This window comes from Pantoea sp. C2G6 (genome assembly GCF_051336815.1).
Classification (GTDB): domain Bacteria; phylum Pseudomonadota; class Gammaproteobacteria; order Enterobacterales; family Enterobacteriaceae; genus Pantoea.
In genome coordinates, this window is the sequence record NZ_JBGMNJ010000002.1 from 228,499 (window position 1) to 343,841 (window position 115,343).

Sequence of the window (115,343 nt, forward strand, 5' to 3'; positions counted from 1 at the left end):
GGCCAGCGAGGCCAGCATCCGCAGCGGTTCCGCCGCGAGCGCTGGCAGCGGACGTTGCAGAAAGCTCCAGGCCGTGCCGCCAAGAATGCCGATGATTAACGGATTTTTCAGCACGCCCGCGAAGGTACGGCCTATCCCCTGGAGCGAGAAACTGCCCTGTTTTGCCCACTCGACCGAGACGGTCAGCAGCGTCCAGAGGATCAGGCTGTTGAACACCAGCACCAGCGCGACCGAGGGCAGGGCGGATGAGCCGAGCAGCACCGTCGCCACCGGGATCCCCAGCATCACGTTATTGGAAAAGATGCCGCCCAGCGCAAACACCGAGGCCGCTACGCCATCCAGGTTGAACAGGCGCGTCGCCAGCCAGCGGCCGACGATAAACACCAGTAAACAACTGCCGAAGAAAGCCAGCAGCAGGCGCGCATCAACCGGCGGGCTTTGCGAGAAGGTGCTCATCACCCGGAACAGCATGCAGGGCAGCGCGACGTTGAAAACAAAGCGGTTCATCCCTTCACTGATGCTGGCGGGCCATTTTCCGAGGCGCGTCAGGCAGTATCCTAGCAGGATCAGGATAAACAGCGGGGCTGACAGATAAATCTGATGAGTCAGGCTGGCTAACAGCTGTGGCATAGAGAGAGTCTGATCGGACAGCGAATAGTGAGCAGACTAACAAATTGCTAACTAACTGTTAACTGGTTCCTCAGCCAGCGGAGCGGGATTACCCCAGCCAGCGCCGCGCCTGCTGGTCGCTGATATCGCGATAATAGACGCGATGGATAATTTCACCGCAGCCAGCGCAGCGGGCGGAAATATAGGTGGAAAGATAACGCCTGCCATCTGGCGCGATGGCACCCAGACGTTCGATGGTCATGTCCCGCCATCGGTGGCGGTGTGGAATAAGCGCTAAAAATCGCATCATACATCCTGAATAGTATGAAGTTCCGCTTCAGGAGTTTCTTAACTCCATGAAATAAGATGCTTTTTTACGATGTTATTACGAGCAGGTTAATTATTATGAGGTGGTCGTTGGGGCTGCGGAAATGATTATCCAGCGGGATAAAAAATAGCGTATACCTATAAAGAGGTAGTTCCGTGACCCGCAGCATTAAGCCTCTTTTTACCCAGGCAAACGTTGATCGGGATCATACAGAAGGGTTCAGCATTGACGATTTAGTGACCCGGCGCGGCTTGCTTTCACCGCGGTGCTTCCTTATGCTGCAAACCGTAACACGACTCGGGGTGCCCTTCTTCGTGAAGGCTGAGAAATACCCGTATTACCTGATCTGGATAATGCCAGCGTAGGGAAGTCTGATGCCTGACCGCATTCGCCTTCTTGTTCGCCGGTTGGGAGCTACGATGACACATCCGTCTCAACACCTTTCTGCCGCGCAGTTCGCGCCCATTCTGCACCGTTTTCGCCGCCAGTCACCGCTGGTGCACTGCCTGACCAATGACGTAGTCCAGAACTTTACCGCCAACGTACTGCTGGCGCTGAATGCCTCACCGGCGATGGTTATCGATGCCGATGAAGCCGCGCAGTTCAGCGGCTTTGCGGATGCGTTGCTGATTAATGTGGGAACCTTAACCCGTGAGCGCCAGCAGGCGATGCAGGCGGCCGTGACGGCGGCTAACCAGGCGGGAACGCCCTGGACGCTCGATCCGGTGGCGGTTGGCGCGCTGGCGCTGCGCACTGAATTCTGCCAGCAGCTGCTGAGCCAGCAACCGGCGGTGATCCGTGGCAATGCCTCAGAGATTATGGCGCTGGCGCAGCAGGCCAGCGGCGGGCGCGGTGTCGATACGCTGCACCAGGCGGATGCGGCGCTGGATGCCGCGCACCAGCTTGCCCGGCGCTGGCAGACGCTGGTGATTGTCACCGGTGAAGTGGACTACGCCACTGACGGGCAGCGGACGCTGGCGATCGGCGGCGGCAGCCCGTTAATGACGCGGGTAGTTGGCACCGGCTGCGCACTCTCGGCGGTGGTAGCGGCGTTCAGCAGTCTGTCAGGCGATCGGCTGCTCAATGTCGCTACGGCCTGTCAGGTGATGGCGCGGGCGGGCGAGGTGGCGGCGGCGTGTTCAGCCGGACCGGGCAGCTTTGCCACGGCGTTTCTTGATGCGCTCTGGACGCTGGAGGTGAACCATGAAACGCATTAATGCGCTGACCATTGCCGGTACCGATCCCAGCGGCGGCGCGGGCATTCAGGCCGATCTGAAAACCTTTTCGGCACTGGGGGCCTATGGCACCAGCGTCATCACCGCGCTGGTGGCGCAGAACACCTGCGGCGTGCAGTCTGTTTATCGCATTGCCCCTGAGTTTGTCGCCGCCCAGCTCGACTCGGTGCTCGACGACGTGCGCATCGACAGCGCAAAAATCGGCATGCTGTCAGAAACGGCGATTGTGGAGCAGATTGCCCACCGGCTGAGGCGTGCCGATATTCCGTTTGTGGTGCTGGATACGGTCATGGTCGCCAAAAGCGGTGACGCGCTGCTCTCACCGGATGCGATTGCCAGCGTACGTGAACTGTTGCTCCCTCAGGTCTCGCTGATCACCCCTAATCTGCCGGAAGCGGCGGCGTTGCTCAATTGCGCCATCGCCTCCGATGAAACAGAAATGCGGGAGCAGGGGCGGGCATTGCTGGCGCTGGGCTGTCAGGCCGTATTAATGAAGGGCGGCCATCTGACCGCGCAGGAGAGCCCGGACTGGCTGTTGACCCCCGCAGGGGAACAGCGATTTAGTACCCAGCGGGTAGATACCCGGCACACCCACGGAACCGGCTGTACGCTGTCTGCCGCGCTGGCCGCGTTGCGTCCGCGTCATACTGACTGGGCCGGCACGATAGGGCAGGCGAAAAACTGGCTACAGCAGGCGCTGTTGCAGGCCGATTCACTGGAGGTCGGCAAGGGCATCGGACCGGTGCATCATTTTCATCAGTGGTGGTAGCTGAACAGGCCCGCCTTGTTGCGTAAAGGCAACGCGGGCCACAGGTTACGGCGCGTCAAACCAGGCGCTGTTGCGCTCGGCGATGGGGGTGATGGAGAAGATCATCTCCTGAAGATGACGACGCATGGCGGCTTCCGCGGCGTCCGCGTCATGACGCTTCAGGGCGGCATAGATCTCTTCGTGCTGACCGATGACGCTTTCCGGCGGTGAGACTTCACTCAGCGTCAGAAAGCGTACCCGGTCCATGGTCGCTTTGATATTTTCCACCGTTTCCCACGCCAGCTTACAGTCGATGCTTTCGGCGATCAGGCGATGAAACTCATCATCCAGGCTGAGAAAGGCCTGGCTGTCATGCCGTTCAGCGGCCATCCGTTGCAGTTGCAGATTATGTTCCAGCGCCATCAGCGCTGGCTCAGCGATCTCCAGCGCCGCGCGCCGCACCACCGAAACTTCCACCGCCTCCCGGATAAAACGGCCATCCGCTACCCGCTTAGCGGAGATTTTTTGCACGAAGGTGCCGCGCTGCGGCAGGACCTGTACCAGCCCGGCTTCTGCCAGCTTAATGAACGCTTCACGCACCGGCTGGCGTGAAACGTTAAACCGTGCCGAGACCTCTTTTTCCGAAAGCAGCGATCCCGGCTGAATCGCGCAGGTCACGATGTCTTTACGCAGATAACGATAAATCTGCTGATTCACCGGTTCGCTGGTAGTAATGGTATAGGCGATCGACATGCAACAATATCCATATGACGGCTGACAGCGGCCAGCGTGATGGGAAAGCGTCAGTCTAATCAGCGCACTGCGTCTGCGCCAGCGCTTTGTTGCAACGCCGTCAGCCGCGGTTCAGGCAGTGATGCACCGTGGCGCGCGCGCCCTGGCTGAGCAGCTGCTGATACCAGTGGGTCAGGCGGGCGACCACCGTGGCGTTTTGCGCCAGATCGTCACCAAATACCTCGCGCAGGGCGAGTAACGCCCGCACCCGCGCTTCGCCCTCTTCGCTGCTGGCGACGCATTCCGCCAGCCTGGCTTTCATCGGGTCGCGGATCTCAATCGGCTGGCCCTGTTCATCTTTACCACCGACATAGCGCATCCAGCCCGCCACGCCGAGCAGCAGCAGTTCGCACTGGCTGTCGCGTTGCAGATGCCAGCGCAGACTGTCCAGCATGCGCTGTGGCAGCTTCTGCGTGCCGTCGGTGGCAATCTGTCCGGTGCGATGTTTGATGGCACGGTTTTCATAACGGGCGATCAGCGAGTCGGCATAGGCATGAAGATCCACGCCCTGGGTGCGTAAGGTCGGTGCCTGCTCATCGATCATCAGTGAACGGGCGGCGGCGCGGAAATGGGGATCGGCCACGCAGTCGCTGATGTGCTCATAACCCGCCAGGAAGCCGAGATAGGCCAGGAAGGAGTGGCTGCCATTCAGCATGCGCAGTTTCATCTCCTCATAGGGCAGGACATCGCTGACCAGCTCCGCACCCGCCTTTTCCCACGCCGGACGGCCATTGACGAAGTTATCTTCAATCACCCACTGAAAAAAGGGTTCCGCCTCAACCGCCACCGGATCTTCTGTCCCGAGACGCGCGTTCAGGGCATTAAATGCGGCATCGGTCATTGCCGGCACGATACGATCGACCATGGTAGAGGGGAAGGTAACATGCTGCTCAATATAGTCCGCCAGCGCCGGCTCCTGGCGTTTCGCCAACTGGGTAATCACGTTGCGGGTGACGTGGCCATTTTCCGGCATGTTGTCACACGACATCACGCTAAAAGGCGGCAGCCCCTGCGCCTGGCGACGGCGAATCGCGGCCAGAATCAGGCCCGGCACGCTGCGGGGCGTCTGTGGATTTTGCAGGTCGTGCAGGATGTCAGGATGGTCAGGATTTAAATTGCCGCTGGCAGGCTGGTGGCAGTAGCCTTTTTCCGTCACGGTGATGGATACAATCGCCACATCAGGCTGGCTCATGGCGTTGATCACCGCTTCAATCCCGTCGCTTTTGCCATGCAGCGCCTCCGTGATTACGCCAATCACCCGGGTATGCAGTGACGCATCTGCCATCTCGGTGAGGGTATAAAGTAGCTGCTGCTCACGTAAGGCCTGGATCAGCGCACCGCTATTGAGATTCACTTCGCAATAACCCCAGTCGCTGCCATGCTCTTCTGCCAGCTTGTCGCTGCACATCGCCTGGTGGGCGCGGTGAAACGCGCCAAAACCAATATGTACCATGCGGGTTTTTAATTTGCTGCGATCGTAAGTGGGACGCTGAACCTCAGCGGGCAGGCGGTCAATCTGTAACATAATCCATCCTTATGGCAAACGGGGCGCGTAGCACCCCGAAATCAGACATCTGTTAGCGGAGCAACTCTCAGACCGAAACCGGTTTATCCTGGGTTTTCGGACTGCGGATCACAAACAGCACCAGGAACGCCCCCAGCGCGGCGACACAGCCGGCCAGGATAAAGGCGCTGTCAAACTTACCGGTGTGCTGGACGATAAAACCGGTGACAATCGGGCCGATAATGCCGGAGAGGCTACCCACCAGGTGGATAAAGCCGCTGATGCTGCCGATGCGGCTCTTGTGCACCACATCCTGAATAATCGCCCAGTAGATTGCGCCGGTGATATAGAGAAAGAAGATCGAGACCGACATCATCATGACGGCGGGAACCACCTCTTTTATCGTACCCGCCAGCCCGACACAAATTGCCGCCGCCAGCAGTGAGACCACCAGCACAATTTTGCGCGACAACAACAGCTTGCCGGTGATGTTGAAAATTTTATCGGAGATCCAGCCACCCAGCGCCAGCCCGACAAAACCGACAATCCACGGGATCATGGTGGTGATGCTCATGGATTTGATGTCCAGGCCGTGCGCCTGCACCAGGTAGGCCGGGAACCAGCTCAGGAAGAAGAACAGGATGTAGTTGTAGCAGAAGAAGGCAAACGCGGTCACCAGGATGATCGGCTGGCGCAGGTAGTAGCCAAACGGATGCGGCGTCTCGGATAAATCGACCTCCTCATTCGGGTTCGTCGCTTTCAGACGCTCAATCAGCAGCCGTTCCTCTTCGCTTACCCGTTTGCTTTTCGCCGGGTTATCGGCGGCGAAAAACAGCCAGAACGTCATCCACACCAGGCCGATGCAGCAGACGATAACGAACGCCGGACGCCAGCCATAGGCCAGGGCCAGATAGCCGATGATCGGTCCGGCCACCGCGCCGCCGAGCGGGGAACCGGCACTGAGCAGGCCCATCGCGGTCGCCGCCTGTTTTTTCGGGAACCAGCCATTGATGGCTTTATTGGCCGAGGAGCAGATAGGGCCTTCCGCCATCCCGAACAGAATACGCAGGATCAGCAGTGACCAGAAACCGGTGGCTAGCGCGGTCATGCCGCAGAAAATCGACCAGGCACCGACCGCCACCGCCAGCACAATTTTCGGTCCAAATCTGTCGGTGGCGAGGCCGCCGACAAAATTGAACAGGGCGTAGCCGAAGAAGAAACTGCCGAAGATCATGCCGAACTGCTCAGCATTAATCATCAGATCTTTTTCCACCAGCGGCACGGTTAACGACAACGCCACACGATCGAGGTAATTGATCATGTAAACCAGGAACAGCAGTAAAACGAGGGTCCAGCGCAGATTCTTGAACATAAAAACTCCGTGATCTGTTTTCTCTTTTTAATGATGCCGGCGGGTACACACCGGCTCAGGACACCTGGTGTTCAGAAAGGGGGATTAGCCCATTTGCAGGATCACTTTGCAGCAGGTGCGCGGATCGGTTTCGAACAGGGTCATGGCACGCTCCACTTCCTCAAGCGGGAAGTAGTGCGTGACCAGCTTCTCTGGCTGGATAAGCCCTTTGTCCATCCACTCAATCACCTGCGGAAAGCGGTTGCTGTTAAGACGGGAAGTAAACAGCGACAGCTCTTTGCTGGTGAGACTCTGCTGGGTGACGGTGCTCGGCTCGCCGGAGAAACCCAGCAGACCGATACGGGCCGCCGGTGAGGCGAGCGCCGCGGCTTCGGCCAGAATGGTCGGATGGCAGGCCGCGTCGATAATCAGCGTCGGCTGCAACCCTTCCAGCTGGGCGGCCAGCGGAATGTCGCTGTTATCAAACAGCTGATCGGCACCGTTCTGTCGGGCCAGCGTCAGACGCTCCGGCAGGCGATCCACCACCAGCACCTTTTTCACTTTATAGACGTTTTTCAGCGCCTGGATCGCAGTGAGCCCCATCGGACCGGCACCATAAATCAGCGCCACATCCTCTGGCTGCGGCTTGAGAAACGCCGTAATGTTGGCAGCGATGGTAAAGGGCTCTATCAGACTGGCCAGCTTGTCGGGAATAGAATCCGGCAGATGCCAGGCATTTTTTGCCGGGGCCAGCGCGTAGTCGCTGAAGCCACCATCACGATGCACCCCGATAACCTGGAGTGAGGTACAGACGTTGGGGCGGCCCACCGAGCAGGGATAGCAGTGGCCGCAGCTCACCACCGGATCGACCGCGACACGCTCACCGAGTCGCGCCGCGTCGACACCGTCGCCCACCGCGTCGATCACGCCGAAAAACTCATGACCAATCACCCGCGGATATTTGGCGAACGGATTATGCCCGTGCCAGATATGCACATCAGAGCCGCAGATACTGGCATAAGCCACTTTAACCCGCACTTCGCCTGCGGCCGGCTGGGGCAGAGGGCGTTCAGCCACCACCAGTTTGCCTGGCTGTTCAATCACAACGCTTTTCATCAGAGTCTCCTTACCAGTTCCAGAGGGTGCCATCTTCCAGACGGGCAACCGGCAGATAGGCGGGTTCATAGGGATATTTCGCCGCCAGTTTCTCGTTGAACTCAATGCCGAGGCCCGGCTTGTCGCCCGGATGCATGTAGCCCTGGTCGAAGGTCCAGTTAGCTTCAAACAGCTCCATCATCTGTTCAGAGAAGCCCATGTACTCCTGCACACCGAAGTTCGGCACCCAGAGGTCAAAGTGCAGCGCCGCCGCCATGCAGATCGGCGAGAGATCGGACGGGCCGTGGGAGCCGGTGCGCACCTGATAGAGCGAAGCGAAGTCGGCGATACGGCGCATACCGGTAATGCCGCCCGCGTGGGTGATGGTGGTGCGGATATAATCGATCAGCTGCTCTTCTATCAGCTGCTTACAGTCCCAGATGCTGTTGAACACTTCGCCTACCGCAATTGGCGTGACGGTGTGCTGGCGGATCAGGCGGAAGCACTCCTGATTCTCGGCCGGGGTCGGATCTTCCATCCAGAACAGGCGGTAATCTTCGATGCTCTTGCCAAAGCGCGCCGCTTCAATCGGCGTCAGGCGATGATGCATGTCATGCAGCAGATGCTCATCAAAACCAAAGCGGTCACGAATGGCGGCGAACAGTTTTGGGGTGAAATCGAGGTATTTCTCCGTTGACCAGAGCTGCTCTTCCGGCCAGTTGCCTTTGGTCGCCGGTTCATAGGCCAGGCCTTTGCCTTTCGCCATGCCGTAGGTGGTTTTCATGCCCGGCACGCCGCACTGGGCGCGAATCGCCTTAAAGCCCAGCTCTTTGTGCTTCGCGTAGTCATCCATCACCTCATCGATGGAGTGACCGGTAGTGTGGCAATAGACCATCACGCCGCTGCGTGATGCGCCGCCCAGCAGCTGATAAACCGGCATGTTGGCCGCTTTGCCTTTGATGTCCCACAGCGCCATATCAACGGCGGAGATAGCGGACATGGTGACCGGACCGCGACGCCAGTAGGCACCTTTATAGAAGTACTGCCAGATGTCTTCAATCTGATGGGCATCGCGGCCAATCAGCTGCGGACAGACGTGATCTTTCAGGTAGGAGGCGACCGGCAGCTCGCGGCCATTCAGCGTGGCGTCGCCGATGCCGGTCAGACCCTGATCGGTGGTGATTTTAACGGTAACAAAGTTCCTGCCTGCGCAGGTGACAAAGACTTCAGCCTTAACAATTTTCATCCTGTTTGCCCTGGATCAGCTTACGATGATGAAAAAGTACGCTCTTTAATACTACCATACAAGTCAGGCTGGCAGAGTTGTGAACGCAATCACAGAGTCTCTCAGGGGCAAAAAAACGGGGCTTTCGCCCCGGATGTGGTGTCAGGCGAGCAGGGCGCACTGCGGCGGCAGGCGGCAGCTCAGCGCGCCCGCCATCACCTCAATTTCAAATTCCCGGCCGGAGAGCGGCTCGCCATCGAGGTTAAAGGTCATCTCATGGGGTGAACGGATCGACAGCGACGCCAGCTGGGCAGTGACAATGCCGGGATTGTCATCATCCCCGGTCAGCGAGTGCAGCAACGTTGGCAGCAGCTCCTGGGCGGTGACAATGCTGACATCCAGCCGGCCATCGTTGATCAGGGCGGAGGGGCACAGCCGCTGGCCGCCACCGGCCTGACGGCCATTGCCGATACCAATCACCAGCGCGTCGCCCTGCCAGCTGAAATCGGGACCGCTGATTTCACAGGTATCGGGCTTCAGGGTATCCATGCGCATCAGACCGTGAATAAAGTAGGAGACGCCGCCTAGCGCGGACTTGAGCTTTTCCGGGGTTTCAGTGGTGATGCGGGTGCCAAAACCGCCGGTCGCCATATTAATGAAGTAGTGACTCTGGTTGACCCTGGCCAGATCGATGGTGCTGGCTTTGCCCTGAATCGCCAGGCGCAGCGCCGGTTCCATCTCTTCCGGGATGCCGACGCTGGTGGCAAAGTCGTTGGCGGTGCCGAGCGGCAGGATGCCGAGCACCGGGCGATGATCATCCTGTGAGGCGGCCAGCGCGGTGGCGATCTCATTGATGGTGCCGTCGCCGCCGCCCGCCACCACGGTCTCCGCCTGAAGCGCAATAGCCTCTTTGACGTAGCGGTCGCCGTCACCTTTTTCAAAAGTGACACGCACCGCAATATCGAATCCCTCTTCGCGCAGGGTAGTGATAGCGTCACGCAGATCATCATTTCCCGCGCCTTTCCCGTTGAGGATCAGCAGCGTAAGCGGTTTTTTGTCCATTCTATATTCCTTGAAGATCGACAGGGTAAGAGGGGGATTTATAGCATAGCTGTCAGCAGAAAATTATTGGCGAAAGGGAGAAAAAAGAAAACCCGCACGGGGGAGCCGGGCGGGTAAATGAGGTGGTTCCTGATAAAACAGCCGTTTGTTGTTACTCGTTAGCAGCAGGCGGGACTATAAAGCAGTGTCCGGCAGGGGTCTGTGATCCTGTTCTGATTTCATCAAAATGTTTCTGTTGGTAAAGGATTATGCGGAGCGCGGGTATCTTCACCCTGATCAAAGTTGCGCAGCAGCAGGGCAAAACGCAGATCCACCTCTTCTGGCACCGGCAGCCAGACGCGGTGGCCGTCACCCGGCGCAACGTCCGTGGGCTCGCCACGCGCATTGTGCAGCCGCTCCAGCTGGCACAGCAGATTCCCGTTGGGCGTCATGATCTCCAGGCTGTCGTGCAGCAGAAACTTATTCTTCACCGCCACTTCGGCCCACTCGCCGCGGCGTTCGCCGGTAAATTCACCGACAAACTGCTGGCGATCGGAGACGGAAAAGCCCTGCTGATAGTTCTGGTAGCTGTCATGGGTGTGGCGACGCAGGAAGCCTTCGGTATAGCCGCGATGCGCCAGCCCTTCCAGCGTCACCAGCAGTGACGGGTCAAAGGGCTTACCGGCCGCGGCGTCGTCAATCGCCCGGCGGTAGACCTGAGCGGTGCGGGCGCAGTAGTAGTAGGACTTGGTGCGCCCCTCAATCTTCAGGGAGTGCACCCCCATTTCGCTGAGCCGCTCCACGTGGGCCACCGCGCGCAGATCCCGCGAGTTCATGATATAGGTGCCGTGCTCATCCTCGAACGCGCTCATCACCTCGCCGGGTTTCATCTTCTCTTCCAGCAAGAACACCTTGTCGGTGGGCTGGCCGACGCCCAGCGTTGGCGTCACCTCCTGCACCGCGATCGGCTGGTGGATGCCGACGATGTTGCCGACCTCATCCTGCTGCCCCTCGGCCACCTTATACTCCCAGCGGCAGGCGTTGGTGCAGGTGCCCTGATTAGGATCGCGTTTGTTCATGTAACCCGACAGCAAACAGCGGCCGGAGTAGGCCATACAGAGCGCGCCGTGAACAAAGACTTCCAGCTCCATCTCCGGCACCTGCTGACGGATCTCGGCGATCTCCTCCAGCGACAGCTCGCGTGACAGGATCACCCGGCTCAGCCCCATCTGCTGCCAGAACTTTACCGTGGCCCAGTTGACCGCGTTGGCCTGCACCGACAGATGGATCGGCATTGCCGGAAAAGCCTCACGCACCAGCATAATCAGGCCGGGATCGGACATGATCAGCGCGTCGGGCTGCATCGCCACCACCGGCGTCAGGTCGCGGATAAAGGTTTTCAGCTTGGCGTTATGCGGCGCGATGTTCACCACCACATAGAACTTTTTGCCGAGCGCGTGCGCTTCGTTGATGCCGAGCGTCAGATTCTCATGGGTGAATTCGTTGTTGCGCACCCGCAGGCTGTAGCGCGGCTGGCCGGCATAGACTGCGTCGGCACCATAGGCAAAGGCGTAACGCATGTTTTTCAGCGTACCGGCGGGGGAAAGCAGTTCGGGTTTCATGATTGTCTCACTGATGTCAGGTCAGTATGCCGCCACAGGCAGCAGGTGCAGGGCCGTTAAGAGCCTATCCCATTCGGCTATTTTATTTGTCAGTCTGAACCTGGGCAGTGCTCACAATCCTCACGTACTACGTGTACGCTCCGGTTGTTCCGCGCTGTCCGTGTCCAGACTGCCTGCAACAATTACGCCTACTGGGATAGGCTCTAAGCCCTGCAAAAGGTGCGGAATTGTAGGCAGTGAGAAAAGGGAAGTAAATTGATCGGGATCAAACTAGATCAAATGACAGGCGTCGGCTTCCCAGCGATAGCCCATGCCGTAGACCGCGCGGATAAAGGGCTGCTCGCTGTCGAGGTTCTCCAGCTTGCGCCGCAGATTCTTGATATGACTGTCGATGGTGCGATCGGTGACTACCCGATAGTCATCATAGAGGTGGTTAAGCAGCTGTTCGCGCGAAAAAACTTTGCCCGGTTCCAGCGACAGGGTTTTCAGCAGCCGGAACTCCGCCGGGGTGAGATCCAGTGGCTGTTCGCGCCAGCTGGCAAAGAAGCGACTCTCATCAACCCGCAGTAACGAGCTGGCCTGCGGCTCTTCCGCGGCGCGTTTTACCCGACGCAGAATCGTTTTGACCCGCGCTACTACTTCGCGCGGGCTGAAGGGTTTACAGATGTAGTCATCCGCGCCCAGCTCCAGCCCCAGCAGCCGATCGATCTCCTCGGTGCGGGCGGTGACCATAATAATCGGCAGCTCAGAGTGGCGGCGGATTTCGCGGCACAGCGTTAAGCCATCGGTGCCGGGCAGCATCAGATCCAGCAGCATCAGGTCCGGCGGCGTCTGGCGCACATACTCCAGCACCGCGTTGCCGTCGGCGATGTGGTGGGTGCGGTAATTGGAGGCGTGCAGATAATCGATCATCAGCTGCGCCAGTTTGGGTTCATCTTCGACCACCAGAATCAGCGGATCGGGGGTTTCCATGCTCATATGCGTTTACACCAGGGGAACATAGCGCAAGTGTAGCGCGATTTTCAGTCCACCTAAATCAGAGTGCGTCGCAGAGATAGTGCCGCCGTGGGCGTCAGCGATGTTTTTACAGATGGCCAGACCGAGGCCCGAGCCGCCGCTGGCGCGATTGCGCGAGCCTTCCGTGCGGAAGAAGCGTTCAAAAATCTGCGCCTGATGTTCCCGGTCTACGCCGGGGGCGCTGTCATCAAACGCAATGCACCAGTTGGGGGCCTGATACGTCAGCGTCACCTCAACCCGGCCACCGCTGTCGGTGTAGCGCAGGCTGTTCTCCAGCAGGTTAGTGAACAGCTGTATCAGGCGATCGGGATCGCCAAAGAAGGGCGCTTCATCCGGCAGGCGCAGCTTCAGGGCCAGACCGTGGCTGCGGTAGCGCTCCGCGAAGCTGCCCGCCGTCACTTCCAGCAGCTGCACCAGATCGGTCGCCTGTTTGCGGTAGGCGAGAGCGCCCTCATCGGAGAGTGACAGCTGGTGCAGATCGTCTACCAGCTTGGTCAGCACCACCACTTCACTTTGCAGCGAGGCGATCGCTTCTGGCGTCAGTTTGCGCACCCCATCCTGCATCGCTTCCAGCTCGCCGCGCAGGATCGCCAGCGGCGTACGCAGTTCGTGGGAAATATCGGCCATAAAGGCGCGGCGCATACTCTCGTTTTTCTCCAGCGAGCTGGCCAGCAGGTTAAAGTCACCGGCCAGCTGGCCCAGCTCATCGCGGCTGCTGACCTCGACCCGGGTGGCGAAATTACCCGCCGCCAGATGATGGGTGCCGTCGACCAGTCGTTTAACCGGGGCCAGCAGGCCGCGCGCCATCAGCCAGGTCGCCAGCGCCGCCAGCAGGGTTGAGAGTCCGACGATAATCCAGCTGGTGCGCCGCTGCTGCTGATCAAAGTTAATGTCGGTGCTGCGCGTCAGCCGTTCCGGTGGCGAGCCGATCACCCAGCCGACAATTTTACCGTTGCTGGTGGTGATATTGCGCCGCGTTCCCTCTGGCGGCACCGGCGATCGCGGTCCGACCATCACTTTATATTGCTGATCGAGGATCCAGAACTGGGTGCGCCAGCCGTGCGGTGGCAGCTGACTGTTGCTGTCGGGATTCTGCTCCAGCGAGCGCAGCATGGTAAACACCAGCCGGTCATTGTGGCGCAGGAAATCCCAGTTGCCATGCTGCTCATACTGATCGGCCAGCGCGTCGCTGAGCAGGTTGAGCCGCTGCTGATTACCGCGCTTGATGTAGTCGACAAAGCCGTGTTCGAAACTGAGACGCACGCCCCAGTGCATGGTGATCAGCACCAGCATGCAGGTGGCGAAAATCGCCATAAACAGTTTGGCGCCGATTCCCAGCCGCAGGTTAAATTTCATGGTTTTCTCCGGCGTCGCAGATCAACGTTAGGACCCACCTGCGGCGGCACGCGCCAGAACACCAGCGCGGGCAGGATGATAATCAGCGACATGCAAAGGTAGGTATAAATAAACATCTGATTTTCGGTGGCGCTGCCCGCCACACTCTCCTGAGCAAACGCCCCCAGCAGCAGCCCGGCGACGGTGACGCCGATACTCATCGACAGCTGCATAATCATCGACAGCAGGCTATTGCCGCTGGATGCCAGCGCATCGGGCAGCTCTTTCAGCGTCAGGGTATTCATTGAAGAGAAGCGAATCGCGTTGACCATCCCCTGTAAAAACAGCACCAGCGGCAGCAGCCAGATCCAGCCCATGATCGCCACCAGCGGAAACAGCAGCACCACCAGCGCCAGCGCCACGGTCGAGCTGACCAGCACGTTGCGGTAGCCATAGAGATTGACGATGCGCACCACGATGCGTTTCATCCCCATATTGCCCAGTACCATCGGGATCATCATCAGACCGGCGTGAAACGGGCTGTAGCCCATGCCGACCTGTAAAAAAATCGGCGTCATAAACGGCAGCATGCCGCTGCCGATGCGGCCGGTAAAACTGCCGAGCAGGCCAATCGAGTAAACGCGGTTATCAAACAGCTTCAGGCTGAACAGCGCATTCTCGTTGCCGCGCGCGTGCATCAGGTAGAACAGCAAAGAGAACATGCCAATCAGGATCATGGCACCCAGCAGCAGCGGAGAGCCGCCGCTGCTGCGCTGACCATCCAGCGCCAGCGTCAGGGTCGCCATCCCGGCGGCCAGCAGGATAAAGCCGCTGAAATCGAAGCGCCGGGTCTGCATGCTGTAGTTGGGCATCAGCATCAGGGTGGCGATGGCCCCGGCGATGCCAACCGGAATATTGATCAGAAAGATCCAGTGCCAGCTGGCGTACTCCACCAGCACTCCGCCGAGCGCCGGACCCAGCAGCGGACCGATCTGGCCGGGCAGGGTGACAAAGGTCATCGCCGACATATATTGCTCGCGCGGTACAATTTTCATCACCGTCAGTCGCCCCACCGGCACCATCATCGCGCCGCCGATCCCCTGCACCACCCGCGACAGCACCAGCTGCTCCAGCGTGCCGGAGAGGGCGCACAGCAGCGAGCCGAGGCTGAACAGCACAATCGCGCAGAAGAAGATGTTGCGCACGCCAAAGCGATCCGCCAGCCAGCCGCTGACCGGCAGCATCACCGCCACGGTCAGCACGTAATAGACGATCACCGAGTGCATATGCAGCGGGCTGACGCCCAGGTCATGCGCCATCGCCGGGATCGCCGTATTGACGATGGTGGTATCCAGCGTCTGCATAAAGAAGCCGATGGCAACAATCCACAATTGCCAGCGGACCGTGGTGCTTTGCGTACTCATCGTTCTCTCCCGCGACAGAGGTTATGCCTGGCCGCGCCGCCCGTCACGGCTGCGGCGCGGTCGCCAGCGGGCGCTTTTTGCGCCGCAGCTTATCCATCATTAAATAGACCACCGGCGTGGTGTAGAGCGTCAGCAGCTGGCTCATCACCAGCCCGCCGGCGATGGTTATACCCAGCGGCTGACGCAGTTCAGCGCCGTCACCGCTGCCGATCACCAGCGGCAGCGCGCCAAACAGGGCGGCCAGCGTGGTCATCAGAATCGGCCGGAAGCGTAACAGGCACGCCTGGAAGATCGCCTCCCGCGCGCTGAGCTGACCGTTGCGCTCTGCATCCAGCGCAAAATCGACCATCATGATGGCGTTCTTTTTCACGATGCCAATCAGCAGCAGGATGCCGATCAGCGCAATCAGGCTGAAAGGCGTGTCAAACAGCTCCAGCGCCAGCAGCGCGCCGACCCCCGCCGAGGGCAGGGTAGAGAGGATCGTCAGCGGATGCACATAGCTCTCGTAAAGAATGCCCAGCACGATATAGACCGCGCCAATTGCCGCCAGCATCAGCCAGAGCTGGCTGCTTTGCGACTGCTGGAAGACCTGCGCCGTCCCGGCGAAGCTGCCGCGCACGCTGGACGGCACGCCAAGCGCGGTCATGGTGCGCTCAATCGCCTCCGACGCCTGCGACAGCGACACGCCCTCTGGCAGGTTAAACGAGATGGTCGAGGCGGCGGAAAGCCCTTCGTGATTCACCGACAGCGGCGAATTCGCTGGCTGCCAGCGGGCGAACCACGACAGCGGAATCGGTTTGCCTTCGCTGTTGAGCACAAACATCTGCGACAGGGCGCTGATGTCCTGGGTGTAACGGGGATCGACCTCCATCACCACTTTGTACTGATTAAGCGGCTGATAGATGGTGGAGATCTGCCGCTGACCAAAGGCGTTATTCAGCAGGGCATTGGCCTCAGAGACGTTGATGCCGAGCCGCGCCATGCTCTCGCGGTCGTAGGTCAGCGCCATCTCACTGCCTTTATCCTGCTGATCGGAGTTCACATCCGCCAGCTGTGGCAGCGCCGAGAGCGCCTGACGGATTTTCGGCTCCCATGTGCGCAGGGCGGCAAGATCGTCCGTCAGCAGCGAATATTGATAGGCCGCATTCGATTCCCGCCCGCCAGCACGCAGATCCTGCACCGCGTTGAGATAGAGACTGGCCCCTGGCTCTTTGGCCAGCTTGCCGCGCAGCCGGGCGATAACCGCCTGGGCGCTCTCTTTACGTTCTGACAGCGGCTTCAGCGAGATAAACATTGAACCGCTGTTGGTGCGCATCCCGCCGGTAAAGCCAACCACGCTCTCCACCGCCGGATCGGCCCCGACAATCACCATAAAATCCTGAAGTTTGCTGCGCATCGCCTGAAACGAAATGCTCTGATCGGCGGAGATAAAACCGGAGAGTCGGCCGGTATCCTGCTCCGGCATAAAGGTTTTCGGAATATTGATAAACAGCCAGACGGTCAGCACGATGGTGGCGAGGAACAGCAGCAGCACCCAGCGCGCATGGTTCAGCACCACATTCAGTGACCGGCCATAGCCCCGCTGGATCGCCAGCAGCAGGCGACCCGCGCCGCGCCGACGCGGCTGGCTGCGCGGCGTATGCGGCTTCAGCAGCCAGGCACACATCATCGGCGTCAGGGTAATGGAGATAACCAGCGAGATGGCGATCGCTACCGACAGCGTAATGGCGAACTCCGAGAAAAAGCGGCCAATCAGCCCGCCAATCATCAGCAGCGGCAGGAATACCGCAATCAGCGACAGGCTCATCGACAGCACGGTAAAGCCGACCTCCTGCACCCCTTTCAGCGCCGCCGCCAGCGGCTTCATCCCCGCTTCGACGTGGCGGGCGATGTTCTCCAGCACCACGATCGCGTCATCCACCACAAAGCCGGTGGCGATGGTCAGCGCCATCAGCGACAGGTTATTCAGGCTGAAACCGCACAGGTACATCGCCGCGAAGGTGCCAATCAGCGAAACCGGCACGGCGACCGCCGGGATCAGCGTGGCGCGACCGGAGCGCAGAAAAACAAACACCACCAGAATCACCAGCACCACGGCGATCGCCAGCGACTGCTCTACTTCATGCAGCGAGGCGCGAATGGTCGGCGAGCGATCCTGCGCCACCTGTAAATCGATAGCGGCGGGGATCACCTCATGCAGCAGCGGCAGTTCGGCGCGGATCCGATCCACGGTATCGATGACGTTCGCTTCCGGGGTTTTGCGGATCAGCAGCAGCACCGCCGGTTTACCGCCTGACATCCCGGCGTTGCGCACATCCTGCACCGAGTCCTCGACCGTCGCCACGTCCGACAGCCTGACCGCCGCGCCGTTGTTGTAGTGCACCACCAGTGGCTGATATTCACGGGCGGTTTGCAGCGCATCGTTGGTACGCAGCTGCCAGCGCTGTTGCGTATCGTCCAGCGCCCCCTGTGGTCGCCGCTGGTTGGCGTTGCTGATGGCGGTGCGCACCGCATCCAGCGATACGCCCTGGTTAAACAGCGCCTGAGGATTCAGCGCCACGCGCACCGCAGGCAGCGAGCTGCCGCCCACCGTGACGTCGCCCACCCCCTCAATCTGTGACAGCTTCTGCGCCAGCTGGGTGGAGGCGTAGTCATAGAGCTGACCCGGATTGTAGGTATCCGAGGTCAGCGTCATGATCATAATCGGCGCATCGGACGGGTTGACCTTACGATAGGTGGGACGCGACGGCATGCCGGTCGGCAACAGGCTTTGCGCGGCGTTGATCGCCGCCTGCACATCGCGCGCCGCCCCGTTGATGTCGCGGTCAAAATCGAACACCAGAATGATGCGGGTGCTGCCGAGTGAGCTGGTGGAGGTCATTTCACTGACCCCGGCGATCCGTCCCAGCGAGCGCTCCAGCGGAGTCGCCACCGACGAGGCCATGGTCTCCGGCGCGGCACCCGGCAGCGACGCCGAGATCACAATCACCGGAAAGTCGACCTGCGGCAGCGGTGCCACCGGCAGCAGACGAAAGCCCAGAATCCCGGCCAGCGCGATGGCCAGCGTCAGCAGGGTCGTGGCGACGGGCCGGTGAATGAACAGGGCAAAAAACTTCACTCTGCGGCCTCCCTGCGAGCAAAGCGACGCCGTGTAGCATGCGCCAGGCGATCAAACAGCAGGTAGATCACCGGCGTGGTGAACAGCGTCAGCACCTGACTCAGAATCAGACCGCCCACCATCGCAATCCCCAGCGGATGGCGCAGTTCCGCCCCGACGCCGGTACTGAGCATCAGCGGCAGCGCGCCGAGCAGCGCCGCCAGCGTGGTCATCAGAATCGGCCGGAAGCGCAGCAGACAGGCCTGATAGATCGCGTCGTAGGGTGCCATGCCCTGTTCACGCTCTGCCGCCAGCGCAAAGTCGATCATCATGATGGCGTTCTTTTTCACGATACCGATCAACAGGATGATGCCGATAATCGCCACAATATCCAGTTCGTTGCCGCTCAGCATCAGCGCCAGCAGCGCGCCGACACCGGCGGTGGGCAGCGTTGAGAGAATGGTGATCGGGTGAATAAAGCTCTCATAGAGCACGCCCAGTACGATATACATCGCCACAATGGCGGCGACGATCAGCCAGACGGTGCTGCTCAGCGCCGCCTCAAACGCCAGGGTGCTGCCCTGGAACTGGGTCATCATCTCCGCTGGCATGCCAAGCTGCGCTTCCGCCTGCGACACCGCCTTCACCGCATCCTCCAGCGAATAGCCGTCAGCCACGTCGAACGAGAAGGTGGCCGACGGGAACTGGTCGAGATGGTTAATGCTGAGCGGCGTGTGGCGCTGTTCAATGCGGGCAATCGCATTCAGCGGCACGCTGCCGCCATCGCTGCTGGTCAGCCGGATGGCGTCGAGGCTCTCCAGCCCCGGCGTGGCCTGATTCTCCTGCTCCAGCACCACGCGATACTGATTCGCCTGGGTGTAGATAGTGGAGATCAGCCGCTGGCCGAAGGCGTTGTAGAGCGCGTTATCGACATCCGCCATGCTGATGCCGAGGCGGCTGGCGTTGTCACGGTCCACGTTGACATAGGCTTCCAGTCCCTGATCCTGCCAGTCACTGCTGACATCGCGCAGCTGCGGCAGGGTTTTCAGCTGGTTGAGCAGCGCCGGAACCCAGCTGCTGAGCGACGAGAGCGAGCCCGATTGCAGGGTGAACTGGTAGGGGGTGCGGCTCGCCTGGGTATCGATGGTGAGATCCTGCACCGCCTGCAACCAGAGCTGCACGCCTGGCAGCTGGCTCACCGCCGTTTGCAGCCGCTGCTGGATTTCAGGGATGCGGTCAGCGCGCTGGTCGAGCGGCTTGAGGTTGATTTGCAGCCGCGCGCTGTTCAGCGCGGCGTTGGTGCCATCGACGCCGACAAACGAGGTCATGCTCTGCACCGCCGGATCTTTCATGATCACCGAGGCGACATCGCGGGTGCGCTGCGCCATGCTGGCGTAGGAGACCGACTGCGGCGCCTGCAAAGTGCCCTGAATAATGCTGTTATCCTGCTGCGGGAAGAAGCCTTTCGGGATCATCAGCCACAGCAGCACGGTCAGCACCAGGGTGCCGAGCGCCACCGACAGCGTCAGCCACGGGTGATTCAGCACCCGGCTCAGGCCGCGACCGTAGGTGGCCACGATGCGATCAAACATCGCTTCGCTGGCGCGTGAGAAACGGTTCTGTTTTCGCAGTGACTCCGCGCTCAGCATCCGGGCGCACATCATCGGTGTTAAGGTCAGCGAGACCACCGCTGAAATCAGAATCGCCACCGCCAGCGTCACGGCGAATTCGCGGAACAACCGGCCAATCACGTCGCCCATAAACAGCAGCGGGATCAGCACCGCAATCAGCGAGAAGGTGAGGGAGATAATGGTAAAGCCGATCTCACCAGCGCCTTTCAGCGCCGCGGTCAGCGGTTTTTCGCCTTTCTCGATATAGCGCGAGATGTTCTCAATCACCACGATCGCGTCATCCACCACAAAGCCGGTGGCGATGGTCAGCGCCATCAGCGTCAGGTTGTTGATTGAAAAGCCGAGGAAGTACATCGCCGCGAAGGTGCCGATCAGCGACAGCGGCACCGCCACCGCCGGGATCAGTGTGGCGGGAACGTTGCGCAGAAACAGATAGATGATCATCACCACCAGCGCCATCGCCAGCATCAGCTCATGCTGGGTGTCGCTGACCGAGGCGCGAATATTGGTGGTGCGGTCGGTGAGGAGTTTCACCTCCACCGACTTCGGCAGGGTCGCGGTGAGCGCCGGCAGCATCGCCCGGATATTATCCGCCGTGGCGATGATATTGGCACCCGGCTGGCGCTGTACGTTGAGCACAATCGCCGCGTCGCGGTTGGCCCAGGCACCGAGCCAGCTGTTTTCCGCGCCCTGTTCAATGGTCGCCACCTCACCGAGCCGAACCGGCGCGCCATTTTTGTAGCTGATAATCAGCTGGCGGTAATCTTCCGCCGACTTCATCTGGTCATTGGCCGACAGGGTTATGGAGCGGGTCGGCCCATCCAGGCTGCCTTTGGCCGAGTTAACGTTGGCGTTGCTGATGGCGGTCCTGACCGTCTCGCTGGTCAGGCCCAGCGCGGCCAGCGCCTGCGCATTCATTTTCACCCGCACCGCCGGGCGCTGACCGCCGGAGAGCGTCACCAGTCCGACGCCGCTGACCTGGGAGATTTTCTGTGCCACCCGGGTCTCCACCATATCCTGCACCTGGGTCAGCGGCATGCTGCTGGTCGTCACCGCCAGCGTCATGATTGGCGGATCGGCCGGATTGACCTTGCTGTAGACCGGCGGGTTGGGCAGATCGTTGGGCAGCAGGTTGGTGGCCGAGTTGATGGCCGCCTGGACCTCCTGTTCCGCCACATCCAGCGGCAGCGTCAGCTGAAATTGCAGCGTCACCACCGAGGCGCCGCCGGAACTCTGCGAGGCCATCTGTTTCAGGCCGGACATCTGACCGAACTGGCGCTCCAGCGGCGCGGTGATCGAGGAGGTAACCACATCCGGGCTGGCCCCCGGATAGAGCGTCACCACCTGGATGGTCGGGTAATCCACTTCCGGCAGGGCCGACACCGGCAGAAAGCGGTAGCCGAGCACCCCGGCCAGCAGAATCGCTATCATCAACAGCGTGGTGGCGACCGGGCGCAGAATAAACTGACGCGACGGCCCGCCACTGTGATCGGGAGGCATCACCTGCATTACTGACGCTCTCCTTTGGAGGGCAGCGTGGCGCGGCTGCTGCGCGGCGCACTGCTCTGAGCGGCGACCACTTCCACCGTTGCCCCTTCGGTCAGGCGATCCAGCCCGTCAGTGACCACCCGCTCACCCGCTTCCAGACCGGCGCTGATCACCACTTTCTGGCTATCCTGCAAACCGGCGGTCACGCTTTTCTTGCTGACTTTGTTGTCGCTGTTCACCACCCAGACAAAGTGGCCTTCGTTACCCATCTGCAACGCGGCGGTCGGAATGACAATTGCATCCTGTAGGGTGTTGACCTTCAGCCGCACATTGACGAACTGATTGGGAAACAGCGTATCGTCCTGGTTATCAAAGCGCGCCTTTACCTTGATGGTGCCGGTGGTGACATCAATCTGGTTATCGAGGCTCAGCAGTTTACCGCTGGCGATCAGGTTCTGATTACTGCGATCCCAGGCTTCCACCAGCAGCGGCTGGCCACTTTTCTGCGCGCTGAGGATCTGGCTGATGCTGTTCTCCGCCAGGGTAAAGACCACATCGATCGGGTGTGTCTGAGTGATCACCACGATGCCGGTGGTGTCGCCGCTGGTGACATAGTTGCCGACATCCACCTGTTTCAGCCCGACCCGGCCGGCAATCGGCGCGGTGATCCGGCTGTAGGTGAGATTGAGCTGGGCGCTGGCGACGCCGCCCTCGTCGGCCTTCAGGGTGCCGAGGGTTTCACTCACCAGCGAGCGCTGGGTATCCAGCTCCTGCTGGGAGACCAGCGAGGTTTTCGCCAGCTTTTCGAAGCGCGCCAGGTCGCGCCGGGCGTTGGCCAGCGTCGCCTGATCTTTCGCCAGCTGGCCCTGCGCCTGGGTTAACGCCACCTGATAGGGACGCGGATCGACCTCCGCCAGCAGATCGCCCGCGTTAACCTGCTGACCCTCGGTAAAGTGGATCGCCAGCAGATCGCCATTGACCCGACTGCGCACCGTGGCGGTGTTGGCGGCGGTGACCGTCCCCAGCCCGCTCAGATATTGCGGCACGCTCTCGCTGGTGGCGCTGGCCGCCTGCACCGGGGCCAGCGCACGACGGGCACCGTCCCCGCCGCCTTTGCCGCGCGAGGCAGGGGCGTCAGCCTGGCTGCCGGCCTGCGGCTGCGTGCTGCGCTGCCAGCCATAGTAAGCGCCAGCGGCAAGGGCGATCAGCGCCAGCACAATCAGGGTTTTTTTCATAACAGGATGTCGGGTGCTCATGATTTTTCATGCTCTCCAGCAGTGGCGTAGTCCCAGGCGCAGGCATCAAATAGGCAGCCTGCAAACGAAAGATTGTAGTCGCCTCTGACCGGCAGAAGTTGAAGGAAATAAGGATATCTGTCAGGGCGGGGTCATTATGCCTGTTCTGACATTAATCGCAGCACAATCGTCATAAAGCCGTTTACCCACTTTGCTATGCTCAGTCTCAGAACGTTTTCTCAGGCAAATAAGGAGCAGAGGATGAGTCAGAATCAAACCCGGCAGTTGGGAGAGAGTGGGATTGCGGTGCCGTTGCTGACCTTTGGCGGCAACGTCTTTGGCTGGACCGTGGATCAGGCCACCTCCTTTTCACTGCTGGATGCGCTGGTGGAGAAAGGATTGTGGTTTATTGATACCGCCGATGTCTATTCGCGCTGGGCGCCGGGCAATAAAGGCGGTGAATCGGAAACCATTATTGGCGAGTGGCTGAAAAGAAGCGGCAAGCGTGACCAGATTGTGCTGGCGACCAAGGTGGGTATGGAGATGTCGCCAGAGAAAACCGGACTGAAGCCGCAATATATCCGCCAGGCGGTGGAAGATTCCCTGCGCCGACTGCAAACCGACTATATCGATCTCTATCAGGCGCACCGTGACGACCAGGATACGCCGCTGGCGGAGACGCTGGGCGCTTTTGACAGCCTGATCCGCGAGGGCAAGGTGCGGGCCATCGGTGCCTCCAACTACAGTGCACCACGCCTTAAAGAAGCGTTGCAGGTCAGCGAGGCGCACAACCTGGCGCGTTACGAAACCCTGCAACCTGAATATAACCTCTATGACCGCCAGGGATATGAGGCGGAACTGGAGCCGCTGGTGCGGGAACAGGGGCTGGGGGTGATCAACTACTACTCACTGGCCAGCGGTTTTCTCAGCGGCAAATATCGTCAGGCGGCTGACGCCGGTAAAAGCCAGCGTGGTCAGGGCGTGGTCGATAAATACCTCAATCCGCGCGGCCTGCGCATCCTTGCGGCGCTGGACGCCATCAGCGCCGCGCATCAGGTAACGCCGACCCAGGTGGCGCTGGCCTGGCAGATTGCCCGTCCCGGTATTACCGCGCCTATCGTCAGCGCCACGTCGCTGGCTCAGCTCGATGACCTGGTGGGCGCGACTCAGCTTAAACTGACCGCTGCCGAGATTGAGCAGCTGGCGCAGGCGAGCCGCTGATACAAGGGGGCCGCCGCGCCCCTTTCTCTTAACCCGCAGACCTCCCCCTCTCAGCCAAAGAATAATCAATCAGCGATCCCGATCACAAATGTGTTAATAATCTGAAGTTACTGGAAATTACCCGCACATTTTTACAAAAGCTGACGATTGCCCGGCACTATCCTCTGCTCATCAGATTCCTGTCACTCACATAAGAATAACCATCATGCAAAACAGACAAGCAGAGCAGCGATTTCCGCTGCGCCGGCTGGCTACCGGCACCCTGATCCTGGCGATGTTCTCCGCTCCGGCACTGGCCGCTGACGCCTTCAGCCCTGACTCCGAGTGGATGTTTGGTGACTGGGGCGGCTACCGAACGCAGTTGCAGGATGAGGGCATCAAGTTTGATGTCAACTACACCATGGAGAGCGCGGCCAACCTTGGCGGTGGCGCGAACACCAATACCACCATGCGCTACAGCGATCAGTGGACCTTTGGCACCAACTTCGACCTGGAAAAGCTGCTGGACTGGCAGGATGCTGAATTTCAGATGACCATCACCAACCGTGACGGTCAGGATCTTTCCGGGCAGGTGGGCGACCGGCGAACCGGTATGCTTTCGTCAGTGCAGGAGGTCTATGGACGCGGTCAGACCTGGCGTCTGACTCAGTTCTGGCTGCGTAAGGGGCTGTTTGACGATGTGGTCGACCTGAAAGCCGGACGGGTAACGGTGGGTGAAGACTTCGATAACTTCGACGGCAGTCTGTTCCAGAACCTGACGCTGGGCAGCGGTCAGGGCGGTAACTGGCGCGGCGACCGCTGGTTTAACTGGCCGGTGTCGCAGTGGGGCGGCCGGGTGAAGATCAATATCACGCCTGAGGTTTTCTTCCAGGTGGGCTTCTATAACCAGAACCGTGCCAACTACGATCGTGGTGATGGCTTCCGCCTCGATACCAGCAATTCCGAGGGCAATCTGGTGCCGGTGGAACTGGGCTGGAAGCCGACCTTCGGGCCGCAGAATCTGCCGGGTAACTACCGGATTGGCTACTACTACTCGTCGGTGAATGGCGATGTGTATGGCAGCTGGCGCGACGGCGGTTATCAGGATAAGGCGCACGCCTACGGTGGCTATCTGCTGTTGCAGCAACAGCTGACCGCGCAGGATGGCGATGTGAATCGCGGGCTGGGCGTGCGGGTTCAGGCGGTGATGAACGACCATAAAACCTCGAAAACCGACAACTATCAGTCGCTCGCCTTTACCTGGACCGGGCCATTTGATGCCCGTCCTAAGGATGAGATCGGGGTGGGCGCGGCGCGCATTCATGTCAACAGCGACTATACCCGTTCGCTGCGTCAGCAGAATCAGGCGAATGGCGAAAGCCGCTTTGACAGCCCGACGTATCTGCCGATTCAGGAGGGTTCCGAGTATAACTATGAAGTTTATTACAACGCCAAAGTGACCAACTGGATGTCACTGCGACCTAACCTGCAATATGTGGTGGCGCCGGGCGCGGTAAGTGAAGTGAAAGATGCCTTTATTGGCGGTATCAGCGCCAATATTGCATTCTGATCCCTTAGCCAGCTCATCGTTATCTGCAAAAAAAACGGCACTCGCAGGTGCCGTTTTTTCATTGCAGAGCAGATCCAGATTAACGGAACATCACTTCCGCCCAGCGGGCCAGGCCGGCGGTGACCGAGGCAAAATCATCGCCACCGGCAATCGGCGTGTCGGGCAGCGTCTGCTGCAACGCCGCACGCAGCAGCGGTGAGCGTGCACTGCCGCCGGTCAGGTAGATCACATCAGGCTTGATCTGGCTGGTCGCCAGCGCCAGCTGCACCTGCTCAAGGATCTTCTCCAGCGGCTGGCTGATCGCCTCCTGCAACGCAGTCACACCTATATCGGTTTGCAGCGCCGTCTCGATAAAGTCGAGCGAGGCGGTATGCGACGGGCTGGCTGACAGCGCAATCTTGCTCTCTTCCGCCGCGCGCACCAGCCGGTAACTGAGTTTCTGCTGCCACACTTTCAGCAGGCGGGCGACCCGCTCACCCTGTTCCGCATCCCGGACTAAATCACGCAGCCACTTGCCGCAGGCGGCGCTGTAAAAGTCGCTCTGCGCCGGAACGTCATTGATGGCGACCGCGTTCCACCACGGCAGCGCGGGCAGGGCGATCCCTTTCTGGGTATTGCCGCCCAGACCCAGTAACGGCATCAGGGTTTTAAACGCCAGCATAATGTCGAGGTCGTTACCGCCGACGCGGCAGCCGCTGTGACCTAACAGACTCTCACGGCGGTCCGCTTTATCGCGCCACTCAGGCCCCATCAGCAGCATTGAGCAGTCGGTGGTTCCCCCGCCAATATCGACCACCAGCACCCGCGTCTCCTGGTGCAGCGTCGATTCGAAGTCGAGTCCCGCCGCCACCGGTTCGAACTGAAACTCCACGTCACGGAAACCGGCGCGCCGGGCGGCACGCAGCAGAATGCCTTCCGCCTGCTGGTTGGCCTCTTCGCCGCCTGATCCCTGGAAGTTGATCGGGCGGCCGATAACCGCCTGGTCGATAGCCTGGCCGAGCTGACTTTCACCGCGCTGACGGATATGCAGCATCATGGCGCAGACCAGATCCTCGAACAGCGCGATTTGCTGCGGCTTCAGGCCGCTGGCGCCAAGAAAGGATTTGGGTGACTTCACAAACCAGACATCTTCCGGATCGACCATATAGTGTTGCAGCGCGGTCAGGCCAAACTGCACGCTGTTGGGTCCGACCTCAATATCTTCTTCGCGGTTGTAACGCAGCGCGCGCTGTAACAGCGCCGTGGTTTCGCTGTCCGGGGTCGCTACCTGATGGTGGCGATAGAGCCATTCACTGATCGACTCGCGGGTGGGCGCACAGATCATCGAGGGCAGCAGCCGCTGATCGTTCTCCAGCGTTAACAGACGTGGCGTGCCATTTTCGCTGACTGCAATTGAGCAGTTAGCCGTGCCGTAATCGAATCCTATGAACATTTTCGCCCCCATGCCGGAAAAAAGGGGGCGACTTTAGCGCAGCTTCCGCAGGGCTGCAAGCAGGGTGGTGAGGAATTAGCGGATAGCGAAGAGGCGATCGTCAGAGAGTGAGGTCAGGGGCTGACGTTCCGCCACCGCGCTGCCCCAGACGCCATCCATACCCAGCGAGCCGAGCGTCGCCAGCACCGCGGGCACCGACACCGGACCGGCCAGTACCGCGATGTTGCGCTGGGCCGCCTGGCCCTGAATGATGGTCAGCAGCATCTCATCCATCAGATTGTTATGAACGTTAGCGACCAGTTCAGGAGCCAGCATCAGGTAATCCACCACCTCGTCGCTCAGCAGATTAAACGCCTCCAGGTTGCGGCCAAAGTGCTGCAACACGATGCGGCAGCCAGACTGGCGCAGCTGGCGCAGCGCCGCATAGCACTGATCGCCCTGGCTAAGCACCGCGGCGGCGGGGAAGGCAAAGCCGCAGCGGCTGCTGGCGAGGCCCGCCGCCATAAAGCGCTGACAGAGCTGCTGGACCAGCGCGGCGTCGTGCAGCACCTGCTCATTGAGCGGCAGGATCAGCGGGATACCTTTATGGTTCAGGCGCTTTATATCCTGGCGGAAAAACGCATCCAGAATATTTTTGTCCAGCCGGCGGCGCAACGCCTCATCAGGCAGGTTATTACGCAGCAGCGTCTCGTCCAGCAGCAAGCCATCCGCGGTTAACAGTTGCAGATCCAGCAGCCAGAGAAAGGCCGACTGCGGCGTTTTTGGCGGTGCCACCGCCCAGGCGGGCAGTTCAATTTGCAGGGCGTCGATCATCGCGGCATCGAGTCCCTCGTGATTGCCCGGCAGCGGCAGCCGGTTCTGCTCATAAACCATCAGCCGCCCGCGTCCGCTGCGTTTCGCGTTGTAGCAGGCAATATCCGCCTGCGAAAGCACGTCGCTGCTCTGACAGTTCTCGGCTGAGATCTGCGTGATACCGGCGCTGGCACCGACCTGATAGAGCCGCCCCAGCCACTGGAAGCGATAATCGTTCACCGCCGCTACGATGCGCTGCACCACATCCTGTGCCTGATTAACCGCGCAATCGGGCATCAGCAGCGCAAATTCATCCCCGCCCAGCCGCGCCAGGAAATCGCTGCTGCGCAGATGGTGCTGCATCAGCTCAGCCAGCTCGCGCAGCAACGCATCTCCGGCGGCGTGGCCGGCGCTGTCGTTGACCGCTTTAAATTTATCCAGATCGATAAACACCAGCACATGCTGATAGTGATGTTCAGCCGCGTCAAACAGCAGCCGCTTAAGCTGAAGCTCAAAGCTGGCCCGGTTCGGCAGGCTGGTCAGGGTGTCATGCAGCGCGCTGTAGCTCAGGCGCTTCATCAGTTTGCGCGACTCACTGGCGTCCTGAATGACCATCACCGCGCCCTGTTCCAGCCCCGCTTCGGAACGCAGCGGGGTGATGCTGTAGTGAATATCGATATGGCCGCCATCCGGGGTATGCAGCACCAGATCTTCCGCCAGATCGGGCGTGACTTTCTCCGGCGGCAGCTGGCACAGCAGCAGGTTTTCCATCTGCGGACCGTTACGTCCCTGGGTGATATGCAGCAGCTCACTGAGCGGCTTCCCGGCCGCCTGCGCCTGCGACCAGCCACTCATCTTCTCCGCCACCGGGTTCATAAAGGCGACGCGCATCTCCTCGTCGGTGCTGATCACCGCCTCACCGATGGAGTCGAGGGTGATCGCCATGCGCTCTTTCTCCTGGAACAGCGCCTCGTTAAGATTGCGCAGCGGCGTGATGTCCTGGCAGATCCCCAGCATCCGCTCAATACGTCCCTCTTTACTCAGCAGCCGGTTCGCCTGAGTACGCACCCAGCGCTGATCCTCGCCATTCACCACCCGATATTCCATGTGGAAGGCACTGCGCAACTCAATCGCCTGCTGCACCGTCAGCGCCGCATATTCGCGATCGGCAGTGTGCAGCAGATGGAGCCAGAGGTCATAGCTGGGCGACTCATGCGGTGCCAGACCAAACAGCGCGTACATCCGCTTGTCCCACAGCATCTCGCCGGTCAGCAGGTTCCACTCCCAGACGCCGATGCCGCCCGCCTCATTCGCCAGCGTGATGCGCTCCATCAGGCGACGGTTCACCTGTTCGCTTTGCTTCAGTTCGGAAATGTCGATGATCTGGGCAATGAAGTAGAGCGGGGCCTGGCTGCCGTCGCGCACCAGCGACACCGTCAGCCGCGCCCAGACAATCTCCCCATCCTTACGGAAGTAGCGCTTCTCCAGGGTGTAGGTATCGATCTCACCCGCCAGCAGCTGGTTCACCTGATGCAGGTTGGTCGCGAGATCGTCGGGATGGGTGAGCTGTTGAAAGGTCAGTCGCTTCAGCTCCTCCTGCGGGTAGCCCAGCGTCTGGCAGAGCGACTGGTTGACCTGAAGCCACTTCCCCTCTGGCGAGACCAGCGCCATACCAATCGCGGAGTACTCCATAGCGTGACGGAAGCGAGTTTCGCTGTCGGTGATATAGAGCTTCTCCCGCCGGAACGCATCCATCACCAGCGACATAATATGGCTGGGGATCAACACCAGCAGAAACGGCAACCAGCTGGAGACCGGCCCCAGCGTGCCGTTGTTGTTCACCACGCTGACCAGGTCAAAGGCCAGCAAGATGGAGATAAAACTGGCGTTGAGGAAAAACAGCACAAAGGCGTGTAGCTTCGGCAGCCGGACGGCGCACCAGAACAGAATCACCACGATAAAGGTAAAGGGCCACGGCAAAAAACGCAGCGCCAGATAGCTGGCCCCCAGGGTGATTATCAGCGTAACCACCGCTTCAGCCAGCCGCAGATGGCTGAACTGAGCGCGGCGCAGCGGCCAGGGAAGCAACAGCAGCATCGGCCCTAACACCAGCATGCCGATGATTTCCGAGATCACCCAGGTATAGAAGAAAGGCACAGAGGCGTTGCCGCTGACATGCAGTGTCCAGAGCGCCAGCAGGCCACCCAGCACCGGCGTCACTATTCCCACCGACAGCACCATGCGCGCCCAGTCGTGCAGCGTGTCCAGCGGTGCGCGCCGGTCAAGCAGGCCGCGCAGCAGCATGCCACCCACGCCAGCCTGGATCAGGTTCAGCAGGGCAAATTTCAGATTAGCCAGCGCGGGTCCGATAACGATGGCGTTAGCACAGGCGGTACCGAGCACGCAGGCGGTTAACAGCAGCGGAAGCTGCCGCGACCGGCAGCGAAACACCACGATCGTCATCAGGCTGGTGGGAAACCAGAGTGGCGAAATTTTCCCACTGACCACGATCAGTTCAAGACAGAACAGCGTCAGGATAAATACCGCGCCGCCGAGCAGCAGGGCGGAAAACCAGGGTTTTTGTGTACTTTTTTGCGGGGACAGGGTCTCAATCGTCATGCGAACTTCCGGCAGGGTGCAGGGTTCCGCTACGGCGAATCAGGCACCAGTCATTCTCTGACTGCATGCTAGCACAACCGGCAACGAAAAAAGGGGAGAAATCGATATTGCCCGTTATTCGGTGAATTGACGGGCATCGTGATAACCTGGGCCAGCTCCTTGATTACTGGCGGAAAAGATCGGCGCGGCTATAGGGCTTTTCCATACCCGCGATGCTGGCCGAGAAACGTTCCAGAAACTGCTGGGTAGTGGCGACCCGGCCGTGGCTCAGTAACACAAACGGCACTAACAGCGCGGCCCCGATCTGCGGCCAGCTGAAGCCTTTGAGCGCGGTACGGCGCTGGGAGATCAGGAAGGCGGTGCTGAGCGTGAAGCCCAGCAGCAGTCCGGTGGCGACCTCGCTGCGGGAATGGGCGTGGATCACCAGCCGGGAGAAACCGACCATCAGCGGGATCAGATAGCCGACGCCAATCGCCGCGCCGCGCCAGAACGCTGGCCAGCGGCCGGAGATCAGCCAGAGCATCACCGGCCACAGGGTGGCGGACATGGCGCTGTGGCCGCTGAAGCCGGTAAAGTTGAAGCGTGCGCTGCCAATACCAAAGCCCAGAAACAGAATTTTTGAAATGCTGACCAGCAGACCCGCCAGGCCAAAGGCGACAATCCAGTAGAACACCGTGCGGCGGTTATCGCTCTTCCACGGTAAAATCAGCGCGATAATCACCGCTGTCGGAATCAACAGCATGCTGTCGCCAAAATAAGTCAAAGTCTTCCAGAGCATACAACTCCTGCTACCTCTGTCGGTCGTCACGAAAGCGACACACGTGGTCAGTAAACGCGCGTCGCACAGGCCATTTTATTTATAATATGGTGTGACGTTAGTTTATCGGTGAAATCAGTGGCGTCCAAAGGGGAAAGTCTGAAAAGTCCATTCGCCATTTCTCTGGCATCAAAACGTCGAAATCCCTATACTTAGCGCGAACACACCCTCTCCATTTCGGCCCGTCCGCTGCCCGCGAAATGTGTGACCAGCGGCAGGCTCCAGTTATCAGGTTCTAAAAAAGTATGACTGACAAGTCTCATCAGTGCGTGATTATAGGCATTGCCGGCGCTTCCGCATCCGGTAAAAGTTTAATTGCCAGCACGCTCTATCGTGAAATCCGTGATCAGGTAGGTGACGAGCATATCGGGGTGATCCCGGAAGATGCTTATTACAAAGATCAAAGTCACCTCACCATGGAAGAGAGGGTTAAAACCAATTATGACCATCCCAGCGCGATGGATCATGATTTGCTGTTGCAGCATTTGCAGGCGGTCAAAGCCGGACAGGATATTGAGCTGCCGGTCTACAGCTACGTGGAGCACACCCGTACCGCGCAGACGCTGCACCTGAAGCCGAAAAAGGTCATCATCCTCGAAGGCATTCTGCTGCTGACCGACGCGCGCCTGCGTCAGGAACTCAACTTCTCGATTTTTGTCGATACGCCACTCGACATCTGCCTGATGCGCCGCATGAAACGTGACGTCAATGAGCGCGGCCGCTCTATGGATTCGGTGATGAGTCAGTATCAGAAGACCGTGCGTCCGATGTTCCTGCAATTCATCGACCCGTCAAAACAGTACGCCGATATTATTGTGCCGCGCGGCGGAAAAAACCGTATCGCCATCGATATTCTCAAGGCGAAAATCAACCAGTTTTTTGAATAACTCACGTCCGCCCGGACGTGGTGCAGACCGGCGCCAGGCAGCCTGACGTCGGTTCGCTACACTTATGTCATGGAGTTACCGCAATGAGATTATGCGATCGCGATATTGAAGCCTGGCTGGACGATGGCAGGCTGGCTATTGAGCCGCGCCCGCCGGTCGAGCGCATCAACGGGGCCACGGTGGATGTGCGTCTGGGTAATCAGTTCCGCACCTTCAGTGGTCACACGGCGGCCTATATCGATCTGAGCGGTCCGAAACAGGAAGTCAGTGCGGCGCTGGATCGGGTGATGAGCGATGAGATTGTGCTGGCGGAAGGGGACGCCTTTTTCCTCCATCCGGGTGAGCTGGCGCTGGCGGTGACGCTGGAGTCGGTGACGCTGCCGGACGATCTGGTGGGCTGGCTCGATGGCCGCTCATCACTGGCGCGGCTTGGGCTGATGGTGCACGTTACCGCCCACCGCATCGATCCCGGCTGGCAGGGACGTATCGTGCTGGAGTTCTATAATTCAGGTAAACTGCCGCTGGCGCTGCGCCCCGGTATGCTTATCGGCGCGCTGAGCTTTGAGCCGCTTTCCGGCCCGGCTGCGCGCCCCTATAATCGACGTCAGGATGCGAAATATCGTGGTCAGCAGGGTGCTGACGCCAGCCGTATCGACAAAGACTAATTTGAGGATGTAATGAAGAGAGTGATAACCACCCTGGCCATCCTGTTAGTGGTGGTCGTCGCGGGAATGTCGGCGCTGGTGCTGCTGGTGAATCCCAACGACTTCCGTGCCTATATGGTGCAACAGGTTGAACAACGCAGTGGTTATCGGCTTCAGGTCAGCAGCGATCTGCGCTGGCACGTCTGGCCGCAGCTCAGCATTCTGGCCGGGCGCATGAGTTTAACCGCGCCGGGTGCCAGCCAGCCGCTGGTGTCGGCGGAAAATATGCGCCTCGACGTCGACCTCTGGCCCCTGATCTCACATCAGCTAAGCGTCAGTCAGGTGCTGCTGAAAAACGCGGTGGTGCGGGTCACGCCGGACAGCGCCGCGCAACCGGCCAAAAACGCCCCGCAGGGTCCGCGTGACGCCGAGCCTGCCACGCCTTCCAGCGGCTGGTCATTTGATATTGCTAAACTGCGCGTGGCGGACAGCTTGCTGATCTGGCAGCAGCCGGGCGGCGATGAATATAACTTCCGCGACCTCAATATCAATCTGGACCAGGATAGCCACAAACAGGCGACGCTGGCGCTGACTACCAGCCTGATGCGCAATCAGCGCAACGCCACCATCAATCTCAAAGGTCAGCTGGATGCGGCGCAATATCCGCATCGTCTCAGCGGCCAGATAGAGCAGCTGGATTACACCTTATCCGGTGCCGATATTCCGGTGCAGGGGATTAAAGGCTCGCTCAGCCTGCGCGGTGAGTGGAATGGCGACCGTCAGCAGTTCGCCTTCAGCGATCTGCAACTCACCGCCAACGACAGCAGCCTGACCGGAGAGGGGGAAGGTCATCTGGCGTCGCCGCAGCGGCTGGCACTGGATCTGAAAGCCAGCACGCTTAACCTGGATAATCTGCTCACCAATGCCCCCGCCGCCGAAACGCCGGGCGCGCAGCGTGCCACCGTGGCCCGTTCCCCGGTGATTGCCGCACCGCGGGAGAGAAGCAACGCCGACTCTCCGCTCAACGCGCTGGATCTGGCGCTGAAATTAGAGGCTGACCGCGCGGTCTGGCGCGGCCTGACATTGAGCGGGCTGGCGATCGACGCCCGTAACCAGCAGGGCCTGATGACGCTGAACACCCTTCGCGGCAAGCTGGGCAATGGCAGTTTTTCTGTTCCCGGCAGCATCGATATTCGTCAGCCGGTGACGCACGTCAGCCTGAAGCCGCAGCTCAGGCTGATTGCGCTTCAGCCGCTGCTTAAGGCGTTCGCGCTGCCGGAAAGTTTACAGGGCGACCTGAATCTCGACGGCGAGCTGTCGGGCGACAGTCTCACTGTTGAGGCGGCGAAACGCAGCTGGCAGGGCAGGGCGACCCTCAGCGCCAGCAATCTGCAACTGGCCGATCTTAATCTGCAACAGATGGTGCGACGCGCGGTGGCGCGGGTCAGCGATCGGGTCAGCAGCGATGAGCAGAGCGATCAGGGCATTGAGCAGATTGGCGGCCAGGTGGCGCTCAGGCAGGGCGTCCTGACCTTCAGCGATCTCAACGGCAATGGTCAGCACCTGGATCTCCAGGGCGGCGGTAAAGTGGACATGGTTCAGCAGCAGCTGGATGTGACGCTGGGGCTGAAAATCAGCGGCTGGCAGGGTGATAAAGCGCTGGTGACGGCGCTCTCCGATCAGCCGATCCCACTGCGGATGTATGGCAGCTGGAACAGCCTGCAATATTCGCTGCCGGTGGATAGCGTGCTGCGCGACCGGTTGCAGAATGAGGCGAAGTCCCGCCTCAATCAGTGGATCGACCGTCAGCAGGATGAAGAGAAAAAACAGAACCTGAAGAAGCTGCTGCAACCGTAGCGGGCGCGCTGCACTAGGCCGGGATAGCGGGCTGCAACAGGATCTCCACTTTCTGCACCCGATGATTCTCAACCTGTAAGGTGCGCAGCAGATAGTCGCCCAGCTGCAACGTCTCTCCCTCCTGCGGGATATGTTGCAGCTGGTCCATCAGCAGTCCGGCCAGCGTATGGTAGTCGCGCTGGTCATCCAGCGGCAGCTTCACATAGAGCGCCAGATCTTCCAGCGGCATATGGCCGTTGGCAATCCAGTGATTTTCTCCCTCAATCTGAATATCGTAGCGGGCGTCGAGCTCGCCCGCCTCATTCGGCAGATTTCCGGCGATGGTCTCCATCACATCGCTCAGAGTGACAACCCCCTCCACCGAACCAAACTCATCCACCACAAAGGCGAAATGGGTATGCGCCTGGCGAAACTGTTCCAGCGCCTGCAACAGCGTCAGACGTTCAGGAAACACCAGCGGCTGGCGGATCAGGGCGCGCAGATCGAGTGAGTGATGATGCAGCGACTGATGCAGCAGGTCGATGACGTGCACCACCCCCAGCGGCTCGCCGGAACCCTCTGTCACCAGGATGCGGGTGTGCTGGTTACGGTCGAGGCCCGCCATAATCGCGGCCGGGTCATCGCTGAGATCGACATGCTCGACATCGTGACGTGAGGTCATGATGCTGTTGACGTGACGCTGCCCCAGCCCCATCACCCGCGCAATCATGATCCGCTCCTGGCGGTTAAACAGCATGGTCTCGTCGCTGTCCGCAATCAGCGAGGAGGTACGGGCATCCAGCTCCGCCGGTTCCGCCGCCCCGCGCAGCAGCCGCAATACCGCTTCCGCGGTGCGCTGGCGCAGCGGCCGGCCCGCCGAGAGCACCCGGCGACGGTTAAAGTGCGCCAGCTGGTTCAGGGCTTCTATCACCACCGAGAAGCCAATCGCCGCATAGAGATAGCCTTTCGGGATAACGAAGCCAAATCCTTCCGCCACCAGGCTAAAGCCGATCATCAGTAAAAAGCTCAGGCAGAGGATGACGATGGTCGGGTGGCTGTTGACAAAGCGGGTCAGGGGCTTGCTGGCGAGCAGCATCAGCAGCATGGCGAGGGTGACGGCGATCATCATCACCGGCAAATCATTCACCATGCCAACCGCGGTGATCACCGCATCCAGCGAGAAAATGGCATCCAGCACCACGATTTGCGCCACCACTGGCCAGAATTTAGCGCCGCCTTTTTGTTGACCGATCTCCTCATCCTGCCCTTCCAGTCGGGTATTCAACTCAGTGGTGGCCTTAAACAGCAGGAAAATCCCGCCTGACAGCAGCAGCAGATCGCGGGCGCTGAAGGGATGACCGGCCAGCGTCACCCAGGGCTGGGTCAGCGTAACCAGCCAGGAAAGCGAGGCGAGCAGCAGTAAACGACAGAGTAACGCCAGCAGCAGGCCGGCGACGCGCGCACGGTCACGCAGCGGTCCGGGCAGCTTTTCCACCAGGATGGCGATAAAGATCAGATTGTCGATACCCAGAACCAGTTCCAGAACGATTAGCGTCACTAATCCCGCCCACAGCGAGGGATCGGCCATTACCTCCAGCATGCCTTGTTCACCTGAATGTCTTAATTTACGTTTCGTCTGATGATAGTGGAGTGTGAAGTCAGGTACAAATCGCCTGCCTGCGGGGATGCCGCCCTAATCCCGCAACGGAACGGATGAAATATGCGCATTCCGGTGTGACAGTTTGATTAAATTTGCAGGGAAGTTGCCAGAAAAATCTCAGCCAAATATCAGCCGTTAACCGATATTCATCTGTCAGGCTTATGCGATTTAGCAAATCTCAGGTATGGCATTAATCCGAATTTTGCAGAAAGGTTTGCACTGTCTGTCCGGCATCAATACTAATGGCTGGTAGTCTTTTTCCTAAAATAGTCCAGGGATGGCGGGACCTGCTTGTAAACAAGCCAGTAATAACTAGTATAGCAACAAGTTAGCAAACTCTGTCCCTGAGTCGTAATTTGCGTGCCGATTCGACATTAATCGCAATGTCAGGAATAGGTGATTCGCCTGTTAACGTCTGTATGATGCGTTACGGCCAGACTGCATGGGGAGAAATATGAATGATAAGCGGTATTGGCAGCGACAGCCAAGGGCGGTAGCGTGCCTGATTCGTGTTTATCGTTGATAAAATGAGCGTGGCTAACGACAGATAAAAGTCAGAGTAATCTGTTGGTATTAATCACAATATTATTGGTGTCATGGTTAAGATCATTGGCGTAAACGCCGCAGGAGCTCCCCTCAAAATGGCTCAGTCTGGAGAGATGTTATCGCTCAATTAACACACAGGCGAGAGGCGTGGCGGGTTTAAGGAAATAAAATAAAGAGTTAAATATGCGCGATACAGAATTTACGTTTAAAAGTCTTATTACCAAATTAATGCTGGCGTGCTCAGACTTAATTTGTTTCAACGCAGCTTTATTTATAGCGATGATGCTAATTAATGTTCAGTCAGATTCACCGCTGGCAGATATTTCCGAAAAGGAAATGAATTTAAAAATTGCCACGCACATCTGTCTGTCGGTAATTTGTATCGGCTGGTTCTGGGTCAGGCTGCGTCACTATACCTACCGCAAGCCTTTCTGGTTCGAATTAAAAGAAATTTTTCGTACCATTCTTATATTTTCGGTTATTGATCTGTCGATCACCGCATTATCTCAATGGCAGATGTCGCGCTTCGTCTGGTTACTGACCTGGGTGCTGGCACTGATTCTGATCCCAACCTGCCGCGCGCTCTCTAAGCGGCTGCTGAATAAAAATGGTTTATGGAAAAAGCAGACCATCATCATCGGCAGCAGTAAAAACGCGCATGAAGCCTGGCAGGCGCTGCAAAGCGAAGAGGTGATGGGTTTTGACGTGATCGCCTTCTATGACGTTGATGGCACCTGTCCGCAGGAGATCATGAACGGCGTGCCGGTGCTGCGGGATGAGCAGGAGCTGTGGAGCCTGACCAACAGCGAAACCCAGTTTATCGTGGCGGTGGAGTTCGAGCAGAGCCAGCACCGTGATAAGTGGCTTAAGTCGCTGGCGATGCACAACTGCCGTTCGGTCTCGGTGATCCCCACCCTGCGTGGCGTACCGCTCTACGGCACCGACATGGCTTATATCTTCAGCCATGAGGTGATGATTCTGCGGGTCCAGAACAACCTGGCGAAGCGCACCTCACGCTTCCTGAAGCGGGCCTTCGATATTGTCGGCGCACTGGCGATTATCATTATGCTGATGCCGGCGCTGCTGGTGCTGGGCTTCCTGGTGGGACGTGACGGCGGACCGCCGATCTATGGTCATGAGCGTGTCGGTATGAATGGCCGTAAATTCAAATGCCTGAAATTCCGCTCGATGGTGATTAATTCAAAAGAAGTGCTGGAAGAAGTATTGCGTACCGATCCGGTGGCGCGCGCAGAGTGGGATAAAGATTTCAAACTTAAAAATGACCCGCGTATTACCAAAGTGGGCCACTTTATCCGCAAAACCAGCCTGGATGAGTTACCGCAGCTCTGGAACGTGGTGCGCGGCGATATGAGTCTGGTGGGTCCGCGTCCGGTGATTGAAGATGAACTCTGTCGTTATGCCGGTGATGTTGATTATTACCTGATGGCTAAGCCAGGCATGACGGGATTGTGGCAGGTCAGTGGTCGTAATGACGTTGACTATGAAACCCGTGTCTATTTCGACTCGTGGTACGTGAAAAACTGGTCACTGTGGAATGACATCGCCATCCTGTTTAAAACAGTGGGCGTAGTGCTGAAGCGAGACGGTGCGTATTGATCGTGAGGCGAAAGGGCGCGTGCACGCGCGCCCGGAAGTGTTGTGCCGTTGTCAGGCGTGTCGTTGATAGTGACCAACCTCAGGGATACCGCGCTGCATGCTGATTCAGTGATGACGTATGCGGCTCAACGGTTACCCTGGCGGCTGGTGACTACTTATAACAAGTGGAGCAAGGATAATGAACGACAGGTTCAGTGCTTAATCAGGTAGGATTTACTTTTTTGTTGGACGCTTACACAGCGGCGGTTTCGCCTCTATCAATAAATAACTGATAGCGAAGATCTAAATGATTACAATCAAAATGAAATTGATACCCTTGCTGGTATCTGCCACTTTCCTCAGCGGGTGTACGATCGAACCAGGTCAGCGCCTTTCTACATCAGGAAAAGATGTCATTGAGCAGCAGGACAGCAACTTTGACATCGATAAATATGTCAACGTCTTTCCGTTAACCCCAACGCTGGTCGAGAAGATGCGTCCTAAGCCACTGGTGGCACAGGCGAACCCTTCACTCCAGAACGAGATCCAGAACTACGAATACCGTATCGGTATCGGCGATGTCCTGACCGTCACCGTCTGGGATCACCCGGAGCTGACCACACCAGCCGGTCAGTACCGTAGCGCCAGCGACACCGGTAACTGGGTCCACTCTGACGGCACCATTTTCTACCCTTACATTGGCCGGGTCCGCGTAGCGGGTCGTACCGTCGGTGAAGTGCGTAACGAAATCGCCCGTCGCCTGGCACAGTACATCGAAAGCCCGCAGGTCGATGTCAGCATCGCCTCGTTTAAATCACAGAAAACCTACGTTACCGGTTCGGTGACCAACTCCGGTCAGCAGCCGATCACCAACGTACCCCTGACTATTCTGGATGCGATCAACGCCGCTGGCGGCCTGGCCGCCGATGCCGACTGGCGCAACGTAGTGCTGACGCACAACGGTCGCGAGCAGCGTGTTTCACTCCAGGCACTGATGCAGAACGGCGATCTCAGCCAGAACCACCTGCTCTACCCAGGCGATATTCTTTACGTTCCCCGTAATGATGACCTGAAAGTGTTTGTGATGGGTGAAGTGAAGCAGCAGTCGACCCTGAAAATGGACCGCAGCGGCATGACGCTGGCGGAAGCGCTGGGCAACGCGGCCGGGATGGATCAAACCACCTCCGACGCCACCGGTGTGTTCGTTATCCGTCCACTGCGCGGTACCGATGGCACCAAGCTCGCCAACATCTATCAGTTGAACACCAAAGATGCGGCATCCATGGTGATGGGCACCGAATTCCAGCTTCAACCGTACGACATTGTTTATGTCACCTCCACGCCGCTGACGCGCTGGAACCGTGTGATCTCGCAGTTACTGCCGACCATTGCGGGTATCAACGATGTGAGCGAGACCGTACAGCGAATCCGCAACTTCTAAGGTCAGACCATGATTACGTCCGTATTGGTCGTCTGCGTTGGCAACATCTGTCGCTCTCCGACCGGAGAGCGCCTGTTTAAACGCGCGCTGCCCGATTTAGACGTTCGCTCGGCGGGCCTGGGGGCACTGGTTGGCCACCCGGCTGACAAGATGGCGTCGGAAGTCGCGGCGGCGCAGGGTCTGTCGCTGGAGGGCCATCAGGCGCAACAGCTGACGGCAGAGATGTGCCGCAACGTTGACCTGATTCTGGTCATGGAAAAGCGGCATATTGAGCAGGTCAACCGCATCGACCCCGCCGCACGTGGCAAAACCATGCTGCTTGGGCACTGGCTCAATCAGAAAGAAATTGCGGATCCGTACAGAAAAAGCCGTGAGGCCTTTGAAGAGATTTACGGGTTACTGGAAAACGCTACCCAGAAGTGGGTCAACGTATTAAGCCGATAGTTGGGATTATCCATGAATATAAAAAATAAGGTCAGAACTACGCCGGGAGAGGAGTCGAATGGATGGGATCTGGCGCATCTTGTCGGGCAGCTCATTGACCATCGCTGGATCATTGTTGCCGTTACCGCATTTTTCATGCTGGCGGGAACACTCTACACACTGTTTGCCACACCGATTTATAGCGCCGATGCGTTAGTTCAGGTTGAGCAGAAGAACGCCAGTACCGTTCTGAACGAAATTGACAGCATTCTGCCACCGACGCCAGCCTCCGATACCGAAATCGAGATTCTGGAATCCCGTATGGTCATCGGTAAAACCGTCGACGATCTGGGTCTGGACACCGTGGTTGAGCAGAACTATTTCCCGGTGATCGGTAAAGGGCTGTCGCGTCTGATGGGCAACAAGCCTGCCACCATCGCGATTTCCCGTCTGGAAATTCCACGCACTATCGACAAGCGTAACGTTGAGCTGGAAGTCACCGGTCCGCAGAGCTACACCGTCTCGAAAGATGGCGATGAGCTGTTCAAAGGGAAAGTGGGTCAGCTGGAGTCGCACGGCGATATCACCATGCTGGTCAGCGATATTCAGGCGGATGAGGGCACCAGCTTCACCGTGACCAAACTGAACGATCTGCAAGCGATCCGCTCTGTGCTCTCTAACCTGACCGTGGCTGACAAAGGTAAAGATACCGGCGTGCTGGGTCTGGAGTATCTGGGTGAAGACCCGGAGCAGATCAGCAAAGTGCTGAATCAGATTGTGAACAACTATCTGTTGCAGAACGTTGAGCGCAAGTCAGAGCAGGCAGAGAAGAGCCTGGAGTTCTTACGCACTCAGCTGCCTGCCGTTCGCAGCAAGCTGGATGACGCGGAAAACAAACTGAATACCTTCCGTCGTCAGAATGAATCTGTTGACCTGTCGCTGGAAGCGAAATCAGCGCTGGACTCTTCTGTCAGCGTGCAGAGCCAGCTGAATGAACTGACCTTCCGTGAAGCGGAAGTTTCCCAGCTGTTCACCAAGGATCACCCGACCTACCGCGCGCTGCTGGAAAAACGCAAAACGCTGGAAGGTGAGCAGGCTCAGCTGAACAAGAAAATTGCTGGCATGCCACAGACTCAGCAGGAAATTCTGCGTCTGACCCGTGACGTTCAGTCAGGTCAGGAGATCTACATGCAGCTGCTGAACCGTCAGCAGGAGCTGGGCATCAGTAAAGCCAGCACCGTGGGTGATGTCCGCATCATCGACAGCGCGCAGACCGCGAACTCACCGGTGGCGCCGAAGAAGCTGCTGATCATCGCTGCGAGCCTGATTCTGGGTCTGTTTGTTTCGGTGGGTCTGGTTCTGCTGAAAGCGCTGCTGCATCACGGCATCGAAAACCCGGATCAGCTGGAAGAGCTGGGCATGAATGTCTACGCCAGCGTGCCGTTGTCCGACTGGCAGCGTAAGAAGGATACCGAAGCCCTGGCGCGTCGCGGCAACAAGGTGAAAACCGATCCGCACGAAACGCTGCTGGCGCTGGGTAATCCCACTGACCTCTCTATCGAAGCGATTCGTAGCCTGCGTACCAGCCTGCACTTCGCGATGATGGAAGCCAAAAACAACATCCTGATGATCACCGGTGCCAGCCCGGGTATTGGTAAAACCTTTATCTGTGCCAACCTGGCCACCCTGGTCGCCAAAGCGGGTCAGCGCGTGCTGTTTATCGATGGTGACATGCGTCGTGGTTATACCCACGAACTGCTGGGCGCGGATAACAAATCAGGTCTGTCAAACGTGCTGTCAGGGAAAACCGAGTTCAGTCCGGCGCTGATTCAGCAGGGCGTCTACGGTTTCGACTTCCTGCCGCGTGGTCAGGTACCGCCTAACCCGTCTGAGCTGCTGATGCATCGTCGCATGGGTGAGCTGCTGGAGTGGGCGAGCAAGAACTACGACCTGGTGTTAATCGATACGCCGCCGATTCTGGCCGTCACCGATGCCTCAATCATCGGTAAGCTGGCGGGCACCTCGCTGATGGTGGCGCGTTTCGAAACCAACACCACCAAAGAAGTGGACGTCAGCTTCAAGCGCTTTGCCCAGAACGGTATTGAGATTAAAGGTGTGATCCTCAACGCCGTGGTACGTAAAGCCGCTAACGCTTACGGTTATGGCTATGACTACTACGCCTATGACTACGGCAAGACCGACAAAAGCTAATCATTGAGTCATAACGAGGGGGCGGTCTGACCGCCCCTTTTTATCGTCCCTTTGAATGACGACACGCATCAATTTACACAGGCTATTCTGTCCAGACCCACAAAAGCGATGAATCTATACATCGCATGGCGAACGTCACTCAACAGAATTCATTACCAGCATGGCATCGCCTGCACACTCGTTGTCACCGTGCTGACAGGCTTGCTGAAAAGCCAGCCGGGAAGGCGAAGCGGGATAATTGCTGGCATGAGCACTTGTGGAATTAAGGAATCACACCATGGCTCCATATTGGTATGTATCAGGCTTTTTACTGCTGCTTTCACTGTTTGAAATCGCGCTAAAAAAAGACGAACGCACAAATCATATTCTGACCTGGCTGCTCTGTGTTGCCGCCATTATTTTGATTGTTTTCGGTGGGATACGCGGTCTTGGCACCGGCATGGATGACTTCCAGTACCGAAGCTTCTTTGAAGACTTTGTCCGTCGTATTGAGATCAACGGCTTTTTCAAAACCGTTGCGTTCTTCCGTTACGAACCGCTGATTTTTGCGACAGCCTGGCTGACCAGCCTGTTTTCGCACAACGCCAGCATCTTCCTGTTTGTCTTCTGCGCCCTTGCGGTTTCCATCAATACTTACTTTTTCAGGAAGATGTCACCCTATCCGGTGCTGGCGCTGGTGCTCTATTCAGCGCACATCTTTATTAACAAAGACATTAACCAGATTCGCTTTGGCCTGAGTTCTGCCCTGTTCCTGGGCGTTCTATGGTCGATCTATCTCAAGCGCTACTGGTGGGCGTTTGCCTTCTTTATTCTGTCGTTCACCAGCCACAACACCGCGATTATGGTGGTGACGCTGGTGCCGTTCCTGTTTATTCGCGACTGGCGCTGGTGGCCGGTGATCATCATCGTCGCCAGTCTGCCACTCTCGGTTGTGGGCGGCTCCAGCTTTGTTGCCCTGATTGCCGGGCATCTGGGTTCGCTGGGGGAGAGGGCATCGGGCTATAACAACGACCCTTCTTATGCGATGGGCGGCAGCATTCTGGCGGTGTCGAACCTGAAGAACATCATGCTGGTGTTTGTCTTCTTCTATTTCATGCTGACCGATGAACTGAAGCGCGAAAATTACGCCCAGTACCGGCTTAACTATCTGCTGATACTGAGTTTTGCTATTGGCGGTGCCGTCAGGATCTTCCTGTATAACTTCCCGTCAGGTTCGCGTCTCTCCAACTACCTGCAACAGGTCGAGCCGATCATCCTGACCTCACTGATTTATCAGGCCAGACGATCCTGGAAGCCAGCGCTGTACGCCATGCTGGTGTTCTTCCTGCTCTACTACCTCTACTACAACACCATTTCTACCAAGCAGGCAGTTACCGGCTATGAAGTGGCGCGGGAGTTCTGGTTAATTCACTGATCAACCCGCCGATCGCCCCTGCATGAAGCGCGTCACGCAGGGGCGCTCGCCGTTAAGAACCCAGGTTTTTCATCGACCCTTGTCGAATGAGCTGTTTATTTTTGATCTAATTTAATGAGGTGCTGGCTATGAAGGACATTCGTTTCTCCATCGTAATTCCGGCTTACAATGCGTCAGAATCGATTGTAACCACGCTGGATTGCGTGAAAGCGCAGACGTATCGCAATTTTGAAGTCATCATCGTTGATGATAAATCGGCGGATGCCGCCGCGCTGGCGGACGTGGTCCGCAGCGAACGCTACCAGGATCTCGACATTAATCTGGTGCTCTCTGAAGTGAAACTCAACGGGGCCGGCGCGCGTAATAAAGGCATTGAGCTGGCCACCGGTGATTACGTCAGCTTCCTGGACGCCGATGATGAGTGGGCGGCGGACAAACTGCATCAGGTCACTGAAAAAATTGCGCAGCTGGAAGGGCAGGGCAAACAGAACTTCGTGATTTTCAGCCAGGTGAACATCTATCAGGATGGCGCTTTTCTGAAAGTGATGCCGATGCAGCCACCGGGTAAAGATGAAACCGTCGCCGAGTATCTGTTCGGCTGCTACGGCTTTATCCAGACCAGCACCATCGTGCTGAAGCGGGAAGACGCGGCGAAAATTCAGTTCGACACCCGCTACATCCGCCATCAGGATTATGATTTCTGCATCCGTGCCGACCGTATGGGCTATGAGTTTGTGATGATCGCCGCCCCGCTGGCGAACTACCATCTGATCACCAAATTTGGCTCGAAGCACAAAGGCGAGTCGGTGAAATATTCGATGTTCTGGCTCGATACCATGAAGCCGCATCTCACCCCGCGTGATATTCACACCTACAAAGCGTTTAAGCTGCCGCTGCGCTACAAAATGGACGGCAAAGGCCTGATGGCCAGCCTGAGCTTTGCGCGCTACTTCTTCCTCACCAATAAAGACAACCGTGCTTATTTTATGAACCGGGTTAAAGACAAGGTCAAAGCACGATTTGGCGGTGAGAAGGCGGTCTCCTGACGCTCCCCGCATTCCGCTCTGCTCCTGCTGTCAGGAGCCTCCCACTTTTGTTTTGATTTTAATTCAGGTACGAAGATGAACACTTCTGTTGGAACCGTTGGCATCGTCATGCCGATGTATAATGCCCGTCAGACGGTATTACGCGCGGTGCAATCGGTTATCAATCAGCACTATACCGACTGGCACCTCTATCTGGTCAATGATAAGTCGACCGATGATTCGCTCGAATTTGTCCGTGAGCACTGTCAGGACCCGCGCATTACCATTCTCGACAACGCGGTCAACATGGGTGCGGCAGAGACCCGCAACGTCGGGCTGCGCGCCGCCACTGAAGAGATTATCGCCTTTCTCGACAGCGACGATGAGTGGCATGCGGATAAGCTGACGCAGCAGGTGGCCGCCATCGCCGCCGGCGATAATTTCGTGATTACCGAATATCATTACAAAACCCGCAAAGCGGAACATGACATCACCTACAGCAAGCCCTACCTGCAACAGGAAAACTTTGTGAAGAAGCAGTATCGCGTCTGCTTCTCCTCGGTCTGCTTCCGCCGTCCACCTCAGGGCATTTTCTTCCAGCGCAAAGGCCACGAAGATTTCCTGTTTCTCTATGAATTGTTCACCCGCTACCGCCAGGCACGGGTAATTCAGACAATTCTGGTCAACTATTACGAGTTAGGCGATTCCCTTTCACGTAATAAGAATAAAGCGGCGAAGTGGCACCTCGAATTATTAAGAATTATCTATAAAAACAATCCTTTAAAAATCTATTACTATTACGCCTGGTATATGGTGAATGGTGTGCTGTTTACCCTTAAGCATCGTTAAGCCTGTCGGCAGGATTGTCGTTAAAATTTGAGGTGGATAGCGTTTCATGAAAAAAATTGTCCTGGTGATCAAAGATGCTTATTCCTACGCGGGCACCGAGAACATCTGTAACTTTATGTCCGAGTGTCTGGGCGAGACGCACGACGTCACCATCTACTCGCTGGAAGGCAGCGGAAAAACCTTCTATCCGTTTGAGCAGGTCAAACGCATCGTCAGCTTTGAAGGGCAAAGCAATCCGATCAAAAGCGCGGTCGCCCGCATTCATGAAGAGGGTTTTGATACCGTTTTCCTGATCAGCATGGGTCGCCTGAGCGTGATGTTCGCCTTCTGGAATCTGCTGGCGATGAAGAAGAAGCGTTTCAAAGCCTACGCCTGCGAACATATTGCGATTAACTCCTTCAGCAAACCGATTAAGTTCCTCAAGTTTCTGCTGCTGCGCTACTACGACCGGGTGATTGTTCTGACCGAGAAAGATCACCAGGTGTTCGGCCGCTGGCGCATTCCCAGCAAGCAAATTCCCAATCCGGTGGTGCACAAAGGGTTTCAGCGTCAGACGCGCCATCGTCAGGCGCTGGCGGTGGGCCGTCTGGATCATCAGAAGGGTTTCGACCTGCTGCTGGAGATCTGGCGCGATTTTTCCCGCACCCATGCCGACTGGACGCTGATCATCGCCGGTGACGGTGAGCTGCGTCAGCAGCTGCACGACCAGGCCGCGGTGCTGGGCATCAGCGACAGCGTGAAGTTTGTCGGTAAGGTCAGCAATATCAATGACTACTATCGTGACAGCGACGTGGCGCTGATGACCTCGCGCTATGAAGGGTTGCCACTGGTGCTGCTGGAAGCGAAATCCTGGTCACTGCCGGTGGTGGCCTATGACTGCCCGACCGGCCCTCAGGAGATCATCAACCACGGTGAAGATGGCTTTCTGGTGCCAATGAACGACAAAGCGACGTTCCTGGCGCGACTGGATCAGCTCGCCAGCGATGACGCGCTGCTCTACGCCATGAGCGAAAAAACCAGACAAACCGCGCTGAAGTTCGACGGTAAACAGATCAAACAAAGCTGGCTGTCACTGGTTTAACCGGAGCTGGAAAAGCTCACTTGCGACGTGCCTCAGGGACACCGCCATGGCCGCTGGCCTTATTGACTACGGGAATTGATGCATGAAAAGAAGAGAAGTTTTACAGACCGCCGCCTCCGCTCTGGTGGGGGCTCTCTCCGTGAGCACCTTTTCCAGCTACGCTGCAAAAAGTAACGGCATTGCCCTGAAACCGGTTGATGCCACTGCGATCCCGAAAGGCGACGTACCGATCCTGACACCGGAAAACGTCTACGCCATGCCGCCTCAGTTCTGGCAGAACTTCGAGGGTAAACTCTGGATTGGTAAAGCGGGTGTGGATGCCAGCAAACCGGGCAACCAGATCCCGGTCTTCCTGCGTGACGCCAGCGGTAAAGTGTCGGAGATCGCTCAGCCTATCGCGCTGAACAAGGGCAACTTTGCCCAGTTTATTCAGGATAACGCGGCGCTGATCGCCGATCCTTCGCATTCGATGACCGTCGAAGACAATAACGGTGAGACGTTGTTTAACATCGCCGATGTCAGTCGTCCGGGGGCCGCTGATTTCAGTCAGCGTCTGGCGCAGCCAGCGGGCTATCAGCTGATTGGCGAGATCCCGTCCGTTGCCGAGTTACGCAAAACCCGCCCGCTGTTTGAAGGGGCCAAGGTTAAGCTGAAAAGCTGGCATGAGGGACGGGAAGTGGGCGGCGGCGAGTTTGTCGGCAGCTTCCAGAGCGCTGAGAATGATGGCGGCGTAAACTTTGCCGGTGAGGGCTTCTCCTGGCGTCGCGTCGTGGAAGATTTTAACCGCCTGACGCTGTTTGATTTCGGTGCGATTGCCGATGGTCAGACGGATACCGCGCCTGCCATTATGGCGATGTTCAACTGGTCACAGCAGGCTAACCAGCAGATCTGCGTTCAGTTCCCGGCCGGTACCTTTATGGTCTCCGCCTGTAACCTCGGCGACAAGTATCTCAACTTCTTCCGCATGTCCGGTGCGATGGTGAACTTCGGTTACTTCCCGGCGACCACCCTCGTTTCCGATGGTAAGTCCGATTTCGTCTTTCAGATGAATGCCCGTCGGGTTGAGCTCTCCAACCTGATTTTCAACGGTAACAGTGATAAGAAGCCGAACCAGCAGGGCTTCTTCCACAATATCTGTCCCGGCGGCCAGTACTTCCGGGGGGCCTGCCTGCGTTTCAATTTTGTCGGCGGCACCGCCATCAGCCTCCAGGATACGCTGGATTGCAAAATCGACCAGTGGTACGCCTCGCGCTGTAGCGGCGATGTGATTAAGTCGGGCTGGTCAGGGCAGAAGCAGGGCAAGTGGGATCACAGCACCGCGATTGAGCTGTCGAACTTCAATGCCCAGTACTGCCGCGGCGGTAAAGTGCTTAACCTGCCGCGCTGCGGCCAGTCGATTATCCATAACGGCTGGATTGAGCACTGTGACAATCCGGGCGATCTCTCTAACGGCCAGTGGATTGTCGATGCGCTGAGCCTGGAGGATTGTAAGAACCCGCTGATCGCCCACAACACCCGTCTGAATATGCGTCAGACCAGCCTGCAATCGGGCAGCTGGATCGACAACTCGATGCAGGGCGACCGGCTGCTCAGCATCTGGGAGATGGGCTCGACCCGCGTGGAGTCTTATGGCGTCGCGCTGGATGGCAGCCTGAAGTACAACTACATCACCTCGCGCTGGCGTTTAGAGAACAACACCAACCAGGAGACCTGGTTTGATCTCGGCAGCCTCTACTCACCCACGGTGGGTGATTCGTGGGAGATCGAAATTTTCGGTCAGTCGCAGTTCAGCAACGGCAGTGGTGATAAGCCGCTGATGAACCTGATCAGTGACAAGACCACCGGTGGCCGTGCGGTCATCCACGTGCAGCGTAAGAAAGACCGCTCGGAAGCGAGCTGGTCGGCCGAAGGCAGCAGCCCGGTTCTCGACGTGCGCTACGTGGCTGAGCACGACACCGATGTACGCCTCTATGTCAAACTGGCGGGCTGGACGCCTTCCGCGGCGGTGCTGGTGAAAACCACCGGTAAAGATCGCTTCGTCACCGGCCGCTGTGCGCGGGTCAACGCGAAGATGGAGAAGGGGAATCCCCCTGCCGGTGACGCGACGAAACGCGCCCCGCAGCGCTTCAGCCTGCACAACGGCAAAGCGGGCGTCGGTGCCAACGAGCAGGGCGACCTGCTGATGGCGTCCCGTCCGCTCTCTGCCGACCAGGTCGATACCAGCAAGCCGGAAGGATTTGTCTCTGTGGTGATCAACGGCAAACAGGTTGCGCTGCCTTACTTCGCCATCAAGTCGTAACCCTTGCAGCACGGCCGCCACAACGGAGGCGGCCGGTTTTATCAGGAGCAGAACCCTTTGGGTGCGGTATCCCGTATAGCAGTTATTTAAACAGAGTTCATTTTGCCCGTTGCGGATCTGGGCGGCTTACAGAATTAAAAAAATTCATTCGGAGTTGTTATGAAAATTTTATTGGTGGGTAACCATACGTGTGGGAATCGTGGGGATGGCGCGATTCTTCGTGGACTGATTGATTCAATGAGGTCTGCACGCAGTGATTTAGACATTGATGTGATTAGCCGTTATCCAACCAGCTCCGGTTATCTGCTCCAGCAGGATATTCAGCAGGATGCGCTGTATCTGCATAACAGCAAGTCAGGCAAAGGTCTGGTCGGGTCGTTTAAACGTAAAGTGGCGAACCGCCTGATGCCCGATATTATGATGGCGCATCTCGGCAAGGGCGGGATCTATAAGTCGTTCGCCGTGCCGCCGCACCTGAAAGCCTTTACCGAAAGCCTGGCAAAATATGATGCGATTATTCAGGTGGGCGGTTCTTTCTTCGTCGATCTCTATGGTGTGACCCAGTTTGACCATGCGCTCTGCGCGCTGATGGCGAAAAAGCCGATCTACCTGATTGGTCACTCGGTGGGGCCGTTCCAGAATCCGCGCGTTAACGCGCTGGCTAACTTTGTTTTTGATCGGGTCGACAGCCTGGTGCTGCGTGAATCGGTCAGTCTGGATCTGATGAAGCGCGATGGTGTCACCAGCTCGAAAGTCGCCTCCGGTGTTGATACCGCCTTCCTGGTGCAGGCGCGTGAAGTTGAAAACCCAAGCCATAACCTGCTGCACTGGCAGGGCATTATCGACGGACGTAAAACCATCGCCATTACCGTGCGCGAACTGGCACCGTTCGACAAACGTCTGGGCGTGACCCAGAAAGAGTATGAAGCGGCGTTTGGCCGGGTCATCAACGCGATGATCGCCGAAGGCTATCAGGTGGTGGCGTTCTCCACCTGTACCGGCATCGACAGCTATGCCAAAGATGACCGTATGGTGGCACTCACCCTGCGTGACCACGTGACGCAGCCGGAACATTACCATGTCATTATGGATGAGTTTAATGACCTGGAGCTGGGCATCCTGCTGAGCCATTGCCATCTGACTATTGGTACCCGCCTGCACTCGGCGATTATCTCAATGAACTTTGGCACCCCGGCGGTGGCGATCAACTACGAGCACAAGTCGATGGGTGTGATGAACCAGTTAGGTCTGCCGCAAATGGCAACCGATGTGAAAAGCCTGATGGATGGCTCGCTGATCGACAAGGTGAAAACCGTCCTTGCCGATTACGACAACATTAAGCTGAAGGTCGACACGGCCGTTGCGAATGAAAGGGAAATTGGCAACCGGATCACTGAAGAGATTCTCAAAGTATTAGGGTAATGTGATGAAACTGACTTTTTTCACCATGCGTTTCCCGGTTGCCTCTGAGACATTCGTACTAAATCAGGTAACCCATTTTATCGATGCTGGTTACGAGGTGGAGATTATTTCGGTCTTTCCCGGCGATTTAGTGAACCGGCACGCCGCTTTTGACGAGTATGGTCTGGCGGCGAAGACCCACTACCTGCTGCCGGAAGAGAAGATCTCGATTGTCGATAAGCTGAATCAGCGTATCAAGCTGGTGCTGCCCAACGTGACCAAGCCGTCGCTGCTGCGTTCGCTGAACGTGCGGCGCTATGGCGCACAGTCCAGCAAGCTGCTGCTGCCGTCGATTGTGGCGAATGCAAAGCAGACCTTCACCGCTGATGTGTTTCTGGTGCATTTCGGCTATGCCGGTGCGCTGGCGAACAAACTGCGTGAGCTGGGCGTTCTCAAGGGTAAGCAGGCGACGGTGTTCCACGGTGCCGATATTTCCCGCCGTCATATTCTGGAAGAGCACAAGCTCGACTACGTCAACCTGTTCCGTCAGAGCGAGCTGATGCTGCCTATCAGCCATCTGTGGGAGAACAAGCTGATCGAGATGGGCTGTCCACCAGAAAAAATTCATGTGACGCGCATGGGGATTGAGCCGGAGAAGTTTAACTTCCAGCCGCGCCAGGCGTTCCAGACGCCGCTGCGTATCGTGTCGGTGGCACGTCTCACCGAGAAGAAAGGGCTGGATGTGGCGGTTAAAGCCAGTGCCATCCTCAAGCAGCGCGGCGGGCAGTTCCACTACACCATCATCGGCAATGGCGATCAGGATGAGATGATGCGCGATTTCATCGCCCGTGAGGGGATGGAAGATTGCGTCAGCATGCCGGGCTTCAAGCCGCAGGAGGAGATCCGCCGCGCGCTGAGTGAGGCTGACATCTTCCTGCTGCCCTCCAAAACCGCCGCCGATGGCGATATGGAAGGGATTCCGGTGGCGCTGATGGAGGCGATGGCGGTTGGCCTGCCGGTGGTCTCCACCTTCCACAGCGGCATCCCGGAGCTGATTGAGAACAACGTCTCGGGCTGGCTGGTGGAGGAGGATGATCCTGAAGCGCTGGCGGAGACGCTGCTGACGCTGTCACAGGGGAAAGTGGATGTCGCGCCGGTGGTAGCGGCTGCGCGCCACAAAGTTGAAACCGAATTTAATCAGCATATCGCCTATGGCGAACTGGCGCAGATTCTGGAGCGACTGGTGTGAGTGGATTTAAGTCACAGGCGATTTGGCTGTTTGGCAGCACCTGCTTCTCCGCGGTGCTCCAGGTTGCACAGCTCAGTTTTCTCGCCCGCAAACTGGAAACCCACGAGCTGGGGCTGTTAGCCATTATCAACGCCATCCTGGCGGTGGCGGGCGTGTTGCAGGATATGGGGATGAGCAGCTATCTGGTGCATCGCCAGAACATCACCCGCCGCGAGCAGAGCACCATCTACTGGGTGAACGTCTCGCTCAGCCTCTGCACTGGTTTAATCATGCTGCTGATCGCTTTCCCGGTCGCCTGGTTCTACCATCTGCCGGAGCTGGTGGGGCTGATTATGCTGACCAGCCTCAACTTCCTGGTGCTGGGGCATCTGTCGCAGTATCAGGCGCACTACATCAAAACCAAGCGGATGGTTTCGCTGGCGAAGATTGAGATGGGTACCAAACTGTTTGCCTTTCTTTGCGTGGTGGCGATGCTGGAGTTCACCTCGCTGACGGTGGCGGCGGCGATTCTGGGGCTGTTCATCAACGCCTTTACCCGCATTCTCTGTATGATTGCGCTGGGCGAGAAGTCATGGCGTCCGACATGGGAGTTCGATAAAGCGACCTTTATCGGGGCGATCCGCTATGGCAGCTATCAGCTGGGGTCGCAGACCATTAACCAGCTGCGCACCCAGGCAGATGCGCTGGTGGTGGGTAAAGTGATGGGCGCTGAAATGCTGGGCGTCTACTCGCTGGCGAAAGAGCTGGTGCTGCAACCGCTGAAGCTGGTGACGCCGGTGATTAACCGGCTGGCGCTGCCGCGCTTCGCCGAGAAGCAGCATGACCCGGAGCAACTGAAGAAGCTGTTCCTCAAGGGGACGCTGGGGATCATGCTGTTCAGCAGCGCAATGTACCTGGTGATTGGTATCTGCTCGCCGGTGATTGTGCGCGTGCTCTATGGTCCGGCACATGAGCAGGTCTATCACCTGATCCCGCTGATGCTGCTGTTTGGTATGCTGCGGCCGATGGGGGGCCTCACCGGGGCGATCTCCCAGGCTAACGGCCGTACCAACGTTGAGTTCTACTGGAACATCGTGGCCAGTCTGGTCGTGCTGGCGGTGCTGGCGACCACCTTTATCTGGCCCAACGTGCTCTATGTGGCGCTGACGCTCTCGCTGTCGCAGATCCTGATCTCGGCACTGGCGCATCCGTTCTTTATCAAGCCAGTGATTGGCATTCGCTTTATCCCTTATGCCCGCCAGTGGGTGGCGGTCTCGGTGGTCTTTGTCGGGCTGATGCTGCTGGTGAATCACTTTAATCTGTTTGTGATGCCGGAGTGGTTTGAAGGCTGGCTCTGAACAGAATATCGTTATAACAACGGGCGGCCGCGGGTCGCCCGTTTTCATTTATGGCTGGTCTCAGTCGTCCGTCGCAGGTGTCTGTAAAACAGGGCGACAATCATCGATTACTGATTGTCTTTGTTCAGTTTGTGCAGTGCGTGGCAATGGGCAAAATGCCGAATTTCCATGTTGTGACAGAGAGTTACTGTTCGATTTTCAGATAAAGATTATACTTGCTGTTCTGGCCGATCCTGCATAATCGACCCACATCTTCATTTTATTAAACGGAATAAATATGACCAAGCTTAAAGCAGTAATCCCGGTTGCGGGTCTCGGTATGCATATGCTCCCTGCGACTAAAGCCATTCCGAAAGAGATGCTGCCTGTCGTCGACAAACCGATGATCCAGTACATCATTGACGAATGTGTTGCCGCGGGTATTAAAGAGATTGTGCTGGTCACGCATGCGTCGAAAAATGCGGTGGAAAACCACTTCGACACCACCTATGAGCTGGAAGCACTGCTGGAAGCGCGCGTGAAGCGCCAGCTGCTGAGCGAAGTGCAGTCTATCTGTCCGCCAGGCGTGACTATCATGAACGTGCGTCAGGCGCAGCCGCTGGGTCTGGGCCACTCGATTCTCTGCGCCCGCCCGATGATCGGTGACAACCCGTTTGTCGTGGTGCTGCCAGACATCCTGCTGGATGACTCCACCGCTGACCACATGCGTTATAACCTCGCGGCGATGGTTGCCCGTTTTGAAGAGACCGGCCACAGCCAGGTGCTGGCGCAGCATATGCCGACTTCCGATCTCTCTGAGTACTCAGTGATCACCACCGAAGAGCCGATTGATCACCCAGGCCACATCAGCAGCATCACCAACTTTGTTGAGAAGCCAGAGCATCCGGCTGAGCTGAACTCCGACCTGGCGGCAGTGGGCCGTTATGTGCTCTCCGCTGACATCTGGGCTGAGCTGGAGCGCACTGAGCCGGGCGCCTGGGGCCGTATCCAGCTGACCGATGCGATCGCCAGCCTGAGCAAGCATAAAACTGTCGATGTCTCTCTGCTGACCGGTCACAGCTTCGACTGTGGGCGTAAACTGGGTTACATGCAGGCGTTTGTCTCTTATGGTCTGCGTAACAACGCCCAGGGTCGTGAGTTCCGTGAAGCGATCCAGACGATTCTGGCAAAACAACACTAATCGATTCGCCGCGTCTCGCGCGGCGGAATAACAGGAGATTACATGGCTATTTTAGTCACGGGTGGGGCAGGCTATATCGGCTCCCATACGGTACTGGCGCTGCTACAGCGCGGCGATGATGTTGTTGTTCTGGATAACCTCTGCAACGCCTCGCGCGAAGCGATTAACCGCGTAGAGAAGCTGGCGGGCAAAAAAGCGACGTTCGTGGAAGGGGACATCCGTGACCGCGCCTGTCTGCGTGACCTGTTCGCCTCCAACAGCATCTCCGCGGTGATCCACTTCGCCGCGCTGAAAGCGGTGGGGGAGTCGACCCGTATGCCGCTGGAGTATTACGAGAATAACGTCGCGGGAACCGTGGTGCTGCTGGAAGAGATGCGCGCGGCCGGCGTCTGGAACTTTATCTTCAGCTCCTCAGCCACCGTTTATGGCGCAGATGCGCCGGTGCCCTACGTTGAGACCACTCCAATTGGCGGTACCACCAGTCCTTACGGCACCTCGAAGCTGATGATCGAATTCGTGATGCGCGACTTCGCCAAAGCGGAACCGAAGTTTAAGGCGATTGCCCTGCGTTACTTCAACCCGGTTGGCGCACATGAGTCGGGCGAAATCGGTGAAGACCCGACCGGCATACCGAACAACCTGCTGCCGTACATCGCGCAGGTGGCGATCGGCCGTCTGGAGAAACTGGGGGTATTTGGCGGTGATTACGATACGCCAGACGGTACCTGTCTGCGTGACTACATTCATGTGGTCGACCTGGCGGAAGGGCACCTGAAAGCGCTGGACCATCTGAGCAAAGTTGAAGGTTATACTGCCTTTAACCTGGGCGGCGGCAAAGGTTTCTCGGTGCTGGAGATGATCAAGGCGTTTGAGAAGGCTTCCGGTAAGGCGATTCCGTTTGAGATCAAGCCACGTCGTGACGGCGACCTGCCCGCCTTCTGGGCGGACGCCTCGCTGGCGAACCGTGAGCTGGACTGGCGCGTGACGCGCGGTATCGACGAGATGATGCGCGATACCTGGAACTGGCAAAGCAAGAACCCGGATGGGTTTCGCTAATCGGCTCATCTTTGTGAAAAAACCCGGCTCCGGCCGGGTTTTTTATTGCCCCGGTTAAACGTAACTGTAGGTTGATACTCAGCTTTGCCACATCACAGGCAAAATGCGACTACATAATAGCCGGATACGGAATTATCCTGGTCTTGCCAGCGTTATTTTTGCTGACAATGGCGCCTGAACCGACTCTGTGAACAGGCGCAAAGCGTAATCCTGGCTACGCTACTATGCTGTTTTACCAACGATTAACCTTAATGAAGCAAAGTGAGATTAATGTTCAGGCAGACTTACCTTTTGTCAGCGGCAATGAAAGATTAGGCATATTATTTTTGCCGCACAAATTGTACTATTTGCCGTGGTCTCAGAACCCGTATGCGTTTGAATAAAATATAATCAGCGCATCGACAAGCTAACCTGTGATAGCAAATTTCTATCACACAGCATTTGGTTGCTGCAAGCCAGGGGCGGTAGCGTGGCTATTTATTCTGAATGAGTAAAAATTGACCCGCTTTATATGCAATAGCATGCTTAATTTGTTAGAGGATGTGGAATGTTACTTCCCGTAATCATGGCCGGAGGAACCGGCAGCCGTTTGTGGCCCCTTTCCCGCGAACTGTATCCTAAGCAGTTCATCTGTCTGCACGGTGAGCACTCAATGTTACAGGAGACGGTTAACCGTCTTACCGGTATCGAAGCACGCGCACCGATGGTCATCTGCAACGAGGAACATCGCTTCCTGGTTGCCGAGCAGTTGCGACAAATCAATAAGCTATCGCATAACATTATTCTGGAGCCGGTGGGCCGTAACACGGCACCCGCTATCGCGCTGGCTGCGCTGAACGCCGTTGAGCAGGGTGACGATCCGGTCCTGCTGGTGCTGGCTGCCGATCATGTGATTGAAGATCGTGCCGCGTTTCATCAGGCGATTCAAATTGCCACCGCCCATGCCAAACAGGGTAAACTGGTGACTTTTGGTATCGTGCCTACCGGCCCGGAAACCGGATATGGCTATATCCAGCGTGGCGAAGCGCTGCCTGGCGCGGAAAGCGGCCCTTATCAGGTTCAGCGTTTTGTTGAAAAACCCAACCAGAGCACTGCTGAAGAATATCTGCAATCTGGCGAATACTACTGGAACAGCGGCATGTTTATGTTCCGTGCCAAGCGCTATCTCCAGGAACTGGAAAAGTTCCGCCCGGATATTCTTGAGGCCTGTCGTCGTGCCATGGCGAACGTCAAAGAAGGCAACGACTTTATCAGTATTGATAAAGATGATTTTATCGCCTGTCCTGATGAGTCAGTCGATTACGCGGTGATGGAACAGACCGATGCCGCTGTTGTTGTGCCGCTGGCGGCAGGGTGGAGTGATGTAGGCTCCTGGTCCGCCCTATGGGAAGTCAATGAGAAAGATACTCACGGTAACTCTCTCAAAGGCGATACGTTCCTGCACAACACGAAAAACTGCTACATCAATAGTGAAGATCAGCTGGTGGCGGCGATTGGCGTGGAAAACCTGGTGATCGTAAACACCAAAGACGCTGTTCTGGTTGCGCGTAAAGACCAGGTGCAGGATGTGAAACGTGTGGTTGAGTTTCTTAAAAGCGAGTGTCGCAGCGAATACCGCCGCCATCGTGAAACTTACTGGCCATGGGGACGCTGCGACCTGGTGGTTAACACCGGCCGTTTTAACGTCAACCGCATTACGGTTAAACCCGGTGAGGCCTTCCAGTTACAGATGCACTACCACCGCACCGAACACTGGGTGATCCTGTCCGGTACAGCGAAAGTGACTATCCAGGATAAGACGCTGTTACTCACAGAAAACCAGTCAACCTTTATTCCAATCGGTCATCCACATACTTTAGAAAACCCTGGCAAAATTCCATTAGAGCTGTTGGAAATCCAGTCTGGTTCCTATCTTGGCGATGACGACCTCATTTTGATTAAACAACAGTTTGCAAGTAAGTAAGGACAGACACGATCATGGCAGCACTGACCTGTTTTAAAGCTTATGACATCCGTGGCGAATTAGGCACTGAACTGAATGAAGATATTGCCTACCGTATTGGCCGGGCGTATGGCGAATTTATCCGACCCAAAACTATTGTGGTGGGCGGTGATGTCCGTCTGACCAGCGAATCTCTGAAGCTGGCGCTGGCAAATGGATTACGGGATGCGGGTACTGATGTTCTGGACATTGGTATGAGTGGAACAGAAGAGATCTATTTCGCCACTTTTCATTTAGGCATCGATGGCGGCATTGAAGTCACTGCCAGTCATAATCCGATGAACTACAACGGCATGAAGCTGGTCAGAGAGGGTGCTCGCCCGGTCAGCGGCGATACCGGCCTGCGTGATGTCCAGCGACTGGCGGAAGCCAACGATTTTGCCCCGGTCAATGAGAGTGAGCGCGGCAGTTACCAGCAGATTTCAGTGCTGGATGCTTATGTTGATCACCTGATGGGCTACATTGACCTGAAAAACTTCACCAAACCGATGAAGCTGGTGATCAATTCAGGTAATGGTGCTGCCGGCCATGTGATTGATGAAATTGAGAAGCGCTTCCAACAGGCTAATGCGCCGGTTTCATTTATCAAAGTGCATCACGAAGCGAATGGCAATTTCCCCAACGGTATTCCCAACCCGCTGTTGCCAGAGTGTCGTAAAGATACCTCTGACGCAGTGCGTGAGCATCAGGCCGACATGGGCATCGCCTTTGACGGTGATTTTGACCGCTGCTTCCTGTTTGATGAAAATGCAGAGTTCATCGAAGGCTACTATATTGTCGGTCTGTTAGCCGAAGCGTTTCTTAAGAAAGAGCCTGGCGCGAAAATTATTCACGACCCGCGTCTGACATGGAACACCATTGATGTGGTGACGCAGGCAGGCGGTATCCCGGTTATGTCTAAAACCGGCCATGCGTTTATTAAAGAGCGTATGCGTGAAGAGGATGCAGTTTACGGCGGTGAAATGAGTGCGCACCACTATTTCCGTGACTTCGCATACTGCGACAGTGGCATGATTCCGTGGCTGCTGGTGGCAGAACTGCTGGCAGTGAAAGGCCAGACTCTATTTGCGCTGGTCTCCGAGCGAATGGAAGCATTCCCTTGCAGCGGTGAGATCAATTCTAAAGTCGCCAATGCCAAAGAAAAGATTGAAATCATTAAAGAGCGCTATGTATCTGACGAGTGCGAACTAAATCTGACCGATGGAATCAGTGTGGATTTCTCCGACTGGCGTTTCAACCTGAGAACTTCTAATACCGAACCTCTGGTTAGATTGAACGTCGAGTCAAAAAACAATTTAGCGCTGATGAATGAGAAAACAACAGACATCCTGGCTTTGCTAAATGGGGTCCAGAAGTGAGAGAGATACTGATAGCGATATTAAGGTATCGTGGCTTTATATGGAGTAGTGTAAAAAGAGATTTTCAGTCTCGCTACCAGATGAGCATATTAGGGGCAGCATGGTTAGTCTTGCAGCCTCTCGCGATGATCACTGTTTATACCGTAATCTTCTCGCAACTTATGCAGGCAAGGTTACCTCAGTCAACCGGGCCTTTTGCATACAGTATTTACCTCTGTTCCGGTATTCTCACCTGGGGTTTATTCGCTGAAATACTATCCAGAATGCAGGTAGTGTTTATTGAAAATGCAAACTTGTTGAAAAAGGTTACATTTCCAAGAATCTGTTTGCCGGTCATCATCATTTTATCGTGCATACTCAACTTCTTGATAATATTCTCGCTATTTTTGTTTTTCCTGGCCGTAACGGGGAATTTTCCCGGAGTTGAATTTTTCTATATTATTCCAATATTGATCATTCAGGTATTATTCGCAAGCGGGCTTGGCATTACGCTCGGCGTACTGAATGTATTTTTCCGTGATGTGGGGCAGTTTGTCACCGTCCTGCTTCAATTCTGGTTCTGGTTTACGCCAGTAGTGTACGTCTATACAACACTGCCTGTCTGGGCTCAGGGATGGTTAAATTACAATCCAATGACAGCCATAATAAACGGGTATCATGAAATTTTCGTACATAACACCGTACCAGACTTTTTTGCTATGAAATGGACTATTGCTGTCGCGGTGATTTTTTGTGTGTTGGGTCTTTATCTCTTTCGGAAACACGCGGCTGATATGGTGGATGAATTATAATGTACAGCATAAAAGTTGAAAACGTCAGTAAGAGTTATAAACAATATCCACGAAAAATTGATCGGCTATTAGAGTGGGTTTTGCCAGGCAAAAAAAAACGTTTTCATGAAAAACATGTTTTAAATAATGTCTCTTTTGAAATAGAAAAAGGGGAAGCTGTTGGTATTATTGGCGTCAATGGCGCTGGTAAAAGTACCTTATTAAAAATTATCACGGGTACTACAGCAGCGACATCAGGACAGGTAAAATCACAAGGGCGTATTGCTGCACTCCTTGAATTAGGTATGGGATTCCATCCCGATTTTACCGGCAGGCAAAATGCTGTAATAGCAGGCCAACTCCTGGGTATCAATGAAGAAGATATGGATGAAGTCATCCGTGATGTTGAAAACTTTGCGGGTATAGGTGAATATTTTGATTCTCCTGTACGGACATATTCAAGTGGTATGCAAGCCCGCGTAGCATTCTCAGTAGCGACCGCAGTTAAAGCTGATATATTGATTGTCGATGAAGCACTCAGCGTTGGCGACCTGGCTTTTCAGGCTAAATGCATGCAACGCATGAATAAGATGCTTGAAGACAATGTAACTATTCTCTTTGTCAGTCATGCACTTTTCCAGGTGAGACAGTTTTGTTCTCGTGCAGTCTATATCGCCGACGGTGAAGTAAAAGCGTTTGGTGCCGCTGCAAAAGTATGCGATCTCTATCAAAACTCTCTGGTAGAAAATAAAATTTCTATAAAAGAGCAGGAAAATACGGGATTAATTGTTAATCATAAACTCGATCCTGATATTACAGTTAACCCTAATCTCCGCCAGAATTCTCTACAGGAGAATGCGGGGAGTCTGGATCTGGAGTTTCTGGATTTCAAAATGCTGAACGCGGCGGGGGAGGAAGTTGCTACCCTTTACGCGAAAGATAAAGTTACCGTTCAGGCTGTTATCAGATGCAACAGAGATGTCCCTGCTGAGGCATGTGTTGGCATGTTGATCGGTGACAAAAATGGTTTTCCTGTATTGAGCATGAATTCCAACTATTATGATACTCGCCTGGAGAGTCTCAAAGCTGGTGAACACGTCATTATCAGTTGGGATTTTGTCATCCCCTTTTATATGGGCGAGTATCGCATCGATATTGGCATTAAGCCTGAACCTTATTCGTCTGATTTTTATGATCGAATCTTCTGCGTAAAAGTTTTCACAGTAAATACGCCAGTTGAGCTTTTGAAAGAAAACTTTGGTGGTATGCTTCACATCCCGGCAGAAATGAAAATCGTAAAAAAATAACTTCAGTCTGAATTTCAGGAAAGATGCATTAATCACATGAGGTGAGTGCGAGTAATGTCAAATAAGAAATCAAAATATCTATTTTTTTGGCTTCCCTATGACGTCAAATATTCCTATGAAACATTTCTAACCGCTTTTTACCTGAGCGTTAAGCGTTTCTCTTGTAATGACGCAATACATATCGGACATGAGAAGATTTTTCAGGATGTGCCACCGCATTTACCTGAGAACTGGCTGGCAGGTTTTAATACTTCCTTGCCAGATAATGAAGAGTTAAAAAATCTGGATAAAATTATCTGGAGCAGCGATCTTTTTTCTGCTCTGGAAGATAAGCTTAAATCTAAAAACCTCGTATGGCAGCATATTCTTACCCAGGAGTATGAGCCATTGATGGAGCTTTTTGAGTCTGAAATTGTCAGATTCAAAGAAACGTTTGATATTAAAGCTGTGATATTGTGGTCAAACTGTCCTTCAGTAAAAAAAGTTGCACACAAGCACCAGATTCCTGTTATTCATAATGAACTCGGACCATTACGAGAACCTGTTTATTTGCCTACTTGCTATTTCGATTTTAGTGGGGTTAACGGGAACACTGAGGCTGCCCGCCGGTTTGAAAATTATGAGATAAGTAACGATCGATATGCAAATTTTGGGCGGGTAGCGCTGCTTAGTCTTTTTCTTAAAGTCGTAAAACCTATTCGTAAATTCGATAATTACGAAATTGGTGTGCCTCTTCAGGTAGAAGATGATTCAAATATTATTGCTTATAATAACGGATTTGATAATCCAGAAATTATTGATTACGCCAAAAGTAAAACCAGTAGCGTTTTGATTCGCAAACACCCTTACGGGCGGGTCAATTATAAAGATATAGAAAATGGAAGTGAGGACTTAACGCCTCAGGAATTTATCGCTTTATGCGAAAAAATAATTACTATTAATTCGAGTGTGGGTTTCGAAGCATTGTTATGGGGAAAACCAAGCGAGATTTTAGGCGATTCCCCTTTTTCATTTATTAGCCGTGACAGTGCAGTGTTTGTCGATGCGCTAAGATTCGCACTGCTTAACTATCTGGTCCCATTCGATTTCCTCTTCAACAAAGAATACTACGACTGGCGTATCACGATGCCTGATGAAGATAGCATCAGGGAGAAGCATCTGTTCTATTATCTGGAATTAAAACACGGCTGGAATAAAACAAATATAAACATCGATACAATTCCTGTTGAGCTGGAAAATATTTTTTTCAGAAATCTCAATTTGCAGTTTGTTGAAAATGAAAATTATTTTCGTTCTGAAACTGAAGAGTTAAATAAAAAGTTAATGAAACTCAATTCTGACAGGGCGAAAGAAGTGGATTTGCTTAAGTCAGAACTGAGTAAAAAGAAACAAGAGCTGGATAGTGCGGTCAATAAAAATAAACATCTGGCAGATGAACTATGGCGTCATCAGCATCTTATTGAAAACATCTATGCAAGTAAATCATGGCGACTTACTAAACCACTAAGAGTTATAAATAGTCTGAAATCTGATAAAAAAACAACATTTCCCTTTAAACGCAAAGTCGTTGCGCTGGCGTTGCCTATAGCCAGGAAGGTGCTTGCGAATTATCAGGCTCGAAAATTAGTTATAGCTGTAACAAAGAAAATTGGCCTTTACGGTAAGTTAAAAAGTATTTATTTACAAAGTACAGTTCCGGTTGCCTCACCATTAGTTGATGTTTCAAATGAGATCCACAAATCCAGAGACACTGTTATCAATATTAAAAAAATCAAGATGCTTAAAAGTCAAAGAGGGAACGATTGATGCGCATAGCAATTGATATGCAGGGTTTGCAGTCAGAGAGTCGGTTCAGAGGGATTGGCCGATATACACGCGCGATAATTAAGTCTCTGGTTAAACTGGCATTTAATAAAAAATATGAAGTTATTTTAATCGGTAATGGTGCTTTCCCGGTAAAAGATTTAGTCAACGAGTTTTCACCACTGGTTGGCCGTGATGCTATCAAGTTCTGGTACCCGGCAGGACCCTGTGCATTTGAAAATCCTGCTAATCATCATAATAATGCAAATGCAAAAACTATTCGTGAAGCATTTTTTAAAAGCCATAAGCCTGACATCATCTATGTACCGGCTATGTTTGAAGGCTATCAGGATGATAGCGTTTTAAGCGTTAATGAATTCGACACGGAAACACCCGTTGTAACAACCCTTTATGATCTGATTCCACTACACAATCCTGCACAATATCTGGACCCTAACCCCAACTATAAGAAATTTTATCTTGAAAAGATTTCTTATTTGCAGGCATGTAAAAAGTTACTGGCTATCTCTGCTTTTTCCAGACATGAAGGACAAGAGTATTTTAAGGATCAAGCTGATGACATCGTTAATGTCTCTACAGCCTGTGACGATATTTTCAGGGTTATAGAGTCAGATCAAAATGAAATCAATGAGCTGAAACTTAAATTTAAAATAACTAAACCATTTATTATGTATTCTGGTGGGGCGGATGAACGGAAAAACCTTCCCGCGCTGATAACAGCACTCAGTGAGCTTCCTGTTGAAATACAAAAACAATATGATTTTGTATTAGCGGGAAAATTATCGCAATTTGACATTGATAAACTCAATCATCATGCTCGGCAGTGTAAGTTAGAACACATGTCGATGATCATGACGGGTTATATTACTGATGAAGAGCTGGTTCAGCTCTATAACACCTGTAAACTTTTTGTGTTCCCCAGTTGGCATGAAGGGTTCGGCCTGCCGGCTCTGGAAGCGCTGGCTTGCGGTGCCGTTGTGATTGGTGCAGGTAACACCAGCTTACCTGAAGTAATTGGTATCGAAGAAGCGTTGTTTGATCCGTTCAGCGTGTCAGACATCAGAGAGAAGATTATCAATGTGCTTACAGATGAATCACTTTATTCTTCTTTGAAAGAAAAAGGCTTATCGCGAGCACGAGCCTTTTCATGGGATACTTCTGCTGCTATTGCGCTTTCTGCATTTGAAGACGTCATTGAAGGTAAAGACGCAACCGTCATGCAGGACGTCATGAAGGATGCTGGCAGCCTTAAGAAGACATTAGCATTTTTTACACCTCTGAGTCCTGCGCGATCAGGTATTTCTTTATATAGTGAAGAGTTACTTCCAGCGTTATCAAAATTTTATGATATTGATGTAGTTATTGATGAAAGTCAGTCAGATAGAAGAGAGAATAGTGATTATTCTGTCATTACAGCGAGCGAATTTCTAAATAGCTCAAAAATTTATGACCGAATTATTTATCAAATGGGTAATTCCATATTCCATGATTATATGCATGAAATTCTGGAAATTTATCCCGGCATTGTTTGCATGCATGATTTTTATCTCAGTAACTATTTCCGCTATAAAGAAACCTTTGCTGGTCATGAACGTTCATGGAGCGAACAGTTACTTGCTTCTCATGGTTATAATGCGCTTATTCAAAGAGCGAATGTTAATGACGATGAGAAAATAATGTATCAATACCCGTCTAATTTTAATGTGCTGAGTAATGCTACGGCCGTTATAGTACATTCCGATTATTCGAGGAAATTAGCAAAACAGTGGTATTCAAACAGTCGCGCGCTGGAATGGGAACGTATTCCATTACTGCGTGCTGAACCCGTTTCTCTGGATAAGCAACAGGTCAGAAAAGAACTCAATATTTCTGAGGATACAATATTAATTTGCTCATTTGGTATTCTTGATGCTTCTAAGCTCAACCACCTTTTGATTCAGGGGTTAGGGGCTTTAAATAATGAGCTAAAACAAAAGATCAAAATGGTTTTTGTTGGAGAGCTGGGTGGTAGCTATAAAGATCGGATTGAGTCATTAATAAAAGAGTATCATCTTGAGTCGGTTGTCGAGATCACCGGGTGGGCCTCTGATGCTCTTTACCGGCAGTATCTGGTTGCCGCGGATATTGGCGTTCAGCTCCGTGCTTTATCACGGGGAGAAACCTCTGCCGCTGTTTTAGATTGCATGAATTATGGTTTAGCAACAATTATCAACGCTAATGGTTCAATGGCCGAGCTCCCTGATGACAAAGTTATTAAGCTCGCTGACGAATTCATGCTGAGTGATTTGATCACGGCTATTGATAAATTGTGCGAAGATAAACAATTCAGAGAAGATCTTGGCGAAAGCGCACACCATTATATTTCAGCCGAGCACAGCCCCGAAAGATGTGCTGAGTCATGTTTTAATCATATTGAGGCTGCATACAGTAAAAATAATGTTACTGTTAATCAGATTATCAATAAACTGGATATACCAGAAAATCAGTATGAACCTTATGCTAATCTCATAGCTAATAACTTTCCCCGCCTGAAGTCAAACAGAAAGTTATTCTTTGATGTTTCCCTCATCAAAGATTCTGATTTATGGACCGGGATTGAACGTGTTACGCGAGCCCTGCTAATTGAGCTGATTAAGCTATCCGATAATCATTTTAACGTAGTGCCTGTATATCTGAATAAAGAGCAAAGTGGTTATAGTTTACGTGAAGCTAATAGTTTCATGGCGAAACTCTATCCGGGCATTACACCTTATATTGATTACGATAGATGTGTCGATTTTAATTCGGGCGATGTTTACTTTTCATCCGAGTTAGCCTGTGATTTAGTCATAGATGCCCAAAGAAATGGATTTTATGACCATCTTTTAAAAAACAGTGTTAATGTCACATTCATGATTCACGATATTTTGCCTGTTACTAAAAATCATTTCTTCCCACCGGGAAGTAATGAAAGTTTTTCTGCCTGGCTGAATGTTATCATTGAGTATTCGGATAAAATCATTTGCGTTACTGATGCTGTTGTTAGTGAAGTTAAAAAATATATTCTATCCAACAAGCTGGATAATCCACGTTTGCAGCTAGAGTATTCTCATCATGGTGCGGATATTTCCTCAACCATACCTTCAGGCGGCATCGATTCAGGCGATCTTGACAAGGTTAACCTGATTAAACAGAATCTCTCCTTCCTCATGGTTGGTACGCTGGAGCCACGTAAGGGGCATTTGCAGGCTGTGGCCGCCTTTGAACAGCTTTGGGCAGCAGGCAATGAATCCCATCTGGTCATCGTGGGCAAAGAAGGCTGGAAGGGGCTGCCAGATGAGGCGAGGCGTACGATCCCTGAGATTGTCGATAAGATTAGAAATCATCCGCTTCTGAACAAAAAACTCTTCTGGTTTGATAACGCCAGTGATGAATTACTCAATGAGCTTTATCAGAACGCTGACTGCTTACTTTATCCATCTGAAGACGAAGGTTTTGGCCTTCCGTTAATTGAAGCCTCACAGCATAACAAACCGTTGATATCACGTGATGTCCCGGTGCTTCGCGAAGTTGCGGGTGAGGGCGCTTTTTATTTCCAATCCAATCGGCCTGAGGCATTAGCTCGAGCCATAGAAGAGTGGATCGAACTCTTCAAAAACAATGCACATCCTGATTCAGCTGAGATTAGCTGGTTAAGTTGGGCGCAAAGTGCAGAAAATCTTGTTAAAAAACTCTTTGATTAAAAGGTTATCTATAAATGAAAAGTGCGGTTATTACAGGTATCACGGGTCAGGATGGGGCTTACCTGGCAGAACTTTTGTTGAACAAAGGCTATAAAGTTTATGGCACATATCGTCGTACAAGTTCTGTTAACTTTTGGCGCATTGAAGAGTTAGGAATCAAAAATCATCCTGAACTGAATCTGGTTGAATATGATTTGACCGACCTCTCTTCCAGTATCCGCTTACTGCAGGAAAGTCAGGCAACGGAAGTTTACAACCTTGCAGCACAGAGCTTTGTTGGCGTCTCTTTCGATCAGCCACTGACCACTGCTGAGATCACCGGTATTGGCCCGGTAAATCTGCTGGAAGCCATTCGTATCGTAAACCCAAAAATCCGCTTCTATCAGGCATCGACTTCCGAGATGTTTGGTAAAGTGCAGGCTATCCCGCAGAAAGAAGATACCCCGTTCTATCCACGTAGTCCTTATGGTGTTGCTAAGCTGTATGCACACTGGATGACGATCAACTACCGCGAAAGCTATAACATTTTTGCGTCAAGCGGCATCCTGTTCAACCACGAATCTCCACTGCGTGGTCAGGAGTTTGTCACTCGTAAAATCACAGACTCTGTTGCCAAAATTAAACTTGGTAAACTGGATGTACTTGAATTAGGCAACATGGACGCCAAGCGTGACTGGGGCTTCGCTAAAGAGTACGTAGAAGGGATGTGGCTGATGTTACAGGCTGAAGAACCCGATACCTTTGTTCTTGCGACTAACCGTACTGAAACCGTTCGCGACTTCGTTTCAATGGCATTTAAAGCTGCCGGCATTGAATTGCGCTTTGAAGGTAAAGATGACCAGGAAGTCGCTATCGACGTAGCGACGAATAAAGTAGTCGTTAAGGTCAATCCGAAGTTTTACCGTCCGGCTGAAGTCGAGCTGCTGATTGGCAATCCTCAGCGTGCCAAAGATATTCTCGGTTGGGAGCCAAAAACAACGCTTGAAGAGTTATGCGCAATGATGGTTGAAGAAGACCTGCGTCGCAACAAACAAGGGTTTTCCTTCTGATATGACTAATGGCAAAAAAGCACTGATCACTGGGATCATGGGCTTTACCGGCCAATATATGGCAGCGGAATTATCCGCTGCCGGTTATCAGGTATTTGGTTTCGGTTCATCTCCAGCCCAGAAATCACCAAATTACATTCAGGTCGATCTCACTAACCTCGCTGAAGTAAAGCAGGCGGTAGAGAGAGTGTCACCGGATGTAGTTATTCATCTTGCAGCAATTGCTTTTGTAGGACATGCTGACCCAAACGCCTTTTATGATGTAAACCTGTGCGGTTCTCGTAACCTGCTACAGGCTTTATGCGAATCTGCGAAGACTCCCGAAGCAGTTTTAGTTGCGAGCAGTGCTAATGTTTATGGCAACAATACGCCGGGCAGATTAGCAGAGTCTACCCTGGCCAGACCTGCGAATGATTACGCCGTAAGCAAGCTGGCAATGGAGTATATGGCGAGCCTGTTCTATAGCAAACTACCCATTATCATTACCCGGCCTTTTAATTATACCGGCGTAGGGCAGGCGGAAAACTTTCTAATCCCGAAAATTGTTAAACATTTCCGCCAGCGTCTGCCTGTTATAGAGTTAGGGAATATTGATGTATGGCGTGACTTTTCCGATGTTCGTGACGTAACCAGCCGCTATCGTGCGTTATTACACTCTTCTGCGTTTGGCCAGGTCGTCAATGTCGCTTCAGGAAAAATGCATTCGTTACGCGAGGTAATCAGCCTTTGCGAGGAGTTAACGGGTCATAAGATAGATATTGAGGTTAATCCTCAATTTGTTCGTCCGAATGAAATAAAAGAGTTATGTGGCGATATTAGTTTGCTGGATAAGTTAACCTGCGATAATTCGGCCAAAATCCCTCTCAGAGATACGCTTAAATGGATGCTGGAAGCAAAAAGTTAAACGTTGTTTTTTCAACGGACTGCATCAAATATCCCTTAACCGGGATCGGCCGTTATGCGTTTGAACTTGCTAAGCAGTTGCGGGAAAGAGATGAGCTCTCGCTAACCTTTCTTCATGGCACATCCGTTCGTGATTCGCTGGCTGTTGCCAGTGAATCAGCGCAGTCAGTTCAATCCTTTAAACGCAGACTTCAGAAAAGCAAAGCTGTGAGCGAGATTTATCGCCTGACATATCCGGTTATGAAAACCTTTGCATTAAGAGGTTTCAAAAACCATATATTTCACAGTCCCAACTACTATCTGCCTCCGCGGGTGAAGCATTGCGTTGCTACTTTTCATGATTTGTCGGTATTCCACTGGCCACAGTTCCATCCAGCCGGTCGCGTTCACCTGATGCAGAAAGAATTGAGAAACACAACGTTGCGAGCGGCAATGTTGATAACTGATTCTCACTATACCAAAAAAGAATTAATGGAGTTTTTTGGTATAGCAGATGAAAGAATTGCTGTAGCTCCGCTTGCCTGTAATGAGAGTTTTCACCCGCGCAGTGAAACAGATGTCCAGAGCGTGCTTAAAAAGTATAATCTGCGCTGGCGCAATTTCTTCCTTTACACAGGTACAATCGAGCCCCGGAAAAATATACTCACGTTATTACAGGCTTATGACCGGCTGGCCGCCCATGAAAAATCCGCTTTTCCGCTGGTCATTAGCGGCTACAGGGGCTGGGAGAACGAGCAGCTGTTTAAGCTGTTTGATAAGGGTGAGAGAGAAGGGTGGTTGAAGTATTTAGGATTTGTGCCCGGTCAGGATTTACCTCTATTATTCAGCGCGGCAACAAGCTTTGTCTTCCCCTCAATATATGAAGGTTTCGGTTTGCCGGTACTGGAAGCTATGGCATCAGGAACACCCGTAATCTGTTCCAATGCAACATCACTTCCCGAAGTGGCGGGTAATGCAGCATTAATGCATGAACCTGAAGATATTGACGCCTTAACAACCTATATCCAGATGATGATGGATAACGCTCATGAAAAGCAACGCATGATTGATACAGGGTTACTTCGTGCCCGTGAATTTTCATGGTCATTGTGTGCGGATAAAACCATTGAAGCTTATCAGCAGGTCGCGAAATATATATGATCAAAGTTCTACACTGTTATAAAACATACTATCCTGATACATTTGGTGGCATTGAACAGGTTATATATCAGCTTGCAGAAGGTGGTTTCAAAGCAGGTATTCAGTCTGTCGTTTTCACGCATAGTCCTGATTTCGAAAAAAAACAAAATACGCTGGATAATCACCTTATTTATCGTGTCAAGACCCAGTATGAGTTTGCATCAACCCCGTTTTCATATCCAGCGATAAAAGAATTTAAAAAACTCGCTCAGGATGCAGACATCATTCATTATCACTTTCCCTATCCATTTATGGACCTTATGCACTTTGCTGCGGGCATCAACAAACCTTCAGTGGTCAGTTATCATTCTGATATTGTTAAACAGAAGGTGTTGCTCAAACTCTATACCCCATTGATGAACCGCTTTCTTTCCAGTGTTGATCGCATTGTTGCCGCCTCTCCCAACTATGTTGAAAGTAGTCCGGTTTTGCAGCACTTCAAAGACAAGGTAGAAGTTATTCCCTATGGCCTTGATAAACAGTTTTATCAAAATAGCGATCCTGCTGTTCTGCAAAAATGGCAGGCAAGATTTTCAGATGGCTTCTTCCTGTTCATAGGGACGTTCCGCTACTACAAAGGCCTCCACATTTTAATTGAAGCGGCGAAAAACAGTCATTATCCGATTGTCGTCGTTGGTGCGGGCCCGATTGAAGCAGAGTTAAAATCTCAGGCCCGACAGTTAGGCGTGGACAATATCCATTTCCTGGGTGCATTAGAAGATAGCGATAAGTCAGCCCTGCTCAAACTTTGTACCTGCCTGGTGTTTCCTTCCCATCTGCGGTCAGAGGCGTTTGGTATTTCGCTGCTTGAAGGAGCGTTATATTCAAAACCGCTGATTTCGAGTGAGATCGGCACCGGAACCACGTTTATTAATATAGATGGAGTCACCGGTATTGTGGTTCCTCCTTCTGATCCTCTGGCTTTACGTCAGGCTATGGATAAGATATGGAACAATCCAGAGCTTGCAAGGGATTATGGCACGGCAGCACTGGCGCGCTTCGAATCACTTTTCACTGCTGAAAAAATGATCCAAAGCTATACAAGACTTTATAAATCCTTGTTAAGTGTGTGATTTTTTTTCAAATAATTTCATCCTTCTATCGCACCATTCATTACCTTTAATCCGCTATCCTGAGTTAACATGATGAACACTTACAGTATGGTGTTACGGGTAACACCATGCGAGACCACAGACAGGAGTATGTAATGTCCAAGCAACAGATCGGCGTTGTAGGTATGGCAGTGATGGGCCGCAATTTGGCTCTTAACATTGAGAGCCGCGGTTACACTGTTTCTATCTTTAACCGCTCACGCGAAAAGACTGATGAAGTCATCGCAGAGAACCCGGGCAAGAAACTTGCTCCTTTCTACACTGTTGAAGAGTTTGTTGAATCGCTGGAAAAACCTCGTCGTATCCTGCTGATGGTTCAGGCAGGTGAAGCAACGGATAAGACTATCGCCTCACTGACGCCACATCTCGACAAAGGCGACATTCTGATTGATGGCGGTAACACCTTCTACAAAGACACCATCCGTCGTAACAAAGAGCTTTCTGACCAGGGCTTCAACTTTATCGGCACCGGCGTTTCTGGCGGTGAAGAGGGCGCGCTGAAAGGCCCATCTATCATGCCTGGCGGTCAGAAAGAAGCCTACCAGCTGGTTGCTCCGATTCTGGATAAGATTGCGGCGCGTGCTGAAGATGGTGAAGCCTGTGTGGCTTACATCGGCCCGAACGGCGCAGGTCACTACGTGAAGATGGTGCACAACGGCATCGAATATGGCGACATGCAGCTGATCGCGGAAGCCTATGCTCTGCTGAAAGGCGCTCTGGGTCTGAGCAACGAAGAGCTGGCTGAAACCTTCACCGAGTGGAACAACGGCGAGCTGAGCAGCTACCTGATCGACATCACCAAAGATATCTTCACCAAGAAAGATGAAGAGGGTAAATATCTGGTTGATGTGATCCTGGATGAAGCGGCGAACAAAGGTACCGGTAAATGGACCAGTCAGAGTTCACTGGATCTCGGCGAGCCTCTGTCATTAATCACCGAATCTGTCTTTGCCCGTTACCTCTCCTCACTGAAAACTCAGCGTGTGGCAGCCTCTAAAGTACTGAGCGGTCCACAGGCTAAGGCTTTCAGCGGCGATAAAGCCGAATTTATCGAGAAGGTGCGCCGTGCACTCTATCTGGGTAAAATCGTCTCGTATGCACAGGGCTTCTCCCAGCTGCGTGCAGCGTCAGAAGAGAATAACTGGGATCTGCAATACGGCGAAATCGCTAAGATCTTCCGTGCTGGCTGCATCATCCGCGCTCAGTTCCTGCAGAAAATCACCGATGCTTACGCTGAAGATGCCGGTATCGCTAACCTGCTGCTGGCACCGTACTTCAAAGATATCGCTGACCAGTATCAACAGGCGCTGCGTGATGTGGTCTCCTACGCGATTCAGAACGGTATTCCGACGCCAACCTTCTCTGCGGCGATCGCCTATTATGACAGCTACCGTTCAGAAGTGCTGCCTGCTAACCTGATTCAGGCACAGCGTGACTACTTTGGTGCGCACACTTATAAGCGCATCGATAAAGATGGTGTGTTCCACACCGAGTGGTTGGAATAACAGTTATCCAGGTTTAAAAAACCCGGCTTCGCCGGGTTTTTTTATATCTATAAAAAGTTAAAAATTTTTTTTCAACCTTTTTATTTTTCGCTATCATATTTTCTCTGTTTAATCTTTGAATCTAAGTTTGGCGCTATTTTTATAAAATGGAAAAGGTTTGAAGATGATGGCTTTATGCTAAAAGCGACTATATTATGAGTTGCAGCGTAAGTGTTCTACTAAATTAGTATATGACGAGAAGATATGATGTCGGTAGGGGGAGTGCTTACAAGGATGTAATAAATAAGAAAAAGTTTTTTATCGAAGTGTCTATTAATAAATTAACGCAAAGGGTGTTATTTAAATTTAACCGATAGTATTAGTCTTCTCTTACATGAGTATCAGTCAGCCCAGCAGAAAATTCGCCTGAATTACTTCAGGCGAATATAGATTACTGTTTATACATCATCTTGCCTGCAAAGCCGTCCTGACAAATGTATCCTTGTCCGCAAAGAGAAGCTAAATTTTTAGCTGACTCACCAATAAAGTAAATAATTCCTTTTTCTAGTCTTTGTTGCTCAATCAGAGTATCGATCTTTCTATTTTGCTCTGCATCCTTAACTGTATCATATCTGGCCATGTATCCCGCATTTACAGGAAGGCCATGCAGGGCAGCTAAATATATTATATTACTCTTGTCATTAAAGTCCCTTGGTGGATACATTGCCACACTTTGGAATTTCGAATAATCAACATCATAATCGTTAATGTTGTTTTTATTCCAGGCAGCTGCCGTGTTTTTAATTGATGATCTTGACATATCACCGAATTTTGATATGTCGTATAATTGAATTATTGCTATAATAAAAATTAAAGGTAGGCAATATTTTTTATTCAAAAACCATAGTGAAAAAATTGACATTATGATTACTAAATAGCTAATAGGCCAAATGAATCTTCCGCTAGCTCTGAATGTATTAACGGGCCCAACCAGGAAGTGTGGCAAGTTAAATCTAAAGATTTCAAATCCTTGTAATGAAACGACATTGGATATTGAATAGAGAAAGCATCCTATAATAATTAATACTGGCACAACTATAGGAGTTGAAGTCAATGATTTTTTGTTTTCTTCAATTTTTTTCGCACACAAAATGAAAAGTGAAGACAAACAAATAATTACTCCGAATCCTATATATCCTAATCCTTCGCCATTCTGAAGCTGGTTGTTGTTTACTCGTGTAAATCTAGAAAAATCTGGTGAAGATGGGTTAAAAAGCGATAGGAGATCGGCACGATATTCGCCAAAGCCGCCTGCGGCTAATCCATTATGTACTAGAAAATAACCTTCTGCATACATAAAAAACAGGCAAAAAAGCAATGCAGTAACAAAGGAAATTATGTGGTTTCTATAATTTTTTGATTCAACAGCACTAATAATGGTCTTGGCGACGAAAATTAATAAAACCATCATCAATAAATATGCATGCACTAAAGCTGTAATGCATAAAAGTGTGGTCCACTTTTTTGTGGAAAAGGGCTTTAAGTATAAAAGAAAAGCAGCAAGGATCAAGAATTGTCCGCTTAATGCATAATGACCTTGTGTCCGAAGGAGGAATATTGGAGCAAAAGATAAAATGAATCCTCCAACAAGAGAAAATACTTTATTCCCTGTCAGATGGTTAAGTATTTTGTAACCAAAAAGAGACTGCAACATATAGCATAATAGCAGCCAAATACCAGTGTACTGAAATTCTGATGGAAGAAGAAAATTAAAATATTTTAAAGGTATTGCAATTAGTGGGATGCTATCAGTGAAAACGATAGAACTGCTAACAGCCATGCCATAATTATAGTTCGTCCCAATAGGCCACTGGAGGAGGGGGGTATGCCGAAATGTGCTCCAACCAAGATAATGTTGTGCAGGGTCTCCCTTCATAAGCCATGCAATATTTTTAGGATCGATTATGGCTATGTCTGAGAAAATCAAAAACGTAATAATCCCTGTCAAGAGTGACAGCAATATATATACCCTATCTTTAATGTCTTTTGACATCATCGTACCTGTTAACTGAAAATTAAACATATTAAGGTCAGTGTTGTAAACCTGTCCTTAGTGAATTGATTAAGAAATTCATCCAAAACTTCTTTACATTTAACTGCTATTATAACATGCAATTACTCAACATCCCGTTGGAGATTTTTATAAATAATTCAAAAAATCACCAAATTGCTGACAAGGAATGATACCGCCAGTAATGATAAGTAAATATGTCACAATATCATTTCTGCGAATAGCCGTACTGACTTAATTCACAACCTTGAGGCAATAGATGCTTACTGGCAGTAAGCTGCAATTAACTATTTTTTTATCTTTCATAATTTGGACTCCATTTTTTGCTATTTTCTATTGATCTTTTTAGTATTTTGTGTAGGGCATGACAAAATCATCGAAATTTTTCGACAAAGTGAATTTATATGCCTTTCTTTGTTATTGATCATTGCTAGTTCCTTTAACTAAATATCGCGGCCTACGCTTAGCTTCAATATAAATTCTTCCTATATACTCTCCTAAGACACCAATACCTATTAATTGTATACCGCCCAGGAAAAGCATTGAAACCATGATTGAAGTATAACCTTTTACCGGATTCCCCCAAAAAATTGTATTAATTACCATCCATGAACCATAAATGAATGCCAGAGTGGCTACGGCTAACCCTATATAAGTCCAGATGCGAAGCGGAAATGTTGAAAAAGATGTTATTCCTTCTAAAGCAAGATTCCAAAGTTTCCATCCGTTAAACTTTGATTTTCCTGCAATGCGTTCAGCTCGAATGTACTCTACAACTTCAGTCTTGCCACCCACCCAACTTAAAATACCCTTCATAAAGAGATTTCTTTCTTGAAGTAATTTTATATTTTCAACAACATCACGAGACATTAATCTAAAATCACCTACGTTTTCTTCTATCTGAGGTGAACTGATTTTATTGTGTAATTTATAGAACCATTCGGCAGTTTTACGCTTCAAATGACCATCTGTACTGCGATCAATTCTTTTTGCAAGGACGACTTCAGCACCTTCTCGCCACTTCTGAATCATTTGTGGTATAACTTCTATAGGATCTTGTAGATCTACATCAATTGGAACAATAACTTCTCCAGTCGCCTTCGCCAGGCCCGCGAATAATGCTGGCTCTTTACCAAAATTGCGCGTGAAGGAAACAAGCTTTACCTGATCATCTTCTGTCATTATTGTATTTATAATTGATTCGGTTGAATCAGTGCTGCCATCGTTAACAAAAACGATCTCGACTTGATATGACTTAAATAAGTCATAGTCTTTAACGTTCCTGTAAAAAATAGGAATTGATTCTTCTTCATTTAAAACAGGGACTACAAGTGATAATTTCATTTTTTTACCTAAAAACTATAAATTTAGAGTAGATGAAACCACAACATAAGCTAATGGTTGAAAAGACAATTAGGGTCATTAAAGGCTTGATATTTAATATATCAGCTATCCAGCCTGTTATTAAAGCCAGCGAGCCCATAAAGACAACAAATAAAATATAACGAACTGACGTCGCCTTTGATTTGAAGGTCCAATTAGCATTTAAAAAAAAGGAAAAGGTTACTGCGCAACAAAAAGCGATGAGATTAGACGCAGACTGAGCTAAGCCTGATGTATACGCGGTTGTAAAAACAACCCAATGTATCAAGGTATTTATTACACCCACAGATAAGTACTTAGCGAATATTGTGCCCATAACGGCTCCTTCCGAAAATTAGATCCTCGCATTTCATTTTAATTTAAGCAAGTTTTGTTAAGAGTTGTTTGGCACGCCCAATATCACGACGTATAGTCCCTCAGACAACTAATTCTTTTAACTATTTGATTTTTAAGGTTAAGTTTAAAATAAAAACAACTTAACCTTAGTCTGCCATTATATCATAGCCTGTTCCATTCGACTTGATTAGCACATGCTACCCTACCAGCAAATCCCCGCTCCGAATCGCATTCTCACCCGCCAGCCTCACCACCAGCATGCCTGCCGTGGCAAACCTTACCCAGTGTCTCGCATAGAGAATGCCGCCGTACTCAGCCACCAGCGGAGTAATCTGATCGGTAACGGGATCCACAATCTCCGCCACCACCTCTCCCGGACGAATCTGCGCCCCCAGCGGTTTACGATGCAGAATCAACCCAGATACCGGAGAATGAATATATTCACAGCCAGCTAACGGCGTGGGCGGGTTTTTCAGGGCAGGGGAGGCAATCGCCGATCCCTCGCTGTGACGCTCTTTAATCACGCCCGTTTCTCCCGGTGCTTCCGCAACGTCAGGCACGTTTAAGCCAATCGGCCCGTCATTAATTGCCACCACATCATCACCGCCCGCGCTCGCCGGGACCAGCTCATCGCCACCGATCACCGGCGCGGCCACTTCCACAGAAATCGCAGGCTCGCTGTAACCGATGTAACCTCCTTCCTGCAACGCCGAAATAATCGCCTCTGCGTCTTTCTCCGCCTGTTCCGGCGACACATCTCGCACACCGCGCAACTCCAGCGTTACCGGCAGCAATCCCCGTGGCATCGGGTAATCGTGGCCAAACCGCTCCGCCAGCGTCAGCCAGGGCTCACAGCAGGCTTCATCAAACGGCTCACCGCCGGAGATCTGCGCCAGCAGCTGCACTTCGCTGCCCAGCCAGCGTGCCAGTGGCTCAATGTCGGGCCAGGCGTGTGGGGTGGTGTAGAGATGCGGCAGCGCTTCCCAGTCGCAGTGCAGATCGATCATCAGATCGGCCTGGCTGGCCATGCGCATCAGGGTATAGCGCTGCGCATCCAGTTCGGTTTTTGGCACAGTATCGCGATAGTGACGATCGATCGCCTCACGGATCAGGCTCTTATTCTGCGTTTCGCTCTGGGTCAGACTCTCAGCCAGCCCGGCGGCCAGGGTCGCCCCCAGTGAGGGAAACCGGCGGTTAAAGTCCTGGCCGGAGAGGGTATGAAAACGTCCGAGATGGGTGCCGTGCCAGTGCTGGCCCAGCGCCAGCGGATTCGCCACCGGCACCAGCGTAAACGAGGCCCGCAGCTGTCCGGCTGACTCCAGCGCCTGTAAGCGCTGTTTTAAAAACCACGCCACCGCCATGCCGGGCAGTTCGTCGCCGTGCAGGGCCGCCTGGATATAGACCTGGCGTTCGCTATCTCCGCCAAAGTGGAAGCTGATGATTTCACGCTGGGTGCCTAAAGAGGCGCTTAACAGTGGATGATGTTGTTGATGCATACCGTGTTAATGTCCTTTAATCGGCGAAGGACGACAGCGCGCCGTCCCGAAAAGGTTAGAGTATAGTGCCGGATCGCGGTAAGGACGAAAAAGGGCGACCGCGAGGTTACTGCTGAATGGAGATGTCGGTAGCGAAGTAGCGCTTCTGAATCTGGTCAAAGGTGCCGTTCTTTTTGATCTCCGCAAAGGCGTTATCCAGCGCGGTTTTCAGTTCACTGTCGCCCTTGCGCAGGCCAATCGCCGTGCCGGGACCGATAATCGGGTCCTGAATAATCGGGCCAGCCAGTTCAAAATCTTTGCCCTGCGGATGCTTCAGAAAGCCGATAGCCGCCTGCGCCGCATCGGTAAAGACCGCATCCAGTCTGCCGGAAACCAGATCGCTTTCAACCTGCGCCTGATCGCCATAAGGCACGACGGTCACACCATGCGGCTGCCATTTTGCCAGCGCATAGCGCTCCTGCACGGTGCCCTGCTCGACGCCCACCGTTTTCCCTTTCAGGGATTCAACGGTGGGCAACACACCAGCGCCTTTACGGGCAATCAGCTGGGTATGGGTATCGTAGAGCGGCACGGTAAAATCGATCTGCTTCAGGCGCTCTTCGGTGATCCCCATATCGGAGAGAATGGCATCAAATTTACGCGCCTTCAGCGCCGGGATCATGCCGTCAAACTGGCTCTCGACCCAGACGCATTTCGCCTGCATCTGTGCACACAGCGCATTGCCAAGATCGATGTCAAAACCGACCAGCTTGCCCTGAGGGGTCTTCGATTCAAAGGGAGGATAGGTGGGATCAACCGCGAAACGTACCTGATCGATTTTTGCCTGGGCGGCAAACGCGCAGCCGGTCATTACTGCGATAGCCAGCGTCTGACGCAGGCGTTGAGTTAACATCTTCATGATTTTGCTCTTATTGTGTCGTGATGGGTATCACGCAGAGTAACGCCCGGCTGCCAGGATGGCAATCAGCCGGTGATCTCCACCACCTTTGCGCCGCACAGCGCCTGATAGTCTGCGGTGTTGAGGATCACCGAGCGCTCCAGCAAACCGGCGTTAAACGCAATCTCCGGGTAACGTGTAAACAGCGCCGGGTCCGCTACCAGCATCAGGTCGGGATGAAAGCTGAAGGGCGGAATGGCACCGAATACGCAGCCGGTCAGGGCCAGGGTTTCCGCCGGACTGGCGAGTGAGGCGCGTCGTCCGCCAGCGGCAGCGGCCACTTTACTCAGGTCGGCCTGCCGATCGGCCGGTAACACCGCCAGCACATGCTGCTTAACGCCGTTGCCTTTCACATGACAGACCAGCGCTTTCGCACCCTGGCCGATTTCGGTGCCGCGTATCGCCGCGACTGCTTCACATTTGCCGGTCGCCTCATGTTCCATCAGTTGATAGCGAGCCTGGTGCTGGTCGAGCAGGGCGATCAATTTTTCATGGGTAGTCACGGTTCTCTCCCTGGGCAGTGAGTTGCAGCATCAGTGTCTGTAGCATATGGGGTTGACGCGGTAGCACGCCGGTTTTCAGACCCAGCGGTTAAAAGGCCCGGTTGAGCGTACTCAGGGTGGTATTTTCTCTGTCCTGCTCGATATCTGACAGCGTCCGGCGGCTAATTCCTGCCAGCGCTGCATAGCGTTCCTGTGAGAATCCCAGTACGTTTTTGCGAAGCTGCTTCAGCAGCTCACCCTGTGACAATTTTTCTTCAAGAAACTGCTGAAGAAGGTTCAGCAGCATAGCCTCGCGTTCAAAAGGTGACAGCGTTTTCTTCATAGTTGCCAGCCTGCAATACGTTGATCCAGATAATCGAAGACAGGAGCTGGCATAGTCAGAATCGATGCCGGAACGCCTCGCTGCAACAGACGCTCTTTGAGTCCGGTAAGCTGGCGAGCCAGCGAGGCCAGTTCAGCCAGTAATCTTTCGGATGGCACCAGATCACTCAATGCGTCAGCAATCTGTTGCCACTGATAGTGACCACCCTCTTCAAAAGGCGATCACCATTGCGTAGTCCGTACCACGCCTTCGGGATCCGCTTTCATAGGCGCAAAATCATAAATGGGTGCAAGCCACATGCCGCTGTCCTTTTTCAGAATCGCGCTGTTACGTCCATGGTTATCCGAATTGCCAAACTGAATATTGAGCTGGGCAGCATCATGCCAGCGGCCCTTAATGAATAGCTGGAGTGTGAGCATAACAGCTCCTGTTGAGCAATATTACGCTCAACAATAGCGTTTAATTTATTTTTTTGAGAAGGATGCTGCTCAGAATACGCATAAAAACGAAATTATGAGCAGCATATTGCACATTTACTGATGACGGGCGCGCAGGTTGTTGATCACGGCGCTGAAGTCGAGATCCTGATCCTGGAGCAGCACCATCAGGTGATAGACCAGGTCTGATGCTTCATTGGTCAGCTCATGGCGATCGTTAACCGTGGCCGCCAGCGCGGTTTCCACACCTTCTTCACCCACTTTCTGGGCGATACGCTTGGTGCCGCTGGCGTAGAGCCGCGCGGTGTAGGAGCTTTCGGGATCAGCGCTTTTACGCGAGGCCAGCAGCTGTTCCAGCTGATAGAGGAAAGTCCACTCCGGTGCCGCCGGGGAGAAGCAGCTGGAGGTGCCCAGATGACAGGTCGGGCCGATCGGATTGGCCAGCACCAGCAGCGTGTCGTTGTCGCAGTCAGGCGTGATACTGACCACCTGAAGGAAGTTGCCGGAGGTTTCGCCTTTGGTCCACAGACGGTTTTTGGTGCGGGAGAAAAAGGTCACATTGCCTTCCGCCAGGGTTTTTTCCAGCGCCGCCGGATTCATATAGCCATGCATCAGCACTTCGCCTGAGACGTTATGCTGAACGATGACCGGCATCATGCCCTGCGTTTTGTCCCAGTCGAGCTGGGCCTGCTGTTGTTCGGTTAACACGCGCGAATCTCCACTCCGTTGTCGATCAGAAAGCTTTTCAGCTCACCAATATTAATAATCTGCTTATGGAATACCGAGGCGGCTAACGCACCATCGACATTGGCGTCGGTAAAGGCTTCCAGAAAGTGCTGCATGGTGCCCGCGCCGCCAGAGGCGATCAGGGGCACCTTGCAGACCTCACGCATCTTCTTCAACTGCACCAGGTCATAGCCGTTACGCACGCCATCCTGATTCATCATGTTGAGCACGATCTCACCCGCACCCAGCTTCTGCACTTCCTGCACCCACGCCAGGGTTTCCCACTCGGTTACGCGGGTACGCGCTTCGTCGCCGGTATACTGATTGACCTGATATTTGCCGCTGGCTTCATCGAACCAGGTATCAATGCCCACCACGATACACTGGACGCCAAAACGATCGGCAAGGCGGGTGATCAGCGAGGGATCGGCCAGCGCCGGAGAGTTAATCGAAATCTTATCCGCACCAAACTCCAGAATGCGCGCCGCGTCTTCAGCGGTTTTGATGCCGCCCGCCACGCAGAATGGAATATCGATCACTTCCGCCACCCGCGACACCCAGCTTTTATCCACCACCCGGCCATCGGAAGAGGCGGTGATGTCATAAAACACCAGTTCATCGGCACCTTCGACGGCATAGCGCTGCGCCAGCGGCACGATGTCGCCAATGATCTCGTGATTACGAAACTGCACGCCTTTGACCACCTGGCCATCACGTACATCAAGACAAGGGATTATCCGTTTTGCCAGCATGAGATCGCCTCCGAAACTGTGAATTTATCTTCCAGCAGCGCGCGTCCGACAATCACACCCTGCACGCCGCTGCCGCGCAGGGCCGCAATATCGTTGAGTTCGCCAATGCCACCCGAGGACTGGAAAGCAATGTCCGGGAAGCGCGCCGTCACTTCCTGATAGAGCGCGACGTTCGACCCACTCAGGGTGCCGTCGCGGGAAATGTCGGTACAGAGCACATGCTTCAGACCCACCGCCTGGAAATCGGCGATGACCTCTTCCAGCGTGACGCCCGCCGCTTCCTGCCAGCCGCTGATCGCCACCTCTTTACGGTTGCTGGCATCAATGCGCACATCCAGCGCCAGCACAATCGCCTCTGCGCCAAACTCTGCGAACCACTGCTTCACCTCTTCAGGCTGTTTTACCGCGGTGGAGCCGACCACGACGCGACTGGCACCCGCTTCCAGCAGGGCTTTAACATCCTCACGGCTGCGAATGCCGCCACCGACCTGTACCGTGACGTCAACGCCATCAAGCAGGGTTTTCAGCAGCGCAATCTGGCGTTTCGCCGGATCTTTCGCGCCGGTTAAATCCACCAGGTGCAGTACTGTCGCGCCCTGGCGAACATAATCCTGCAACCGCGGCAGCGGATCGCTGCCGTAATCACGCTGCTGGCCATAATCGCCCTGATGCAGCCGGACCACTTTGCCGTCGATTAAATCTAACGCGGGGATAATCATTACATCTCCAGGAAGTTTTTCAGCAGCTGTGCGCCCGCTTTGCCTGAGCGTTCCGGGTGGAACTGAACGCCGAAGAAGTTATCTTTCTGCACCGCGGCGGTAAAGGCTTCGCCGTAGTGACACTGGGCGATGGTATTGGCGTTAACCGGCATCGCGTAGCTGTGAACGAAGTAGAACCAGGCGCCTTCATCGATGCCGCGGAACAGATGGTTGCCCGCCTGGGCGGTGATCTGGTTCCAGCCCATATGCGGCAGCGGCAGCCCGTGCGTATCCATCAAAGAGACCGGCTGGTCGATAATCCCCAGCGTCGGCACGCCGCCGTTTTCATCGCTGCCACGCCCCAGCAGCTGCATACCCAGGCAGATCCCCAGCACCGGCTGAGTACAGGCTTTCACCAGGTCAATCAGGTCACGCTCTTCCAGCTGGTTCATCGCCGCCTGTGCGGTGCCGACGCCCGGCAGAAAGAGTTTGTCGGCGCGCAGCACCACATCGGGATCGCGGCTCACTTCCGGCGTATAACCCAGACGTTCAACCGCCCACTTTACCGAGGAGAGGTTGGCACAACCGGTATCCATGATCACCACGTTCATCACAGCACTCCTTTCGAACTTGGCAGAGTATTGCCCTCAACGCGGATCGCCTGGCGCAGCGTGCGGCCAAAGGCTTTGAACAGGCTCTCGACGCGGTGATGATCGTTCTTGCCCTTGGTTTTGAGATGCAGGGTGCTCATCATGGCGTAGGAGAGGGAGCTGAAGAAGTGCTCCACCATCTCGGTGCTGAGATCGCCCACCCGCTGATAGTTAAACTCCGCTTTGAATTCGATGTGCGGACGGCCGGAAATATCCAGCGCACAGCGCGCCAGGCACTCATCCATCGGCAGCACAAAACCAAAACGGCCAATGCCGCGCTTGTCGCCCAGCGCCTTCAGCAGCGCTTCGCCCAGCGCCAGACCGGTGTCTTCCACCGTGTGGTGATCGTCGATGTAGAGATCGCCTTTCACTTCGATATGCATGCGGAAACCGCCGTGCACCGCGATCTGATCCAGCATGTGGTCGAAGAAGCCGACGCCGGTGTTAATTTTGCTGCCGCCTTCGCGATCCAGCCACAGCTCGACCCGCACCTGGGTCTCTTTGGTATTGCGCTGCACCAGCGCATGGCGGTCACGCTGGGTAAGACGCTGCTGGATGCTCAGCCAGTTTTCGCCCTCCGCGCCGTAGCGGATAGGCTGGATGCCCATGTTCTCCGCCAGCTGCACGTCGGTCAGGCGATCGCCAATCACATAGCTGTGAGCGGTATCCAGCATGCCCTCTGCCAGCCACGCCTCAACCATTCTGGTTTTCGGCTTGCGGCAGTCGCAGTGATCTTCCGGCAGATGCGGGCAGATCAGCACGTCGTCAAACACAATGCCCTGCGAGGTCAGCACCTGCATCATCAGGTTATGCGGACCGTCGAAATCCGCCTGCGGAAAAGCCGGGGTGCCCAGACCATCCTGATTGGTGATCATCACCAGGCGATAACCGGCGGCTTGCAGCGCCAGCAGCGCCGGGATGACGTCTGGCTCAAACGCCAGCTTATCCATGCGATCCACCTGAAAATCTTCAGGCGGCTCGGAGATTAAGGTGCCGTCGCGGTCGATAAAAAGGGTCTTCTGACTCATGCTTGCTCCACAGATAAGGCTTGCAGCGCGGTGATTACCCGTCCGCACTCTTCACGTGTGCCGATGGAGATGCGCAGACATCCCGACAGGCCCGGATTTTTGTTTTGATCCCGCAGGATAATGCCCTGATCCCACAGGGTTTTGAAAACTTTAGCTGAATCGGTGAAGCGTGCCAGCACATAGTTGGTTTCACTGGGGAACACCTGCTCCACGCAGGGGAGCTGAGCCAGCTCCGCCAGCAGCCAGCTGCGGTTATCATTCAGCTGTACCACATGCTCACGCATCAGGGCGATCCCTTGCTCGCTCAGCGCCTGACCGGCAACGTCAGCCACCGGCGTCGCCAGCGGATAGGGCGCAATCACCTTCATCAGCAGGTCGATAACCGGCTTGTTGGCCAGCGCAAAGCCGCAACGCAGGCCCGCCAAGGCAAAGGCTTTAGAAAGGGTGCGCAGGATCACCAGCTGCGGATACTCTTTCAGCCAGCCGGTCAGGGTCGCCTGCGGGCAGAACTCAATATAGGCTTCATCGGCCACCACCAGCGCTTTACCGGCGGTCATCGCCAGCAGCTCGCGAATGTCATCCTGATTGATCAGGTTGCCGGTCGGGTTGTTCGGGCTGCACAGGTAAACAACTTTCACCCCATCCAGCTGTTCCGCGATAGCGGGCAGATTGAGCTGCCAGTCGGTCAGTGCCGGAACGGTACGGTATTCAATGCCGATGGTTTCAGCGCTGACGCTGTACATGCCATAGGTGGGTGGGCAGAACAGAATCGCATCCTGGCCTGGTTCACAAAAAGCACGCATGATCAGCTCAATCGCTTCGTCAGCGCCCCGGCTGACCAGCACCTGATCCGGCGTTAACCCGGCGTAGGCCGCATAGCGCTCAATCACCAGCTTTGGCTGGCACTCGGGGTAGCGGTTCAGCGTCTGCTGCGACAGCTCAAACGGGACGGGCAGCGGAAATTCGTTAGCGTTGAGCCAGACGTCTCCGTTGCCACCCAGACGACGCGCCGACATATAGGGCGTCAGGGCGCGCACGTTGGCGCGCGCCAGTTGCTCAATATCCTGACTCATGCTTGCTCCTTGAGTGCGGCGACGCGCAGGGTAACGGCATTTTTGTGGGCATCCAGCTGCTCGGCGGCGGCCAGGGTCTCAATGGTGGCCGCCAGATTCATAAAGCCCTGCGGCGTCAGCTCCTGCACCGTCATCCGTTTCTGGAAGTCGGCCAGCCCAAGGCTGGAGCAGGTCGCGGTGTAGCCGTAGGTTGGCAGCACGTGATTGGTGCCTGAAGCGTAATCTCCCGCCGACTCCGGCGACCAGTCGCCCAGGAATACCGAACCGGCGCTGGTGATCGACTCCACCAGATCGCGTGGCTGCCGGGTTTGCAGAATCAGGTGCTCCGGGCCGTAGAGATTAGAAATGGCGACACACTGCTCAAGGTCGCGCGCCACGATCAGGCGGCTGCTCTCCAGCGCCTGACGCGCGGTGGCGGCGCGGGGTAGTTGCGCCAGCTGCTGCTCAACCGCTTCGGCGACCGCTTCCGCCAGCTTTAATGACGGCGTCAGCAGCAGCACCTGCGAGTCGGGGCCGTGCTCAGCCTGCGACAGCAGATCGGAGGCGACAAACGCCGGGGTCGCACCCTCATCGGCAATCACCAGCACTTCAGAGGGACCGGCAGGCATATCGATCGCCGCGCCATCCAGACGCTGACTCACCTGACGTTTCGCCTCGGTGACCCAGGCATTGCCCGGCCCAAAGATTTTATCGACGCGCGGCACGGTTTCGGTGCCGAAGGCGAGGGCGGCAATCGCCTGCGCGCCGCCCACCTGGAACACCTCTTCAACGCCGCACAGCTGCGCGGCATAGAGGATCTCATCGGCAATCGGCGGCGGTGAGCAGAGCACCACCCGGCCACAACCGGCAATGCGCGCTGGCGTTGCCAGCATCAGCACGGTGGAGAAGAGCGGCGCGGAGCCGCCAGGAATATAGAGCCCGACCGATTTCACCGGGCGGGTGATCTGCTGGCAGCGCACGCCAGGCTGGGTTTCGACATCCACCGGCGGCAGGATCTGCGCGTTGTGGAAGGTTTCGATATTCCCCACCGCGACGGCCATCGCCTGTTTCAGTTCATCGCTCAGACGACTACCGGCTTCAGCCATCTGCTGCGGCGTGACGCGCAGGTTCTCTACCTGAGCTTTATCAAAGCGGGCGCTGAAGTCACGCAGCGCCGCATCACCACGGTTCCTGACCTGCTCCAGCACATCGCGCACGGTCAGCGTCACATTCTCTGAGGCTGCGATGGCCGGGCGCAGCAGCAGCGCCTGCTGCTGTTCCGGGGTGCACTGCTGCCACTCAATCGGGGTTGAAAAGGCCATGAGTTACTCCATCATTTTCTCAATAGGCAGCACCAGAATCGAACTGGCACCCAGCGCTTTCAGTTTTTCCATGGTTTCCCAGAACAGGGTTTCGCTGCTGACCATGTGCATCGCCACGCGGCTGACATCGCCCGCCAGCGGCAGCACGGTCGGGCGCTCAGCGCCTGGCAGCAGGCTGATCACCTCTTCCAGCCGCTCACTCGGCGCGTGCAGCATGATGTACTTCGATTCACGCGCTTTGATCACGCCCTGAATGCGCGTCATCATTTTGTCGATCAGCTCCTGCTTGGCGGCAGGCATCTCGCCATCGCGCTGGATCAGCACCGCTTTAGAGCGATAGATCACTTCAACTTCACGCAGGCCGTTGGCTTCCAGCGTCGCACCGGTGGAGACCAGATCGCAGATGGCGTCAGCCAGACCGGCGCGGGTGGCCACTTCCACCGAACCATTCAGCATACAGGTTTTAAAGCTGACCCCTTTTTTATCAAGATACTGCTTTAACAGGTGCGGATAAGAGGTGGCGATGCGGGCGTTGTCGAGGCACTGCGGGCCGGTGTATTCATCATCTACCGCCATCGCCAGTGACAGACGGCAGCCGCCAAAGTCGAGGCGACGCAGCGTGAAGTAGCGCGGGTCTTCGCCCTGGGCGCGGCGGGAGAGCAGCTCCTCTTCCAGTACGTTCTCGCCGATAATGCCTAAATCGACCACGCCATCCATCACCAGACCGGGAATATCGTCATCACGCACCCGCAGGATGTCGATCGGCATGTTCTCCGCAAACGCAATCAGGCGCTGTTGCTGAAGGTTGATTTTAACGCCGCAGCGCGCCAGCAGTTCGCGTGAATCATCACTTAAACGGCCAGATTTCTGCATAGCTATGCGTAAACGGGTGTTGTCTAACATGTTCCTGTCCTCTTAATCCTGTCCTGAATGGTGGGTTACGTCAGCCCATAAAAAAACCCCCGGAAGACGATCTTCCGGGGGTTCTCTTGCGTTCACACCACTGGAAGATCCTGAAAGTCTCCCAGCACACATCGCCTGAAAGACTAGCCAGGGTGATGGTGATGATGATGGTTGAACTGAACGCGCGTCATAATAATTCCGTCGATGAATGAGTATTCATTTGTGTGGGGTTTAACCTAACGAAGATGACAGGCGTTGGCAACACTTTTTTAAACGCACCGTTCAGAAAGCGCTGAAACAGGTTGTTCTGGTTTGCAATCCGGGGGCAAACTACGGTGAAGTCAGGGTTGATGTTTCAGGTCAGGAGTCAAAATGAAAAAGGTCGCGATTGTGGGACTGGGCTGGTTAGGCATGCCACTGGCCACGGCGTTAACCGCGCGGGGCTGGCAGGTTACCGGCAGTAAAACCACGCCGGACGGCGTCGAGGCGGCAAGGCGCTGCGGCATTGAGGCATTTCAGCTGGAACTGACGCCGGAACTGCTGTGTGACGCGGCGGATGTTGAACCGCTGCTGAATGTTGATGCGCTGGTGGTGACGCTGCCCGCCAGCCGCACCGCCGAAGGGGGCGAAGCCTATCTCCAGGCGGTGCAGAATGTGGTCGATACCGCGCTGGTCTACAACGTACCGCGCATCATCTTTACCAGCTCGACCTCCGTCTACGGCAGCGGATCTGGCGTTAAACGCGAAACCAGCCCGCTGACACCGGAGAGCGTCGCCGGCAAGACTCTGGTGAAGCTGGAGAGCTGGCTGCACGATCTGCCGGGCACCAGCGTTGATATTGTGCGGCTGGCGGGTCTGGTCGGGCCGAAGCGCCATCCGGGCCGTTTCCTCGCCGGTAAACAGGATGTGGCCAACGGCTCGCAGGGAGTGAATCTGGTGCATCTCGATGACGTCGTGGAGGCGATTACTCTGCTGCTGCATACCCCGAAAGGAGGCCGGGTTTATAATCTGTGTGCGCCGAAGCATCCGTCGCGCGACACCTTCTACCCGGCGGTATCGCGCCAGCTCGGGCTGCAACCGCCGCAGTTTGCGCCTGAATCAGAGCGAGACAGCGGCAAGCTGATCGATGGCTCGCGCATCTGTAACGAGCTGGGCTTTGAATATCGCTTCGACGACCCGGTGAAAATGCCGCTGGAGTAACCCTTTCAGGGCTAATCAGGGGCCATGCGCCCCTGTTGATTCTGGTTGCGAAATCCACCTCGCCAATAGTTACAACATACTGTAGGGCGCTTAAAATCGCAGGGCAAAGAGTGCCCCGCGGTAAGGCCGGATTTTAGCGCAGCAGGCTCTCCGGCACTACACCCCCAGCCGATCCCTCAGCGCATACCACACCGCACCCATGGCGGTCAGCGGCACTCTGAACCGTCGCCCGCCGGGGAAGGGCAGGTGCGGCAGCCTGGCGAAAGCGTCAAAACGTTCAGCGTCACCGCGTAATACTTCGCTGATCAGCTTGCCGGAGAGATGGGTACTGGTGACACCATGACCGCTGTCACCCTGCATAAAATAGACATTATTCTCCAGCCGGCCAAACTGCGGCATGCGCGACAGCGTCAGCAGGAAATTGCCGCTCCAGCTGAAGTCCAGCTTCACGTTCTGCAACTGCGGGAAGGTACGGCGCAGCTTGGGCCGGATCAGCGCTTCAATATCGGCCGGTTCCCGCGCGCCGTAGACCACACCGCCGCCATAGAGCAGCCGGTTATCGGCGGTCAGCCGGAAGTAATCCAGCAGATAGTTACAATCTTCCACACAGTAGTTATTCGGCAGCAGTGACAGGGCCTGATCGGGCGACAGCGGTTCGGTGGCGACAATCTGCGAACCGCACGGCATGCTTTTGCGGCTCAGCCGCGGCTCCAGCTGCGGGGCCAGATAGGCGTTGCCGGCGAAAATCACAAATTTTGCGCTGACCTCACCCTGGGCGGTTTTCACCCGGTTCGGCGATCCGTACGCCACCTTCAGCGCGGCAGAGTGTTCGTAGATACGTCCGCCATGCCGGCGGATCGCCTCCGCTTCGCCCAGCGCCAGGTTGAGCGGATGCAGATGGCCGCCGCGGCGATCCAGCAGTCCGCCCACATAGCGCTCGGTGCCCACTTCACGCCGGATGCCGCGCTCGTCCAGCAGTTCCAGACTGTGGTTGCCATACTGCTGCCACAGAGTCTGCTGTTTACGCAGATGCGCCATCTGACGCGCATTCAGCGCGGCGAAAATCCCGCCTGGCCGGTAATCACAGGCGATAGCGTAGCGATCGATGCGATCGCGGATGATCTCCGCGCCCTCAAACATCATGCTGCCCAGCATGCGGGCGCTCTCTTTGCCGTAACGCTGTTCAATCACATCCACATCGCGGCTGTAGGAGTTCACCACCTGTCCGCCGTTGCGCCCGCTGGCGCCAAAGCCGACCCGCGACGCTTCCAGCACCACCACCTCATAACCCGCTTCGGTCAGGTGCAGCGCCGCTGACAGGCCGGTAAAGCCGCCACCAATAATGCAGACATCACACTGAATACTCTCCTGTAAGGTCGGCCACGGCGCGTGCGGGTTCGCAGTCGCTGCGTAATAACTCGCCACATGATTCATAACAACCTCCTTAAAGCGCCTAAAAGTTGGCCGGCGTGTGGGCGCTGACAATGCGGCAGGGTGTTTCAGCCAGATTGGTAAAGCTGTGCGGTAAACCGGTATCGATCACGTAGCTTTCACCGGCGCAGAGATGGAAACTCTGGCCATTAATCACCAGGGTAATTTCGCCCTCCAGCAGCGTACCGGTCTCTTCACCGGGATGGCGCAATTTTTCGCCGGTGCTGGCGCCCGGCTGATAAGTCTCCAGCAGCATGCCCAGCGAACGCTCAGCTTTGCCGTTGTCGATCAGCTTCAGCGAGACGCCCTGACTGCCCATCTCCAGCAGATCGCTTTGCCGGACAATCACCTTTGGCGCGGCATCGGCTTTCGGTTCCGAGAAGAACTCCGACAGCGACAGGCCATAGACTTTCAGCAGCTTCTGCAAGGTGCTGACCGCCGGGCTGACCTTGTCCTGCTCAATGGTGCTGATGGCGCTGTGAGTCAGTCCGGCCAGCTCGGCGACGCGGCGCTGTGAAAGTCCCATCGTCTGCCGGATCTGCGCCAGCCGTCGTCCTGGTGCCAGCGTGGCATCACTCATCGGCTTTTTCCTTGTGATAGTGAGTGGCGGCGGCGATAAATCCGCTGAAGAGTGCAGACGATCCCGCCATCTGTTCGGGCTGCCATTCGGGGTGCCACTGCACGGCCAGCGCAAAAGGATGGTGACGCAGGCTCACCGCCTCAATCAGACCATCCGGTGCACGCGCTTCAACGCGCAGCTGCGGTCCCGTTTCGCGTACGCCCTGATGATGCAGGGAATTAACCTGCAACGGCAGCGTGCTGCTGAGCAGCGACGCCAGTATTCCATTAGCCTCCGGTGTGACCGGGTGAACGGGCGCATACTGCTGCTCCAGCGGCAGCGTCTCATCTTCATGATGGCGCTGGAATGCAGGCTGCTGGCTGAGATCGCGCCACAGTGCGCCGCCGTTGGCGACCACCAGCTCCTGCATACCGCGGCAGATACCCAACATCGGCATTTTGTGGCTGGTGGCCCAGGTGATCAGCTGAAAGGCGAGCCGGTCGCGGCTGGGGTCGGCGTGCGGCTCATCGCCCGCCTCGCCATAATGCCAGGGTTCGATATTGCTGGGGCTGCCGGTCAGCAGCAGCCCATCCAGCACGGTCATAGCGTTTTCTGATAGATGAGGGGCGTTGAGCAGGCTGTGGGGCAGGGCCAGCGGCACCCCGCCCGCCAGCACAATCGCGTCGCTGTATTTGTTATGCACGGAGCAGGTCGGATGGCCGCCCTGATTTGTCTGGCACATCACTACGCCAATCAACGGCTTGTCAAAAATAATGCCCATTTCCGCTCCTCGCCTCGCTGTTCAAAATATCTGCCGAAAGGGAACCTGTGGCGCTTAACTGTGCAATATTTTGTCAATCTAGCAATCTGCTGTTTGTTCTTCAAACAGATTTGTTACATTTGCACACTTTTTATGTTGGCGCTATGTTAGTGGTGTGGCCGTTATTTTGAGCATTACGCAAACCGAACAGGGGCGGGTGAGATCATGACTAACCTGGTAGAAGTGGAAGACTTCACGCTGCATTGTGAAGAGAAACGAACCAGCGCGTTCCAGCTTGAGGTGAAAGCCTGGCTGGAGCGCCATCCTGAAACGCAGTATGTCGATATTCTGTTAAATGATTTAAATGGTGTGTTTCGCGGCAAGCGTATTCCGGTCTCCGCGCTGCCTAAGCTGGAAAAAGGGTGTTATTTCCCCGCCTCGGTGTTTGCCATGGATATTCTCGGCAACACGGTGGAAGAGGCGGGACTCGGCCAGTCACTGGGCGAACCCGATAATCTCTGTCTGCCCGTCGCCAATACCTTAGTTCCCTCCGCTTCCGATCCTCAGCACATTGCGCAACTGCTGTTAACCATGTGCAACCAAGATGGCACTCCCTTTGACGTTGAACCCCGAAATGTCCTGAACCGGCTGTGGCAACAGCTGCGTAACCGGGGCCTGTTTCCGGTGGTAGCGGTAGAGCTGGAGTTCTATCTGGTTGATAAAAAGCGCGATGCGGAAGGCTTTATTCAGCCGCCCTGTGCGCCGGGCAGTGATGAACGCAATATGCAGAGCCAGGTCTATTCGGTCGATAACCTCGACCATTTCGCCGATGTGCTGCGCGATATTGACGATCTGGCGCGTCAGCAGGGCATACCCGCGGATGGCGCGCTGGCGGAAGCGTCGCCCGGCCAGTTTGAAATTAACCTGCACCACACCCGTGATTTGCTGCGCGCCTGTGACCATGCGGTGCAGCTGAAGCGCCTGATTCGCCAGGTGGCAGAAAACCACGGTATGACCGCTACCTTTATGGCGAAGCCCTATGAGGAGTACGCAGGCAGCGGCATGCATGTGCATATCAGTATGCTGGATGCCGCCGATCACAACGCCTTTGCCTGCGACGACGGCAGCGATTCACCACTGATGAAGCGTGCGCTGGCCGGGATGATCGATCTGATGCCAGCCTCCATGGCGCTGCTGGCCCCCAATGTCAATGCGTTCCGCCGTTTTGTGCCAGACGCTTACGTGCCGTTGCAGGCCTCCTGGGGTCATAACAACCGCACCGTGGCGCTGCGGGTGCCGTGCGGCGACATTGATAATCATCGCATTGAGTATCGGGTGGCGGGGGCGGACGCCAATCCCTATCTGGTGGTATCGGCTATCCTGGCGGGGATGCTGCACGGGCTTGATACCCAGCTGCCGTTGCCGCAGCCGGTCACCGGCAATGGGCATCATGCCGAGGGGCTGGCGCTGCCGATTCGCCAGAGTGATGCGCTGTATGAGTTTGACAACAGCTACCCGCTGCAAAAGCTGCTCGGCGAACGCTTTGCCCACGTCTGGCATAGCTGCAAAAATTATGAACTGATGCAGTTTGAACGGCTGATCACCGCAACCGAGATCGACTGGATGCTAAAAAATGCCTGATCGGCACCTTTTTTTGGCATCCGGTGCCCCGGTGGCTTGTATTACTGCCACAGGTTAGGGCAGAATACGCGGCCTGCAAAATCAGATGATAACCGACGCTCACCGCGCCGGTTATTTTTTTGCATTCTGTTTTAACATAGCGTTATTGCTGACTTAACCGAGGCCGGGCATGCACCCGGATAGATAAACACTGAAAACACGCATAAGCGTGAGATTGAGGATACAAAGATGGGGATCTTTACCACACTGCCAGCCCACGCTGGTACGCGCTTTCGTGACGACTACGGCGCCGCGCTGACTATTGACCTTACTCCCTGTCGCTTAATGCGCAGTTGCCCTGTGAACCAACCCAGTCAGGTGGTCGCACATGGGGGACTGAAGCATGTCGCTTAATACCTCCGCCGCACCACAGCGTGCGCAACTGAAAAAAACGCTTACGTTACTTCCGGTCGTCATGATGGGCTTAGCCTACATGCAGCCTATGACCCTGTTCGATACCTTTGGCATCGTTTCCGGGCTGACCGATGGTCACGTCGCTACCGCTTATGCTTTCGCGCTGATTGCGATTCTGTTTACCGCCGTGAGTTACGGTAAGCTGGTACGCCGCTTCCCCTCTGCGGGCTCCGCTTATACCTATGCTCAGAAAGCGATCAGTCCGCACGTCGGCTTTATGGTCGGCTGGTCATCCCTGCTGGACTACCTGTTCATGCCGATGATCAACATCCTGCTGGCGAAAAACTATTTTGAATCGCTGGTGCCAGGGATCCCGTCGTGGATTTTCGTGGTGCTGCTGGTCGGCTTTATGACGCTCTCCAACCTCAAGGGCATCAAAACCGTCGCCAACTTTAACAGCGTGATTGTGGTGTTGCAGGTGATTGTCATGGTCGGGATCACGGCGATGGTGATCTACGGTGTGGCAAGCGGCGTTGGTGCCGGCACGCTGGTGAGCAGCAAACCGTTCTGGTCCGAGAATGCGCACGTGGTGCCGATGATCACCGGGGCGACGATACTCTGTTTCTCGTTCCTCGGCTTTGATGGCATCAGTTCACTGTCGGAAGAGACCAAAGATGCAGAACGCACCATCCCGCGCGCGATTTTCCTGACGGCGCTGATCGGCGGTGTAATCTTCATCATTGCCTCCTACTTCCTGCAACTCTATTTCCCGGACATCACGCGCTTCCAGGACCCGGACTCGTCTCAGCCTGAAATCATGCTGTTTGTGGCCGGTAAAGCGTTACAGGTCGGCATTCTGATCTTCTCGGTGGTCACGGTGCTGGCGTCCGGTATGGCGGCTCACGCAGGCGTGTCGCGCCTGATGTATGTAATGGGTCGTGATGGTGTGTTCCCGGAACGTTTTTTCGGTTACGTTCACCCGAAATGGCGTACCCCGTCGCTCAACGTGCTGCTGGTCGGCGCGATTGCGCTGATGGCGATTAACTTCGATCTGGTGACCGCTACCGCGCTGATTAACTTTGGTGCGCTGGTCGCGTTCACCTTTGTGAACCTGTCTGTGATTGCGCAGTTCTGGGTGCGTGAGAAGCGTAACCGTACGCTGAAAGATCACGTTCAGTATCTGCTGCTGCCGCTGATGGGCGCGCTGACGGTCGGTGCGCTGTGGGTGAACCTGGAAGAGAGTTCGATGGTGCTGGGCCTGATCTGGGCGGCCATCGGGATTATCTATCTGGCGTTTGTGACCCGCAGCTTCCGTAATCCGGTGCCGCAGTTCAGCGAAGAAGTTTAATCACCTCACGCTTCACCGCCTTCCCGATGTCGATCGGGGAGGCGGTGATTGTCATCAGCTGGCGAGCACCAGCTCCCAGTGACCGGCGCTGAGCGCCACCCGTCCCGCCTCACTCAACTGACCATCGGTCACCACCAGATCAAACTTCTCCAGCGGCAGGGCAAGAAAGGTCGCAATCTTGTTATATTTCGAGCTGTCGCTCAGCAACACCCGCTTACTGCTGACTTCGCTGACCGTCTGCTTTACCATCACCTTATCTTCATCCGGGGTAAACAGCCCGCGCGGCCCCCAGCAGGAGGCGGAAATAAAGGCAATATCAATCGCCAGATGACGCAGACTGCGCGCGGCGGATTCGCCGACGCAGGAGCGATTCTCGCGACAGACGGTGCCGCCGGTGTGGATCACCCGGCAACGACTGGCCTCCATCAACAGATTAGCCACCATAAAATCATTGGTTACCACCAGCAAATCATCCCGGTCCACCACTTCACGCGCCAGCGCCAGGGTGGTGGTTCCGGCATCCAGATAGATGCAGCTATTGCGCGGGATGTGTCGGGCGGCGTAGCGGCCAATCGCCCGTTTCTCATCGTTATAGAGCGTGCTTTTGGTCAGATGTGAGGGCTCGGCTGCCAGCCGGTCCGCCGACCGCACGCCACCCGATACCGACAACACCGCGCCTTGCTCCTCCAGCTTCTGCACATCGCGCCGGATCGTCATGTGCGACACCCCCAGCCGCTCGGTCAGCTCGGCGATGCTCACCACGCCGCGATCGGCTACCAGCGCCAGAATCTGTTGATGACGTTCAACCGGAATCATATTCACTCCCTGACTATTATCATTTTTTCACATTGTAGAGCATCTCTGCGCCGGGCTGAACCGCTAATCGCAGCGCGCCGGTCAGCCAGCATAGCGTGGCGTCTTGCCTCGTGCGGCCTGAGCGCGTGCCGGGCATGATGTTAAAAATTGTTCTGTATCACATTGCAGATGTTGTTTTGTGAGTTCAGACACGTTTTTACCGGCTTAAAGCTGGCAGAGTTAACAGTAACAAACAAATAATCACTTATTTTAACAATGGAGGCCGCCAGTGCCAGTCGAAAATATCTGTGTTATCGGATTGGGTTCTATGGGGATGGGTGCCGCGCAATCCTGTATCCGCGCCGGTCTTAACACCTGGGGCGTCGATCTCAATCCCGTCGCGCTGGAAACCCTGCGTCAGGCGGGCGCGCGTGACGCCCAATCTTCAGCTGCCAGCTTTGCTGACCAGCTCGACGCGGTGCTGCTGCTGGTGGTCAACGCGCAGCAGGTCAACGCCATTCTGTTCGGCGAAGAGGGCCTGGCGGCGAAGCTGCGTCCCGGTACGGCGGTCATGGTCTCATCCACGCTCTCGGCCCAGGATGCGCAGCAGATTGAGCAGCGTCTGGCTGAGCATCAGCTGCTGATGCTGGATGCGCCGGTGTCCGGTGGGGCCGCCAAAGCCGCCAGCGGAGAGATGACGGTGATGGCCTCCGGCAGCGAAGCGGTCTTTGCCCGGCTGCAACCGGTGCTGGATGCGGTCGCAGCCAGAGTGTATCGGGTGGGCAGTGAGATCGGTCAGGGCTCAACCGTCAAAATTATTCATCAGCTGCTGGCGGGTGTTCATATCGCGGTCGGCGCAGAGGCGATGGCGCTGGCGGCGCGGGCAGGTATCCCGCTGGAAACCCTGTATGAAGTGGTCACCAATGCCGCTGGCAATTCGTGGATGTTCGAAAACCGCATGCGTCATGTGGTGGACGGTGACTACACGCCGAAATCGGCGGTCGATATTTTTGTCAAAGATCTCAATCTGGTGGCCGACACCGCGAAATCGCTGCATTTCCCGCTGCCGCTCGCTTCCACCGCGCTCAATATGTTTACCGAAGCCAGCAACGCCGGCTATGGCCGGGAAGATGACAGCGCGGTGATCAAAATCTTCAGCGGTATTACCCTGCCACAGGGTAAGGAGAAAGCCTGATGCGTCTTGGAGTGATAACCGATGATTTTACCGGCGCCACCGACATCGCCAGTTTTCTGGTGCAGAACGGTCTGACCACCATCCAGTTCAACGGCGTTCCGGCCAGCGATGAGAGGGTGCAGGCCGGGGCGATTGTGGTCAGCCTGAAGAGCCGCTCCTGCCCGGCAGAGGAGGCCGTCTCCCGGTCGCTGGCGGCGCTGCGCTGGTTACAGCAGCAGGGCTGCGAACGCTTCTACTTTAAATACTGCTCCACCTTCGACAGCACCGCGCAGGGCAATATCGGGCCGGTGACGGATGCGCTGCTGGCCGCGCTGGGCGAAACCCATACGGTGATCTGCCCGGCGCTGCCGGTTAATGGCCGCACCGTCTACCAGGGCCATCTGTTTGTTGGCGATCAGCTGCTGTCAGACTCCGGTATGCGCCACCATCCGGTGACGCCGATGCGTGACAGCAATCTGCTGCGTCTGATGACGGCGCAGGCCCGCGGTAAAGCGGGGCTGATCCCCGCCGCCCTGGTGGACCAGGGCGCGGAGGCGGTGCGTCAGGCGCTGCATCAGCTGGCGGAGCAGGGCGTTAACTATGTGGTTATCGACACCCTGCATCATCAGCATCTGCTGACTCAGGGCGAGGCGCTGCGTGATATGCGGCTGGTCACCGGCGGTTCCGGGCTGGCGATCGGCCTGGCACGCCAGTGGGCGACCGCCGGCGCGGATGCTGAAGCCGCAGAGCAGGCGGGACGGCCACAGGGCGAGCGCGCAGTGGTGCTCTCCGGCTCCTGTTCGCAGATGACCAACCAGCAGGTCACGGTTTACCGCCAGCAGGCACCTGCCTGTGAAGTGCAGATCGAAGCGTGCCTGCGGGATGTGGAGGGCTATGCCCGGCAGCTCTGCGACTGGGTAGCGGCCAACAGTGACCAGCCACTGGCTCCGCTGCTGTTTGCTACCGCTGACGCGCAGCAGTTACAGGCGATTCAGCAGCAGTATGGCGCCCGCCAGAGCAGTGAGGCGGTGGAACAGCTGTTCGCCGCCGTCACCCGTGAGCTGAAAGCGCGCGGCTGGCAGCGTTTTATCGTGGCGGGAGGAGAGACCTCCGGCGTGGTGGCCCAGAGCCTGGGCGTCACCGCGTTTCATATCGGTCCGACCATCTCCCCTGGCGTGCCCTGGGTACGCGATATTCACCAGCCGCTGTCGCTGGCGCTGAAGTCCGGCAACTTTGGTGATGAACACTTTTTCCGCCGCGCGCAAACGGAGTTTTCCCATGTCTGAATCTTTCTCTTTAGCCGAACAGCAGGCGCGTGACGAGATGGTCCGGCTCGGCGCGTCCTTCTTTCAGCGCGGCTACGCCACCGGTTCGGCGGGCAACCTCTCAATGCGGCTGGCGGATGGCAATCTGCTGGCGACGCCGACCGGCTCCTGTCTCGGTGAATTACAGGGCGATCGGCTGTCGAAAGTCACCCCGGAGGGCGAGTGGCTCGCGGGGGACAAACCCTCCAAAGAGATCGCGTTTCACCGGGCGCTCTACCTGAACAATCCCGACTGCCAGGCGGTGGTCCATCTGCACAGTCACTACCTGACGGCGCTCTCCTGTTTACAGGGGCTGGACCCGGAAAACTGCATCCGGCCCTTTACGCCTTATGTGGTTATGCGCGTAGGAGATGTTCCAGTGGTGCCCTATTACAAGCCGGGCGATGCGCGGCTGGCTGAGGATCTGGCGCAGCTGGCACCGCGCTACCGCGCCTTTCTGCTGGCCAATCACGGCCCGGTGGTGGTGGGGAAATCATTACGCGAAGCGGCAGATAACACCGAGGAGCTGGAGGAAACCGCCCGGCTGATCTTTACCCTCGGCGATCGCGCCATCCGTTATCTCAATGATGCCGAAGTGGCGGAATTAAGGAGCCGATAATGCCGAAGTTTGCTGCTAACCTCTCGACGCAGTTTACCGAACTGCCGTTTGCTGAGCGCTTCGCCGCCGCTGCCGCGGCCGGTTTTGAGGCGGTAGAGTTTCTCTTTCCCTACAACTATCCCGCTGAACAGATCAGGCAGTGGCTGGAGGAGAATCAGCTGCAACTGGTGCTGTTCAATACCGCACCAGGCAATGTGGCCGCGGGCGAGTGGGGTGTCTCTGCCATTCCAGGCCGTGAAGCGGAAGCGAAGGCGGATATTGACCGCGCGCTGGCCTATGCGCTGGCGCTGAACTGTCCGCAGGTGCATATCATGGCGGCGACGGTGCCGGCGGCGGCGGAGCGTCAGCGCTATGTGGAGACCTTTATCAGCAACATGCGCTACGCCGCTGAACGCTTTGCCCCGCACGACATCACGCTGCTGATTGAGGCCCTGAACCCGACCACCAAACCCGGCTATCTCTATGCCAGCCAGTATCAGACGCTGGAGATGGTGGAGCAGATCGATCGGCCCAATGTCTTTACCCAGCTCGACCTGTTTCACGCCCAGTTAGTGGATGGCAACCTCGCTCATCTGATTCGCCACTACGCCGGGCGCTATCGTCATGTGCAGATCGCCTCCGCGCCGGATCGTCATGAGCCGGACGAGGGTGAGATCAACTATCCGTGGCTGTTTTCGCTGCTGGATGAGGTCGGTTATCACGGCTGGATCGGCTGCGAATATTTCCCGCGCGGCGACACCACCGCCGGTCTCGGCTGGTTTGCGCCCTGGCGTACGCGCCGCTAATCGCCCGTAAATGATGCCCCCGGTTGCCACACCATCGGGGCGTCTCGCCGCGGCTTAATAACACCAGTTGTGAAGTAAAAAAAATAACCTGCTGAAAATTATAATTAATTAGAGGTCTTCCCATGTCCACTACGCTGCTGTTATCGATCGCGCTGGTCAGCGTGATCCTGCTGTTGTTGCTGGTAATCAAAGCGAAGGTTCACCCCTTTATTGCTTTGCTGGTTGCCAGTTTGTTTGTCGCGGTCACCACCGGTATTCCGGCTGAAAACATCATGAAAGTCATTCTCGGTGGGATGGGAAGCCTGCTGGGCAGTATTGCGGTGATTATTGTGCTGGGGGCGATTTTTGGCGCGGTGATCGAATCCTCCGGGGGCGCCGACGCGCTGGCGAATCGTTTTGCTGCGCTCTACGGACCACAGCGCATGGTGGCCGCGTTAACCGTGGTGGCCTTTATCCTGGGATTACCGGTCTTCTTCGACGTGGGCTTTATTATTGTGGTCCCGCTGATCTACGGTTTCACCAAAGTGATGCGGGTGTCGCCGCTGAAGTTTGGCCTGCCGATGGCCGGGATGATGCTGATGGTGCACGTTACGGTGCCTACCCATCCGGGACCAGCGGCGGCGGCGGGTCTGCTTAACGCCGATCTGGGCTGGTTAATGATGACCGGCATCGCGCTCTCGGTGCCGGTGGGTATCGTCGGTTATTTCGTCGCCAAAGCGCTCAACCGTAAAAAATACCACCTCTCGGTGCAGGTTCTGGAGCAGTTGCAGCTGACCGAAACCAGTGATCGCCCGGCCGCGCCACGCGATAAAAACGCACCGGGCGCACTGCTGATTGCGGGCCTGATTGTCCTGCCCATTCTGCTGATTATGCTGGGAACCTTACTGCCGCCGCATCTGACGCCGGGCAGTCTGCCGCTGAAGGTACTGACCCTGGCGGGATCGCCCGCCGTGGCGCTGCTGATTACCCTGGCGCTGGCGGGCTGGCTGCTGGGCCTGCGTCGGGGCTGGCCGAAAGAGAAGCTCGAAGCGCTGTCAAACAGTGCGATTTCCAATGCCGCTGGTGTGATTCTGGTTTCAGGTGCGGGCGGCGCTTTTGGTAAGGTGCTGGTGGAGTCAGGGGTAGGTAAAGCGCTGGCCAGTTCGTTGCAGACCATCCATCTGCCACTGATCCCGGCGGCGTTTATCCTGTCGCTGGCGCTGCGTGCCTCGCAGGGCTCGGCAACGGTGGCGATTGTCACCACCTGTGGCCTGCTGACCACCGCGGTTACCGGTCTGGGTGATATGCAGCTGGTGCTGGTGGCGCTGTCAGCCTGTTTCGGAGCGCTGGGCCTTTCGCACGTCAACGATTCCGGCTTCTGGGTGGTGACCCGTTATCTTGGATTGTCGGTTGCTGATGGTTTACGCAGCTGGACGGTGCTGACCACTCTGATGGGGCTGAGCGGTTTTGCTCTGACCTGGCTGGTGTGGGCGCTGATGTAATCCGCCAGATTTAAGGCCCCGGCCGGTGATGCCGGGGCCATTTGCGGATGGCTCAGGAGACCAGCTGCTGGGCATAGAGATAAAGCGCTTTCAGCTGGGCGATCTTCTCTGCATCGGCTTCATGCAGATTAGCCAGTGACTCCAGCTCCAGCATAAAGGCCTGCACCCGATCGCTGTTCAATACCTCACGACGATGCTGCAACCAGCGCTGCTGCTCAGCATCATCCAGCGTGCCGGGGAAGTTACGCGCCCGATAGCGGAACAGCAGCTTCGCCACCCGCGCACTCTCAAAGGTCAAATCCAGCGCAGGCAGATTAGTGGGGGCGGTCTGACGAATAATGTTCATTCCCGCCCGGTCGGCATCACTGAAGAATCCATCATAGAGCTGGGTATCGACATCATCGGACGGGGTAAACGGCTCCGCTTCGGCAAACAGCGTCACCAGTTTCTCCCGCACCTCCGGCTGCTGACGCAGCAGCGCCAGATTCGCCAGGCAGTGCTGACGATCGATACCCAGCCGCGCCGCGTCTTCCGGGCGCAGGGTGCTGGCCGGAGCCAGTACCGGGCATTTATTAATGTGAACCAGCTTCACCGGCACCGCAGGCAGATCGCCAAGATCGTTTTTCGGGGTGTAGAGCCGCTGACGCAGCGTGTCAGCGTCCAGTTGCAGCAGCGGTGACATGTCGCCCGCCAGATCGACCACAATCAGCGCGTTGCGGTTATCGGGATGCCAGGCCAGCGGTACGATCCAGCTGGTGTTGCCGCGCGCGGCGCCAAACATGCCGGAAACGTGCACCAGCGGCTTCATCTGCGGAATATCGATCAGGGTCATCAGTTTGTTTTTGTTACGGTGGGTATACAAAAACTCAAACAGTTTCGGCTGCTTCTCTTTCACCAGCTTCGCCATCGCCAGCGTGGCGTAGACGTCGGACATCGCATCGTGGGCATTTTCATGCGCCACGCCGTTGGCTTTGGTCAGATGCTCCAGCCGGAAGCTGGGGAATCCCTCTTCATTTTCCGGCCAGTTGATCCCTTCCGGGCGCAGGGCATAGCAGGCGCGCATCACATCGAGCAGATCCCAGCGTGAATTGCCGTTCTGCCAGCTCCAGCCATAGGGATCGAAGAAGTTGCGATAGAAGAGGTTGCGCGTCACTTCATCATCAAAGCGCACGTTGTTATAGCCCACCACGCAGGTTTGTTCGGTGGTAAACAGGGTGTGAATGCGTTCTGCGAACTCCGCTTCGCTGACGCCCCGCGCCATCGCCACCTGCGGCGTAATCCCGGTGATCATGACGGCTTCCGGCTGCGGCAGATAGTCATCGGGCGGACGGCAGTAAAAGACCTGCGGTTCACCGACCGGATTAAACTCGCTGTCGGTACGCAGACCGGCGAACTGCGCCGGCCGATCGCGTGACGGGCTGGTCCCGAAGGTCTCGTAGTCGTGGAAGAGGAAGGTAGGTTGTCCGCTATCGTTTTTCAATGTGCATTACCGTTCATCGTTGTTAATTAAGCTGCTGAATTAAAACAATTTTCATCATTTTATTGCCCTGGTTTTTCATCTTTATTCGCAGTGGTTTATTATTGTTTGTGGTTGTACATGACATATTACGTACCATTCTCGTACCAAAACCATTTTTCACTGCGTACCAAAAATTATTATGGCCCTGAGTGACACTAAATTACGCTATATACATGTTAAACCATATTCCGGCCCGGCTGAAATTTCAGATGCGGATGGGCTGGGCGTCCGGATATCGCCAAAGAGCGTGATCCTGTTTCAGCATCGCTACAAGTGGAACGGTAAACCCCAGCGGCTGAGTTTAAGCCGGTATCCTACGTTAGCACTTAAAGATGCGAGGAACCTGGTCAGCGAATTGCGCGTTATGTATGACAGTGGCACAGATCCCCGCCGGTATACTGAGAAAACCACTGGCGAACAATCCATGGCCGTGGGCGACTGCCTAACATACTGGAAAGAGCAGTATGTTGATGTTGCTCTGCGCCCCAAAACCTAGGCGCTTTACAACTCGACAGTTTTAAAATACCTGACTGGCGCATTTCCCGGCCGGGCTATCGGTGACATTACCGTCAAACAATGGATAGATTTTTTTCGCAGGAAGAATGTGAAAACCCACGCCCGCGCGGCAACTGCTTGTGCAGGCGCGATCAGCAATCGGCTGGTGCATCCGCCGGCAGGTCATAGATAACGCCTCAATCATGCGTATAGAGCCGCGTGATATAGGAGTAAGTTCAGAAACTGGCAGTCTTGTTCTAACCTACACAGGGCTGGCGCGAATCTGGCTCGGTATCGAGCGTAGCAGGGCGGCCACGTCTAACAAACTACTGCACCAGATGCTGATGCTGTGGGGTGCCAGGGTTTCAGAACTGCGCCTGTCTGAATGCAAAGAATTTGATTTAACGGAGTGGGTTTGGACGGTTCCCAAAGAGCGCAGCAAAGTGGGCAATATCATACGCCGGCCCATTTTCGAACAGATAAAGTCGCTGATTGAAAAGGCGATGATAACCTATGACAAAATACTTTTTCCTGGTGCTGATATTAAAACACCGCTGAGCACATCAGCGACCAATCGCTACATTGGCCGGATCCGGGATAGCATGAATATTGGGTATTGGCGCACACATGATTTCCGGCGCACGCTCGTTGCCCGATTATCAAAAGAGGGCACTGCACCGCACGTAACGGAGCAAATGCTGGGGCATGAATTGGGCGGGGTGATGGCGGTATACAACAAACACGATTGGTTAGAGGATCAGCGTAAAGCTTTTGAGATTCACGCCGATAAATTACTACGGCATATCAAAAAAGGAAATCAAGCTAATGAGAAAAGGAATTCGAATCTTATTATGTATTTTAATATTTTCTGCTAATTCCTATGCAGAAGATAAAATGATTTGCTATGTTCCTAAAAAGCCAGTCCCGAAGCCTACTGCACCTATCAAGCCGGTAAAAAAAGAAACTAAGGAAACTTCGTCAGTTTCTGATAGTAGTAGTGTCAGTTCTGAACTAACTACTCAGAGTACGCAGGTTCTGATTAATTATCCTCAAAATATTCGCGAGGATAAAAAAAACACAGAAAATATAGAACCTAATTATTATGAGTTAACAAAAGGTCTAGCTTCTTTTTTCATAAAGTTACTTACAATATCCATTTGGCCCCTGCTGATTTTCATTGCACTGCAAAAATTTCAGTATGACATCAAAAAACTTATGGGAAGAATCAAAAGTGGTAATGTTGCAGGTTTTGGTTTCGAATTTCACGATATAGCTGAAAAATACGAAGATGTTGCTGGTCAGGTAACACGAGATCAAGAAATAAAATCAAATCTGGATCCTAGAGGGGCGATAATCTCCGCATGGCTTAATATCGAAACAAGGTTGTACCAACTTTTCGAAGTAAATAGAGAGAAAGTAATGACATCAGGCATTGTTGGCTCAATGAACTCAATGGACTCAATTAATAAGCGGCCACCTGTATTTCAAATCATAAGGTTTTTGAAAGACAAAAAACTACTTAGGGTGAATGAAGTTGAGATATTGGATGATCTGCGAAGAATGAGAAACAGAGTAGCTCATGAGGCTGACCTTGAACTAACGCAAGAGGATGTGACAAAATATTTAGTCCTTGCAAATTTGGCCGAGGTCAGTCTCGAGAAGATTGAAAATCAGGTGCTTTGATTAATTTCTCCGCGTAAAATCCATTCATCCACAGCGCTGCGCAGATAGTCTTAGAATGCGTGCGGATCGGTTTAGGGAAATTGTGCTATTTTCCATATTTGCATATGATTGTGCGTGAGATAATTGCCAGAATTTTCATTACCTCACTTTGTTTGATCAGTGCTGTCTCGTTCATTTTTAAGCTCTTACTTTTATTTCCAGACCGATCCCAAGCCATTGCGTCCAGGCTGGTGGCCAACATAACACTTGCCGCAATGCAGGCAACGATAAACGCTCATTTGCCCGCGGTAGCCATGATGTGATTTTGATTCTGATGCTGTCTTGATGCGCCAGCGTGCCAATCAATTTCAAAATAATGAGTTATGATGATTGGTCTGTATCATCGATCAATCTGCCAGAATTGATCGGCACAACCAGTTAGGGTCTTTGTAAAACAGCGTATATTTTGATCACCGATACAGGGAGTTTAATTCATGAATAGGAGAGCTCCGTGGGTATTATTGATAAATGGATGTGTGATAGCATGGATATTAATGACATTTTCAATGATAAAATTTCATAAAATACAATGATTTACTTTTGATTTGCCAATGCCATCCTTGCTAGCGCCGGCTTTTTTGCGTCTGTTTTATTGTACTTGGAATGTGCTTCGCAAATATGCATAACTATTGTTGTGTCATTAATGAAAACAACTAAATTGTACTCAGCGGAGGAACATATTAAAAACGACTTTGCGGAAAATGCATATAATGAAGCATGTAACACAATTGGGGAGGCTGTCTGGCAGCTGGTTGCCAGCGGTGGAAAGGTATCGCAGGAGGCTATCGCAAGCATGATTAGATCTCTGGCAGGATGTCAGCTTGATTTGGATGATAGTGTTGCATTGTCAGTCCTACATCAAAATTAAAAATACTATCAAGTTAGTGTGAATAATCACGGATGCTATAAATTTCCCGTAAGATAAGGCTCAGTGCCTTTTTAATAAAAAAGGCACTGAGCCTTAATATGGTTGGTGATACTAAGATTTTATTTTATCGAGTTTTATCATGTTAAGAACTGATTTTGCTAATCCTAAGTAAACTCTGTCAGCCTCTTCAATGTTTACCTTGATTCCATTTTCTTTCCCGCCCTTCTCCCACACCCAGCGAGCACCTGACCAATTGCCGTCTTCCTTACTGAGTTCAAAAATGGGTTTAGATAGTCTCTGTGATACGGGAATCAATCCACTGAAGTTTTGAACGCCTCCTAGGTGATATGGAGAGTCATGAGTTACCGATTTTGAGAAATACTCTTTTTTAATCATCATGTCTGAGGATTTTAAGGCAGGCACCAGTCTTCGGTTAGAAACTTCTTTAATTCTATCTAGCCAGTCGCTATAGGCTTTAGACATTTGTTTGGGTTGCTCTACCTCATTTTTGACTGAAGAATTACTTGAGGAAGTATAGATTCTGTAGTTTTGAGTAATGAAACCAAGCATTTTAGGATTAGAGGCTGGCAGTGGAGAATTACCACCATCCTTAAATTGTTTGATCTGCTCGGCCCATTTAGGTAAAACATTGCTCAATGAGTCAATAGCTTGATAGCAATAAAAATCTGGAGAAACTGGAACTATAAAATAGTCAGAACTCATCAGTATACACTGATTGGTAGACGATACGCTGGGACTCATATCGATTAAAACTATATCGATATTGTGTTCAGCTGCAATTTTTCTTATCAGGTGATTGAATGCAGCAACAAATTTACGCAGTACTGGAAGAGTATTGCTGCTTGTCATAGCAGTTGCAATCTGAGTATCTAGCTCAGAGAATCTGATATTCCCAGCTAGAATAAAAAGATTTTCATTTTTTGTTGGTGTGACAGATGTTGCGCTTTGCGGAGAATGTGAGACACCTTCAAGAGAAAACTCAGGTGCAAGGCTATTAAAAATATCTGTGTTTTGTTTGTTGTCATAGAAATTCACCAATGAATCATAATCATCAAGTCCTAATGTTAGACCTGTTAAATTACATTGTGGATCAGCATCAACAATCAAAACTCTTTTACCTAAGGCGGCAATTTTCCAACCTAAATGAAATACAGTGGTAGTTTTACTTACCCCCCCTTTATGGTTGAAAAGTGATATTAAGCTAGCCGCTGTCTTCGGAACTTTATTCTGTTTCTGCTTTTTGTCAAAAGTTTTTGGCGATTTATTTTCCATGCTATTTCCTTATCGCAAGCGAAATGCTTGATTTCCCTGGAAGTATTTAACGTTTCAATCTAGGTTGAATACGTGATTATTTATAGCAAATACTGCAAGTTACCAATGAAGTTCATTTTTATCTTAAAACTTACGCATGAATCATACGACAAATTAAATTTATCCGTTAGTGTAGATTTATACATCCTTATGAGGTTAAAAATCTCCAGCTAGGCTCAAGTAAAACGAGCCTGGATAACTTAACATTAGAATTCTGCTTGAAATTTGCTCAACAACAATCTCTCTACAAAATGTCACCTAGCAAGACTTGAACAAGGAATTTTCATTGATAATTGTGTTTATGCATACAGTATTTGTCAGAGAAGGACTTATCATGCCGTGTGACTATGAAATCAAACATACATTTATTAACGCTATGAGGCAAGGGTCGGAGCAGGGCGTTATTGTAACTACTCAGGAGCTTGTACATCAGCTGGAGTTGCTTAACTGCGGGAGACTAACCAGTGGATAAAGACAAACACGGTGACGTTCCGCGATGCATCAACGCAGGAAGGTGAGGCTAAGACCTACCGTCAGTTCAACCCGAACGGGGGAATATGATAGGGCTTTCCATCACCAGCTAATGACTACGTTGAAGGCCGCATAGATTTGAACAAAATTCCTATGCCTCACCCGGCTCACATGCTGATCATTGAGACACCGGTCGGCTTCGCTATTGTGGATAGAACACTTTAGGGGCAGACAGGCGACAAAGTAGCATTCCAGCTCGCTGAGTCTCCGCAAATAGGAAAATTATTCATGACAGGCATTATCACGTAGGACGGTGAAACGGTCGACGGGTAAGGGCTTGAAGGGATAATTATGCTGGGCAAAGTGACTTATGAGATTACGAGCGTATGGCATGATAATGGGCCTATATAACTGGCCTTAATAAAAATATACTAAATTATGCTACTGGGCTGCTTATAATTAGAAGTTAGGCAGCCCAACATTTTATGAACTAAAATTATACGTCTATCTAATGATTGGTATTAGCTTATTAACCATTCTAAAAGAGAAAAATCAGCTCTAGTTGCCGCTTCATCCTCAAGGAAGTTTAGAAAAAAAGCAAGATAAACAGCGGTAATTTCAATCCTTCCATCCCCGGATGGTAATTTTTTAAATTCACCTTCATCTGGAACATAATTATATAGCCCAGTTTTAGGTAAGCAAAACAATATGTTAGATATTTCGCCCGGATTTTCCCATTTCGACAAAGCGTTATTCAAATCAGTTATGGACTGGTCATATGAAAAACAGCTTACAAAAGGATAATTTGTATTTTCCCCTTCTATTTTTCCGGGCTTAGCTGTTTTTAATCCATTTATGTTATCAGGGTGCAGCGCCCACGCTAAATTGAGAGTTTGGTGTACGCCCTTAGTATCCAAATCGCTTTTAACTTCAATTACTCTATGTACAGAGTCGATAAAATATACGCCCAATCCGTTTTGCTCAATTACCGGAGGGATTTTCCTTTTATCATATATGATTATGTCTGCTTGTGGTGAAAACCTGTCCCATTTGTCAACTACCTGACCAGAACCTATTCCAAAATGCGGTGGTAAAAGAGACTGGATTATAGGTACTAAGAATCCTTCTCTGAAAGTTCCTTTTACCGTTTTATGTGATATGTCTGATACAGAATCAGCATTATCATAAGCTTGCTGTATTTTGTTGTGAAGTATTTTAGTTAAAAGTTTGCTCGGCATGTTATCAATCCTTTGTTTTTAAATGGGTAGAATATTAAGTTAGTGTGGTATTCAGTGGTTGTTATCGGTAAAATCAAAAATTGCTTTAGTTTTAGACAGGATAATCAAAGTGTACCAATATGCGTACCAAGCAAATAAAGATGAAGAATTAATATAAATAAATCATTGGGTTACCAACTAAGTTTCGTAGTCGTGGAAGAGGAAGGTGGCCTGTACGCAATCGTTATTCAAATTTCATTTCCGCTTATTTCGTTCACTGGCTTAATAAACAGAAAGCGATAAAGCGGCTTTCTGTTCGCTCGGTGTCCCACTGCGCGCAGCCGGAGTGAGTTGTGATGGGTAGCGCTGTCGTGCGCGTGCTGTCGCTGCCTGGCTCAACTGAGCCATTATAGCCGTCCCGCGCAGCATCTGACTTGGTCCCGCTATGGTAAACCATATTCCGGCGCGCCTGAAGTTCAGGCTACAGCAACGCTTACCTGTTGCCCGGCGGTGGGCGAAAAGATCGCCGCAGTTCATACTTTTTTTCAATTTATTCAAACCTTCACAACGCTTTTGCCGTAAAACGTGCGGCTGCTTCCGTTTCGTTTTATCCGTTTCCTCTCGTGTGTAATTAAGGATCAAGTGTTGAAAAGGCGTCTGCTACTCACCGTTACTGCTACTGTTTTCTGGGCCTCGCTGGCACAAGCCGATGCGCTCCCGTTTCCTGTGACGCCACCGGCCATTGATGCGGCTTCCTGGGTGCTGATGGATGCCACCACCGGCCAGGTGCTGACGGCGGGCAACCCGGATGAACGGCGCAATCCCGCCAGCCTGACCAAGCTGATGACCGGTTATGTGGTCGATCGCGCTATCGACCAGAAAAAAATCAGCCGCGACGACATGGTCACGGTGGGGAAAGATGCCTGGGCCGCCGGCAATCCGGTGTTTAAAGGGTCGTCTCTGATGTTCCTCAAGCCGGGCGATAAGCTGAGCGTGCGCGATCTGAGCCGGGGAGTCATCATCGACTCCGGTAACGACGCCTGCGTCGTGCTGGCTGACTATGTGGCGGGTAGCGAAGAGAACTTCGTGAAAATGATGAACCACTATGTCGATAAGCTCGGTCTGCAAAACACCCACTTTGAAACCGTACATGGTCTGGATGCTCCGGGTCAGTTCTCCAGCGCGCTGGATATGGCGAAACTGTCGCGGGCGATTATCGATGGCGAACCCGACTTCTACGCCATGTACAGTGAAAAAACCCTGACCTGGAATGGCATTACCCAGAACAACCGCAACGGTCTGCTGTGGGACAACAATCTGCATGTGGATGGGCTGAAAACCGGCCATACCGAAACCGCAGGCTTTAACATCATCGCCTCTAACGTGGTGGGTAAACACCGGCTGATCGCCGTGGTGATGGGCGGCAAGAGCGCCAAAGGGCGTGAAGAGCAGGCGCGTAAACTGCTCACCTGGGGACAGAACACCTTTGACACCGTTCAGCTGTTCCATGCCGGTAAGAAAATCGGCAGCGAAAACGTCTGGTATGGCAACCCGCATCAGGTGGATGTCGGCACCGCAGAGGATATTTATCTCTCCCTGCCGCGCAGTGAAGTGGAAAACGTCAAAGCGAAATACATTATCGATCGCAAAGATCTGGAAGCGCCGCTGAAAGCCAATGAGGTGGTCGGTGAAATTCAGGTGATGGATAAAGATCAGCAGATCGCCCACTATCCGCTGGTGGTGCTGAGCGCGGTTGAACCCGCCGGTGTGATTACCCGTCTGACCGATTATCTTAAACAGAAATTCTGACAGACAGCGTAGCACGACAAAACGGGCGGCCTGCGGGCGGCCCGTTTTGGTTTTAACCCCTCCATATCGCCGGTTCAGCCCGGCCTGCCACGCCACCTCCATGTTGCTGGCAAAAGATAAAGGTTAACAAAGCGTAGGGAAGTTGTTCTTAACCCCTGGACATCTGTGTGAGGGGGATGTTGATAATTGTAAGATAACGTCAAAACGGCTGGAAAAACAGTGCCCGGGCTAAGCCTGCGCCCGATTCAGGGTTAAGATAGCCGGATGAAAATTCTGCTACCGGAAAGCCACTTTGCGTCCTGATAAGCCCATATCAAAACTGGAGTTTTGGTTCTATCGTCACTACCGCGCCGTCCACGGCGTGCGCATCGCCATCGCCTTTCTGCTCTGTTTTATCTTTGTCCGGGCGACAGAGATCCCGGAAGGCACCTGGCCGCTGATCACCCTGGTGGTGGTGATGGGGCCTATCTCCACCTGGGGAAATGTTTTCCCGCGCGCCTTACAACGCATCAGCGGCACGGTGGCGGGATCGATTTCGGGATTGATCGCCCTGAAACTGGAGCTGATCTCAATGCCGGCGATGGTGATCTGGTGCGGCGTCATCATGTTTATCAGCGGCTATCTGACGCTCGGCAAACACCCCTATATGGCGCTGCTGATCGGCATCACCCTGAGCGTGGTGGTGGGCGCGCCTGCCGGCGATTTCACGATGGCGCTCTGGCGCGGTGGCGATGTGATTCTGGGATCGTTGATGGCGCTGCTGTTTACCGCAATCTGGGCGCAGCGCGCCTATACCCACTGGCGTATCCAGCTCTCTGACACCCTGGGAGAGATGGCGAAAATCTATCACGCTGGCTTCTCGCCCAACCTGGTAGAGCAGCCGCGTCTCAACAAACCGCTGGGCAAGTTGCTCAGCAGCGTGATCAAAATGCGGGCACTGCTGGAGCCATCGAGCAAAGAGACGCGCATTCCGAAATCGGTCCTTGAAGCCATTCAGACCATTAACCGTAATATGGTTTACACCATTGAGATGCAGATTAATGCCTGGTGGGCATCGCGTGAAAGCCACCTGATTATGCTTAACGCCCCGGCGCTGCGCCGGACGCAGCAGATGATCGAGCACACCCTGCGGACACTCTCGGTGATGGCGATCAAAGGTGAAAGTGAAGAGGTGCTGGCGAACAGCACTGAACTGACCGGGATCAACGAGGAGCTGCGGCGGCTGATCGCCGAGGCGGGCAGTGACGGACTGGAAGAGACGCCAATCTACGGTTACGTCTGGCTGACGCTCGAACTGACCAAACAGCTGGAGCGGATGACCGAACTGATGCGGATGGCGTTGCGCAAATAATCACCTCAGACAATGACTTAATGTGAAACCGGGTTTCTTTGCGCTAAGATAAGAGCCAGTCTGAATTTAGCTGTGAAAATGGCTTACAGGGCGGGTTAGCCGCTAAGCTGAACGTTTTGACTCTCTCCCTGCGTCAGCAGGCTCAAAGAAAGGTGCCATCATGGAAAATGCCAAGCAATCATTTCAGGACGTACTGGAGTTCGTACGTATGTTTCGCCGCAAAAACAAATTGCAGCGTGAAATTGTCGATAACGAGAAGAAGATCCGCGATAACCAGAAGCGCGTACTGCTGCTCGACAACCTGAGCGAATATATCAAACCTGGCATGAGCGTTGAGGCCATTCAGGAAATCATCGCCAGCATGCGGGTGGATTATGAAGATCGCGTGGATGAGTACATCATTAAAAACGCCGATCTGTCGAAAGAGCGTCGTGAGCTGTCGAAAAAGATCAAAGCGATGGGCGTGGGCGAACACCCGAAAGCCTGAGTCGTCAGGGTGGGGCGTTAGCGCTTCCGCCTGCGATTGCGAACCCGCATCCACTCCGGTGGGGCGGGTTTTTTTATTCGCGGTGCGGGTGCGCGGCCTGAGACAGCAGGGCGCTATTTCCCGGTCAGCCGGCGCGCAATCACCTGCAACTGCTGGGACAGCGCGGCTAAATCGATCCGTTCATCCGCGGGGGCGGCGGTGGTTTCCCTGATCACCAACGTGGTCTCCAGCGCATCCGCTGTGACCGTTTCTCCCCGCAGCCGGGCCAGCATCCGATCCACGCTTTGCGCGCCCAGCGCCTGTAAATCCTGGCGCACCGTGGTCAGCGGCGGCTGATACCAGGCGCTCTCCGCGGTATCGTCGTAACCAATCACCGATATTGCGGCCGGGATCGCCACGCCATACTGATGCAGCGCCCGCATCGCACCCAGCGCCATCTGATCGTTCGCCACCAGCAGCGCCTGGGGCAGGGCGTCAGGCAGCTGCTCCAGCAGCGCCTGATAGCCTGACTGCGCGCTCCAGTCGCCGCGCAGCGAACAGTGCGGTGTTAACTGATGATCCGCCAGCGCCTGTCGCCACGCCGCTTCGCGCTGCCGCGCCGAGACCGAGCGCAGCGGGCCATTTAACAGACCAATCTGGCGATGCCCCAGCGCCACCAGATGTTCAACAGCCGCACGGGCTCCCGACTCATTCGGGTACTGACACTGCGCCACCGCCGCCTGCGGCTCGACATCCAGAAACAGCGCTGGCTTGGCACCGCACAGCAGCTGGATCTGCTGCGCTTCCGCGGCATCCAGCGGCAGGTTGATCAGCAGCCCATCCACCCGCTGCGCCAGCAGCTCATTAACCGTCGCGGCGGCGTCATTGCCGCTGTCCATCGCGATCACCAGATGATAGCCCGCTGCGGCGGCGCGTTGCTGAATCGCCGACGCGATTTGCGCCGGTGCCATCAGCGCCAGGTCGCTGGTGGCCAGCCCCAGCGTGCGCGTCGCTTTACCCGCCAGCTGCTGCGCCACGCGATTCGGCACATAATTGAGCTGCTGCATCGCCGCTTCAACGCGCTCCCGCGTACGGGCAGAGACCTGTTCAGAACGGTTTAAGACACGTGAAACGGTTTGATATGAGACGCCAGCCAGTTGAGCGACATCATCAAGGGTCACAGAGCGGGAAGTCATTGAACTCTCCAAAAGATGAAGCGACGAGTGTAGCAAATTTTCCTGCGGCGCTGCTGCTGTGCACCGCACTTTTGCCGCCCTGCCTTTACCGCCCGCAGCCAGGCTCAGCGCAGCGTCTTCCCCGCCACGGTCCGCCAGCGCTCAGCGCTGTTGCAGGTAGACCTGGAGATTGACATAAACCGCATTAAGCAGCGGTGTGACCAGGCCATTGCGTTTCGCCCGCAGCAGCAGATCGCCGATCACCTGATCGGCTTCAATGTCGAAGCCCTGGGTTAAATCACGATACATCGAGGAGGTCATCGGGGTGGCGGGATTGTTCAGCAGTTCATAAATTCGCGCGGTCACCGCCGGACGCGGCTGATACCCGTCGGCACTGATGACGGTCAGAATCTCGGTGAAAAGTCCCTGTAACAGCGCTTCTCCTCCGTCAGCTTTCAGGATCTGCTGGGTGTCGCCGCGCGCCAGGCAGCAGACCGCCCCTAGGGTGCTCAGCAGCAGCCACTTTTCCCACAGCTCATCCATGATGTTATCGCTGAAAAAGGTCTCTACCTGACTGTCGCGCAGCGCCGCATCCACCCGTTGCAGCCGGGCATCGTTATTACCGTCCAGTGCACCGTAATAGAGCTGGTGCAGCGCTGTCATCTGGATCACTTCGCCGTTGTCACCCAGCGTGGCGTTGATTTTGCACAATCCGCCGATCACCTTCTCTTCGCCAAAACGCTGTTGCAGCGTAGCGATGTGTCGCATGCCATTGAGGATCGGCATGATCAGCGTTTCCGGTCCGACCGCCGGGGCGATGTCATCCATCAGCTGATCGAGGGCAAAGCTTTTCACCGTCAGAATAATCAGGTCGTAGTCACCTGCCAGCGTGCTGGCCTGGGTCAGCTGCGGTTGCAACTGCTCGCGGCCCTGGGGAGTCTGTAACACCAGGCCGTGCGTCTGCAACTGCTGGTAACGCTTTTCACGCACCAGAAAGGTCACATCCTGGCCCGCCTGCGCCAGCCGTGCGCCAAAATATCCACCGGTAGCACCGGCACCTGCTATCAGAATGCGCATACTTATCTCCCTTCGCTGAAAGCCTCTACCTTAAAACGCCGGGGCAGCGCTTACCAGCATTAGCGGGCGATCAGCGGCTGAAGCCTCAGAGGCGGGGCAGGCCGCAGGCGATCGCAGACGCTTCCCACGCCAGCACCGGCTGATAATCGCTGCGCTGCGCTGGGCTGAATCCGCCGATCAGACTGTCGTCACAGACCCGGCGCCAGGCGGCGTCCGACACCAGCTGATGCAGGGTTGCCCGCAGCAGCGTCAGCAGCGGCGCGGAGGTGGAGGCGGCGGTAATCAGCGGCAGCCCCGGCGCGCAGGGCGTTTCGCCAATAATATGCAGGCCGTGCAGTTCATCCGGGGCGTAGCGCGCCAGCAGCGCCCAGCTGACGCAATCGATCGCCGCAATATCCGCCTGTGAATCGCGCAACGCCGCCAGCGACTGACGATGCCCGCCGCTCAGCAGCAGCTGTGAAAAGGTGATGCCCTGTCGGGCCGCGACAAAACGCAGCGCGTTATAGCCGGAGTGCGAATCCCGACTGTTGGCGACCGCCCGGCGACCGTGAAAATCGGCCAGCGTGGCCTGCTTATCCCGCGCCACCAGCCAGCTACGATAATCGGGACCGGCGCAGCCCGGTGCGGTGTAGTGAAAGAGGCCGACCAGCTGAACCGCAGCCAGCTGAGTGACCAGCGGATAGCCACAGGTCTGACTCAGCAGCAATCGCTCATCCTGCCAGTGCGCCAGCAGATCGTCAGGCCAGCCCGGCTGCGCCACGATGTTCTGGCGGCCCAGCAGCGTCGTCATCGCCTGCATCAGCGCCTGCGTGGCGGGCCGGTTAATTGCGTACATCGGCAGGGCGAGCCGGTCATTCATCAGGTTTCTCCGCTGATCCGCACACAGACAAGGCCCCAGGCTGTCCGCTTCGGAGCGGCCCAAAGCGGTCCGCTGCCTGGTCAGCCAGTGCGGGCTTTAAAAAAGGGTGATGCAGTGAAGGGTAGCCCAGATTGAAGCAGCGCACAGTTCAGGGCATTTAAACCGCTGTCCTCATCTGGTCAGCGCGGCTATATCGAAATTCCTGAATATAGCGCTGAAAGATATTGACTATCAGTGGCGGCGCGGACGGCGTAACCTTTGGCTATCGAAAATCGCCTACGCATCCACGGTCGTCTGCCGCCCGTCAGGAGAAATACAGATGAAAAAGATTGGCTTCTTATCCTTTGGTCACTGGACCCCATCCCCGCAATCCGCCACCCGCTCGGCGCAGGATGTCTTACTGCAATCGATCGACTTAGCGGTCGCCGCCGAAGAGCTGGGCGCGGATGGCGCTTACTTTCGCGTCCACCATTTTGCCCGTCAGCTCAGCTCGCCTTTTCCGCTGCTGGCGGCGGTCGGCGCGCGTACCCGTAACATTGAAATCGGCACCGGCGTCATCGACATGCGCTACGAAAATCCGCTCTACATGGTGGAAGATGCCAGCGCGGCGGATCTGATTTCCAACGGTCGTCTGCAACTGGGGCTGAGCCGCGGTTCACCGGAGCAGGTGATCGATGGCTGGCGCTATTTTGGCTTTGAGCCAGCAGCGGGGGAAAGCGACGCCGATATGGGCCGCCGTCATACCGAGGAGTTCCTTGAAGTGCTGCGCGGTGAAGGCTTCGCTAAGCCCAATCCGCAGCCGATGTTCCCGAACCCGCCTGGCC

General features: G+C 54.5%; 91 protein-coding genes, 2 pseudogenes, 1 riboswitch and 1 other annotated feature (2 of these 95 only partly in view). Of the genes and pseudogenes, 46 read left to right on the forward strand and 47 right to left on the reverse strand.

What is annotated here, in order from left to right; all coding sequences use genetic code 11:
• Both ACCW71_RS04520 and ACCW71_RS04525 read right to left on the reverse strand, forming a co-directional pair.
• On the reverse strand, positions 1-630 hold the 5' portion of the coding sequence (locus ACCW71_RS04520) for an AEC family transporter (RefSeq protein ID WP_436369891.1). 330 nt of this gene lie to the left of the window's left edge; the window shows 630 of its 960 coding nt (coding positions 1-630); its start codon is at positions 628-630; the stop codon falls past the left edge of the window.
• Positions 631-718: 88 nt separating this feature from the next.
• On the reverse strand, positions 719-916 hold the full coding sequence (locus tag ACCW71_RS04525; RefSeq protein WP_436369892.1) for a hypothetical protein: 198 nt from the start codon (positions 914-916) through the stop codon (positions 719-721).
• Between the two features lie 309 nt (positions 917-1,225).
• A riboswitch (TPP riboswitch) is annotated at positions 1,226-1,322 on the forward strand.
• Between the two features lie 34 nt (positions 1,323-1,356).
• Here ACCW71_RS04525 and thiM point away from each other — a divergent pair.
• Both thiM and thiD read left to right on the forward strand, forming a co-directional pair.
• Complete coding sequence (gene thiM / locus ACCW71_RS04530; RefSeq protein ID WP_436369893.1) at positions 1,357-2,154, forward strand: hydroxyethylthiazole kinase; 798 nt, start codon at positions 1,357-1,359, stop codon at positions 2,152-2,154.
• A complete protein-coding gene (thiD, locus tag ACCW71_RS04535) occupies positions 2,141-2,941 on the forward strand; it encodes a bifunctional hydroxymethylpyrimidine kinase/phosphomethylpyrimidine kinase (protein ID WP_436369894.1) in 801 nt (266 codons plus the stop codon). Before thiM ends, thiD begins: the two co-directional genes overlap by 14 nt.
• A gap of 45 nt (positions 2,942-2,986) precedes the next feature.
• Here the strand turns inward: thiD and ACCW71_RS04540 are convergent, their stop codons facing one another.
• The 13 genes from ACCW71_RS04540 to ACCW71_RS04600 form a co-directional block, all read right to left on the reverse strand.
• Entirely contained in the window at positions 2,987-3,673 is a 687-nt protein-coding gene (locus ACCW71_RS04540) for a GntR family transcriptional regulator (protein ID WP_436369895.1), read from the reverse strand.
• Between the two features lie 100 nt (positions 3,674-3,773).
• On the reverse strand, positions 3,774-5,237 hold the full coding sequence (locus ACCW71_RS04545) for a mannitol dehydrogenase family protein (protein WP_436369896.1): 1,464 nt from the start codon (positions 5,235-5,237) through the stop codon (positions 3,774-3,776).
• A gap of 67 nt (positions 5,238-5,304) precedes the next feature.
• Positions 5,305-6,588, reverse strand: coding sequence for an MFS transporter (locus ACCW71_RS04550; RefSeq protein WP_436369897.1), 1,284 nt, complete (start codon positions 6,586-6,588; stop codon positions 5,305-5,307).
• An 84-nt stretch (positions 6,589-6,672) separates the two neighbouring features.
• On the reverse strand, positions 6,673-7,683 hold the full coding sequence (locus tag ACCW71_RS04555) for a Zn-dependent oxidoreductase (RefSeq protein WP_436369898.1): 1,011 nt from the start codon (positions 7,681-7,683) through the stop codon (positions 6,673-6,675).
• A gap of 10 nt (positions 7,684-7,693) precedes the next feature.
• The gene (gene manD / locus ACCW71_RS04560; RefSeq protein ID WP_436369899.1) at positions 7,694-8,908 is read right to left on the reverse strand and encodes a D-mannonate dehydratase ManD; all 1,215 of its coding nucleotides are present in this window, start codon (positions 8,906-8,908) and stop codon (positions 7,694-7,696) included.
• Positions 8,909-9,049: 141 nt separating this feature from the next.
• Positions 9,050-9,949 (reverse strand): lipid kinase YegS, encoded by a 900-nt coding sequence (gene yegS / locus ACCW71_RS04565; RefSeq protein WP_436369900.1) that lies wholly within the window; start codon positions 9,947-9,949, stop codon positions 9,050-9,052.
• A 221-nt stretch (positions 9,950-10,170) separates the two neighbouring features.
• Complete coding sequence (gene trhP / locus ACCW71_RS04570) at positions 10,171-11,553, reverse strand: prephenate-dependent tRNA uridine(34) hydroxylase TrhP (RefSeq protein ID WP_436370165.1); 1,383 nt, start codon at positions 11,551-11,553, stop codon at positions 10,171-10,173.
• A gap of 267 nt (positions 11,554-11,820) precedes the next feature.
• Positions 11,821-12,528 carry a two-component system response regulator BaeR gene (gene baeR / locus ACCW71_RS04575; RefSeq protein WP_436369901.1) on the reverse strand — a complete coding sequence of 236 codons (708 nt, stop codon included), beginning with the start codon at positions 12,526-12,528 and terminating at the stop codon, positions 11,821-11,823.
• Positions 12,529-12,534: 6 nt separating this feature from the next.
• Complete coding sequence (baeS, locus tag ACCW71_RS04580; RefSeq protein WP_436369902.1) at positions 12,535-13,923, reverse strand: two-component system sensor histidine kinase BaeS; 1,389 nt, start codon at positions 13,921-13,923, stop codon at positions 12,535-12,537.
• Entirely contained in the window at positions 13,920-15,326 is a 1,407-nt protein-coding gene (locus ACCW71_RS04585) for an MFS transporter (RefSeq protein WP_436369903.1), read from the reverse strand. Before ACCW71_RS04585 ends, baeS begins: the two co-directional genes overlap by 4 nt.
• 43 nt (positions 15,327-15,369) lie before the next feature.
• Positions 15,370-18,444, reverse strand: coding sequence for a multidrug efflux RND transporter permease subunit MdtC (mdtC, locus tag ACCW71_RS04590; protein ID WP_436369904.1), 3,075 nt, complete (start codon positions 18,442-18,444; stop codon positions 15,370-15,372).
• The gene (locus ACCW71_RS04595; RefSeq protein WP_436369905.1) at positions 18,441-21,563 is read right to left on the reverse strand and encodes an MdtB/MuxB family multidrug efflux RND transporter permease subunit; all 3,123 of its coding nucleotides are present in this window, start codon (positions 21,561-21,563) and stop codon (positions 18,441-18,443) included. The genes mdtC and ACCW71_RS04595 overlap by 4 nt, the downstream gene beginning before the upstream one ends.
• A complete protein-coding gene (locus tag ACCW71_RS04600) occupies positions 21,563-22,798 on the reverse strand; it encodes an MdtA/MuxA family multidrug efflux RND transporter periplasmic adaptor subunit (protein ID WP_436369906.1) in 1,236 nt (411 codons plus the stop codon). The genes ACCW71_RS04595 and ACCW71_RS04600 overlap by 1 nt, the downstream gene beginning before the upstream one ends.
• A 240-nt stretch (positions 22,799-23,038) precedes the next feature.
• On the opposite strand from ACCW71_RS04600, the gene ACCW71_RS04605 reads away from it, so the two are divergent.
• The gene (locus tag ACCW71_RS04605) at positions 23,039-23,998 is read left to right on the forward strand and encodes an aldo/keto reductase (protein ID WP_436369907.1); all 960 of its coding nucleotides are present in this window, start codon (positions 23,039-23,041) and stop codon (positions 23,996-23,998) included.
• Between the two features lie 205 nt (positions 23,999-24,203).
• On the forward strand, positions 24,204-25,547 hold the full coding sequence (locus ACCW71_RS04610) for a carbohydrate porin (RefSeq protein ID WP_436369908.1): 1,344 nt from the start codon (positions 24,204-24,206) through the stop codon (positions 25,545-25,547).
• A 79-nt stretch (positions 25,548-25,626) separates the two neighbouring features.
• Here the strand turns inward: ACCW71_RS04610 and yegD are convergent, their stop codons facing one another.
• From yegD to ACCW71_RS04625, 3 genes are all read right to left on the reverse strand, one after another.
• Positions 25,627-26,979, reverse strand: coding sequence for a molecular chaperone (gene yegD / locus ACCW71_RS04615; RefSeq protein WP_436369909.1), 1,353 nt, complete (start codon positions 26,977-26,979; stop codon positions 25,627-25,629).
• Positions 26,980-27,054: 75 nt separating this feature from the next.
• On the reverse strand, positions 27,055-30,390 hold the full coding sequence (locus tag ACCW71_RS04620; protein ID WP_436369910.1) for a diguanylate cyclase: 3,336 nt from the start codon (positions 30,388-30,390) through the stop codon (positions 27,055-27,057).
• Between the two features lie 163 nt (positions 30,391-30,553).
• Positions 30,554-31,168 carry a phosphatase PAP2 family protein gene (locus ACCW71_RS04625; RefSeq protein WP_436369911.1) on the reverse strand — a complete coding sequence of 205 codons (615 nt, stop codon included), beginning with the start codon at positions 31,166-31,168 and terminating at the stop codon, positions 30,554-30,556.
• 284 nt (positions 31,169-31,452) lie between these two features.
• Between ACCW71_RS04625 and udk the strand changes: the two genes are divergently transcribed.
• The 3 genes from udk (at position 31,453) to asmA (ending at position 34,595) form a co-directional block, all read left to right on the forward strand.
• A complete protein-coding gene (udk, locus tag ACCW71_RS04630; protein WP_436369912.1) occupies positions 31,453-32,094 on the forward strand; it encodes a uridine kinase in 642 nt (213 codons plus the stop codon).
• Between the two features lie 83 nt (positions 32,095-32,177).
• Complete coding sequence (gene dcd / locus ACCW71_RS04635) at positions 32,178-32,759, forward strand: dCTP deaminase (RefSeq protein ID WP_436369913.1); 582 nt, start codon at positions 32,178-32,180, stop codon at positions 32,757-32,759.
• Between the two features lie 12 nt (positions 32,760-32,771).
• On the forward strand, positions 32,772-34,595 hold the full coding sequence (gene asmA, locus ACCW71_RS04640) for an outer membrane assembly protein AsmA (protein ID WP_436369914.1): 1,824 nt from the start codon (positions 32,772-32,774) through the stop codon (positions 34,593-34,595).
• Positions 34,596-34,608: 13 nt separating this feature from the next.
• Here asmA and ACCW71_RS04645 read toward each other — a convergent pair whose 3' ends face one another.
• Positions 34,609-36,174: a TerC family protein gene (locus tag ACCW71_RS04645; protein ID WP_436369915.1), complete on the reverse strand. Its 1,566-nt coding sequence runs from the start codon at positions 36,172-36,174 to the stop codon at positions 34,609-34,611.
• 789 nt (positions 36,175-36,963) lie between these two features.
• Here ACCW71_RS04645 and wbaP point away from each other — a divergent pair.
• From wbaP to gndA, 25 genes are all read left to right on the forward strand, one after another.
• Positions 36,964-38,397: an undecaprenyl-phosphate galactose phosphotransferase WbaP gene (wbaP, locus tag ACCW71_RS04650; protein ID WP_436369916.1), complete on the forward strand. Its 1,434-nt coding sequence runs from the start codon at positions 36,964-36,966 to the stop codon at positions 38,395-38,397.
• Positions 38,398-38,683: 286 nt separating this feature from the next.
• The gene (locus ACCW71_RS04655) at positions 38,684-39,817 is read left to right on the forward strand and encodes a polysaccharide export protein (protein ID WP_436369917.1); all 1,134 of its coding nucleotides are present in this window, start codon (positions 38,684-38,686) and stop codon (positions 39,815-39,817) included.
• 9 nt (positions 39,818-39,826) lie between these two features.
• Entirely contained in the window at positions 39,827-40,261 is a 435-nt protein-coding gene (locus tag ACCW71_RS04660) for a protein tyrosine phosphatase (protein WP_436369918.1), read from the forward strand.
• Between the two features lie 12 nt (positions 40,262-40,273).
• On the forward strand, positions 40,274-42,451 hold the full coding sequence (gene wzc / locus ACCW71_RS04665) for a tyrosine-protein kinase Wzc (protein WP_436369919.1): 2,178 nt from the start codon (positions 40,274-40,276) through the stop codon (positions 42,449-42,451).
• A 277-nt stretch (positions 42,452-42,728) separates the two neighbouring features.
• Positions 42,729-43,865, forward strand: a complete 1,137-nt coding sequence (locus tag ACCW71_RS04670) for an EpsG family protein (protein ID WP_436369920.1) — start codon at positions 42,729-42,731, stop codon at positions 43,863-43,865.
• Positions 43,866-43,993: 128 nt separating this feature from the next.
• On the forward strand, positions 43,994-44,911 hold the full coding sequence (locus tag ACCW71_RS04675) for a glycosyltransferase family 2 protein (RefSeq protein ID WP_436369921.1): 918 nt from the start codon (positions 43,994-43,996) through the stop codon (positions 44,909-44,911).
• A gap of 75 nt (positions 44,912-44,986) precedes the next feature.
• Positions 44,987-45,739, forward strand: coding sequence for a glycosyltransferase family 2 protein (locus ACCW71_RS04680; protein ID WP_436369922.1), 753 nt, complete (start codon positions 44,987-44,989; stop codon positions 45,737-45,739).
• A gap of 46 nt (positions 45,740-45,785) precedes the next feature.
• A complete protein-coding gene (locus ACCW71_RS04685) occupies positions 45,786-46,820 on the forward strand; it encodes a glycosyltransferase family 4 protein (protein WP_436369923.1) in 1,035 nt (344 codons plus the stop codon).
• 82 nt (positions 46,821-46,902) lie between these two features.
• Positions 46,903-49,119: a phage tailspike protein gene (locus ACCW71_RS04690; protein ID WP_436369924.1), complete on the forward strand. Its 2,217-nt coding sequence runs from the start codon at positions 46,903-46,905 to the stop codon at positions 49,117-49,119.
• A gap of 159 nt (positions 49,120-49,278) precedes the next feature.
• The gene (gene wcaK, locus ACCW71_RS04695; protein WP_436369925.1) at positions 49,279-50,541 is read left to right on the forward strand and encodes a colanic acid biosynthesis pyruvyl transferase WcaK; all 1,263 of its coding nucleotides are present in this window, start codon (positions 49,279-49,281) and stop codon (positions 50,539-50,541) included.
• 4 nt (positions 50,542-50,545) lie between these two features.
• On the forward strand, positions 50,546-51,769 hold the full coding sequence (locus ACCW71_RS04700) for a glycosyltransferase (protein ID WP_436369926.1): 1,224 nt from the start codon (positions 50,546-50,548) through the stop codon (positions 51,767-51,769).
• A complete protein-coding gene (locus ACCW71_RS04705) occupies positions 51,766-53,106 on the forward strand; it encodes a lipopolysaccharide biosynthesis protein (protein WP_436369927.1) in 1,341 nt (446 codons plus the stop codon). The genes ACCW71_RS04700 and ACCW71_RS04705 overlap by 4 nt, the downstream gene beginning before the upstream one ends.
• Positions 53,107-53,383: 277 nt before the next feature.
• The gene (gene galF / locus ACCW71_RS04710; protein WP_436369928.1) at positions 53,384-54,286 is read left to right on the forward strand and encodes a UTP--glucose-1-phosphate uridylyltransferase GalF; all 903 of its coding nucleotides are present in this window, start codon (positions 53,384-53,386) and stop codon (positions 54,284-54,286) included.
• A 42-nt stretch (positions 54,287-54,328) separates the two neighbouring features.
• Entirely contained in the window at positions 54,329-55,342 is a 1,014-nt protein-coding gene (gene galE, locus ACCW71_RS04715) for a UDP-glucose 4-epimerase GalE (RefSeq protein ID WP_436369929.1), read from the forward strand.
• Between the two features lie 547 nt (positions 55,343-55,889).
• Positions 55,890-57,305 (forward strand): mannose-1-phosphate guanylyltransferase/mannose-6-phosphate isomerase, encoded by a 1,416-nt coding sequence (locus ACCW71_RS04720; RefSeq protein ID WP_436369930.1) that lies wholly within the window; start codon positions 55,890-55,892, stop codon positions 57,303-57,305.
• 14 nt (positions 57,306-57,319) lie between these two features.
• Positions 57,320-58,702, forward strand: coding sequence for a phosphomannomutase CpsG (cpsG, locus tag ACCW71_RS04725; protein WP_436369931.1), 1,383 nt, complete (start codon positions 57,320-57,322; stop codon positions 58,700-58,702).
• A 5-nt stretch (positions 58,703-58,707) separates the two neighbouring features.
• Complete coding sequence (locus tag ACCW71_RS04730) at positions 58,708-59,493, forward strand: ABC transporter permease (protein ID WP_436370166.1); 786 nt, start codon at positions 58,708-58,710, stop codon at positions 59,491-59,493.
• Entirely contained in the window at positions 59,493-60,779 is a 1,287-nt protein-coding gene (locus ACCW71_RS04735; RefSeq protein ID WP_436369932.1) for an ABC transporter ATP-binding protein, read from the forward strand. Before ACCW71_RS04730 ends, ACCW71_RS04735 begins: the two co-directional genes overlap by 1 nt.
• A 54-nt stretch (positions 60,780-60,833) precedes the next feature.
• Complete coding sequence (locus ACCW71_RS04740) at positions 60,834-62,585, forward strand: GT99 family glycosyltransferase N-terminal domain-containing protein (protein ID WP_436369933.1); 1,752 nt, start codon at positions 60,834-60,836, stop codon at positions 62,583-62,585.
• A complete protein-coding gene (locus ACCW71_RS04745) occupies positions 62,585-66,325 on the forward strand; it encodes a glycosyltransferase (protein ID WP_436369934.1) in 3,741 nt (1,246 codons plus the stop codon). The genes ACCW71_RS04740 and ACCW71_RS04745 overlap by 1 nt, the downstream gene beginning before the upstream one ends.
• Positions 66,326-66,339: 14 nt before the next feature.
• Complete coding sequence (gene gmd / locus ACCW71_RS04750; RefSeq protein ID WP_436369935.1) at positions 66,340-67,374, forward strand: GDP-mannose 4,6-dehydratase; 1,035 nt, start codon at positions 66,340-66,342, stop codon at positions 67,372-67,374.
• 1 nt (position 67,375) lies between these two features.
• A complete protein-coding gene (locus ACCW71_RS04755) occupies positions 67,376-68,278 on the forward strand; it encodes a GDP-mannose 4,6-dehydratase (protein ID WP_436369936.1) in 903 nt (300 codons plus the stop codon).
• Complete coding sequence (locus ACCW71_RS04760) at positions 68,254-69,417, forward strand: glycosyltransferase family 4 protein (protein ID WP_436369937.1); 1,164 nt, start codon at positions 68,254-68,256, stop codon at positions 69,415-69,417. Before ACCW71_RS04755 ends, ACCW71_RS04760 begins: the two co-directional genes overlap by 25 nt.
• Positions 69,414-70,529, forward strand: coding sequence for a glycosyltransferase family 4 protein (locus ACCW71_RS04765; protein ID WP_436369938.1), 1,116 nt, complete (start codon positions 69,414-69,416; stop codon positions 70,527-70,529). The genes ACCW71_RS04760 and ACCW71_RS04765 overlap by 4 nt, the downstream gene beginning before the upstream one ends.
• A 134-nt stretch (positions 70,530-70,663) precedes the next feature.
• On the forward strand, positions 70,664-72,073 hold the full coding sequence (gndA, locus tag ACCW71_RS04770) for an NADP-dependent phosphogluconate dehydrogenase (RefSeq protein ID WP_436369939.1): 1,410 nt from the start codon (positions 70,664-70,666) through the stop codon (positions 72,071-72,073).
• A 430-nt stretch (positions 72,074-72,503) separates the two neighbouring features.
• On the opposite strand, the gene ACCW71_RS04775 is transcribed toward gndA, so the two are convergent.
• From ACCW71_RS04775 to hisL, 18 genes and pseudogenes are all read right to left on the reverse strand, one after another.
• The gene (locus ACCW71_RS04775) at positions 72,504-74,105 is read right to left on the reverse strand and encodes a DUF6311 domain-containing protein (protein WP_436369940.1); all 1,602 of its coding nucleotides are present in this window, start codon (positions 74,103-74,105) and stop codon (positions 72,504-72,506) included.
• A gap of 435 nt (positions 74,106-74,540) precedes the next feature.
• Positions 74,541-75,467 (reverse strand): glycosyltransferase family 2 protein, encoded by a 927-nt coding sequence (locus ACCW71_RS04780; RefSeq protein WP_436369941.1) that lies wholly within the window; start codon positions 75,465-75,467, stop codon positions 74,541-74,543.
• Positions 75,468-75,471: 4 nt separating this feature from the next.
• Positions 75,472-75,822 (reverse strand): GtrA family protein, encoded by a 351-nt coding sequence (locus ACCW71_RS04785; RefSeq protein ID WP_436369942.1) that lies wholly within the window; start codon positions 75,820-75,822, stop codon positions 75,472-75,474.
• Positions 75,823-76,039: 217 nt separating this feature from the next.
• Positions 76,040-77,338 (reverse strand): succinylglutamate desuccinylase/aspartoacylase family protein, encoded by a 1,299-nt coding sequence (locus ACCW71_RS04790; RefSeq protein WP_436369943.1) that lies wholly within the window; start codon positions 77,336-77,338, stop codon positions 76,040-76,042.
• A 106-nt stretch (positions 77,339-77,444) separates the two neighbouring features.
• A complete protein-coding gene (locus ACCW71_RS04795) occupies positions 77,445-78,236 on the reverse strand; it encodes an ABC transporter substrate-binding protein (RefSeq protein ID WP_436369944.1) in 792 nt (263 codons plus the stop codon).
• Positions 78,237-78,301: 65 nt separating this feature from the next.
• Positions 78,302-78,778 carry a YbaK/EbsC family protein gene (locus ACCW71_RS04800; RefSeq protein ID WP_436369945.1) on the reverse strand — a complete coding sequence of 159 codons (477 nt, stop codon included), beginning with the start codon at positions 78,776-78,778 and terminating at the stop codon, positions 78,302-78,304.
• Positions 78,765-79,100, reverse strand: a pseudogene (locus tag ACCW71_RS04805) (helix-turn-helix domain-containing protein). The gene ACCW71_RS04800 and the pseudogene ACCW71_RS04805 overlap by 14 nt, the downstream one beginning before the upstream one ends.
• Positions 79,097-79,258 carry a hypothetical protein gene (locus ACCW71_RS04810; protein ID WP_436369946.1) on the reverse strand — a complete coding sequence of 54 codons (162 nt, stop codon included), beginning with the start codon at positions 79,256-79,258 and terminating at the stop codon, positions 79,097-79,099. The pseudogene ACCW71_RS04805 and the gene ACCW71_RS04810 overlap by 4 nt, the downstream one beginning before the upstream one ends.
• A gap of 63 nt (positions 79,259-79,321) precedes the next feature.
• Complete coding sequence (locus ACCW71_RS04815; RefSeq protein WP_436369947.1) at positions 79,322-79,519, reverse strand: HipA domain-containing protein; 198 nt, start codon at positions 79,517-79,519, stop codon at positions 79,322-79,324.
• A 114-nt stretch (positions 79,520-79,633) separates the two neighbouring features.
• The gene (gene hisIE / locus ACCW71_RS04820; RefSeq protein ID WP_436369948.1) at positions 79,634-80,245 is read right to left on the reverse strand and encodes a bifunctional phosphoribosyl-AMP cyclohydrolase/phosphoribosyl-ATP diphosphatase HisIE; all 612 of its coding nucleotides are present in this window, start codon (positions 80,243-80,245) and stop codon (positions 79,634-79,636) included.
• Complete coding sequence (gene hisF / locus ACCW71_RS04825) at positions 80,239-81,015, reverse strand: imidazole glycerol phosphate synthase subunit HisF (RefSeq protein WP_436369949.1); 777 nt, start codon at positions 81,013-81,015, stop codon at positions 80,239-80,241. The genes hisIE and hisF overlap by 7 nt, the downstream gene beginning before the upstream one ends.
• A complete protein-coding gene (gene hisA / locus ACCW71_RS04830) occupies positions 80,997-81,734 on the reverse strand; it encodes a 1-(5-phosphoribosyl)-5-[(5-phosphoribosylamino)methylideneamino]imidazole-4-carboxamide isomerase (protein WP_436369950.1) in 738 nt (245 codons plus the stop codon). The genes hisF and hisA overlap by 19 nt, the downstream gene beginning before the upstream one ends.
• Positions 81,734-82,324, reverse strand: a complete 591-nt coding sequence (hisH, locus tag ACCW71_RS04835) for an imidazole glycerol phosphate synthase subunit HisH (protein ID WP_436369951.1) — start codon at positions 82,322-82,324, stop codon at positions 81,734-81,736. Before hisH ends, hisA begins: the two co-directional genes overlap by 1 nt.
• Positions 82,324-83,391: a bifunctional histidinol-phosphatase/imidazoleglycerol-phosphate dehydratase HisB gene (gene hisB, locus ACCW71_RS04840; RefSeq protein ID WP_436369952.1), complete on the reverse strand. Its 1,068-nt coding sequence runs from the start codon at positions 83,389-83,391 to the stop codon at positions 82,324-82,326. The genes hisH and hisB overlap by 1 nt, the downstream gene beginning before the upstream one ends.
• Positions 83,388-84,464 carry a histidinol-phosphate transaminase gene (hisC, locus tag ACCW71_RS04845; protein WP_436369953.1) on the reverse strand — a complete coding sequence of 359 codons (1,077 nt, stop codon included), beginning with the start codon at positions 84,462-84,464 and terminating at the stop codon, positions 83,388-83,390. Before hisC ends, hisB begins: the two co-directional genes overlap by 4 nt.
• On the reverse strand, positions 84,461-85,765 hold the full coding sequence (gene hisD, locus ACCW71_RS04850) for a histidinol dehydrogenase (protein ID WP_436369954.1): 1,305 nt from the start codon (positions 85,763-85,765) through the stop codon (positions 84,461-84,463). The genes hisC and hisD overlap by 4 nt, the downstream gene beginning before the upstream one ends.
• A gap of 3 nt (positions 85,766-85,768) precedes the next feature.
• Positions 85,769-86,668 carry an ATP phosphoribosyltransferase gene (gene hisG / locus ACCW71_RS04855; protein ID WP_031375359.1) on the reverse strand — a complete coding sequence of 300 codons (900 nt, stop codon included), beginning with the start codon at positions 86,666-86,668 and terminating at the stop codon, positions 85,769-85,771.
• Between the two features lie 47 nt (positions 86,669-86,715).
• Positions 86,716-86,836, reverse strand: a sequence feature (His leader region).
• A complete protein-coding gene (gene hisL / locus ACCW71_RS04860) occupies positions 86,812-86,859 on the reverse strand; it encodes a his operon leader peptide (protein ID WP_157037529.1) in 48 nt (15 codons plus the stop codon). (Overlaps the previous feature by 25 nt.)
• A 181-nt stretch (positions 86,860-87,040) precedes the next feature.
• Between hisL and ACCW71_RS04865 the strand changes: the two genes are divergently transcribed.
• Positions 87,041-87,868, forward strand: coding sequence for an SDR family oxidoreductase (locus tag ACCW71_RS04865; RefSeq protein ID WP_436369955.1), 828 nt, complete (start codon positions 87,041-87,043; stop codon positions 87,866-87,868).
• Positions 87,869-88,024: 156 nt separating this feature from the next.
• On the opposite strand, the gene ACCW71_RS04870 is transcribed toward ACCW71_RS04865, so the two are convergent.
• The 3 genes from ACCW71_RS04870 to puuD are packed head-to-tail and all read right to left on the reverse strand — an operon-like array spanning position 88,025 to position 90,639.
• Positions 88,025-89,302: an NAD(P)/FAD-dependent oxidoreductase gene (locus ACCW71_RS04870; RefSeq protein ID WP_436369956.1), complete on the reverse strand. Its 1,278-nt coding sequence runs from the start codon at positions 89,300-89,302 to the stop codon at positions 88,025-88,027.
• 19 nt (positions 89,303-89,321) lie between these two features.
• A complete protein-coding gene (gene puuR, locus ACCW71_RS04875; RefSeq protein WP_436369957.1) occupies positions 89,322-89,879 on the reverse strand; it encodes an HTH-type transcriptional regulator PuuR in 558 nt (185 codons plus the stop codon).
• On the reverse strand, positions 89,872-90,639 hold the full coding sequence (puuD, locus tag ACCW71_RS04880; RefSeq protein ID WP_436369958.1) for a gamma-glutamyl-gamma-aminobutyrate hydrolase: 768 nt from the start codon (positions 90,637-90,639) through the stop codon (positions 89,872-89,874). Before puuD ends, puuR begins: the two co-directional genes overlap by 8 nt.
• 204 nt (positions 90,640-90,843) lie before the next feature.
• Between puuD and ACCW71_RS04885 the strand changes: the two genes are divergently transcribed.
• On the forward strand, positions 90,844-92,259 hold the full coding sequence (locus ACCW71_RS04885) for a glutamine synthetase family protein (protein WP_436369959.1): 1,416 nt from the start codon (positions 90,844-90,846) through the stop codon (positions 92,257-92,259).
• A gap of 382 nt (positions 92,260-92,641) precedes the next feature.
• Entirely contained in the window at positions 92,642-94,000 is a 1,359-nt protein-coding gene (locus ACCW71_RS04890) for an APC family permease (RefSeq protein WP_436369960.1), read from the forward strand.
• A gap of 54 nt (positions 94,001-94,054) precedes the next feature.
• Here ACCW71_RS04890 and ygbI read toward each other — a convergent pair whose 3' ends face one another.
• Positions 94,055-94,816, reverse strand: a complete 762-nt coding sequence (ygbI, locus tag ACCW71_RS04895) for a DNA-binding transcriptional repressor YgbI (protein WP_436369961.1) — start codon at positions 94,814-94,816, stop codon at positions 94,055-94,057.
• A 268-nt stretch (positions 94,817-95,084) separates the two neighbouring features.
• Between ygbI and ltnD the strand changes: the two genes are divergently transcribed.
• The 5 genes from ltnD to ACCW71_RS04920 all read left to right on the forward strand — a co-directional run bounded on the left by ltnD (position 95,085) and on the right by ACCW71_RS04920 (position 100,158).
• The gene (gene ltnD, locus ACCW71_RS04900) at positions 95,085-95,990 is read left to right on the forward strand and encodes an L-threonate dehydrogenase (protein WP_436369962.1); all 906 of its coding nucleotides are present in this window, start codon (positions 95,085-95,087) and stop codon (positions 95,988-95,990) included.
• Positions 95,990-97,255, forward strand: a complete 1,266-nt coding sequence (gene otnK / locus ACCW71_RS04905) for a 3-oxo-tetronate kinase (protein ID WP_436369963.1) — start codon at positions 95,990-95,992, stop codon at positions 97,253-97,255. The genes ltnD and otnK overlap by 1 nt, the downstream gene beginning before the upstream one ends.
• On the forward strand, positions 97,248-97,892 hold the full coding sequence (gene otnC / locus ACCW71_RS04910; RefSeq protein ID WP_436369964.1) for a 3-oxo-tetronate 4-phosphate decarboxylase: 645 nt from the start codon (positions 97,248-97,250) through the stop codon (positions 97,890-97,892). The genes otnK and otnC overlap by 8 nt, the downstream gene beginning before the upstream one ends.
• The gene (locus ACCW71_RS04915) at positions 97,892-98,677 is read left to right on the forward strand and encodes an HPr family phosphocarrier protein (RefSeq protein WP_436369965.1); all 786 of its coding nucleotides are present in this window, start codon (positions 97,892-97,894) and stop codon (positions 98,675-98,677) included. Before otnC ends, ACCW71_RS04915 begins: the two co-directional genes overlap by 1 nt.
• Before the next feature lie 122 nt (positions 98,678-98,799).
• Positions 98,800-100,158 (forward strand): GntP family transporter, encoded by a 1,359-nt coding sequence (locus ACCW71_RS04920; protein WP_436369966.1) that lies wholly within the window; start codon positions 98,800-98,802, stop codon positions 100,156-100,158.
• 52 nt (positions 100,159-100,210) lie between these two features.
• Here the strand turns inward: ACCW71_RS04920 and sbcB are convergent, their stop codons facing one another.
• Positions 100,211-101,638, reverse strand: coding sequence for an exodeoxyribonuclease I (sbcB, locus tag ACCW71_RS04925; protein WP_436369967.1), 1,428 nt, complete (start codon positions 101,636-101,638; stop codon positions 100,211-100,213).
• 178 nt (positions 101,639-101,816) lie between these two features.
• Between sbcB and ACCW71_RS04930 the strand changes: the two are divergent.
• A pseudogene (locus ACCW71_RS04930) lies at positions 101,817-103,047 on the forward strand (tyrosine-type recombinase/integrase).
• Positions 102,998-103,855: a hypothetical protein gene (locus ACCW71_RS04935; RefSeq protein ID WP_436369968.1), complete on the forward strand. Its 858-nt coding sequence runs from the start codon at positions 102,998-103,000 to the stop codon at positions 103,853-103,855. The pseudogene ACCW71_RS04930 and the gene ACCW71_RS04935 overlap by 50 nt, the downstream one beginning before the upstream one ends.
• A 1,018-nt stretch (positions 103,856-104,873) precedes the next feature.
• On the opposite strand, the gene ACCW71_RS04940 is transcribed toward ACCW71_RS04935, so the two are convergent.
• Both ACCW71_RS04940 and ACCW71_RS04945 read right to left on the reverse strand, forming a co-directional pair.
• The gene (locus ACCW71_RS04940; RefSeq protein WP_436369969.1) at positions 104,874-106,055 is read right to left on the reverse strand and encodes a ParA family protein; all 1,182 of its coding nucleotides are present in this window, start codon (positions 106,053-106,055) and stop codon (positions 104,874-104,876) included.
• Positions 106,056-107,086: 1,031 nt separating this feature from the next.
• On the reverse strand, positions 107,087-107,803 hold the full coding sequence (locus tag ACCW71_RS04945; protein ID WP_436369970.1) for a DUF6602 domain-containing protein: 717 nt from the start codon (positions 107,801-107,803) through the stop codon (positions 107,087-107,089).
• Positions 107,804-108,427: 624 nt separating this feature from the next.
• Here ACCW71_RS04945 and dacD point away from each other — a divergent pair.
• From dacD to tmaR, 3 genes are all read left to right on the forward strand, one after another.
• Complete coding sequence (gene dacD, locus ACCW71_RS04950; RefSeq protein WP_436369971.1) at positions 108,428-109,591, forward strand: serine-type D-Ala-D-Ala carboxypeptidase DacD; 1,164 nt, start codon at positions 108,428-108,430, stop codon at positions 109,589-109,591.
• A 292-nt stretch (positions 109,592-109,883) separates the two neighbouring features.
• Positions 109,884-110,942, forward strand: a complete 1,059-nt coding sequence (locus tag ACCW71_RS04955) for an FUSC family protein (RefSeq protein ID WP_436369972.1) — start codon at positions 109,884-109,886, stop codon at positions 110,940-110,942.
• Between the two features lie 160 nt (positions 110,943-111,102).
• The gene (gene tmaR / locus ACCW71_RS04960; RefSeq protein ID WP_004571340.1) at positions 111,103-111,429 is read left to right on the forward strand and encodes a PTS system regulator TmaR; all 327 of its coding nucleotides are present in this window, start codon (positions 111,103-111,105) and stop codon (positions 111,427-111,429) included.
• A 113-nt stretch (positions 111,430-111,542) separates the two neighbouring features.
• On the opposite strand, the gene ACCW71_RS04965 is transcribed toward tmaR, so the two are convergent.
• From ACCW71_RS04965 to ACCW71_RS04975, 3 genes are all read right to left on the reverse strand, one after another.
• On the reverse strand, positions 111,543-112,604 hold the full coding sequence (locus tag ACCW71_RS04965; RefSeq protein ID WP_436369973.1) for a LacI family DNA-binding transcriptional regulator: 1,062 nt from the start codon (positions 112,602-112,604) through the stop codon (positions 111,543-111,545).
• Positions 112,605-112,745: 141 nt separating this feature from the next.
• Entirely contained in the window at positions 112,746-113,660 is a 915-nt protein-coding gene (locus tag ACCW71_RS04970; protein ID WP_436369974.1) for a ketopantoate reductase family protein, read from the reverse strand.
• A gap of 85 nt (positions 113,661-113,745) precedes the next feature.
• Entirely contained in the window at positions 113,746-114,519 is a 774-nt protein-coding gene (locus ACCW71_RS04975) for a phosphate/phosphite/phosphonate ABC transporter substrate-binding protein (protein WP_436369975.1), read from the reverse strand.
• Positions 114,520-114,838: 319 nt separating this feature from the next.
• Between ACCW71_RS04975 and ACCW71_RS04980 the strand changes: the two genes are divergently transcribed.
• On the forward strand, positions 114,839-115,343 hold the 5' end (the start) of the coding sequence (locus ACCW71_RS04980) for an LLM class flavin-dependent oxidoreductase (protein ID WP_436369976.1). 518 nt of this gene lie beyond the right edge of the window; 505 of the gene's 1,023 nt are visible here — the first part of the coding sequence; it begins with the start codon at positions 114,839-114,841; the stop codon falls past the right edge of the window.

Coding starts and splice junctions, on each gene's coding strand:
- ACCW71_RS04525 (WP_436369892.1), bottom strand. CDS start 916: ATGCGATTTTTAGCGCTTATTCCACACCGCCACCGATGGCGGGACATG.
- thiM (WP_436369893.1), top strand. CDS start 1,357: ATGACACATCCGTCTCAACACCTTTCTGCCGCGCAGTTCGCGCCCATT.
- thiD (WP_436369894.1), top strand. CDS start 2,141: ATGAAACGCATTAATGCGCTGACCATTGCCGGTACCGATCCCAGCGGC.
- ACCW71_RS04540 (WP_436369895.1), bottom strand. CDS start 3,673: ATGTCGATCGCCTATACCATTACTACCAGCGAACCGGTGAATCAGCAG.
- ACCW71_RS04545 (WP_436369896.1), bottom strand. CDS start 5,237: ATGTTACAGATTGACCGCCTGCCCGCTGAGGTTCAGCGTCCCACTTAC.
- ACCW71_RS04550 (WP_436369897.1), bottom strand. CDS start 6,588: ATGTTCAAGAATCTGCGCTGGACCCTCGTTTTACTGCTGTTCCTGGTT.
- ACCW71_RS04555 (WP_436369898.1), bottom strand. CDS start 7,683: ATGAAAAGCGTTGTGATTGAACAGCCAGGCAAACTGGTGGTGGCTGAA.
- manD (WP_436369899.1), bottom strand. CDS start 8,908: ATGAAAATTGTTAAGGCTGAAGTCTTTGTCACCTGCGCAGGCAGGAAC.
- yegS (WP_436369900.1), bottom strand. CDS start 9,949: ATGGACAAAAAACCGCTTACGCTGCTGATCCTCAACGGGAAAGGCGCG.
- baeR (WP_436369901.1), bottom strand. CDS start 12,528: ATGAGCATGGAAACCCCCGATCCGCTGATTCTGGTGGTCGAAGATGAA.
- baeS (WP_436369902.1), bottom strand. CDS start 13,923: ATGAAATTTAACCTGCGGCTGGGAATCGGCGCCAAACTGTTTATGGCG.
- ACCW71_RS04585 (WP_436369903.1), bottom strand. CDS start 15,326: ATGAGTACGCAAAGCACCACGGTCCGCTGGCAATTGTGGATTGTTGCC.
- ACCW71_RS04595 (WP_436369905.1), bottom strand. CDS start 21,563: ATGCAGGTGATGCCTCCCGATCACAGTGGCGGGCCGTCGCGTCAGTTT.
- ACCW71_RS04600 (WP_436369906.1), bottom strand. CDS start 22,798: ATGAGCACCCGACATCCTGTTATGAAAAAAACCCTGATTGTGCTGGCG.
- ACCW71_RS04605 (WP_436369907.1), top strand. CDS start 23,039: ATGAGTCAGAATCAAACCCGGCAGTTGGGAGAGAGTGGGATTGCGGTG.
- ACCW71_RS04610 (WP_436369908.1), top strand. CDS start 24,204: ATGCAAAACAGACAAGCAGAGCAGCGATTTCCGCTGCGCCGGCTGGCT.
- yegD (WP_436369909.1), bottom strand. CDS start 26,979: ATGTTCATAGGATTCGATTACGGCACGGCTAACTGCTCAATTGCAGTC.
- ACCW71_RS04620 (WP_436369910.1), bottom strand. CDS start 30,390: ATGACGATTGAGACCCTGTCCCCGCAAAAAAGTACACAAAAACCCTGG.
- ACCW71_RS04625 (WP_436369911.1), bottom strand. CDS start 31,168: ATGCTCTGGAAGACTTTGACTTATTTTGGCGACAGCATGCTGTTGATT.
- udk (WP_436369912.1), top strand. CDS start 31,453: ATGACTGACAAGTCTCATCAGTGCGTGATTATAGGCATTGCCGGCGCT.
- dcd (WP_436369913.1), top strand. CDS start 32,178: ATGAGATTATGCGATCGCGATATTGAAGCCTGGCTGGACGATGGCAGG.
- asmA (WP_436369914.1), top strand. CDS start 32,772: ATGAAGAGAGTGATAACCACCCTGGCCATCCTGTTAGTGGTGGTCGTC.
- ACCW71_RS04645 (WP_436369915.1), bottom strand. CDS start 36,174: ATGCTGGAGGTAATGGCCGATCCCTCGCTGTGGGCGGGATTAGTGACG.
- wbaP (WP_436369916.1), top strand. CDS start 36,964: ATGCGCGATACAGAATTTACGTTTAAAAGTCTTATTACCAAATTAATG.
- ACCW71_RS04655 (WP_436369917.1), top strand. CDS start 38,684: ATGATTACAATCAAAATGAAATTGATACCCTTGCTGGTATCTGCCACT.
- ACCW71_RS04660 (WP_436369918.1), top strand. CDS start 39,827: ATGATTACGTCCGTATTGGTCGTCTGCGTTGGCAACATCTGTCGCTCT.
- wzc (WP_436369919.1), top strand. CDS start 40,274: ATGAATATAAAAAATAAGGTCAGAACTACGCCGGGAGAGGAGTCGAAT.
- ACCW71_RS04670 (WP_436369920.1), top strand. CDS start 42,729: ATGGCTCCATATTGGTATGTATCAGGCTTTTTACTGCTGCTTTCACTG.
- ACCW71_RS04675 (WP_436369921.1), top strand. CDS start 43,994: ATGAAGGACATTCGTTTCTCCATCGTAATTCCGGCTTACAATGCGTCA.
- ACCW71_RS04680 (WP_436369922.1), top strand. CDS start 44,987: ATGAACACTTCTGTTGGAACCGTTGGCATCGTCATGCCGATGTATAAT.
- ACCW71_RS04685 (WP_436369923.1), top strand. CDS start 45,786: ATGAAAAAAATTGTCCTGGTGATCAAAGATGCTTATTCCTACGCGGGC.
- ACCW71_RS04690 (WP_436369924.1), top strand. CDS start 46,903: ATGAAAAGAAGAGAAGTTTTACAGACCGCCGCCTCCGCTCTGGTGGGG.
- wcaK (WP_436369925.1), top strand. CDS start 49,279: ATGAAAATTTTATTGGTGGGTAACCATACGTGTGGGAATCGTGGGGAT.
- ACCW71_RS04700 (WP_436369926.1), top strand. CDS start 50,546: ATGAAACTGACTTTTTTCACCATGCGTTTCCCGGTTGCCTCTGAGACA.
- galF (WP_436369928.1), top strand. CDS start 53,384: ATGACCAAGCTTAAAGCAGTAATCCCGGTTGCGGGTCTCGGTATGCAT.
- galE (WP_436369929.1), top strand. CDS start 54,329: ATGGCTATTTTAGTCACGGGTGGGGCAGGCTATATCGGCTCCCATACG.
- ACCW71_RS04720 (WP_436369930.1), top strand. CDS start 55,890: ATGTTACTTCCCGTAATCATGGCCGGAGGAACCGGCAGCCGTTTGTGG.
- cpsG (WP_436369931.1), top strand. CDS start 57,320: ATGGCAGCACTGACCTGTTTTAAAGCTTATGACATCCGTGGCGAATTA.
- ACCW71_RS04735 (WP_436369932.1), top strand. CDS start 59,493: ATGTACAGCATAAAAGTTGAAAACGTCAGTAAGAGTTATAAACAATAT.
- ACCW71_RS04740 (WP_436369933.1), top strand. CDS start 60,834: ATGTCAAATAAGAAATCAAAATATCTATTTTTTTGGCTTCCCTATGAC.
- ACCW71_RS04745 (WP_436369934.1), top strand. CDS start 62,585: ATGCGCATAGCAATTGATATGCAGGGTTTGCAGTCAGAGAGTCGGTTC.
- gmd (WP_436369935.1), top strand. CDS start 66,340: ATGAAAAGTGCGGTTATTACAGGTATCACGGGTCAGGATGGGGCTTAC.
- ACCW71_RS04755 (WP_436369936.1), top strand. CDS start 67,376: ATGACTAATGGCAAAAAAGCACTGATCACTGGGATCATGGGCTTTACC.
- ACCW71_RS04760 (WP_436369937.1), top strand. CDS start 68,254: ATGGATGCTGGAAGCAAAAAGTTAAACGTTGTTTTTTCAACGGACTGC.
- ACCW71_RS04765 (WP_436369938.1), top strand. CDS start 69,414: ATGATCAAAGTTCTACACTGTTATAAAACATACTATCCTGATACATTT.
- gndA (WP_436369939.1), top strand. CDS start 70,664: ATGTCCAAGCAACAGATCGGCGTTGTAGGTATGGCAGTGATGGGCCGC.
- ACCW71_RS04775 (WP_436369940.1), bottom strand. CDS start 74,105: ATGTCAAAAGACATTAAAGATAGGGTATATATATTGCTGTCACTCTTG.
- ACCW71_RS04780 (WP_436369941.1), bottom strand. CDS start 75,467: ATGAAATTATCACTTGTAGTCCCTGTTTTAAATGAAGAAGAATCAATT.
- ACCW71_RS04785 (WP_436369942.1), bottom strand. CDS start 75,822: ATGGGCACAATATTCGCTAAGTACTTATCTGTGGGTGTAATAAATACC.
- ACCW71_RS04790 (WP_436369943.1), bottom strand. CDS start 77,338: ATGCATCAACAACATCATCCACTGTTAAGCGCCTCTTTAGGCACCCAG.
- ACCW71_RS04795 (WP_436369944.1), bottom strand. CDS start 78,236: ATGAAGATGTTAACTCAACGCCTGCGTCAGACGCTGGCTATCGCAGTA.
- ACCW71_RS04815 (WP_436369947.1), bottom strand. CDS start 79,519: ATGCTCACACTCCAGCTATTCATTAAGGGCCGCTGGCATGATGCTGCC.
- hisF (WP_436369949.1), bottom strand. CDS start 81,015: ATGCTGGCAAAACGGATAATCCCTTGTCTTGATGTACGTGATGGCCAG.
- hisA (WP_436369950.1), bottom strand. CDS start 81,734: ATGATTATCCCCGCGTTAGATTTAATCGACGGCAAAGTGGTCCGGCTG.
- hisH (WP_436369951.1), bottom strand. CDS start 82,324: ATGAACGTGGTGATCATGGATACCGGTTGTGCCAACCTCTCCTCGGTA.
- hisB (WP_436369952.1), bottom strand. CDS start 83,391: ATGAGTCAGAAGACCCTTTTTATCGACCGCGACGGCACCTTAATCTCC.
- hisC (WP_436369953.1), bottom strand. CDS start 84,464: ATGAGTCAGGATATTGAGCAACTGGCGCGCGCCAACGTGCGCGCCCTG.
- hisD (WP_436369954.1), bottom strand. CDS start 85,765: ATGGCCTTTTCAACCCCGATTGAGTGGCAGCAGTGCACCCCGGAACAG.
- hisG (WP_031375359.1), bottom strand. CDS start 86,668: ATGTTAGACAACACCCGTTTACGCATAGCTATGCAGAAATCTGGCCGT.
- ACCW71_RS04865 (WP_436369955.1), top strand. CDS start 87,041: ATGAAAAAGGTCGCGATTGTGGGACTGGGCTGGTTAGGCATGCCACTG.
- ACCW71_RS04870 (WP_436369956.1), bottom strand. CDS start 89,302: ATGAATCATGTGGCGAGTTATTACGCAGCGACTGCGAACCCGCACGCG.
- puuR (WP_436369957.1), bottom strand. CDS start 89,879: ATGAGTGATGCCACGCTGGCACCAGGACGACGGCTGGCGCAGATCCGG.
- puuD (WP_436369958.1), bottom strand. CDS start 90,639: ATGGGCATTATTTTTGACAAGCCGTTGATTGGCGTAGTGATGTGCCAG.
- ACCW71_RS04885 (WP_436369959.1), top strand. CDS start 90,844: ATGACTAACCTGGTAGAAGTGGAAGACTTCACGCTGCATTGTGAAGAG.
- ACCW71_RS04890 (WP_436369960.1), top strand. CDS start 92,642: ATGTCGCTTAATACCTCCGCCGCACCACAGCGTGCGCAACTGAAAAAA.
- ygbI (WP_436369961.1), bottom strand. CDS start 94,816: ATGATTCCGGTTGAACGTCATCAACAGATTCTGGCGCTGGTAGCCGAT.
- otnK (WP_436369963.1), top strand. CDS start 95,990: ATGCGTCTTGGAGTGATAACCGATGATTTTACCGGCGCCACCGACATC.
- otnC (WP_436369964.1), top strand. CDS start 97,248: ATGTCTGAATCTTTCTCTTTAGCCGAACAGCAGGCGCGTGACGAGATG.
- ACCW71_RS04915 (WP_436369965.1), top strand. CDS start 97,892: ATGCCGAAGTTTGCTGCTAACCTCTCGACGCAGTTTACCGAACTGCCG.
- ACCW71_RS04920 (WP_436369966.1), top strand. CDS start 98,800: ATGTCCACTACGCTGCTGTTATCGATCGCGCTGGTCAGCGTGATCCTG.
- ACCW71_RS04935 (WP_436369968.1), top strand. CDS start 102,998: ATGAGAAAAGGAATTCGAATCTTATTATGTATTTTAATATTTTCTGCT.
- ACCW71_RS04940 (WP_436369969.1), bottom strand. CDS start 106,055: ATGGAAAATAAATCGCCAAAAACTTTTGACAAAAAGCAGAAACAGAAT.
- ACCW71_RS04945 (WP_436369970.1), bottom strand. CDS start 107,803: ATGCCGAGCAAACTTTTAACTAAAATACTTCACAACAAAATACAGCAA.
- tmaR (WP_004571340.1), top strand. CDS start 111,103: ATGGAAAATGCCAAGCAATCATTTCAGGACGTACTGGAGTTCGTACGT.
- ACCW71_RS04965 (WP_436369973.1), bottom strand. CDS start 112,604: ATGACTTCCCGCTCTGTGACCCTTGATGATGTCGCTCAACTGGCTGGC.
- ACCW71_RS04970 (WP_436369974.1), bottom strand. CDS start 113,660: ATGCGCATTCTGATAGCAGGTGCCGGTGCTACCGGTGGATATTTTGGC.
- ACCW71_RS04975 (WP_436369975.1), bottom strand. CDS start 114,519: ATGAATGACCGGCTCGCCCTGCCGATGTACGCAATTAACCGGCCCGCC.